General features: G+C 59.6%; 88 protein-coding genes, 1 tRNA gene, 2 rRNA genes and 1 CRISPR repeat array (2 of these 92 cut by a window edge). Of the genes, 59 read left to right on the top strand and 32 right to left on the bottom strand.

Annotated elements, in window-relative coordinates:
- The 3 genes from ACTG2U_RS11605 to ACTG2U_RS11595 form a co-directional block, all read left to right on the top strand.
- Window positions 1-1,026, top strand: a 23S ribosomal RNA gene (locus ACTG2U_RS11605); it begins 1,864 nt to the left of the window's first position.
- Between the two features lie 119 nt (window positions 1,027-1,145).
- Window positions 1,146-1,260, top strand: a 5S ribosomal RNA gene (rrf, locus tag ACTG2U_RS11600).
- Between the two features lie 95 nt (window positions 1,261-1,355).
- Window positions 1,356-1,432, top strand: a tRNA-Asp gene (locus tag ACTG2U_RS11595).
- A gap of 460 nt (window positions 1,433-1,892) precedes the next feature.
- Here ACTG2U_RS11595 and ACTG2U_RS11590 read toward each other — a convergent pair.
- Entirely contained in the window at window positions 1,893-2,258 is a 366-nt protein-coding gene (locus ACTG2U_RS11590; protein ID WP_005339919.1) for a YijD family membrane protein, read from the bottom strand.
- A 19-nt stretch (window positions 2,259-2,277) separates the two neighbouring features.
- Complete coding sequence (gene fabR / locus ACTG2U_RS11585) at window positions 2,278-2,898, bottom strand: HTH-type transcriptional repressor FabR (protein WP_005339921.1); 621 nt, start codon at window positions 2,896-2,898, stop codon at window positions 2,278-2,280.
- 147 nt (window positions 2,899-3,045) lie between these two features.
- Here fabR and ACTG2U_RS11580 point away from each other — a divergent pair, with 147 nt between their 5' ends.
- The gene (locus tag ACTG2U_RS11580) at window positions 3,046-4,164 is read left to right on the top strand and encodes a fatty acid desaturase (RefSeq protein ID WP_439974508.1); all 1,119 of its coding nucleotides are present in this window, start codon (window positions 3,046-3,048) and stop codon (window positions 4,162-4,164) included.
- Between the two features lie 212 nt (window positions 4,165-4,376).
- Here the strand turns inward: ACTG2U_RS11580 and ACTG2U_RS11575 are convergent, their stop codons facing one another.
- Complete coding sequence (locus tag ACTG2U_RS11575) at window positions 4,377-4,532, bottom strand: hypothetical protein (RefSeq protein WP_005348505.1); 156 nt, start codon at window positions 4,530-4,532, stop codon at window positions 4,377-4,379.
- Between the two features lie 175 nt (window positions 4,533-4,707).
- Between ACTG2U_RS11575 and ACTG2U_RS11570 the strand changes: the two genes are divergently transcribed.
- A complete protein-coding gene (locus ACTG2U_RS11570) occupies window positions 4,708-5,334 on the top strand; it encodes a lysoplasmalogenase (RefSeq protein WP_005348507.1) in 627 nt (208 codons plus the stop codon).
- Window positions 5,335-5,412: 78 nt separating this feature from the next.
- Here ACTG2U_RS11570 and ACTG2U_RS11565 read toward each other — a convergent pair whose 3' ends face one another.
- Window positions 5,413-6,966, bottom strand: a complete 1,554-nt coding sequence (locus tag ACTG2U_RS11565) for a DHA2 family efflux MFS transporter permease subunit (RefSeq protein ID WP_439974507.1) — start codon at window positions 6,964-6,966, stop codon at window positions 5,413-5,415.
- Window positions 6,966-8,018, bottom strand: a complete 1,053-nt coding sequence (locus ACTG2U_RS11560) for an HlyD family secretion protein (protein ID WP_439974506.1) — start codon at window positions 8,016-8,018, stop codon at window positions 6,966-6,968. The genes ACTG2U_RS11565 and ACTG2U_RS11560 overlap by 1 nt, the downstream gene beginning before the upstream one ends.
- A 96-nt stretch (window positions 8,019-8,114) precedes the next feature.
- On the opposite strand from ACTG2U_RS11560, the gene ACTG2U_RS11555 reads away from it, so the two are divergent.
- A complete protein-coding gene (locus ACTG2U_RS11555; protein ID WP_019444678.1) occupies window positions 8,115-9,017 on the top strand; it encodes a LysR family transcriptional regulator in 903 nt (300 codons plus the stop codon).
- Window positions 9,018-9,026: 9 nt separating this feature from the next.
- Window positions 9,027-9,341, top strand: coding sequence for a putative signal transducing protein (locus ACTG2U_RS11550; RefSeq protein WP_005339933.1), 315 nt, complete (start codon window positions 9,027-9,029; stop codon window positions 9,339-9,341).
- Between the two features lie 11 nt (window positions 9,342-9,352).
- Here ACTG2U_RS11550 and ACTG2U_RS11545 read toward each other — a convergent pair whose 3' ends face one another.
- On the bottom strand, window positions 9,353-10,636 hold the full coding sequence (locus tag ACTG2U_RS11545) for a dicarboxylate/amino acid:cation symporter (protein WP_439974505.1): 1,284 nt from the start codon (window positions 10,634-10,636) through the stop codon (window positions 9,353-9,355).
- 209 nt (window positions 10,637-10,845) lie between these two features.
- On the opposite strand from ACTG2U_RS11545, the gene ACTG2U_RS11540 reads away from it, so the two are divergent.
- A complete protein-coding gene (locus tag ACTG2U_RS11540; RefSeq protein ID WP_439974504.1) occupies window positions 10,846-11,091 on the top strand; it encodes a YecH family metal-binding protein in 246 nt (81 codons plus the stop codon).
- Window positions 11,092-11,190: 99 nt separating this feature from the next.
- On the top strand, window positions 11,191-11,790 hold the full coding sequence (locus tag ACTG2U_RS11535) for a YhgN family NAAT transporter (protein ID WP_013724175.1): 600 nt from the start codon (window positions 11,191-11,193) through the stop codon (window positions 11,788-11,790).
- A gap of 77 nt (window positions 11,791-11,867) precedes the next feature.
- Here ACTG2U_RS11535 and ACTG2U_RS11530 read toward each other — a convergent pair whose 3' ends face one another.
- Window positions 11,868-12,836, bottom strand: coding sequence for a LysR substrate-binding domain-containing protein (locus tag ACTG2U_RS11530; protein ID WP_042052527.1), 969 nt, complete (start codon window positions 12,834-12,836; stop codon window positions 11,868-11,870).
- Window positions 12,837-13,112: 276 nt separating this feature from the next.
- Between ACTG2U_RS11530 and tatA the strand changes: the two genes are divergently transcribed.
- The 3 genes from tatA to ACTG2U_RS11515 all read left to right on the top strand — a co-directional run bounded on the left by tatA (window position 13,113) and on the right by ACTG2U_RS11515 (window position 15,244).
- Window positions 13,113-13,274 (top strand): twin-arginine translocase TatA/TatE family subunit, encoded by a 162-nt coding sequence (tatA, locus tag ACTG2U_RS11525; RefSeq protein WP_005339944.1) that lies wholly within the window; start codon window positions 13,113-13,115, stop codon window positions 13,272-13,274.
- Between the two features lie 16 nt (window positions 13,275-13,290).
- Window positions 13,291-13,593 carry a YfcZ/YiiS family protein gene (locus ACTG2U_RS11520; RefSeq protein WP_005339945.1) on the top strand — a complete coding sequence of 101 codons (303 nt, stop codon included), beginning with the start codon at window positions 13,291-13,293 and terminating at the stop codon, window positions 13,591-13,593.
- Window positions 13,594-13,822: 229 nt separating this feature from the next.
- Entirely contained in the window at window positions 13,823-15,244 is a 1,422-nt protein-coding gene (locus ACTG2U_RS11515) for a lytic transglycosylase F (RefSeq protein WP_021231555.1), read from the top strand.
- On the opposite strand, the gene ACTG2U_RS11510 is transcribed toward ACTG2U_RS11515, so the two are convergent.
- Complete coding sequence (locus tag ACTG2U_RS11510; protein WP_005339947.1) at window positions 15,222-15,398, bottom strand: hypothetical protein; 177 nt, start codon at window positions 15,396-15,398, stop codon at window positions 15,222-15,224. The two genes, ACTG2U_RS11515 and ACTG2U_RS11510, sit on opposite strands and share 23 nt — an antisense overlap.
- A 73-nt stretch (window positions 15,399-15,471) precedes the next feature.
- Between ACTG2U_RS11510 and ACTG2U_RS11505 the strand changes: the two genes are divergently transcribed.
- A complete protein-coding gene (locus ACTG2U_RS11505) occupies window positions 15,472-16,725 on the top strand; it encodes a phospholipase D-like domain-containing protein (protein WP_439974503.1) in 1,254 nt (417 codons plus the stop codon).
- A gap of 520 nt (window positions 16,726-17,245) precedes the next feature.
- On the opposite strand, the gene ACTG2U_RS11500 is transcribed toward ACTG2U_RS11505, so the two are convergent.
- From ACTG2U_RS11500 to ACTG2U_RS11475, 6 genes are all read right to left on the bottom strand, one after another.
- A complete protein-coding gene (locus ACTG2U_RS11500) occupies window positions 17,246-19,801 on the bottom strand; it encodes a TRAP transporter permease (RefSeq protein WP_005357644.1) in 2,556 nt (851 codons plus the stop codon).
- 103 nt (window positions 19,802-19,904) lie between these two features.
- Window positions 19,905-20,876 carry a TAXI family TRAP transporter solute-binding subunit gene (locus ACTG2U_RS11495; RefSeq protein ID WP_005339950.1) on the bottom strand — a complete coding sequence of 324 codons (972 nt, stop codon included), beginning with the start codon at window positions 20,874-20,876 and terminating at the stop codon, window positions 19,905-19,907.
- Window positions 20,877-21,289: 413 nt separating this feature from the next.
- On the bottom strand, window positions 21,290-23,443 hold the full coding sequence (locus tag ACTG2U_RS11490; RefSeq protein WP_439974502.1) for a S9 family peptidase: 2,154 nt from the start codon (window positions 23,441-23,443) through the stop codon (window positions 21,290-21,292).
- 234 nt (window positions 23,444-23,677) lie between these two features.
- Window positions 23,678-24,109 carry a DUF411 domain-containing protein gene (locus tag ACTG2U_RS11485; protein WP_005339953.1) on the bottom strand — a complete coding sequence of 144 codons (432 nt, stop codon included), beginning with the start codon at window positions 24,107-24,109 and terminating at the stop codon, window positions 23,678-23,680.
- 46 nt (window positions 24,110-24,155) lie between these two features.
- Entirely contained in the window at window positions 24,156-24,479 is a 324-nt protein-coding gene (locus ACTG2U_RS11480) for a hypothetical protein (RefSeq protein ID WP_279463958.1), read from the bottom strand.
- A gap of 88 nt (window positions 24,480-24,567) precedes the next feature.
- Complete coding sequence (locus ACTG2U_RS11475; protein WP_439974501.1) at window positions 24,568-25,290, bottom strand: SDR family oxidoreductase; 723 nt, start codon at window positions 25,288-25,290, stop codon at window positions 24,568-24,570.
- A 142-nt stretch (window positions 25,291-25,432) separates the two neighbouring features.
- Here ACTG2U_RS11475 and ACTG2U_RS11470 point away from each other — a divergent pair, with 142 nt between their 5' ends.
- The 5 genes from ACTG2U_RS11470 (at window position 25,433) to ACTG2U_RS11450 (ending at window position 30,554) form a co-directional block, all read left to right on the top strand.
- Entirely contained in the window at window positions 25,433-26,275 is an 843-nt protein-coding gene (locus ACTG2U_RS11470; protein ID WP_439974500.1) for a LysR family transcriptional regulator, read from the top strand.
- 101 nt (window positions 26,276-26,376) lie between these two features.
- Window positions 26,377-26,973 (top strand): glutathione-regulated potassium-efflux system oxidoreductase KefF, encoded by a 597-nt coding sequence (gene kefF / locus ACTG2U_RS11465; protein ID WP_005339958.1) that lies wholly within the window; start codon window positions 26,377-26,379, stop codon window positions 26,971-26,973.
- 67 nt (window positions 26,974-27,040) lie between these two features.
- A complete protein-coding gene (locus tag ACTG2U_RS11460) occupies window positions 27,041-28,897 on the top strand; it encodes a monovalent cation:proton antiporter-2 (CPA2) family protein (protein ID WP_439974499.1) in 1,857 nt (618 codons plus the stop codon).
- The gene (locus ACTG2U_RS11455) at window positions 28,894-29,280 is read left to right on the top strand and encodes a SirB2 family protein (protein ID WP_194494920.1); all 387 of its coding nucleotides are present in this window, start codon (window positions 28,894-28,896) and stop codon (window positions 29,278-29,280) included. Before ACTG2U_RS11460 ends, ACTG2U_RS11455 begins: the two co-directional genes overlap by 4 nt.
- Before the next feature lie 287 nt (window positions 29,281-29,567).
- Window positions 29,568-30,554: a helix-turn-helix transcriptional regulator gene (locus ACTG2U_RS11450; RefSeq protein WP_005339987.1), complete on the top strand. Its 987-nt coding sequence runs from the start codon at window positions 29,568-29,570 to the stop codon at window positions 30,552-30,554.
- Window positions 30,555-31,408: 854 nt separating this feature from the next.
- Here ACTG2U_RS11450 and ACTG2U_RS11445 read toward each other — a convergent pair.
- Window positions 31,409-31,720, bottom strand: coding sequence for a DUF1145 domain-containing protein (locus ACTG2U_RS11445; protein WP_005348564.1), 312 nt, complete (start codon window positions 31,718-31,720; stop codon window positions 31,409-31,411).
- Complete coding sequence (gene rsmD, locus ACTG2U_RS11440) at window positions 31,704-32,333, bottom strand: 16S rRNA (guanine(966)-N(2))-methyltransferase RsmD (protein ID WP_042081417.1); 630 nt, start codon at window positions 32,331-32,333, stop codon at window positions 31,704-31,706. Before rsmD ends, ACTG2U_RS11445 begins: the two co-directional genes overlap by 17 nt.
- Window positions 32,334-32,443: 110 nt before the next feature.
- On the opposite strand from rsmD, the gene ftsY reads away from it, so the two are divergent.
- From ftsY to hutH, 10 genes are all read left to right on the top strand, one after another.
- Complete coding sequence (gene ftsY, locus ACTG2U_RS11435; RefSeq protein WP_439974498.1) at window positions 32,444-34,357, top strand: signal recognition particle-docking protein FtsY; 1,914 nt, start codon at window positions 32,444-32,446, stop codon at window positions 34,355-34,357.
- Window positions 34,358-34,446: 89 nt separating this feature from the next.
- Window positions 34,447-35,115: a cell division ATP-binding protein FtsE gene (gene ftsE / locus ACTG2U_RS11430; RefSeq protein WP_005339995.1), complete on the top strand. Its 669-nt coding sequence runs from the start codon at window positions 34,447-34,449 to the stop codon at window positions 35,113-35,115.
- Window positions 35,115-36,068, top strand: coding sequence for a permease-like cell division protein FtsX (ftsX, locus tag ACTG2U_RS11425; RefSeq protein ID WP_005339996.1), 954 nt, complete (start codon window positions 35,115-35,117; stop codon window positions 36,066-36,068). The genes ftsE and ftsX overlap by 1 nt, the downstream gene beginning before the upstream one ends.
- Window positions 36,069-36,519: 451 nt before the next feature.
- The gene (gene rpoH / locus ACTG2U_RS11420) at window positions 36,520-37,374 is read left to right on the top strand and encodes an RNA polymerase sigma factor RpoH (protein ID WP_439974497.1); all 855 of its coding nucleotides are present in this window, start codon (window positions 36,520-36,522) and stop codon (window positions 37,372-37,374) included.
- A 125-nt stretch (window positions 37,375-37,499) separates the two neighbouring features.
- Complete coding sequence (can, locus tag ACTG2U_RS11415; RefSeq protein ID WP_042076162.1) at window positions 37,500-38,159, top strand: carbonate dehydratase; 660 nt, start codon at window positions 37,500-37,502, stop codon at window positions 38,157-38,159.
- An 11-nt stretch (window positions 38,160-38,170) separates the two neighbouring features.
- A complete protein-coding gene (hutC, locus tag ACTG2U_RS11410; RefSeq protein ID WP_236296869.1) occupies window positions 38,171-38,875 on the top strand; it encodes a histidine utilization repressor in 705 nt (234 codons plus the stop codon).
- A gap of 155 nt (window positions 38,876-39,030) precedes the next feature.
- Window positions 39,031-40,266, top strand: coding sequence for an imidazolonepropionase (gene hutI / locus ACTG2U_RS11405; RefSeq protein ID WP_439974496.1), 1,236 nt, complete (start codon window positions 39,031-39,033; stop codon window positions 40,264-40,266).
- The gene (hutG, locus tag ACTG2U_RS11400; RefSeq protein WP_439974495.1) at window positions 40,259-41,203 is read left to right on the top strand and encodes a formimidoylglutamase; all 945 of its coding nucleotides are present in this window, start codon (window positions 40,259-40,261) and stop codon (window positions 41,201-41,203) included. The genes hutI and hutG overlap by 8 nt, the downstream gene beginning before the upstream one ends.
- A gap of 53 nt (window positions 41,204-41,256) precedes the next feature.
- Window positions 41,257-42,966, top strand: coding sequence for a urocanate hydratase (gene hutU, locus ACTG2U_RS11395; RefSeq protein ID WP_439974494.1), 1,710 nt, complete (start codon window positions 41,257-41,259; stop codon window positions 42,964-42,966).
- 4 nt (window positions 42,967-42,970) lie between these two features.
- Complete coding sequence (hutH, locus tag ACTG2U_RS11390; protein ID WP_439974493.1) at window positions 42,971-44,503, top strand: histidine ammonia-lyase; 1,533 nt, start codon at window positions 42,971-42,973, stop codon at window positions 44,501-44,503.
- A 145-nt stretch (window positions 44,504-44,648) separates the two neighbouring features.
- Here hutH and ACTG2U_RS11385 read toward each other — a convergent pair whose 3' ends face one another.
- Both ACTG2U_RS11385 and ACTG2U_RS11380 read right to left on the bottom strand, forming a co-directional pair.
- Window positions 44,649-45,746 carry a calcium:proton antiporter gene (locus ACTG2U_RS11385; RefSeq protein WP_005348596.1) on the bottom strand — a complete coding sequence of 366 codons (1,098 nt, stop codon included), beginning with the start codon at window positions 45,744-45,746 and terminating at the stop codon, window positions 44,649-44,651.
- Window positions 45,747-46,061: 315 nt separating this feature from the next.
- Window positions 46,062-47,588, bottom strand: a complete 1,527-nt coding sequence (locus tag ACTG2U_RS11380) for an EAL domain-containing protein (protein WP_439974492.1) — start codon at window positions 47,586-47,588, stop codon at window positions 46,062-46,064.
- Window positions 47,589-48,092: 504 nt separating this feature from the next.
- Between ACTG2U_RS11380 and ACTG2U_RS11375 the strand changes: the two genes are divergently transcribed.
- A complete protein-coding gene (locus tag ACTG2U_RS11375) occupies window positions 48,093-50,021 on the top strand; it encodes an EAL domain-containing protein (RefSeq protein ID WP_439974491.1) in 1,929 nt (642 codons plus the stop codon).
- Window positions 50,022-50,097: 76 nt separating this feature from the next.
- Here the strand turns inward: ACTG2U_RS11375 and ACTG2U_RS11370 are convergent, their stop codons facing one another.
- A complete protein-coding gene (locus ACTG2U_RS11370; RefSeq protein WP_439974490.1) occupies window positions 50,098-51,021 on the bottom strand; it encodes a 1-aminocyclopropane-1-carboxylate deaminase/D-cysteine desulfhydrase in 924 nt (307 codons plus the stop codon).
- A gap of 87 nt (window positions 51,022-51,108) precedes the next feature.
- On the opposite strand from ACTG2U_RS11370, the gene ACTG2U_RS11365 reads away from it, so the two are divergent.
- The 16 genes from ACTG2U_RS11365 to ACTG2U_RS11290 all read left to right on the top strand — a co-directional run bounded on the left by ACTG2U_RS11365 (window position 51,109) and on the right by ACTG2U_RS11290 (window position 64,654).
- Window positions 51,109-51,972, top strand: coding sequence for an MSHA biogenesis protein MshI (locus ACTG2U_RS11365; protein ID WP_439974489.1), 864 nt, complete (start codon window positions 51,109-51,111; stop codon window positions 51,970-51,972).
- Complete coding sequence (locus ACTG2U_RS11360; RefSeq protein ID WP_005348605.1) at window positions 51,972-52,565, top strand: PilN domain-containing protein; 594 nt, start codon at window positions 51,972-51,974, stop codon at window positions 52,563-52,565. The genes ACTG2U_RS11365 and ACTG2U_RS11360 overlap by 1 nt, the downstream gene beginning before the upstream one ends.
- Window positions 52,565-53,212, top strand: a complete 648-nt coding sequence (locus ACTG2U_RS11355) for an MSHA biogenesis protein MshJ (protein WP_439974488.1) — start codon at window positions 52,565-52,567, stop codon at window positions 53,210-53,212. Before ACTG2U_RS11360 ends, ACTG2U_RS11355 begins: the two co-directional genes overlap by 1 nt.
- Complete coding sequence (locus ACTG2U_RS11350) at window positions 53,205-53,534, top strand: SctD/MshK family protein (protein ID WP_236320268.1); 330 nt, start codon at window positions 53,205-53,207, stop codon at window positions 53,532-53,534. The genes ACTG2U_RS11355 and ACTG2U_RS11350 overlap by 8 nt, the downstream gene beginning before the upstream one ends.
- A gap of 70 nt (window positions 53,535-53,604) precedes the next feature.
- Window positions 53,605-55,344: a pilus (MSHA type) biogenesis protein MshL gene (mshL, locus tag ACTG2U_RS11345; protein WP_107682233.1), complete on the top strand. Its 1,740-nt coding sequence runs from the start codon at window positions 53,605-53,607 to the stop codon at window positions 55,342-55,344.
- A gap of 92 nt (window positions 55,345-55,436) precedes the next feature.
- A complete protein-coding gene (locus ACTG2U_RS11340; RefSeq protein WP_439974487.1) occupies window positions 55,437-56,327 on the top strand; it encodes an ExeA family protein in 891 nt (296 codons plus the stop codon).
- Window positions 56,324-57,418, top strand: coding sequence for a tetratricopeptide repeat protein (locus ACTG2U_RS11335; RefSeq protein ID WP_439974486.1), 1,095 nt, complete (start codon window positions 56,324-56,326; stop codon window positions 57,416-57,418). Before ACTG2U_RS11340 ends, ACTG2U_RS11335 begins: the two co-directional genes overlap by 4 nt.
- A gap of 74 nt (window positions 57,419-57,492) precedes the next feature.
- Entirely contained in the window at window positions 57,493-59,202 is a 1,710-nt protein-coding gene (gene mshE, locus ACTG2U_RS11330; RefSeq protein WP_439974485.1) for an MSHA fimbrial ATPase MshE, read from the top strand.
- A gap of 3 nt (window positions 59,203-59,205) precedes the next feature.
- Entirely contained in the window at window positions 59,206-60,426 is a 1,221-nt protein-coding gene (locus ACTG2U_RS11325) for a type II secretion system F family protein (RefSeq protein ID WP_335812750.1), read from the top strand.
- Between the two features lie 77 nt (window positions 60,427-60,503).
- Window positions 60,504-60,965, top strand: a complete 462-nt coding sequence (locus tag ACTG2U_RS11320; protein ID WP_005340030.1) for a hypothetical protein — start codon at window positions 60,504-60,506, stop codon at window positions 60,963-60,965.
- 77 nt (window positions 60,966-61,042) lie between these two features.
- On the top strand, window positions 61,043-61,714 hold the full coding sequence (locus tag ACTG2U_RS11315) for a type II secretion system protein (protein ID WP_371167618.1): 672 nt from the start codon (window positions 61,043-61,045) through the stop codon (window positions 61,712-61,714).
- Between the two features lie 14 nt (window positions 61,715-61,728).
- Window positions 61,729-62,172, top strand: a complete 444-nt coding sequence (locus ACTG2U_RS11310) for a prepilin-type N-terminal cleavage/methylation domain-containing protein (protein ID WP_120416282.1) — start codon at window positions 61,729-61,731, stop codon at window positions 62,170-62,172.
- A gap of 60 nt (window positions 62,173-62,232) precedes the next feature.
- On the top strand, window positions 62,233-62,718 hold the full coding sequence (locus ACTG2U_RS11305) for a prepilin-type N-terminal cleavage/methylation domain-containing protein (RefSeq protein WP_439974484.1): 486 nt from the start codon (window positions 62,233-62,235) through the stop codon (window positions 62,716-62,718).
- Entirely contained in the window at window positions 62,705-63,265 is a 561-nt protein-coding gene (locus ACTG2U_RS11300) for a prepilin-type N-terminal cleavage/methylation domain-containing protein (RefSeq protein WP_103251120.1), read from the top strand. Before ACTG2U_RS11305 ends, ACTG2U_RS11300 begins: the two co-directional genes overlap by 14 nt.
- Window positions 63,265-64,194, top strand: a complete 930-nt coding sequence (locus ACTG2U_RS11295) for a PilW family protein (protein WP_197724834.1) — start codon at window positions 63,265-63,267, stop codon at window positions 64,192-64,194. Before ACTG2U_RS11300 ends, ACTG2U_RS11295 begins: the two co-directional genes overlap by 1 nt.
- A 37-nt stretch (window positions 64,195-64,231) precedes the next feature.
- Window positions 64,232-64,654: a hypothetical protein gene (locus ACTG2U_RS11290; RefSeq protein ID WP_005357726.1), complete on the top strand. Its 423-nt coding sequence runs from the start codon at window positions 64,232-64,234 to the stop codon at window positions 64,652-64,654.
- 8 nt (window positions 64,655-64,662) lie between these two features.
- On the opposite strand, the gene ACTG2U_RS11285 is transcribed toward ACTG2U_RS11290, so the two are convergent.
- Window positions 64,663-65,025: a hypothetical protein gene (locus ACTG2U_RS11285; RefSeq protein ID WP_232298074.1), complete on the bottom strand. Its 363-nt coding sequence runs from the start codon at window positions 65,023-65,025 to the stop codon at window positions 64,663-64,665.
- 27 nt (window positions 65,026-65,052) lie between these two features.
- Here ACTG2U_RS11285 and ACTG2U_RS11280 point away from each other — a divergent pair, with 27 nt between their 5' ends.
- The 10 genes from ACTG2U_RS11280 (at window position 65,053) to tldD (ending at window position 79,865) form a co-directional block, all read left to right on the top strand.
- Complete coding sequence (locus ACTG2U_RS11280; RefSeq protein ID WP_439974483.1) at window positions 65,053-68,373, top strand: DUF6701 domain-containing protein; 3,321 nt, start codon at window positions 65,053-65,055, stop codon at window positions 68,371-68,373.
- Window positions 68,374-68,577: 204 nt separating this feature from the next.
- Window positions 68,578-69,618 carry a rod shape-determining protein gene (locus tag ACTG2U_RS11275; protein ID WP_005340051.1) on the top strand — a complete coding sequence of 347 codons (1,041 nt, stop codon included), beginning with the start codon at window positions 68,578-68,580 and terminating at the stop codon, window positions 69,616-69,618.
- Window positions 69,619-69,660: 42 nt separating this feature from the next.
- Complete coding sequence (gene mreC / locus ACTG2U_RS11270) at window positions 69,661-70,551, top strand: rod shape-determining protein MreC (protein WP_005340053.1); 891 nt, start codon at window positions 69,661-69,663, stop codon at window positions 70,549-70,551.
- A complete protein-coding gene (gene mreD, locus ACTG2U_RS11265) occupies window positions 70,551-71,036 on the top strand; it encodes a rod shape-determining protein MreD (protein ID WP_005340054.1) in 486 nt (161 codons plus the stop codon). Before mreC ends, mreD begins: the two co-directional genes overlap by 1 nt.
- Window positions 71,037-71,038: 2 nt before the next feature.
- Window positions 71,039-71,626 (top strand): Maf family protein, encoded by a 588-nt coding sequence (locus ACTG2U_RS11260; protein ID WP_439974482.1) that lies wholly within the window; start codon window positions 71,039-71,041, stop codon window positions 71,624-71,626.
- A 95-nt stretch (window positions 71,627-71,721) separates the two neighbouring features.
- The gene (gene rng / locus ACTG2U_RS11255) at window positions 71,722-73,191 is read left to right on the top strand and encodes a ribonuclease G (RefSeq protein WP_005340056.1); all 1,470 of its coding nucleotides are present in this window, start codon (window positions 71,722-71,724) and stop codon (window positions 73,189-73,191) included.
- Entirely contained in the window at window positions 73,192-77,085 is a 3,894-nt protein-coding gene (locus ACTG2U_RS11250) for a YhdP family protein (RefSeq protein WP_439974481.1), read from the top strand.
- Between the two features lie 34 nt (window positions 77,086-77,119).
- Window positions 77,120-77,440: a Dabb family protein gene (locus tag ACTG2U_RS11245; RefSeq protein WP_439974480.1), complete on the top strand. Its 321-nt coding sequence runs from the start codon at window positions 77,120-77,122 to the stop codon at window positions 77,438-77,440.
- Window positions 77,441-77,465: 25 nt separating this feature from the next.
- A complete protein-coding gene (locus ACTG2U_RS11240) occupies window positions 77,466-78,284 on the top strand; it encodes a carbon-nitrogen hydrolase family protein (RefSeq protein WP_439974479.1) in 819 nt (272 codons plus the stop codon).
- 132 nt (window positions 78,285-78,416) lie between these two features.
- Window positions 78,417-79,865 carry a metalloprotease TldD gene (gene tldD / locus ACTG2U_RS11235; protein ID WP_026035085.1) on the top strand — a complete coding sequence of 483 codons (1,449 nt, stop codon included), beginning with the start codon at window positions 78,417-78,419 and terminating at the stop codon, window positions 79,863-79,865.
- Window positions 79,866-79,997: 132 nt separating this feature from the next.
- Here the strand turns inward: tldD and ACTG2U_RS11230 are convergent, their stop codons facing one another.
- The 3 genes from ACTG2U_RS11230 to ACTG2U_RS11220 all read right to left on the bottom strand — a co-directional run bounded on the left by ACTG2U_RS11230 (window position 79,998) and on the right by ACTG2U_RS11220 (window position 82,541).
- Window positions 79,998-80,201 carry a hypothetical protein gene (locus tag ACTG2U_RS11230; protein WP_005340062.1) on the bottom strand — a complete coding sequence of 68 codons (204 nt, stop codon included), beginning with the start codon at window positions 80,199-80,201 and terminating at the stop codon, window positions 79,998-80,000.
- Window positions 80,202-80,360: 159 nt separating this feature from the next.
- Window positions 80,361-81,083, bottom strand: coding sequence for a MarC family NAAT transporter (locus ACTG2U_RS11225; protein ID WP_439974478.1), 723 nt, complete (start codon window positions 81,081-81,083; stop codon window positions 80,361-80,363).
- Window positions 81,084-81,221: 138 nt separating this feature from the next.
- Window positions 81,222-82,541 carry an MFS transporter gene (locus ACTG2U_RS11220; protein WP_439974477.1) on the bottom strand — a complete coding sequence of 440 codons (1,320 nt, stop codon included), beginning with the start codon at window positions 82,539-82,541 and terminating at the stop codon, window positions 81,222-81,224.
- Between the two features lie 166 nt (window positions 82,542-82,707).
- On the opposite strand from ACTG2U_RS11220, the gene ACTG2U_RS11215 reads away from it, so the two are divergent.
- Together ACTG2U_RS11215 and aphA are read left to right on the top strand one after the other, a co-directional pair.
- Window positions 82,708-83,382 (top strand): ATP-binding protein, encoded by a 675-nt coding sequence (locus ACTG2U_RS11215; RefSeq protein ID WP_111900307.1) that lies wholly within the window; start codon window positions 82,708-82,710, stop codon window positions 83,380-83,382.
- A gap of 107 nt (window positions 83,383-83,489) precedes the next feature.
- Window positions 83,490-84,209, top strand: coding sequence for an acid phosphatase AphA (gene aphA / locus ACTG2U_RS11210; protein WP_005342927.1), 720 nt, complete (start codon window positions 83,490-83,492; stop codon window positions 84,207-84,209).
- A 73-nt stretch (window positions 84,210-84,282) separates the two neighbouring features.
- Here aphA and ACTG2U_RS11205 read toward each other — a convergent pair whose 3' ends face one another.
- A complete protein-coding gene (locus ACTG2U_RS11205) occupies window positions 84,283-84,549 on the bottom strand; it encodes a hypothetical protein (protein ID WP_005348674.1) in 267 nt (88 codons plus the stop codon).
- A 169-nt stretch (window positions 84,550-84,718) separates the two neighbouring features.
- Here ACTG2U_RS11205 and ACTG2U_RS11200 point away from each other — a divergent pair, with 169 nt between their 5' ends.
- Both ACTG2U_RS11200 and ACTG2U_RS11195 read left to right on the top strand, forming a co-directional pair.
- Window positions 84,719-85,540: an HDOD domain-containing protein gene (locus ACTG2U_RS11200; RefSeq protein ID WP_019446506.1), complete on the top strand. Its 822-nt coding sequence runs from the start codon at window positions 84,719-84,721 to the stop codon at window positions 85,538-85,540.
- 128 nt (window positions 85,541-85,668) lie between these two features.
- Window positions 85,669-86,166 (top strand): GNAT family N-acetyltransferase, encoded by a 498-nt coding sequence (locus ACTG2U_RS11195; protein ID WP_204420550.1) that lies wholly within the window; start codon window positions 85,669-85,671, stop codon window positions 86,164-86,166.
- A gap of 323 nt (window positions 86,167-86,489) precedes the next feature.
- Here the strand turns inward: ACTG2U_RS11195 and ACTG2U_RS11190 are convergent, their stop codons facing one another.
- The 8 genes from ACTG2U_RS11190 to casA all read right to left on the bottom strand — a co-directional run.
- Window positions 86,490-87,137 (bottom strand): 50S ribosome-binding protein YggL, encoded by a 648-nt coding sequence (locus ACTG2U_RS11190; protein ID WP_267518451.1) that lies wholly within the window; start codon window positions 87,135-87,137, stop codon window positions 86,490-86,492.
- A 110-nt stretch (window positions 87,138-87,247) separates the two neighbouring features.
- A CRISPR array of direct repeats spans window positions 87,248-91,918; the repeat unit is 28 nt; unit sequence GAAACACCCCCACGGGCGTGGGGAAGAC.
- 51 nt (window positions 91,919-91,969) lie between these two features.
- On the bottom strand, window positions 91,970-92,209 hold the full coding sequence (gene cas2e / locus ACTG2U_RS11185) for a type I-E CRISPR-associated endoribonuclease Cas2e (RefSeq protein WP_244054042.1): 240 nt from the start codon (window positions 92,207-92,209) through the stop codon (window positions 91,970-91,972).
- A 28-nt stretch (window positions 92,210-92,237) separates the two neighbouring features.
- Window positions 92,238-93,116: a type I-E CRISPR-associated endonuclease Cas1e gene (cas1e, locus tag ACTG2U_RS11180; RefSeq protein ID WP_265783909.1), complete on the bottom strand. Its 879-nt coding sequence runs from the start codon at window positions 93,114-93,116 to the stop codon at window positions 92,238-92,240.
- Window positions 93,117-93,119: 3 nt separating this feature from the next.
- Complete coding sequence (gene cas5e, locus ACTG2U_RS11175) at window positions 93,120-93,833, bottom strand: type I-E CRISPR-associated protein Cas5/CasD (protein ID WP_242796933.1); 714 nt, start codon at window positions 93,831-93,833, stop codon at window positions 93,120-93,122.
- Window positions 93,834-93,836: 3 nt separating this feature from the next.
- Window positions 93,837-94,880 (bottom strand): type I-E CRISPR-associated protein Cas7/Cse4/CasC, encoded by a 1,044-nt coding sequence (gene cas7e, locus ACTG2U_RS11170; RefSeq protein ID WP_149153715.1) that lies wholly within the window; start codon window positions 94,878-94,880, stop codon window positions 93,837-93,839.
- A 12-nt stretch (window positions 94,881-94,892) separates the two neighbouring features.
- Window positions 94,893-95,528, bottom strand: a complete 636-nt coding sequence (cas6e, locus tag ACTG2U_RS11165; protein ID WP_429014188.1) for a type I-E CRISPR-associated protein Cas6/Cse3/CasE — start codon at window positions 95,526-95,528, stop codon at window positions 94,893-94,895.
- Entirely contained in the window at window positions 95,525-96,049 is a 525-nt protein-coding gene (casB, locus tag ACTG2U_RS11160; protein ID WP_429014190.1) for a type I-E CRISPR-associated protein Cse2/CasB, read from the bottom strand. The genes cas6e and casB overlap by 4 nt, the downstream gene beginning before the upstream one ends.
- Window positions 96,046-97,157 carry the 3' portion of a type I-E CRISPR-associated protein Cse1/CasA gene (gene casA / locus ACTG2U_RS11155; protein ID WP_429014192.1) on the bottom strand. It continues 376 nt past the right edge of the window, so 1,112 of the gene's 1,488 nt are visible here — the last part of the coding sequence; its start codon lies off the right edge, out of view; its stop codon occupies window positions 96,046-96,048. The genes casB and casA overlap by 4 nt, the downstream gene beginning before the upstream one ends.

Here is a 97,157-nt window from a genome sequence, read left to right as displayed (position 1 = left end):
TCTTGATCGAAGCCCCGGTAAACGGCGGCCGTAACTATAACGGTCCTAAGGTAGCGAAATTCCTTGTCGGGTAAGTTCCGACCTGCACGAATGGTGTAACCATGGCCATGCTGTCTCCACCCGAGACTCAGTGAAATCGAATTCGCCGTGAAGATGCGGTGTACCCGCGGCTAGACGGAAAGACCCCGTGAACCTTTACTACAGCTTGGCACTGAACATTGAACCTACATGTGTAGGATAGGTGGGAGGCTTTGAAGGCGTGACGCCAGTTGCGCTGGAGCCGTCCTTGAAATACCACCCTTGTATGTTTGATGTTCTAACGCAGGGCCCTGAATCGGGCTCGCGGACAGTGCCTGGTGGGTAGTTTGACTGGGGCGGTCTCCTCCCAAAGAGTAACGGAGGAGCACGAAGGTTGGCTAATCCTGGTCGGACATCAGGAGGTTAGTGCAATGGCATAAGCCAGCTTAACTGCGAGACGGACAGGTCGAGCAGGTACGAAAGTAGGTCATAGTGATCCGGTGGTTCTGAATGGAAGGGCCATCGCTCAACGGATAAAAGGTACTCCGGGGATAACAGGCTGATACCGCCCAAGAGTTCATATCGACGGCGGTGTTTGGCACCTCGATGTCGGCTCATCACATCCTGGGGCTGAAGTCGGTCCCAAGGGTATGGCTGTTCGCCATTTAAAGTGGTACGCGAGCTGGGTTCAGAACGTCGTGAGACAGTTCGGTCCCTATCTGCCGTGGGCGTTGGATGATTGAAGGGAGTTGCTCCTAGTACGAGAGGACCGGAGTGAACGAACCTCTGGTGTTCGGGTTGTCACGCCAGTGGCACTGCCCGGTAGCTAAGTTCGGAATCGATAACCGCTGAAAGCATCTAAGCGGGAAGCGAGCCCTGAGATGAGTCATCCCTGACCCCTTGAGGGTCCTAAAGGGCCGTTGGAGACCACAACGTTGATAGGTGGGGTGTGTAAGCGCAGTGATGTGTTGAGCTAACCCATACTAATTACCCGTGAGGCTTAACCATACAACACCCAAGAAGTGTTCTAAGGCTTGTAGCAAACCTAAGCGAACTACTAATTCAGTGATAGTGACAAGCCAAGCGCAACATCACTACTCACGTCAGCTTTCTAGATTAAGAATTTGCCTGGCGGCCATAGCGCCGTGGAACCACCTGATCCCATGCCGAACTCAGAAGTGAAACGCGGTAGCGCCGATGGTAGTGTGGCATTCGCCATGCGAGAGTAGGACACTGCCAGGCACCCAATTAAACGGTGATGTGAAAACACATAGCCGGCTGCGAGGATGACACCTCAGAAGAAGCAGCAGAAGATTTAGCGAAAGCTAACCGAATGCGGAGCGGTAGTTCAGTCGGTTAGAATACCGGCCTGTCACGCCGGGGGTCGCGGGTTCGAGTCCCGTCCGCTCCGCCACTAATTTGAAGGCCTTCCTGAATGGGAAGGCCTTTTTGCTATGGGCAGTTTTGTCCATAAGACCCACAGATTTGCAGGCGACTACAAAGCCCGCTCTCACGACCGAGCTCTTGTATTTTTAGTGCGTTAAACCGCCAATGTCTGGCTTTTACCTGTCGGAAGAATGGCCAGATAGCCGGTTATTTCCACCATTTTCTGGCTATATCCGAGCCTTATCAGCCATTTGAGCGAGTTTACAGGCGGCCAAATCAGGCTTATGCCGCCTGCTGGTTGCAGGGCAGTTCCATATTGACCACCCCCTCTTCCATCTGCACATCGATCTTGAAGCCCAGCAGCTTGGCTAGGTTGGGAATACCGAGATTGCCGTATTAATCAGGTATCGTTCAAGCAAAGAGGCCTTCCCGACGGGAAGGCCTCTTTGTTTTATCTATCAGCTGATTACCATCACTCGGTCTATTTATCAGGGCTTCTCTTTGTTGCCAATGCTCAGGCCGAGCTTGATGGAGAGGGCTGCCAGTAACAGCAGCATCATGATCAGGGAGAAGAAGTTGCTGCCAAGCTCCGGGTATTGCACCTTGAGCAGTGCGGAGTGGCCGAAGACACCGATAAAGAAGCAGAGCAGGGTGCAGATGGGGGTGTTGCCCACCATGGGTTCATGGCGATAGTGCTGGAACAGCTGATAGGCCGCCAGCCAGAGGGCAATCAGTGGGAAGAAGGAGAAAGGCACAACCGAGTTGGTCAGCACGGCCAGAGAGGCATCGCCACAGATACCAATCAGCATGGCCATGGCGAGCGGTTTTTTCGGGATCATAAGCTGTTCAGTCATATCGTTCTCCATCCTGTGGTCATGGGTGAGGTTCACGGCGCTTCTGGTTTTGTACCTCGGCGCCCATGGCGATCATCCGCAGTTGGCGAATTGTTCGGTCGGAGAGTGCCCGGCACTCTTCGCTGGTCATGTCGAGCGCATCGGCACCGGCACTGAAGACGATGGTGACCATGGCTTCTGCCTGGATGTAGGCATCTTCCCGTGGTGCTTCTGTAGTGGCTTCCAGATAATCGGTCAGCTCGGCAATGAAGTGCTGGATTTCGCGAGCCACCGCCTGACGAAAGGCGGCCGAGGTGCCGGAGCGTTCCCGCAGCAGCAGCCGGAAGATGTTGGGGTTGTTCTCGACGAACTCCATAAAGGTCTGCACCGAGGTGCTGATGACACTGCCACCACCGGCAATGCGCTGGCGTGCTTGGCGCATCAGTTGGCGCAGGGTGAGACCTCCTTCGTCAACCAGGGTCAGGCCCAGTTCCTCCATATCGCGAAAGTGGCGATAGAAAGAGGTAGGAGCGATACCCGCTTCACGAGCGACTTCCCGCAGGCTGAGATTGGAGAAACTCCGATTGGCGCACAGTTGGCTGAATGCAGCATCGATCAATGTACGCCGGGTTTTTTCTTTTTGTTGAGCGCGAATACCCACGAAATCAGTCACCTTCAGCTTAACGAGGACAAATGATAACCCGAAGGCGCCTCAGGGTCAGGTTTGTATCCTACTTTTTTACCATTGACCGTGAGGAAATCACCATAGAAAATGGCTAACAGCTGTTCGCTGAAAGGATGCAATGAGATGGCCAGACCCCCCATTATTTTGACCAATACCCTGCTGTTTTCTCTCTCCGGGATAGTGGCGTTGATTGTCGTACCCTGGTACGGCATGAGCCACGGTTACGAACTCTGGCAGTGGGCCAGTTTCCTGCTGTTGTTCTGCCTGAGTGGTCTCTCCATCACCGCAGGCTATCACCGGCTCTGGTCGCACAAGGCTTACAAGGCGCACCCCGCTTTGCAGTGGTTATTTGCCATCGGCGGTGCGTTGGCGCTGCAGAATTCTGCCCTGCACTGGTCGGCCGATCACCGCCGTCACCATCGTCATGTGGATGACAACGATAAAGATCCCTACAGCGCGGGGCGCGGTTTCTGGTATTCGCACATCGGCTGGATGTTGCGGGAGCATCAGGGAGATCGCTATGGTGATTACAGCAATGTGCGTGACCTGCAGAACAACCCGGTGGTCGCGTTTCAGCACCGTCACTATCTGACGCTGGCGCTGGCGGCCAATCTGGGGCTGCCGCTGCTGCTTGGCCTGTGGCACGGGGATATGCTCGGCATGTTGCTGTTGGCGGGCGTACTGCGGATAGTGATGACTCACCACACCACCTTCTTCATCAACTCGCTGGCCCATATCTGGGGCAGTCAGCCCTATACCGACCGCAATACCGCTCGCGATAACGGCATCCTGGCCTTTTTCACCTTTGGCGAGGGGTATCACAACTTTCACCACCTGTTCGAGAATGACTACCGCAACGGCATTCACTGGTGGCAGTTCGATCCGACCAAGTGGTTGATCCGGCTCGCCTCCTGGTGTGGTCTGGCGGGGGATCTCAGATCCTCGCCGGAGGAGCGTATCGAACAAGCCCGGCTGCAGATGCAGCTGAAGCGGGCACAAGCCAAGTTGCGCAAGCAGGAAGATCGCGAACTGTGGCAGGCGCTGCTGCAGGAGGAGTACGACAAACTGAGCCAGCAGTTGCAACACTATTACGCCAGTCGCAAGCGGCTGCTGGAGCTGCGCAAGCGCAAGGCGCTGGCGCGCTATGACCGCCTCAAGCTGCAACTGGAGTATCGGGCCCTGCGGGACGGCTTTATCGCAGGTAAACGCAACTGGAGTCGTTTGCTGGCAGGTATTGCATGATGCCGTCCGATTATCACAGAGACTAAAGGAGAAGACCGCCTGCTGGCGGTCTTCTCTTTCTTATGATTCAACTCAAGCTAGTTGGCTTGGCTCTGCTGTTGCTGCAACTGATCCAGTGCCTGTTGCTCCTGCTGGCTAAGACCCAGTTGTTCACAGGCCTGCTCAAAGCTGATCCCCGGATGGCGCATCATGATATCCAATAACGGGAGGGCTTAGTTGGCTTGGCTCTGCTGTTGCTGCAACTGATCCAGCGCCTGTTGCTCCTGCTGGCTAAGACCCAGCTGTTCGCAGGCCTGCTCAAAGCTGATCCCCAGATGGCACATCATGATATCGATGGCGGGCAGATAGTTCTTCATAGCTTCTTCCATGGTGATCCTCCAGACCCGTCACTTATGCCCTGAACTACTCGGGGCGGCAATTAGACTTTAGGCTTAGCCTGCCCATTTGATAAGCACCCCTGCCACTGGGGGAGGGAATTTGTTACCCTGCACCATGATAAAAACGGTTGCCGTATGACTGCGAGCAACAGGTGAGGAGCAGGGCATGTTATTGAGTTTCTTGATCATCGCTTCAGGTTGGTGGCACATCCGTGCTGCCTACGGTTCAGACAGCCGCCAGTTCTATATCAGCAAGCCGCTGACCATGCTGCTTATCATTGCGTTGGCGTTCGGCTACCAGAGTTATGACCACGATGGTTCCCACGCCTGGATCCTGCTCGGCCTCTGCCTCTCGCTGGCGGGCGATGTGCTGCTGATGCTGCCAAGTGATCGCTTCATTCAGGGGTTGGCGGCATTTCTTGTCGCGCATCTCTGCTATATCGTCGGTTTTGCCCAAGGGCCATTGCTGCTCAATCTGGTGGATGGTTTGCTGCTGTTGCTGATCGCCGGCATGGTCTTTGGCCTGCTGTGGGGCAAGCTTGGGGAGATGCGGATCCCGGTCTTCTGCTACATGCTGGTGATCATTGGCATGGCCTGGGTGGCCGCCGGTGCCTGGCACGCCTCTCTCACTGCCGGTTCGGCCGCCGCTCTGGTGGGGGCGCTGATGTTCCTCTTCTCCGACAGCATGCTGGCGCTCGATCGCTTCCGCCGCCCTTTTCCCCACGCCCGCGCCTGGGTGATGAGTAGCTACTTCGCGGCGCAATTCCTGATTGCAGGGTCGCTGGCGGGATAACGCCATGCGGTTGAGTACAGGCAACAGATAACGAAAAACGGGCGCTTGCCCGTTTTTCGTTTTATGCCCGGCGTTTTTTCACGCCTCTAGCGGTTCGGCATCCGCAGCCCGTGGGGCGGGGGATTTGAGCAACAGCATCAGTGCGCTGGCGATCAGCAGGAAGATCCCCATGATGTAGAACACCTGGTTGTAGGCCATGATGGCCGCTTCCCGGTTGATGGTATTGGCCAGAATGGCGTGGGCTTGCTGCTGGGCTATCTCGGGGCCTGAACCCTGCGCCATCATGCTCTGGGCCAGCTGCAGCAGATAGGTTTGTCCCTCGATACTGCTGGCGGCCAGAGTGCTGCCAATCTGCAGCACATGGGTGCGGGTATCGTTGTCGAGCATGGTCGCGATGATGGCGATACCGAACGCACCACCGAGGTTGCGCAGCACGTTGAGCAGGGTCGAGGAGGAGGGGATCTCGTCGTGGCTCAGGCTGGCGGTGGCGACCAGGGAGAGCGGCACCATGATGAAGGGCTGCCCCAGCGCCCGCACGATCAGTGACTGGATCAGCTGCGGCCCGGCGTAGTCGGCACTCATGTTGACGTTCATAAAGCAGCTGACGGCGAAGATCAGGAAGCCGAAACTCACCAGATAGCGCGGGTCTATCTTGTGGGTCAGTTTGGGCACCAGCGGCAACACCAGCAGTTGCGGTAGTCCCATCCACATCAGGACTTCGCCGATTTCCAGCGCGTTGTAGTTGTGGATCTGGGTCATGTAGAGCGGCAGCACATAGATAGATCCCATCAACGCCATGCCGAGGATCAGATAGGCAAAGCAGGCCAGCGCGAAGCGCGGGTTGTGCAGCAGCCGCAGATTGACCAGCGGGTGACGGCGGATCAGCTGGCTGATGACAAAGAACACCAGCGCTACTGCCGAGATGACCGCCAGTCGCACGATGAAGCTTGAGCCGAACCAGTCCTCCCGGTTGCCCTCTTCCAGCACCACCTCCAGCAAGCCGAGGCCGAGCGCCATGGTGACAATCCCGATGAGGTCTACCCGCTTGATCACCTCCCAGTCCACCGGTTTTTTATCCAGCCCGTGGGCCAGCATGGCCATCACCAGCAGTCCCGGCGGCACGTTGAGATAGAAGATGTAGTGCCACGACATCTGCTCGGTGAGCCAGCCGCCGAGGGTTGGGCCGATGGCGGGGGCGAAGGTGGCGCAGAGGCCGAACAGCGCCATGCCGGTGGCCCGCTTCTGTAGCGGCAGCAGGGTGACGATGAGGGAGAAGGCCATCGGGATCAGCGCCCCGCCGGTGAAGCCTTGCAGCGCCCGGAAGACGATCATACTGGTGAGGTTCCAGCTGAACGAGCAGAGCACGGAGGCAGCGATAAAGGCGCCGGTGGTCCAGAGCAGGTAGCGGCGCACACTCAGCCCCCGGCTCAACCAGCCGCTCAGGGGGATGGCGATCATCTCCGCCACCAGATAGGAGGTGGAGATCCAGGAGCTCTCGCTCAGGGTGGCCGACAGGGCCCCCTGAATATCCTTCAGAGAGGCATTGGTGATCTGGATATCGAGGATGGCCATGAAGGCGCCGATAAGGCCCCCCATGACCGCGATCCAGTTGCGACGTGGAATGGGTTCCATCAGTTGGCAGCCACCACGGGATCAGGAGTGCGGGTATCCACGATCACTTCGGTCGAGAGACCCGGCAGCAGCTTGCCTGCCAGCGGTCCCGGCTCGGGGATGCGGATCTTCACCGGCACCCGCTGCACGATTTTGGTGAAGTTACCAGTGGCATTCTCCGGCGGCAGCAGGGCGAACTTGGCGCCGGTCGCCGGGGCCAGGCTGTCGATGATCCCCTCGACCGGTTGATCCGGGTAGGCATCGAGTACCACTTCGACCTTCTGGCCCGGCTGCATATGGGCGAGCTGGGTCTCCTTGAAGTTGGCCTCGACCCACACCTGCTGCAGCGGCACCAGGCTGGCGACCTGCATACCGGACTGGACGTAGAGGCCTTCCCGCAGACTGCGCTTGCCAATGATGCCGTCAGCAGGCGCCCGCAGTTCGGTGTAGCCGAGCTCCAGCTTCGCCTGCTCCAGTTGTGCTTCGCTCAATGCCAGCTTGGCCAGATTCTGTTTGCGCTCGGCATCCAGTACCAGCAGTCGCTCACGGGCCGCCTGCAGGGCGGCTTGGGCCTCCCGGGCTTGCGCCTGATTGACCTGCAGGCCGGCACGCACCTCGTCCAGACTGTCTTGCGAGCTGTAGTGGCGCTGGTTGAGCTGACTGATCCGGTTGACCTGCTGGCTGGCGCGCAGCTGTTCGGCCTTGGCAGAGGCGACCTTGGCCTCGGCCTGCTGGATCAGGCTCAGTTGTTGGGTGCGGGTGGCCGCCAGATTTTCGGCCGTCGCCTGATTGAGGCGCAGGTCGGCTTCGGCCTCCGCGACCCTGGTTTTGTATTCGCGATCATCGAGACGAGCGATCAGTTGGCCCGCTTTGACCGGCTGGTTGTCGGTGACCAGCACGTCGCGGATATAGCCGGGCAGCTTGGAGCTGATCCCGGTCACTTCACTTTGCAGATAGGCGTTGTCGGTGCTTTCAAAATAGCGGCCGTGAAGATACCAGTAACCGGCGAACAGCAGACCGAGCAGCGCCAATATCATGGCTGCCAGCAGGGGAATTTTTTTGTGTTGACTCATTTTTGTGATTCCTGAACTTAAGGGGCGCAGGCTAACACTGGTCAACTGTTTCGATTAGTATTGGTTCACGAGATATACAGTTTCACTGGTGCAACAATGGATCTCAATGCCGCGTTAATTCTGGTGCGTATCGTCGACAAGGGCTCGTTTACGGGGGCTGCCCGCGAGCTGGGGATGACCAAGGCGATGGTCAGCCGCCGCATCGCCGAGCTTGAACAGCGGCTCGGAGTGCGTCTGCTTTATCGCTCCACCCGTCAGCTCACTCTGACCGAGGAGGGGGAGAAGTACTACCTGCACTGCAGCAAGGCGGTCGATGCCCTGACCGAAGCCGAGCTGATGCTGAGCGCCAGCCAGCAGGAGGTGACCGGCACCCTCAAACTGGCGGTGCCTATCGAGACGGGGCAACTGGTGGTTGGGCGCTTGGTCGCCAAGTTTTTGCAGGCCTATCCCGCCCTGCAGGTGGAGCTGGAGCTGACCAACCGGGTGGTGGACCCCATCAGTGAAGGGTTGGATGCGGTGGTGCGGATTGGCGACATGAGCGACTCCAATCTGGCTGCACGCCGACTCTGGAGCACCGGGCGGTTGCTCTGTGCCAGCCCGGACTATCTGGCCCGCAGCCCGGTCATCGAGCGGCCGGAGGATCTGGCCAACCACGAGCGGGTGACGGTGAGCAGCGGGTTTCTCGCCTCTCACTGGTGCTTCGAGCTGGATGGCAGAGAGGTGCTGGTTGACCCCCCATCCCGTTTTCGGGTCAATAATATTACCTGTGCCCGGGAGGCGGCAAAGGCGGGGCTGGGGTTGGCCTCGTTACCCGCTATGCTCTGTCAGGATGAGCTGGCCAGCGGCGAGCTGGTGATCCTGCTGCCAGAGTGGCAGCAACCCAGGGTGCCGATTTATTTGCTGTTTCCGGAGCGGCAACTGATGCCGCGCAAGTTGCGGGCATTCATCGATTTCATGATTGAGAACGGCGCCGAGTTTGGCATCGACAAGTTGTTGTAAGGGGGAGCTATGGATAACTGGATCAATCTCTATCGCGCCTCACACACCCTGGAGGCGCACGCGTTGAAAGGGGCGCTGGAGGCGGAAGGGGTGCTGGTGCGCCTCAATGGCGAGGGGCTGTCTGGCGCCCTTGGCGAGCTGCCGGTCGACATGTTGCAGGTGACCCTGATGGTGCGGGCCGAGGATCGCAGCAAGGCAGGACGGGTCATCGAGCGTTACCAGCAGCGTCAGGGTAATGGCTGGCTGTGCGGCCAGTGCGGGGAGGAGAACGGCGCCAACTTCGACGTCTGCTGGCGCTGTCACCACGATCCCCACGACAGCTGAGCTTTCTTCCGCTAGCGCGGCGGGAACTCGATATCTTCCCCTGCGCTGGCATCGTGATAGGTCGCCAGATCCAGCTCGTTTTCGCTGCGGGCGATCAGCACCGACACCAGAATATCCCCCGATACGTTGACCGTGGTGCGCGCCATGTCGAGGATCCGGTCAATGCCTGCAATCAGTGCCACCCCTTCCAGCGGCAAGCCCACCGCCGTCAGGGTCAGGGTCAGCAGCATCAACCCGGTGCCCGGGGTGCCAGCGGTGCCGATACTGGCCAGGGTGGCGATGCTGATGATGGTCAGGTAATCGACCATGTGCAGGTCCACACCGAATGCCTGAGCTACGAACAGCGCAGTCACTCCCTGATAGAGGGCGGTGCCATCCATGTTGATGGTGGCGCCGATGGGCAGCACCTTGGCGGTGATGGCGGGGGAGACTCCCAGCCGCTTCTCTGCGCAGGCCAGACTGATGGGCAGGGTGGAGTGGCTGGAGCTGCTGGTAAACGCAACCGCCTGGGCATCAACGATACTCTTGAAGTAGTGCAGCGGATTGAGCCGTGCCAACAGGAGCAGCAGGGTGCTGTAGACCCCGAGCACGTGCAGCAGGCAGCCGAGGTAGACGGCGCCGATCACCTTGAGCAGGGGCAGCAGCAGGTCGAGGCCGTACTTGCCGGTCATCCAGGCCATCAGGGCGCAGACACCGTAAGGGGCGAGCGCCATCACCATCTGGGTCAGCTTGAACATCCCCTCGGCCAGCGAGGTGAAGAAGAGGATGGCGGGACGGCCACGGCGACCGCTGGCATTGAGGGCGACCGCCAGCGCCACCGCAAAGACGATCACTTGCAGGATCTTGCCATCCACCATTGCCTGTACCGGATTGCTCGGTACCAGATGGCTCAGCACGCTGGCCAGGGTGGGTGGTTCCGACATACCGACCCGCTCATAGGGGCCCATGTCGGCACCCATGCCGGGTTCCAGCAGCCAGCCCATCATCAGGCCGATGCAGATGGCGATGGCGGTCGAACAGAAGTAGAGGCAGATCGCCTTGCTGCCGATGCGATCGAGGGCCTTGCCCTTGAGCAGCGAGGTGAGACCGGCGATGACCGAGCAGAAAATGAGGGGCACCATCAGCATCTGGATGGTGTTGACGAACAGGACGCCAAGGGGCTTGAGCAACAGGGCTTGCTCTTCAAAGCCGACGCCCAGACCCACCCCTGTCAGCATGCCGATCAGGGTCTTGAGCCAGAGTGGTCGGCGGGTCCAGATCTGCCAGGGCTTGAGAGCCTCTCCATGGAACAGCATGACGCCAATATCCTTATACATTGTCTGCGATGGCCAAAAAGGGGCGCCAGTGTAGCGATCCCTGACGCGGGTTGCCACATTATCGACAAAGCGGTGGCTGTGACCACTCCCCTGACCAGGAAATGCGCAATTTATTGGCCTATATCAAGATCCCTCCGGGCGGGGAGATATTTAATTGGCATTAAATATGTTCATTATTGAGGTGAGAGATGTCGCAATCGGTTCATGGTCACGAAGTGATGGAGATGATGCTGGCGCAAGGGGGGCAACTTACCCGTGCCAGCCTGAAACAGGCGATGGCAGAGCGGTTCGGTGCCGAGGCCCGTTTTCATACCTGCAGCGCCAGCGAGATGGATGCGGAAGCGCTGATCGACTTTCTGGCTGCCCGCGGCAAATTCATCGACTCCGCCGAGGGTTTCCAGACCCGCGCCGACAAGATCTGCAACCACGGTTAATCCCGCTGCGAGCGCATCATGGCGCTCGCTCAATTCTTCGCCCTTTGCTATATTTCGCCCCCTCTCTTTTCCCTATTCAGGGCGTAGCCCGGGCGTTGTATGGATACTTTCTCTGCCGCAGTCATGCTGTTTCTGATCATGGACCCGCTGGGCAACCTGCCGGTCTTCCTCTCTATCCTGCGTCATATCGATCCCAAGCGACGTCGCAAGGTGATGGTGCGCGAGCTGCTCTTCTCGCTGGCCATCATGATGCTGTTCCTGTTCGTCGGTCAGCAGATCCTCGGCTTCCTCAACCTGCGGCAGGAGGCGGTCAGCATTGCGGGGGGGATTATCCTGTTCCTGATCGCCATCAAGATGATCTTCCCGAGTGAAGGGGGGGTGACCGGGCTGGCGGCGGGCGAGGAGCCCTTCCTGGTGCCGATGGCGATCCCGATGATCGCCGGTCCTTCTATCTTGGCTTCTTTGATGCTGCTGGCCAATCAGGAGCCGACCCGGATGGTGGACTGGTCGCTGGCACTCTTTCTGGCCTGGGCCGCCAGCGCGGTGATCCTGATGTTCTACGAGGTATTCAACAAGCTGCTGGGTGAGCGGGGACTCACTGCGGTGGAGCGGTTGATGGGGATGCTGCTGGTGATGATCTCGGTTCAGATGTTGCTGGACGGGGTACATCACTATCTGGCGGTGACCGGTCAGGGCTGAGCGGTTTACATCTTGAAGTGAATGAAACGGGGCTACGCAGAGCCCCGTTCTTTTTTTCCTGCCGAGAGGGCGTGCCGTCACCCGTGAGTGGTCGCAGCGGGTTCCAGTTTGCTCATGATGAGGGAGAGCAACAATTCCCGCAGCCAGCGGTGGCCCGGATCCTCGCTGTGACGCTGATGCCAGATGAGCAGATGGGAGATGCTGTCCAACCCGATGGGCAGCGGCAGCTGCAACAGCGGATAGACCTGGGTAGCGTGGCGGGCGTAGAGCCTGGAGAGGGTCACTATCATGTCGGAGTGCATCCCCATCCGCAGCGCCGCCTCGAAGGAGGGCACGGTTGCCTCGATACGCCGGTAGAGATCCTGCTCTGCCAGCTTGTGATCCAGCATCCAGCGGTCTCGCCCCTCGCAGTAAGTCTGCACATGGGGATAGCTGAGGTAGTGCTCCAGATTCCAGTTGTGCTCCCGCAGCGCGGGGTGGTGCTGCTGCACCAGACAGGTGAGATCATCGACCGCCAGCACTCGCTGACAGATGCTGTCGGGCAGGGTATCGAGCCGATAATCGGAGCTGATGCAGTTCTCCCGCACCGCGAAGGCGATGTCCACCTGTCCCTGACTCATCTCGGTCAGACTGTTCTCGGTCCACTCCTCGTAACGCAAGCGGATCCTTGGTGCCTGCCGCTTCAGCTCGCTCAGGTAGAGCGGGGCAAACAGGGTAAAGGCGCTGTCCATGCTGGCGATGACGAACTCCCGCTCCGAGCTGGCGGGGTCGAACTCGGGCGGCTGGATCAGGTTGTCCAGCGACAGCAGGATGGGTTGCAACTGCTGCTGCAGTGCAAGGGCACGGCCGGTGGGTTCCAGCCCGTAGGCAGAGCGGATGAAGAGGGGATCATTGAAAGTATCGCGCAGACGGCCGAGGGCTTTACTGACCGCGGACTGGCTCAGATGAAGGCGGCGTGCCGCCTTGCTGCCGTTGCGCTCTTCCAGCAGTACCTGCAGGATAATCAGCAAATTGAGGTCGATGCGACCCAGTTGTTCCAGCAGCATGATATGAATCCTCTTCAATTCTAAGATGAATTTATACCATTTGTTTTCATATCTTGGCGATCTTATCCTCGAATGGTCTCAGGTTCGCATGAACCACTGGTACAGGATGTAGCGGTTGAGGGGACATGTAGCACAATCAATATGGCGACCTCAGGGTCGCCCTATTTTTTGGCTATGATTTATTTGCTCACTTGCACCTGCCTTGATTTTGCCCAACAATCCCTGCGCTCTATTTTGATACAAGTAACAGATATCTCTTTGTGAGGGAGTATCCCTATGGGACTCGGTGGAATTCATATCTGGCATATGCTGATCCTCTTGCTGGTTGTTGTGCTGGTCTTCGGCAGCAAGCGTCTTGCCAGTGCAGGTGAGGATCTGGGTACCGCCATCAAAGATTTTCGCAAGGCGATGCGTGACGACGCAAATCATCCGAAATAAGCAGTAGGAGTAGAAAATGTCTGTAGACGAGAAAGTTGAACTGAACGAAACCTGTGACAGCTGCGGCTGTTTTGCCGAGATCGGCACCATCATCGGCGAAGGCGACGATGTGATGGATCTGGTGATTGAAGCCGCTGCCGAGGCTGATGCCCGCGCCAAGCTGGCTGCCTATGAAGCTCTGGCCAAACAGGTCACTGCCGAAGCTCAAGTGAGCAGCGAACTGACCCAGGGCGCTAACGGCGTGATCCTGAAAGCCCGCCTGCAATTCACCTGCACCGCCGAAAAACTGATTTTCGAAATGCGGGCCCGCTCTATCTGAGTTGTCTGATAACGCGGCAGGTTTGCCTGCCGTGTTGACCCTTCTGCTGTGGGTCGGCGTTCTATAGTTACTCTATCCCACAGACGTTTTTGCCCGGCGCGAGTCGGCCAACAGAAGGCGCAAACATCATGACGCAGCGATGGATCTCTGCTCCCAATCCCACCCTCTATCGTGATCCGTGCTGCCAACAGGCAGCAGGCGTGACCTCAGCACAGGGGCAGCCATCGTGATGCGACGCTGGATCTGGGCTCTGCTGGCCCTCTGCTGTTTTCCCCTGCTGGCGGCTGAACTCAAGCCACAGCGTCTGCCCCAACCCGGTGACCTCGAAAGCATTCTGCAAAAGCGCGAACTCAGGGCTCTGGTGGTCTATGAGCGCGGCTTCTATTTTCTCGATCGCGGCGCCCAGTACGGCATTCTGGTCAATCAGCTGCAAGGGTTCGAGCGCTGGCTGAACAAGACCTATCTCGCCAAAGAGAAGGTCAAACTCAAGGTGGTCTACATCCCGGTGCGTCAGGACAAGCTGCTGGACTATCTGACCGAGGGGCGTGGCGATCTGGTGGCGGCAACCATGACGGTGACCCCGACCCGGCGTGAACAGGTGGCCTTCTCCCGGCCGCTCATTTCATCCATCGAGGAGTGGGTGGTGAGCCAGCAGAGCCTGCCCGCCTTCAGCCGCATTACCCAGCTCTCCGGCAGGCGGGTCTGGGTACGTGCCAGCTCCAGCTACTACGAGAGTCTGCGCCAGCTCAACTGGCTGTTTCGCGAGCTGGGGCTGCCCCCCGTCTATATCGAGACGGTGCCCGAATATCTGCAGGATGGCGATCTGCTGGAGATGGTGGCCGCCGGCATTATTCCCCTGACGGTGACCGACAGCTACAAGGGGCGGATCTGGCTGGGTGGCATGATCTCCGGTCTCAAGGCTCACAAGCTGATCCCCCTGCGCAGCAATGGCACCAGCGCCTGGGCGCTGCGCAAGAATAGCCCCGAGCTGCTCAAGGCGGTCAATGGCTATCTGGCGAGTGTCAGCCGCAACAGCCTCTACAGCGATATGACCCTGCGTCGCTTGCTGGTTCGCAGCGATCAGATGAGCAATATCCTGGCGCCGGATCCTATGGGGCGCCTCGCGACCATTCGCAAGGTGCTGGAGAAGTACGCCAATCAATACGATCTCGACTGGCTGATGCTGGCGGCGCTTGGCTACAAGGAGTCCGGCCTCAATCCCAAAGCGCGCTCGCCCAAGGGGGCTGTGGGCCTCATGCAGCTGCTGCCCAGTACGGGGCGGGAAGTCGGCATCAACGGCGCCAGACTCACCACGCTGGAGGGAAATGTGGAAGCAGCCTGCCGCTACATGCGGTTGATCCTCGATACCTACTTCAATGATCCCAAGCTGGATCGGCTCAACCGCCACCTGTTTGCCCTCGCTGCCTACAACGCCGGGCCAAACCGGGTGCAGGCGCTGCGAGGCAAGGCGGAGAAACTGGGGCTCGATCCCAACGTCTGGTTCGGCAACGTGGATCAGCTGGTGGCCAACGAAGTCGGACAGGGGCCGATCAACTATGTCGGCACCATCTACAAGTACTACGTGGCCTATCGTTTCAGCCTGCCCCAGATCGAGGGCAAGGCTGCCGCTATCGAAGCGGCTCAGCCCTGAGCCGGTTGACCGGCAAGGTCGCCTGCACGGTCGGCAATTGCCAGCCACCGTCCCTGTGTTGCAAAAACCAGTGGGCGGGGCCGGTGGCCGGGATGAGATCTGGCTGGCTGAGCTGGCCCAGATAGCGCAACATCGGGGTATCATGCAGTTCCATCAGCAACTCCTTTTGAATATGTGAAGAGGCTCGCCAGCGTTATGACACCCGGCCATGACAGCAGGATGACACCATGATCCCCGGATCCTTTGCCCTGATCGACGATCCCCAGCTGGCGCTGAAGGTGCGCTGCCACTGGATCCGCCATGCCCGCGAGCAGATCCAGGCGCAGTACTACAGCTGGGAGGAGGACAGCAGCGGCAAGTTGCTGCTGAGCGAGCTGCTTCACGCCACCCGGCGCGGCGTCAAGGTGCAGCTGCTGGTGGATGATCTCTATGCCGGTGACAACCGCTTTCTGGAGATGGTGGCTCACTACCCGGGGATCGAGGTGCGGCTGTTCAACCCCTTCTGGCTGCGGGGCTGGCGCCCGCTGGCACTGCTGCTGGAGGGGCTGCTCAGCTTTCGCCGCATCAACCACCGGATGCACAACAAACTGCTGCTGGTGGATGGCAAGCTGGCGCTGATCGGCGGGCGCAACATCGGCGATCGCTACTTCGGTCTGGATCCGCAAGCCCCCTTTGTGGATCTCGATCTCGCCTGTCAGGGGGGACTGTGCCAGCAGATGGCGCAGGGGTTCGAGCAGTTCTGGCACAGCCGCTGGAGTCACCCCATCCGCCATCTGCTGCGCCGCGAGCTGCTGCCCGCCGAAATAGAGGTGGTCAACGACTTCCTGTTCACCATGACGGATCCGGCGGTGGCGACGGTCTACGATCTGCCCGCAGCGCTGTTTGACGAGCGCGATTTGCCGCTGCAGTGGCATGAAGGGCGGGCCGAGGTGTGGTTCGACCGTCCCGGCAAGGGGCTTATCTCCCGTCCCACCACCGCCCGTCAGCTCTGGCGCCAGCTGGATGACAATCCCGGCTCGCTGGGGTTGGTGACCCCTTACCTCATCCTGACCCGCGGGTTCCGGCACCGTCTGGCGCGGCTGCGCCAGCAGGGGATCGCCATCGACATCCTCACCAACTCGCTGGCCAGCACCGATGTGCCACTGGTCTATGGTGCCTATCAGCGTTATCTCGGCTGGTTGCTGCGCCAAGGGATCCGGGTCGCCGAGTTTGACCATGGCCACGGCAGCCTGCACGCCAAGTTGATCCTGCTGGGAGAGGAGCGGGCGCTGTTCGGCAGCCTCAACCTCGATCCCCGCTCGCTGTTTCTCAATACCGAACTGATGCTGCATTTGCATTGCCCGCCGATCTGCGAGGTGCTGCGAACGTGGCTGGCTCGCTGGCAGGAGCAGGCCGGTGGATTGCCGCGCAAACCCGAAGGGTGGTCAAGGCGGCTGATAGCCCGCCTGAGCGACTGGTTGCCACTGCGGCGTTGGCTATGAGGTGGCCATTTTTTGTGCGAGATCTCGCAAAGCCTTGTAAGCCATTGCTGATGCCCTTTGCGGGTGAATAACCATGCATGAATCTATCTTACTGTTTTATAACAATTTAGCGGTGATGATAAGGCTGTTTTTTGTACTCTGATGTGAATGGAATTAGCATAAAAACGTTTTTTATTTTGTTTTTATGCGTAATATTTCAGTTGCAAGGACAAACACGGCGGCCTGTCTGCCGTGTGGACGAAGGTTGTAACGGGTAGCTGGTCGGTTGCATTGCTGCAATTGGCGCGCACTTCAGATGGGTCGCGAACTATCGGAAAGTGAAACAGAGACCCGGCGTGGCCGGACTCCAATATGGAACATGCTATTTGCGAGGGGGTGACATGGACATGTCACCCCACTTTTTTGGCCGCTCGCCACCGTTTACCTTTTCCATGACTGTTGCTCATCGCAAGAGCCACAGAGGGCAAGGCAATAAAAAGAGGGCCGCAATAGCGGCCCTCTGTCTCATCTGCCCGGTGGATTAACCTGCCTTGACGCTGCGGCGACGCTGCAGCCAGACGATCGCCCCGAACAGCAGGAAGCCCGGGATCCACATCCACTCCTTGGTCCAGCGCTCGGTCGGCGCCTTGACGGTGAGGATCTCCTGATCGAACTCCAGTCCCATGGTGGCGGCCGGGCTGCCAAAGGCGACGTTGTCGATCAGTGTCTTGCCATCCTGTTCATAGAGGCTCAGCCCCAGATTGGCCAGCCGCTCTTCGCCATTTGCCCCATCCGGTACGGCGACCAGCAGGGTGAACTTGCGTGGCTTGCCCACTGCATCTTCACCGAGGATCCGCAGCCGCAGGGTGCTCTCCGCCTCCACTTCACCCATGGTTTGGGCCAGCTGGGCAGGCGGGGTTTCGCGATAGGGATCGTGCACCATGTCCATCCAGAAACCCGGGCGGAACAGGGTAAAGGCGACCAGCAACAGCAGCACGCTCTCGTACCAGCGGCTCTTCACCAGGAACCAGCCCTGAGTGGCGGCGGCGAAGATCAGCATGGCGATGGTCGCCACGATGAAGATCAGCACACCGTGGGCGAAGTCCACGTCGATCAGCAGCAGGTCGGTGTTGAAGATAAACAGGAACGGCAGCGCCGCGGTACGCAGGCTGTAGTAAAACGCCGTGATCCCGGTCTTGATGGGATCGCCCTTGGAGACAGCCGCTGCCGCGAAGGAGGCGAGCCCCACCGGTGGCGTCACATCCGCCATGATGCCGAAGTAGAAGACGAACAGGTGCACCGCGATCAGCGGCACGATCAGCCCGTTTTGCTGCCCCAGTGTCACCACCACTGGCGCCAGCAGGCTGGAGACCACGATGTAGTTGGCGGTGGTGGGCAGCCCCATGCCGAGGATCAGGCTCAGCAGTGCGGTGAGCAGCAGCATCAGCAGCAGGTTGCCCATGGAGAGGAACTCCACCAGATCAGCCAGCACCAGACCAACCCCGGTCTGGGAGACCGCACCCACGATAATTCCCGCTGTGGCGGTGGCAATGCCGATACCGATCATGTTGCGGGCACCGGCGACCAGCCCTTCCCGCAGATCCACCACGCCGTCAGCGACGGTGCCGTAGTCGTGCTTGCCGTCCTTGCGCAGCCAGTTGAGCAGCGGGCGCTGAGTCAGCAGGATGATCACCAGCATCACGGTACCCCAGAAGGCCGACAGCCCCGGCGAGAGGCGCTCCACCATCAGGCACCATACCAGTACTACCACCGGCAGCAGGAAGTGCAGGCCGGAGAGCAGCACGGCGCGGGTGTTGGGCAGCTCGGTGAGCGGCTTGTCGGGATCTTCGGCAGGCAGCGGTTCATTGCTGGCGGCGATCTTCAACAGGGCCACATAGGTGGCAGCCAGTAGTACCGAGATCCCCGGCAGGGCGTAGTCACCCAAAGCAGGTTTGAGCCAGCCGAGGCCATAGTAGACCGCCAGTGACAGGCCGCTGATGAGGGCCGCGCCAAAGGCAAAGCCGGTCAGGCGGCGCAGCCAGGGCTTGGGTTGATGGTTGCCGATGGGCTGCATGCCCAGTTTCAACGCCTCCAGATGGACGATGTAGAGCAGCGCTATGTAGGAGATGGCGGCAGGCAGGAAGGCGTGCTTGATGATCTCCACATAGGGGATGCCCACATACTCCACCATCAGGAAGGCGGCTGCCCCCATCACAGGTGGCATGATCTGGCCGTTGACCGAGGAGGCCACTTCCACCGCCCCCGCTTTCTCTGAACTGAAGCCCACCTTCTTCATCATCGGGATGGTGAAGGTGCCGGTGGTCACCACGTTGGCAATCGACGAGCCGGAAATCAGACCGGTCAGGCCGGAGGCGACCACTGCCGCCTTGGCCGGGCCGCCGCGCAGGTGGCCGAGCAGGCTGAAGGCGAGCTGGATAAAGTAGTGACCGGCACCGGCCCGTTCCAGCAGGGCGCCAAACAGCACGAACAGGAACACGAAGCTGGTGGAGACGCCAAGGGCAATGCCGAACACCCCTTCGGTGGTGATCCACTGGTGGTTGGCCAGCGCGGTAAAGCCTACTCCGCGGTGTGCCAGCAGTCCCGGCATCCAGGGGCCCGCCAAGCTGTAGATCAGAAAGACGATGGCGATGACCGCCAGTGCCGGCCCCAGGGCGCGGCGCGCCGCTTCCAGCAGCAGCGGAATGCCGATGCAGGCGGTCACCAGATCGGCGGTGGTGAGGGTGCCGGGACGCAGCGCCAGTGCTTCATACATCACAAACAGGTAAGAGGCGGCGCCAGCGGCGATCAGGCCGAGGGCGATATCGCCGAGGGGAACCCGATCCCGCGGCGAGGAGCGAAATGCCGGGAACACCAGAAAAGCGAGCAACAGGGCAAAGGTGAGGTGAATGGAGCGGGTTTCGGTGTCATTGAGTACGCCAAACCCCACCATGAAGGGGAGTGGCGAGGCGATCCAGAGCTGGAATAGGGACCAGGCCAGCGCCAGTGCGGTGATGAGCCAGCCCATGATGCCCAGCGGCAGGCGAGCGCCCACATCCTGGGCGATCAGTTCCTCGGTAGAGAGTTGTTTATCTTGCATAGGGTTAACTTGTGCCAACGAGTACAACAAGAGCGACACCCGCCCCCGCAATCAGGCGGCAGACGGGTGTCGAAGAGAGTGACAAAGGCCCCGGGGCCTTCAATCAGAGCCAGCCGCGCTCTTTGTAGTAGCGGGCAGCCCCTTCATGCAGCGGTGCAGAGAGACCCACCTTGATCATGTCGGCCTCTTTCAGGTCGGCAAAGGCAGGGTGCAGGCGCTTGAAGCGATCCAGGTTGTCGAACACCGACTTGACCAGCTGATAGACCACTTCCGGATCGGTTTTGGCGCTGGTGGAGAGCACCGCTTTGCCACCGATGGAGGGGGTCGGCTTGTCGCTGCCCTTGTAGATGCCGCCCGGGATCTCGGCCTTGCTGTAGTAGCTCTTCTCGGCCAGCAGCTTGTCGATGTCGGCGCCGGTCACAGGTACCAGTACTGCATCTGTGGTGGTGGAGGCTTCCTGAATGGCGCCGTTCGGGTGACCGACGAAGTAGCTCATGGCGTCGATGTTGTTGTCACCGAGGGCGGAGGCCTGTTCGGCCGGCTTCAGCTCGGAGACCAGACCGAAGTCACCCTTCTTCCAGCCTTTGACCGCCATGATCTCTTCCATGGTGTCACGTTGGCCGGAGCCCGGGTTGCCGATGTTGACGCGCTTGCCTTTCAGGTCGTCGAAGCTGGCGATCTTGGCATCGCGGCGAGCCAGGATGGTGAACACCTCGCTCTGCAGGGAGAAGACGGCGCGCATGTCGTCCATAGCCCCTTCGGCCTGGAACGGTGGCAGCCCCTTCATCGCCTTGAACTGGTGGTCGGATTGCATGATGCCGAAGTTGAATTCACCGCTGCGGATGCCGTTGACGTTGGCAACACCACCGCCACTGGCCGGGGCGTTGCACTTGATCTGGTGATCGGCGGCGCCGCGATTGAGGAAGCGGCAGATGGACTGGCCAGCGACATAGTAGACGCCGGTCTGACCGCCGGTGCCTATGGTCACGAAGCGCTCCTGCGCTTGTACCGGACCACCGAATGAGACACCGACTAGAGCCGCCGACAGGGCGCATGCCAAAGTTAATCCTTTCATTTTTTCTCCCTTTTCTTTGATTTTGTTTATCCGATCCCCGGATAAATTGATGGCAATCCCGTTCTGCGCCGGGCTTGCCCGCTCTTCTCGTTGCGCGAAAGCGGGGGAGTTGATCACCCCCTTTCCGGCAGTCACCCTCATCCTGTGGTGAGGCTACCGACCTCCTGTCGGTCGAAGATAAATTGGCCCCTGAGGGGCCAAATAAAAAGTTGCAAGCACTCCGATTAAGCACATTCACCCAACATAAATCAAACGAAATGGCAAAATAGCGGAGTTAAATCTTGAGAAACATGACCTCGATCATTCATTTTCTTGCCGAAGATTAATTTGATATGGAGGGAAATGGAAGAGGGAAAAACTACGAGAGGATTCTTATGCGGCCCTTGAATGACAAGGGCCGGAGTCATGAGAGATCAGTTGGCCGGGGTGGCCAGATCCAGGATAAAGGCGTATTCCAGCGCGATATCCTCGTAGGCTTTGAAGCGGCCCGACTTGCCGCCGTGGCCGGCGTCCATGTCGGTATTCAGTAACAACTTGTTATCATCTGTCTTCAGTTCGCGCAGCTTGGCGACCCACTTGGCGGGCTCCCAATACTGCACTTGCGAGTCGTGCAGTCCGGTGGTGACCAGCAGGTTGGGATAGGCTTGCGCCTTGACCTGATCGTAGGGGCTGTAGCTCTTCATGTAGTCGTAGTAGCGCTTCTGGTTCGGGTTGCCCCACTCGTCATACTCCCCGGTGGTGAGGGGGATCGACTCGTCCAGCATGGTGGTGACCACATCGACGAACGGCACCTGCGCCACCACGCCGCGATAGAGTTCGGGCGCCTGATTGATGACGGCCCCCATCAAGAGGCCGCCGGCGCTGCCGCCCATGGCGTAGACCTGATCTTTGGCGCCGTAGCCTTGCTCAACCAGCGCCTTGGTGACATCGATAAAGTCATTGAAGGTGTTCTGCTTTTTCAGCAGTTTGCCATCTTCGTACCAGTGACGGCCCAGCTCTTCGCCCCCCCGGATATGGGCGATGGCGTAGACGAAGCCTCTGTCCAGCAGGCTCAGGCGCGAGCTGCTGAAGTCGGGATCCATGCTGGCGCCGTAGGAGCCGTAGCCATAGACCAGCAGCGGATTCTTGGGCGCATCGGCCTGCTCTTTCTTGAACTTGTCCTTGCGATAGACCAGCGACACCGGCACCGATACGCCGTCGCGGGCGGTCACCCAGAGTCGCTCGCTGGCGTACTGGTCGGCCTTGAAGCCGGCCACCGGCTGCTGCTTGAGCAGGGTGCGCTTGCCGCTCGCCATATCCAGCTCATAGGTGGAGGCGGGGGTGGTCATGGAGGAGTAGCCATAGCGCAGGGCGCTGGTATCCGGCTCCGGGTTGTAGGCGAGCCAGGTGACATAGGCGGGATCATCGAAGGCGATCTCCTTCTCGTCACCGCTCTGCCAGTTGATCTGGCGCAGTCGGGTCAGCCCCTTGTTGCGCTCTTCCAGTACCAGCCAATCCTTGAACAGGGCGTAGCTCTCCAGCAGCACCTCCGGATTGGGGGCAATCACCGCCTTCCAGCGATCGACCGGGCTCTCCCTGGTCTCGTAGAGGCCGAAGTTCTTGCCGTCCTTGTTGGAGCGCACATAGAAGCGGCCGCGGTAGTGATCCAGGCTGTATTCGTGATCCACCTGACGGGGCAGGAACAGGCGGGGGGCGTGCTCCGGCTGGTTGGCATCGATCAGCCGCGCTTCGCCTGTGGTGGTGCTGGAGAGGGCGATGACGATGAAATCTTCCGAGGTGGTGGCGTAGAGGCTGATGTAGAAGGAGTCATCCTTCTCTTCATAGACCAGCTTGTCCGTGGCCGGATCCGTCCCGAGCGTGTGGCGATAGACCTGATAGGGCAGCAGGGTCTGCGGGTGCTTGCGCACATAGAAGACGGTCTTGTTGTCGTTGGCCCACACCAGATTGCCGGAGGTATTTTCCAGTTTGTCGGTGGCCCACTGGCCGCTCTCCAGATCGAGGAACTGGATCTGGTACTGACGACGGGAGAGGAAATCTTCCGCCACCGCCAGCCAGCGGTTGTTGCGGCTCACCTCAAGGGCGCCGAGGGCATAGAACTCGTGCCCTTCAGCCCGCAGGTTGCTGTCGAGCAGCAGGCTCGCCTGCTCTTCACCGAGCTTGGTGCGCGAGTAGATCCCGTACTCCTTGCCCGGCTCATAGCGGGTCTGGTAGCGGTAGCCGTTCTTCACATAGGGTACCGACTCATCCTGCTGGGGGATGCGGGCGACCATCTCTTTGTAAAGCTGTTCGCGCAGGGGTTGGGTCGGCTTGAGCATGGCCTCGGTATAGGCGTTCTCGGCCTTGAGATAGTCCAATACCTCGGGCTTCTGCCGCTCGTCGTCACGCAGCCAGTAGTAGTTGTCGATGCGGGTATCCCCGTGTTTTTTCAGAGTGCGGGGATGTTTGGCGGCCACGGGCGGCTGGATTGGATGTTCGCTTGTCAGCATGGCGGGCTCTTCATTGGCATAAGTAGGGGGGAGAACTGTCAGAAAGGCTAGCAGCAGAACTCCTCGGGAAAAGGTAAACATGTCGCATCCTTGGCGCTGGAAAGGGTTGGTAGACCTGAGCATCGGCTCCATGAATTGGCGTTAAATCTGCCCCTTGTTGCCGGAGGTTGCAAGCAATCCCTTGTTATTGCAGGAAATGTAATCAAAAAAAGCCGCTATCTCGCGATAGCGGCCCTCTTTCTGGCCATGAGCGGCAAGAGTCCGCTCAGGTGTGCCTCACATGATATGGGAGTGCCCTCTCATGGCCAGTTTTCGTCAGCCGGGGTAGCTCGACCAGCGGTTGGTCGCGCCCTCGTTGCTGATACTCAGTACCTCATAGGGATGGCCCGGAATATCCATGCCCGGCGCACTCTGGGGCATGCCCGGAATGGTCAGGCCACGGATCGCCGGTTTTTCCCTGAGCAGCTTCTGTACATCGGCGGCCGGTACATGCCCCTCGATCACATAGCCATTTACGATGCCGGTATGGCAAGAAGCCAGTTCCGGCGCGATACCGTATTGCTGCTTCACTGCGCCGAGCTGTTCGGTTTCGATAACTTCCAGTTCGAAGCCATTCTGCTCCATATGCTCGTTCCAGCTTTGGCAGCAGCCACAATATTTGGATTTGTAGACGGTCATCTTCTCGGCCGCGAGGGCCGAAAAGCTGACGGTACCGGCCAGCATGGCCAGTAACAGGGGTTTGTACATCACTCACCTCAGATTGAAAGAAAAGATGCCCGATACGGGATGCGTTTCAGGTCTGGGTGCGTGGGGGACGTTCGAGCCGCTCGCGCGGAGCGTCCGGCATAAAGAGAGAGGGGGAGGCGAAGTCGGGGGTATCCGGTTCCAGCACGGCGACCGTCAGGCTGTCGCTGCCTACCAGCGTCATCGAGAGGGCGGTGGTAAAGCTGCCGCAGGGCATCGCTTTTTCCAGGGTACGCTCGCTCTGGCTGCAGTGGGTAGTCAGGGTACAGAGGTCGGTTGCGGCCCGGCTGCCAAACGACATCAACACCAGCACCAGACTCCACAAGGGGAGCCAGCGACGGGCGTGAGCGAGTTGGCGACGGGTGAGAACCATGGAATGACTCGGAAAAAACAAGGGGCACATGGTAACCCTGTGCCCCGGGGGAGGGTCAAGCCCTCCCCATGGTGTCAGTCAGCCAGGATTAAGGTTGCTGACGGGTCGCCGCCAGCACGATCTCGCGCACGCAGACGTTGGCAGGCTGGTTCCAGGCGTAGAGCACGGCATCGGCGATCACTTCCGGCGCAATGACGCCACCCATCTGATCTTTCCAGTCGTGGTAACCGGCCTTGATGCTCTCGTCAGTGGTGTGGCTGAGCAGCTCGGTCTCGACCGCACCCGGGGCAATGGTCACCATACGTACGCCGACATCGGCCACCTCTTCCCGGATGTTCTCGGTCAGGGCGTGCACGGCGAACTTGGTGGCGCAGTAGGCAGCATGGTTCGGGAAGGTCTTGCGACCGGCGATGGAGCTGATGTTGATGATGGTGCCGCTGCGGCGCTCTTTCATGCCTGCCAGCACTGCGTGGACGCCGTTCAGTACCCCCATCACGTTGATGTTGAGCATCTGCTGCCACTCGGCGGGATCCTGCACATCTGCCTGACCAAGCAGCATGACGCCGGCGTTGTTGACCATGCAGCCGACCGGGCCAAATTTGGCTTCTGCCTGCTGGACGGCGGCTTTCATGGCGGCGGTGTCGGTCACATCGACCCCGATGCAGAGGGTATCGGGCAGGTTCAGTGCCTGCATCGGCTCGACCCGGCGGGCCAGCAGCAGCAGCGGATGACCGGCGGCAGAGAAGGCACGGGCGATGGCGGCACAGATCCCGGCGGAGGCACCGGTGATCACGACGAGAGATTTGGACATGGGTCTTTCCTTCTGATTCAAGAGTCGGTTTGAGCAAACAGGTGGCTGGCCAGCACGGAACCCAATCACTATAGTCACTGCATCTATAAGTGATAAATATTGTTTTCCGCTGGTTATCATCTGAAAAAACTATGGTTTGTTTATGCTGGACTTGAGATTGCTGCGTTTCTTCATCGCCATCTATGAAGAGAAGAACATCACGGCGGCGGCCGAGCGCTGCCACGTCAGCCAGCCCTCCCTCTCGGCGGGGCTGCGCCAGCTGGAAGAGGCGCTCGGTGACAGCCTGTTTGTCCGGGGCAAGAAGGGGGTGGTGGCGAAAGATCCGGCCCACTATCTCTATCCTCACGCGGTCAAGCTGGTGGAGGAGGCGCGCCGTCTGCCGGAGCTGTTTCGCCAGAAAGCGACGCGTGCGAGGCTCAATATCGCCATCATGCCGGACTTGAGTCGCCATCGGGTGGCCGGGCTGTTGCAGCAAGTACAGCGCGTGTTGCCACAGCTGGATCTCACCCTCTCCGACTACGCCACCCCCGCCGACTGCCGCTTGACGCTGGATGCCTTGCGCCGGGAGGACGAGATCTTCCTGCCGCTGTGGGAGGAGGATTACGTGCTCTGCGTACCGGTCGATCACCCCCTGGCCAGTCGCGAAAGGATCGAGCTGGCCGAGCTGCAACATTATGATTTTATTGAGTGCCCGCCCTGCGAAGCCCATCAGCAGACTATCGGCCTGCTGGCCTGTGACCGCCTTACCCTCAATCTGGTGGCCAAGGCTGAGAGCAAGGGGCTGGTGATGGCGCTGGTGCTGGCTGGGGTCGGCATCAGTTTTCTGCCGGACGGGCTGGTCGAGGATGAGGCGGGTCTCTGTACCCTGCCGGTGAGCGGGCCGCGGATGTTTCGCCGGATTGGGATCTGCTATCCCGCTCACCAGACCCTCAATCCGGCGCTGCGGGAGCTGATCCCCGAGTTGGCAGGCTATGGCGCTTCCTGATAAGGTCGCTCTCCGGTGCACCTTTACGATGCAGCTCCCCAGACTCCCCTTTTCTGTTTACCTCGCCTTGCACCGCAAGGCTTTGCTCGGGTGATGTGGTCATGAAACGCATTCTGGTTATTTTTTCCCATCCCGCGCTGCAGAGCTCGCGGGCCAACAAGCAGCTGTTGCAGGCGATTGAGGGGCTGGAGGGGGTCACGGTTCACGACCTCTATCAGCACTATCCCGACATGTTTATCGATGTGAAGCGGGAGCAGGCGCTGCTCTGTGAGCACGACATCATCGTCTTCCAGCACCCGTTTTACTGGTACTCCTGTCCGGCCATCATGAAGGAGTGGATGGATCTGGTGCTGGAGTATGGCTATGCCTACGGCCCTGAAGCCCACGCCCTCAAGGGCAAGCAGTGGCTGAGCGCCATCACCACTGGCGGGGCGCCGGAGTCCTACTGCAGCGAGGGTTACAACAGCCGACCGCTGCTCGATTTTCTGCTGCCATTTCAGCAGGCTGCCACCTTGTGCGGCATGAACTGGCTGCCCCCTTTCGTGCTGCACTCCTTTCACAAGATCAAGGATCCCGCCGCCCTGCGCCGCTGTGGGCAGGACTACCGCCAGCTGCTTTGCGCCCTGCGTGACGATCAGCTGACCCCGGAGCAACTGGCCGGGCGCCCTTATCTGCGCGACTTGCTGGAGGTGCTCTGATGAAACACGGGCAGCTTGTTGGCCGTGCTTATGAGTCGGCTCAGACGTTCAAACGGAGGGCTGACTGATGGGCCACGGGATCCTGTTTGATGCCTTTATCTATCTCTCTGCAGCCGTTATCGCGGTGCCGCTGGCCAAGCGCTGGGGGCTGGGTTCGGTGCTCGGCTACCTGCTGGCGGGGATCATCATAGGCCCCTTCCTGCTGGGGCTGGTGGGGGAGCAGAAGGATGTGATGCACTTCGCCGAGTTTGGCGTGGTGCTGATGCTGTTTCTGGTCGGTCTTGAATTGCGTCCGGCCCTCTTGTGGCAGTTGAAGGGGCCGATCCTCGGCACCGGCGGCCTGCAGGTGCTGCTCACCACGGCGGCACTGACAGGCGTGGCGCACCTGATCGGTCTGCCGCTGCAACAGGGGTTGGCCATCGGCCTCATTCTGGCGCTCTCCTCCACCGCCATCGTTCTGCAGAGCCTGCAGGAGCGCAAGCTGATGCAGAGCGAGAGCGGTCGCTCCGCCTTTGCGGTGCTGCTGTTTCAGGATATTGCGGTCATTCCGATCCTGGCGATCCTGCCGCTGCTGGCCATGGCGCCGGTCGCTAGCAGTGGTGGCTCCGAGTTGGCGGGTTGGCAACATGGTCTGCTGGTGGTCGCGGCCATCTCCGGCATCGTGCTGGGTGGCCACTATCTGATGCGGCCGGTGTTTCGTGCCATCGCCCAGTCCCATATGCGGGAGATCTTCGTCGCCGCCGCCCTGCTGCTGGTGATCGCCATCGCGGTGCTGATGGAGTCGGTGGGGCTCTCCCCCGCTCTTGGCTCCTTCCTCGCCGGGGTGGTGCTGGCCGACAGCGAATACCGTCACGAACTGGAGGCGGACATTGAGCCGTTCAAGGGTTTGCTGCTCGGCCTCTTCTTCATGTCGGTGGGGGCGGGGATCGACTTCGGGCTGTTTGCCGAGCACCCCTTCCTTATCCCGGCGCTAGTGGTCGGCCTGATGTTGCTCAAATGGCTGGTGCTGATGGCGCTCGGCTTCATCATCCGCATCTCGCCGAGTCAGCGTTGGACCTTCGGGCTGGCACTGGCGCAAGGGGGGGAGTTTGCCTTCGTGCTCTTCTCGTTTGCCGCCCAGAATCGGGTGCTGCCCGGTGAGACCATCTCGCTGCTGACGCTGGTGGTTGCGCTCTCCATGGCGCTGACCCCGCTGCTGCTGATCCTCAACGATCGGGTGATCCAGCCCTGGTTCGATTACCGTAACCAGAGCGACGCGCCGCAGCATGAGCAACCTGAGCTGGTGGAGCATCCGGTGATCATCGCGGGCTTCGGCCGCTTCGGCCAGATCGTGGGGCGCCTGCTACATGGTCACGGTATCGGCACCACCATCCTCGAGCAGGATGCCAGCCAGATAGAGACCCTGCGCAAGTATGGCTATCAGGTATTTTATGGCGATGCCAGCCGGATCGATCTGCTCCATGCAGCCGGGGCGCACAAGGCGAAGCTGCTGGTGCTCTCCATCAACGATCCCGCCACTTCGCTGGCGGTGATCGAGATGGTGCAGAAGCACTTCCCGCACCTGAAGATCCTGGCGCGAGCACTGGATCGACCCCATGCCCACGAGATCCTGCGCCACGGGGTCGAGAGCGTGCACCGGGAAACTCTGGGCTCGGCGGTCGATCTGGGGGTGGAAGCCCTGACCCAGCTCGGTTTTCGGGCCAACCAGGCCTGGCGTGCGGGCCAGACCTTCAAGCAGCACGATAACTGGCTGTTGCGCGAGCAGGTCAACTATCTGGACGACGAACACACTTATATCAACAAGAGCCTGCAATACCGGGAGATCCTCTCCGATCTGTTGCAAGACGACGAGGAGGGGCAGGAGCGTATCCATGCCCACAACTGGAACAGCGGGCTACCCGACGACGACAAGGAAGCAAAATGATTGCCTATTACCCCATGTTCAAACACCTGCATATGACGCTGGCGCTGGTCAGCCTGCTGCTCTTTATCTATCGCTGGCGTCTGGCGTTGGCTGGCAGCGATCGATTGCAGCAGAAGTGGCTGAAGATCCTGCCCCATATCAACGACACCTTCCTGCTGCTGTTTGGTGTGCTGCTGGCGGTGACCTTGCAGTTGAGCCCGGGCCAGCAGCCCTGGCTGATGGCCAAGCTGATTGCACTGGTGCTCTATATCGGTCTGGGTGTCATGGCGCTCAAGCGCCCGGCCCGCGGTCAGAAGCTGGTGGCCGGTGTGGCGGCGCTGGCGGTGTTTGGTTATATGGTCGGTGCGGCCATCACCAAGTCAGCCTGGTCTTGGCTGATGTGAGCAAAAGGGGAGGCTTATGCTCTCCCCTGAAGTTATATTCTGCCATGTATTTTGTTGGTGGTGTTTTATGCTGACAAAAAATCACAATATAGAACTTTCATTTGAGGGGTTTTGGGCTGACTTTAGCCTCTAGCGGCTCCTTTTTTGAGTGCATTGTCTTTGTAAATCAATTGGTTAGTGTGTTTTGTATGAAAATGGCGACAGTTGTCGCAGCAAAACTTGCGACATAGACTGTCGCAAGTCACGACTAGCATACAGTCAACGCTAAACCAGTGAAGGCAAGCACCATGAGCAAGAAGCTGTTACGACAACTGACCTTGGCGCGTTGCATCCCGCACCGCCCTTACAAGCTGACCGCCAGCCAACTCCAGGTAAAACTGGAAGAGGAAGGTATCCACGTCAGTCTGCGTACCGTGCAACGGGACCTGGAGGAGATGTCCGGCATGGGACTGTTCGACCTCACCTCGGACGAGCGCAGCAAACCCCATGGCTGGTGCTTCGAGCGCCACGGCCTCAACGACTTTGCCAATATCATGCCGCTCTCGCTGGCGGTGGCCCTGAAAACCTGGAGTGATCAGGCGAGCCAACTGTTGCCGGCGAGTGTACTGACCGAATTGAATCCGCTGGTCGACAAGGCGAGCCAGGTGATCCGCGACAGCCAGAGCGAACTGGCCGAACGCTGGCTGGAGAGTGTCCACCAGTCACCGCGTCCGTTTGCCGGCAACCCGGAGATCCGCCGCAGCACCCTGATCCGCGATGCGCTCTGGCGTGGTCGCAAGTTCAGTGCCGAGATCCAGCGCGTGATCAAAGAGCGCACCGTATGGCTCTGCTACGACCGTATCAACCCGCTCGGCATTCTCAATCAGCCGGACGGTCCGATCCTGCTCTGCACTCTGTCCGAGCTGGATCCCAAGGTCTACGGCATCCCGTTTGACCATATCAAGAACGTGGAGCTGACCAACTTCAGTGCCACCCAGCCGAAGGATTTCAATATCCAGAAGCTGATCCGCGATCAGGGCTATCAGGATGTGAGCGGCCCGATCCGCTTCGTCGGCCGGATCGATGCCAACAGCCAGTCGCTGGTGGATAACCAGATCCCCGGCAACAATCCGCGCATGACCCGCTATGACAAGCGCAGTGTGGTGGTGGAGACCGAAGTGCAGGACACCCCGGAGTTTCGCAGCTGGTTGAACAACATCGGCGGTGAACTGGAGGTGCTGGCACCTGAATCGCTACGCAAGGCCTATCTCAATCCGGCCAACCGCTTGAGCTGATTAAAAAATTGGAATGTTGAAGAGTCGAGCCTGGTCTCGGCTCTTTTTTTGCGGTTTTTTTAAGCATATTTATTCAACTAATTTTTAAGTCTTAACGTCAGGATTGAACCGTTTTCCTGCCCCGTTTTTGGGGGCGAAACCCGTGTAAGAGATCTGCCATAGCGACTGTAAGAGGCTGGCGCTTTGAGCCGTACGCGAAGCCATGCCAGAATGATCGAGCTTTCCAGTGAAACTAAATAACTAACTGATATTAAAGGGTTAGTTTTTAAGTTCGTTTTTTGAGATGGGAGCTGCATCGGATCTTTATCATCGGATGGCCCTTGTTCGGGGGGCGCATTTCCTTAGTATGGGTCTCACAAGGACGGAGCTGGTCCGGCAGGATGCAGGACAGCGCATAAAGATGGAATAGTCCGCAGGATGTGGACAAGGGACACCTCAGGATGAGCTCGATAATCAGGATGATTATCGTCACGGATGAATAAAGGAACACCGCGGGATGCGGCAGGACACTCTCGGGATGGGAGCAGAACGAACGGAACCTCGTTCTTCAGGATGAACAGGACCTCGCCGGATGCGAGAGGAATACTTCAGGATGAAGTGAGATAACCCGGATGGTTATCTGTCAGGAAGACGCAAGGAACCCCACAGGACGTGGTAATGGACACCTCCAGGATGGAGACAGAGAAGCAGTTCAGGATGAATTGCCAGGCCAGGAACGCCGCAGGACGCGCCAACGGATTGGAAAGGGGATATTCCAAAGGATTAGGATAACGTCAGGGATTGCAGGGAGCATTGCAGTTCTACGGACAGGACGACACGACTCTAGGGGACGGCTACCGCCGTCCCCTTTTCTTTTATGGTTTGCCCGAGAGATTGCCGCGCTGGGCGGCGTTGACGATCTCTTGCAGGCGCTGACGAATGTCGACCATGCCAAACACACCAAAGATCAGCACAGTGACAAATTCGGCTTTGGTGACCGCGAAGTAGCGTTTGCAAGCTGCCTTGATCATGCTGGCCTGCAGCCAGTGCAGCAGGGCGACGATCACGCCACAGACCGGCAGAAAGCCGTTGAGTTTGCCGGGTAGCGGGGCAATCAGGCTCACCAGTACGCCAAACCAGAAGAACAATATCAGCCCCATCGCCAACAGATTAAAGACCCGCTTCATTGTTTACCTCCCGTAGATAGAGTTGATAACAGACCTGACCTGCCTGTTTGTCCTTGAGTAGTTGCCAGCTGGCAGGCAGCGCCAGATCGGCCATCTCTTTTTCCCGCTCCAGATAGATGAGGGCGTCCGGTGCCAGCCAGCCGCGCTGCTCCAGCAGCTCGCACACTTGCGGCAGCAGCTCGCGGCGAAACGGCGGATCGAGGAACACCAGATCAAACGGCGTGGCCGGGCCTTGCAGCCAGCTCACTGCATCTGACTGGATCACCTGACCCTGACTGCTGCCGAGGGCGGTCAGGTTCTTCTTGATCTGGTCAGCGGCCCCTTTGTCCATCTCGATCAGGGTCACCTGCTCGGCATAGCGCGACAGCGCCTCCAGCCCGAGTCCGCCGCTACCGGCAAACAGATCCAGGCAGCGGGTGCCACGAATGTGGGGGGCCAGCCAGTTGAAGATGGTCTCCTTGACGCGATCCGTGGTGGGTCTGAGCCCCTCCACATCCTTGACCGGCAATTTGCGGCCTCGCCACTGGCCGCTGATGATTCTTACAAAGCCCGATTTTCCTTGCGGGGCGGGACTCTTGCTCGGGTTGCTACGGCTGGATTTCACTCTGGGCATCGCGTTTCATCGTCAGAAAATAAAGTGGTAGTATAAGGCGGTTCATTTTTATGCCGACCCGCCAAGGGACGGCTATCTTAGCAGTCAGCCTTTGATGTGAGTATTTTTAGATGGCAAAAGGTTTGTTTTCCTGGCTGGGTTTCGGCCGCAAGAAAGAAGAGGCTGAGGCTGTCCAACCACAGACACCCCAAGCCACCCCCGTTACCGTTGAGCCCGAGGTCACTGCTACCCCCGCTCCCGTTTCCGATATAACTGTTTCCGATAGTACGCCGGCTGTTGCCCCCGAAGTGCCTGCCAGCGCACAGAATCCCGTTTTGCAAGATGATTGCTGCCTGCCGACCGAGCTGGACGACCACGGCCCGCTGGTGGTGGAGGAGTGCGCCTCCGATCTGGAGCCGGTGATCGTCAACGAAGCGCTGATCGCCGAAGAGGAGCGTGCCGCTGACGCCGCTCGCACTGCCGCAGAGGCGCAAGCTGCTGAGGTCAAGGCAGCCGAAGAGGCTCGTATTGCTGCCGAAGCTTTTGCTGCGGAAGAGGCTCGTATTGCTGCCGAGGCTCGCGCTGCGGAAGAGGCTCGCATTGCTGCCGAGGCTCGCGCTGCAGAAGATGCTCGTATCGCCGCCGAGGCTCGCGCTGCAGAAGAGGCCCGCATCGCCGCCGAAGCTCGCGCCGCGGAAGAAGCTCGCATCGCCGCTGAAGCTCGCGCTGCGGAAGAGGCTCGCATTGCCGCTGAAGCTCGCGCCGCGGAAGAGGCTCGCATTGCCGCCGAAGCCCGCGCCGCAGAAGAGGCCCGCATCGCCGCCGAAGCTCGCGCCGCGGAAGAAGCTCGCATTGCCGCCGAAGCCCGCGCTGCGGAAGAGGCTCGTATCGCTGCTGAAGTCCGCGCCGCGGAAGAGGCCCGTATTGCTGCCGAAGCCCGCGCTGCGGAGGAGGCTCGCATTGCCGCCGAAGCTCAGGCTGCGGAAGAAGCCCGTATCGCCAAAGAGGCCCAGCGAGCGGAAGATATGCGCCTGGTCGCCGCGATGGAGGCTGAGGCCGCCGCCCTGGCAGCCCTGCCGCTGGCCGCCAAGGTGGACGACGACACCCAGGACAAACCGCAGCGGGAGGGCTTCTTTGCTCGCCTCAAGCGCAGTCTGGTGCGTACCAAGGAGAATATCGGTTCCGGTTTCTTCGGCCTGTTTCGTGGCAAGAAGATCGACGATGAGCTGTTTGAAGAGCTGGAAACCCAGCTGCTGACCGCCGATCTCGGCGTCGACACCACCACCCGCATCATCGAAGGGCTGGTGCAGCACGCGGACCGCAAGCAGCTCAAGGATGCCGAGGCGCTCTACGGTTTGCTCAAGCAGGACATGGGCGAGATGCTGGCCAAGGTGGAGCAACCGCTGGTGATCGACACCAGCAAGAAGCCTTATGTGATCCTGATGGTCGGCGTAAACGGCGTCGGCAAGACCACCACCATCGGCAAGCTGGCCAAGCAGTTCCAGGCTGAAGGCAAGAGCGTGATGCTGGCGGCGGGTGACACCTTCCGTGCCGCAGCGGTCGAACAGCTGCAGGTTTGGGGTCAGCGCAACAACATTCCGGTGATTGCCCAGCATACCGGTGCCGACTCCGCTTCCGTCATTTATGACGCCATTGAGGCCGCCCGCTCCCGCGGGGCTGATGTGCTGATCGCCGACACCGCCGGTCGCCTGCAGAACAAGAGCAACCTGATGGAAGAGCTCAAGAAGGTGGTGCGGGTGATGAAGAAGCTGGATGAAGAGGCGCCCCACGAGATCATGCTGACGCTGGACGCCGGCACCGGCCAGAATGCGCTGAGCCAGGCCAAGCTGTTCAGCGAGGCGGTTGGCCTGACCGGCATCACCCTCACCAAGCTGGATGGCACGGCCAAGGGCGGCGTCATCTTCGCGGTGGCCGACAAGTTCCAGATCCCGATCCGCTATATCGGGGTGGGCGAGGGGATCGACGATCTGCGTCCCTTCGTTGCCAACGACTTCATCGAGGCGCTCTTCAGCCGCGATGAATAAGTCCGGCCGTGATGAGTCAGCTCAGCCGTGATGAGTAAGTGTTCCATGCCCCGACTCCGGTCGGGGTTTGTCAATTTCAGGGAACCGTTATGATTCGTTTTGACAAGGTCAGCAAGGTATACAGCGGCGGCCATCAGGCGCTGCAAAAGGTCAGCTTTCACCTGCGCAAGGGAGAGATGGCCTTTCTGACCGGGCACTCGGGGGCGGGCAAGAGTACCCTCCTCAAACTGATCAGCGTGATGGAGCGTCCGACCGATGGTCGCGTCTTCTTTCATGGCGATGATGTCAGCCATATCCAGCGCAGCCAGATCCCCTATGTTCGTCGTCAGATCGGGATGATCTTTCAGGATCACCGGCTGTTGATGGACAGAACCGTGTTCGACAACGTGGCGCTGCCGCTGGTGATCGATGGCTACAGCCATGCGGACATCAACAAGCGGGTGGCGGCGGCGCTGGACAAGGTGGGGTTGCTCGGCAAGGAGCGTTACCAGCCGCGCATGCTCTCCGGTGGTGAGCAGCAGCGGGTCGGCATCGCTCGTGCCATCGTCAACAAGCCGCCGCTGCTGCTGGCGGATGAACCGACCGGCAACCTGGATCCCCAGCTCTCCATGGATATCATGCGGCTATTTCAGGAGTTCAACAATTTTGGGGTCTCGGTACTGATTGCCACCCACGATCTGGGGCTGATCGCTCGCATGCGCTATCGCACCCTGACCCTCAAGGCGGGTCGTATGTATTCGGCCGGGGAGGAGCTCTGATGGCTATCGTTCGTCATAAACAACCGCCGCTGCGCCGTCTGATGATGTACGGGGTTGACCATGTGCGGCAGGCGTTTGCCAGTCTCGGGGAGTTGTGGCGCAATCCGCTCGCCTCACTGATGACGCTGGCGGTGCTGGGCGTCAGTCTGGCACTGCCATCCTGCTTCCACGTGCTGCTGAAAAACGCCGAGGTGGTGGAGGGGAGCTGGCAGAGCAGTTCCCAGATCTCCCTTTACCTGCGCAAGGATCTGCCGGAGCAGAGCATTCTCGATCTGCAGCACCGGATCCTGCTCTATCCCGAGGTGGACTCGGTCACCTACCTGAGCCGTGACGATGCGTTGCGGGAGTTTCGCGAGATCTCCGGCTTCGGCGATGCCCTCGATTATCTGGACAGCAACCCGCTACCGCCGGTGCTGAGCGTCATCCCGGATCCGCGCTGGCAGAACCCTGAAGGGGCCGCCGAGCTGCTCAGCAAGCTCAACAACGAGGTGGGGGTCGAACAGGGCAAACTGGATCTGCAGTGGTTGACCCGGTTGCAGGGGATCATGAACCTGCTGCGCCACACCATTACCGGTATCGCGGTGCTGCTGCTTTCCGCCGTGTTGCTGATCGTCGGCAATACCCTGCGTCTCAACATCCTCAACCAGCGTTCCGAGATTGAAGTGCTCAAGCTGGTGGGGGCGACCGATTCCTTTATTCATCGTCCTTTCCTCTATACCGGCATCTGGTTCGGGGTGATCGGCGGCATGCTGGCCTGGTGGCTGACCGAAGTGATGGTGATCTGGAGCGAAGGGGTGGTGAAGGAGCTGGCGGGCTTGTATAACAGTAACTTCCGGCTGGTTGGCATGGGAGCGGTAGACGGGATCAATCTGATCTTGCTGGGCGCCCTGCTGGGGCTGATTGCCTCCTGGTTCTCGGTCCATCGCCACATTCGCGACATCGAACCATCCTGATTATTTTGTCATCAAAGTAAATCGCTGGATTTTGAGAGGCGGATCAAGTAAAAGAGGGGCCGTTTCTGGCTTGGCCCCCATAGTCAGAGTATTCTGAATAACAATGATCTTCCGGATCTTCGCTAGATCCAGTGAACCTTCTGATTTATAAGCAGTCTATTAAAGCTGAAGCATTTATACGGGTGTGGCCCCTCTGCCTTGCTCGTCAGACTTGGCAAGCATGTGAAGGTTGCGAGCTCCGCAACAATGGACTTAGCATGCTACTTTTCGGGGGTCCTTCATTGTGACCCCCTTTTTTTGACTGTTCATTCATGATTCATCCTGCAGGCTTAAGATAAGCCGGTCTAAAACTGGGCATGTTCTTTGATACACGCCGCAGAATGGCATCCGGTCAGTAGACAGACCCTCTCAGGGTGTTAGACTGATTCGATTGAAAAGTAAGAGGTAACAGATGGGAACTTCATTGCAGCGCACTATGGCTCTGATTCCGCAAGGTAGTCTGGAAGGCTATATCCAGGCAGTAAACTCTATTCCTGTGCTGAGCGCAGAGGAAGAGCGTGAACTGGCTGAGCGTTTGCAGCAGGATGGCGATCTCGAGGCTGCCCGTCAGCTGGTTATGTCGCACCTGCGCTTTGTCGTTCATGTCGCCAAGAGTTATGCCGGTTACGGCCTGCCTCAGGCCGATCTGGTTCAGGAAGGCAACATCGGCCTGATGAAGGCGGTCAAGCGCTTCGACCCGACGGTCGGCGTGCGTCTGGTCTCCTTTGCCGTGCACTGGATCAAGGCCGAAATCCACGAATATGTACTGCGCAACTGGCGCATGGTCAAGGTGGCGACCACCAAGGCCCAGCGCAAGCTCTTCTTCAACCTGCGCAAATCCAAAAAGCGTCTGGGCTGGCTGAACCACGAAGAGGTTCAGGCCGTGGCGGCCGATCTCGGCGTTTCTGCCGCTGATGTGACCGAAATGGAAGCGCGGATGGCCAACTACGATCAGGCGTTCGATCTGGTGGGTGACGATGAGGAAGAGGGCGGTTTCGCTCCGGTTCACTATCTGGAGGACAAATCCTCCGATCTGGCCGCGGCCATCGAGAACGACAACTGGGATGATCACGCGACCCGTCGCCTGAGCTCGGCCCTCGCCACCCTGGATGAGCGCAGCCAGCACATCATCCGCGCCCGCTGGCTCGATGATGACAGCAAGACCACTCTGCAGGAGCTGGCCGATACCTACGGTGTCTCTGCCGAGCGTGTGCGTCAGCTTGAGAAAAACGCACTCAAGAAGCTGAAAGATGCCATGGAAGCCTGATGCTTCCTCTCATAAAAACAGGGCCTGATGGCCCTGTTTTTGTTTCGCAGGGATCTGGTCGGCCTTGCTTTGGTTACCCTTGAGTGTGTTATGTTGCCGCCACTGCCACATTAGGGAGAGCAGAAGTGAAACTGTTGAACGACCTGTTTACCAACAACCGTGAGTGGGCCGAACGGATCAAAGCCGAAGATCCCAATTTCTTTGCCACTCTTTCTGCCCAGCAGGCCCCCGAATACCTCTGGATTGGTTGTTCCGACAGCCGGGTCCCCGCCAACCAGCTGATGGGGTTGCTGCCGGGGGATGTCTTCGTCCACCGTAACGTCGCCAATCTGGTGGTACATACCGATTTCAACTGCCTCTCCGTGCTGCAATACGCGGTAGAAGTCCTCAAGGTGAAGCACATCATCGTCTGCGGTCACTACGGTTGCGGCGGCGTCAAGGCCGCGATGCAGAATCAGGAGCTGGGTCTCATCGACAACTGGCTGCGCAACATCAAGGATGTCTACTTCAAATATGGTGAAGAGCTCGAGGCCATCGAGGATGAGCATGAGCGCTTCGACTACCTGTGCGAGCTGAACGTGGCCGAGCAGGTCGCCAACGTCTGCCACACCACCATCATCCAGAACGCTTGGCGCAAGGGGCAGGAGCTGGCGGTGCATGGCTGGATCTACGGGATCAAGGATGGTCTGCTGCACGATCTCGATCTCTGCATCAGCGGCCCGGATCAGATCCCCGACGTCTACCGCGCCTGGCCGGATATGCGTCCGCCCCACCGTCGGCGCTAGGGAGCTTCATGGTGGTGCCAGCCCTCTATCTGCAGATCAAGCAGCATATTCTGGACGGGATCCGCGAACGCCACTATCAGGCGGGGGACAGGATCCCGACCGAAGCGGCCCTGTGCGAGCAGTTCACCGTGAGCCGGATGACGGTCAACCGTGCGTTGCGGGAACTGGTGGCGGAAGGGTGGTTGGTGCGTACCGCCGGTTCCGGTAGCTTCGTGGCGGACAGGCGCACCGAGTCACCGCTGCTGGCTATTCGCAATATTGCCGACGAGATCGCCGAGCGTGGCGGTGAGTACAGCGCCCGGGTGATCCGGCTGCAGCGACTGGCCGCTGACGAGAAGGTGGCGGTACAACTGGGGCTGCGGGTGGGCGCCCCCATCTTTCACAGCCTGATCGTCCATCAGGCCGATGGGGAGCCGTTGCAATTGGAGGAGCGCTTCGTCGATGCCGGGCGCCTGCCTGGCTATGGCGAGCAGGATTTTACCCAACAGACCCCCAACCGCTATCTGATGGATGTCTGCCCCCTCTCCGAGATGGAGCACGTGGTGGAAGCCGTGCTGCCCAGCGCCGGTGAGGCGGGATTGTTGCAAATCCGCGTAGATTCCCCCTGCCTGTTGTTGCACCGGCGTACCTGGTCGGAGGGGCATCTGGTCTCCTATGCCCGTTTGCTCTCCCCAGGTTCCCGCTACAAGCTGAGTTCCAAGGCGCAGCTGCCCTAGTTGTCTATACAAATAGATTCTTCTCAAGCCCACCTCCTGGTGGGCTTTTTTGTGCTTAAACTCTAAGTTTGATGCTGTTATCAGGATGTGAACGCCGCTCTTTCTTTCGTCATAGAGATCGACTATAAGAATATGTATATACATTTGAGGTCGCTATGAACAAGGAACTGTTGAACTGCGAGCGTGTCTGGCTCAACGTGACGCCCGCCACCCTGAATGATGAGCTGGCCGACTACGGCCTGCTGCCGCTCCACGCCATCGGCGTAAAGGATGGCAAGATCCACGCGTTGGTGCCGATGGCCGAGCTTAAGGGGCCGTATCCCGCCCATTGGCTGGATATGCGGGGCAAGCTGGTCACCCCCGGCCTTATCGATTGTCACACCCATCTGGTCTTCGCCGGCAGCCGTGCCGAAGAGTTCGAGCTGCGTCAGCAGGGAGTGCCCTATGCCGAGATCGCCCGTCGGGGCGGTGGCATCATCAGCACGGTGCGTGCCACCCGTGCCGCCAGCGAAGAGCAACTGTTCGAGCTGGCGTTGCCGAGGGTGGCATCCCTGATCCGCGAAGGGGTCACCACGGTGGAGGTCAAGTCCGGCTACGGCCTGACGCTGGATGATGAACTCAAGATGCTGCGGGTGGCCCGCCGACTGGGAGAGGCGCTGCCGATCCGGGTCAAGACCACTCTGCTGGCGGCCCATGCGGTGCCGCCTGAATATCGCGACGATCCCGATAGCTGGGTCGAGACCATTTGTCAGGAGATTATCCCGGCCGCCGCCGAGGCGGGTCTGGCCGATGCGGTGGATGTCTTCTGCGAGCACATCGGCTTCTCGTTGGCCCAGACCGAGCAGGTCTATCTGGCGGCAGATCAATATGGCCTGCCGGTTAAGGGGCATATGGATCAGCTCTCCAATCTCGGTGGCAGCACCCTCGCAGCCAACTTTGGCGCCCTCTCGGTGGATCATCTGGAGTATCTTGATCCGGAAGGGATCCTGGCGCTGGCCCACCGTGGCGTGGTCGCCACCCTGCTGCCCACCGCCTTCTACTTCCTCAAAGAGACCAAATTGCCCCCGGTTGCAGCTCTGCGCAAGGCGGGGGTGGCGATGGCGGTCTCTTCCGACATCAACCCGGGTACGGCCCCCATTGTCTCGCTGCGGATGGCGATGAACATGGCCTGCACCCTGTTTGGCCTGACCCCGGTGGAGGCCATGGTCGGGGTGACCCGTCACGCCGCCAAAGCGCTCGGCGAGCAGGATCGCCTTGGCCAGCTCAGGGTGGGCATGGCGGCCGATTTCCTGATCTGGCACTGCGCCAATCCGGCCGAGCTGAGCTACATGGTCGGCGTCGATCAGTTGGCAGGCCGCATCTTCAACAGCGAGGAGACCCTCCATGGATAAGCTCAACCCGATCGACATGTCGCTCTGGCAGGGGCGGCAGGATCCGGAAGATGGTGAACTGGCCCTGCGCTGGCACGACAAGGTGCTGCCCTGGGCTGCCGGGGCACAAGAGGCAGCAGGTGTAGTGCTGCTCGGTTTTGCCTGCGATGAAGGGGTTCGCCGCAACAAGGGGCGTGTCGGCGCCGCCGGTGCGCCGCTGGCGGTGCGCAAGCTGCTGGCCAACACCGCTTGGCATCTGAGTCGCCCCGTCTACGATGGCGGGGATGTGAGCTGTACCGATGGCAATCTCGACGCAGCCCACGGCTATCTGGCCGAGCGGGTCGCCGCCGCGCTTGATCTGGGCCACTTCCCGCTGGTGCTGGGGGGCGGTCACGAGGTGGCTTTCGGCAGCTGGAGCGGCCTCAACCTGCATCTGGCGGGTCAGGGGCGAGTCGGCATTATCAATTTTGACGCCCACTTCGACCTGCGCATGAAGCAGGAATTGGCGAGCTCCGGCACCCCCTTCTTCCAGATTGCCGAGCAGTGCGCCGCTCAGGGCACGCCGTTTCACTACGCCTGCCTAGGGGTGGCCGAGACAGCCAATACCCAAGCGCTGTTTGCACGGGCCGACGAGTTGGGGGTCTGGTATGTGAAAGATGAAGCCATGAGCGAGCGTGCTCTGCCCACCTTGCTAAGCGGACTGGACGCCTTTATCGCCCATTGTGATCACCTCTATCTGACCATCGATCTCGACGTGCTGCCCGGCAACCTGATGCCGGGAGTGAGTGCCCCCGCCGCCCGCGGCGTGGAGCTGGCGGTGATCGAACCGCTGATCGCCCATATCCGGGCCAGCGGCAAGCTCAGGCTCGCCGATCTGGCCGAGTACAACCCGACGCTGGATCAGGACAATCGCAGTGCCCGCGTGGCCGCGCGGCTGGTTCATCTGTTGACCCGTTAACCCTTTGGCCGCCCGTCGCCGAAGGCACCCTATTGATACAACAAGGAGTGTATATGTCTGTGCAACAGCAGGATCCCCGTCATGATCCGAACCGCGTGATCCGTGCCCCGCGCGGCACCGAACTGACCGCCAAGAGCTGGCTCACCGAGGCGCCGCTGCGGATGCTGATGAACAACCTGGATCCCGAGGTGGCCGAGCATCCCCAGTCGCTGGTGGTCTATGGCGGGATTGGCCGCGCCGCCCGCAACTGGGCCTGCTTTGACAAGATCGTCGAGGTGCTGACCCGGCTCGAGGAGGATCAGACCCTGCTGGTGCAATCCGGCAAGCCGGTCGGGGTGTTCCAGACCCACAAGGATGCGCCGCGGGTGCTGATCGCCAACTCCAATCTGGTGCCGCACTGGGCCAACTGGGAGCACTTCAACGAGCTCGATAAGAAAGGCTTGATGATGTACGGCCAGATGACTGCGGGTTCGTGGATCTACATCGGCACCCAGGGGATCGTGCAGGGCACCTACGAGACCTTCTTCGCGGTGGCCAACCAGCACTTCAACGGCTCGCCTGCGGGCCGCTGGATCCTGACCGGCGGTCTCGGTGGCATGGGCGGTGCCCAGCCGCTGGCTGCGACCATGGCCGGTTTCTCGATGATCGCCGTGGAGTGCGACGAGACCCGCATCGATTTTCGTCTGCGCACCCGTTATGTGGACAAGAAGGCTCACACTCTGGATGAGGCGTTGGCCATGATCGAAGAGGCCAGGCAGAGCGGCAGCGCCGTCTCCGTCGGCCTGCTCGGCAACGCCGCCGATGTGTTTGCCGAGCTGGTGGCCCGTGGCATCACCCCGGACGTGGTGACCGACCAGACCTCTGCCCACGACCCGGTCCACGGCTACCTGCCGCAAGGTTGGAGCGTGGCCAAGTGGCGCGAGCTGCAGCAGAGTGCCCCGCAGGAGGTGAATCTGGCTGCTCGTCGCTCCATGGCCCGTCAGGTGGAGGCGATGCTGACCCTGCAAGAGCGCGGCGCGGCGACTCTGGATTACGGCAACAACATCCGCCAGATGGCGCTGGAGGAGGGAGTGACGAACGCTTTCGATTTCCCCGGCTTCGTCCCCGCCTATATCCGCCCGCTGTTCTGCGAGGGGATCGGCCCCTTCCGCTGGGTGGCCCTCTCCGGCGATCCGGAAGATATCTACAAGACCGATCAGAAGGTGAAAGAGCTGATCCCCGATGATCCTCACCTGCACAACTGGCTCGACATGGCCCGCGAGCGCATCGCGTTTCAGGGCCTGCCGGCGCGGATCTGCTGGGTCGGGGTCAAGGATCGGGTGCGTCTCGGTCTGGCTTTCAACGAGATGGTGAAAAACGGCGAGCTGAAAGCCCCCATCGTCATTGGCCGCGACCATCTGGATTCAGGCTCGGTGGCGAGCCCGAACCGCGAGACCGAGTCGATGATGGATGGCTCCGATGCCGTCTCCGACTGGCCGCTGCTCAACGCCCTGCTCAACACTGCCGGTGGCGCGACCTGGGTGTCGCTGCACCACGGCGGCGGGGTGGGTATGGGCTTCTCCCAGCACTCCGGCGTGGTGATCGTCTGCGATGGCTCCGATGATGCGGCCCGCCGCGTGGGTCGGGTGCTGCGCAACGATCCGGCCACCGGCGTGATGCGCCATGCGGATGCGGGCTACGAGATTGCCATCAACTGTGCCCATGAGGCGAAACTGGATCTGCCGATGATTGACGGCGCCAACGGTGTCAAAGGAAAGGTGTAACACCATGTTTGAATTGACTATTACTCCGGGCGAGCTGGATCTTGCCACCCTGCGCCGTGTCAGCCGCGAGCCGGTACATGTTTCACTGGATCCGGCCGCGCTGCCGAGGATCCACGCCTCAGCTGCTGTGGTTACCAAGGTGATCGAGCAGAACCGGGTGGTGTATGGCATCAACACCGGCTTTGGCCTGTTGGCCAACACCCGCATTCCGGTGGAGCAGCTGGACGAGCTGCAGCGCTCCATCGTGCTTTCCCATGCGGCAGGGATTGGCGAGTACATGGATGACGCCACCGTACGGCTGATGATGGTGCTCAAGCTCAACTCGTTGGCGCGGGGTTTCTCCGGTATCCGGCTGACGGTGCTTGAGGCCTTGATGACCCTCATCAACGCCGAAGTCTATCCGGTGGTGCCGAAGAAGGGCTCCGTCGGTGCCTCCGGCGATCTGGCGCCGCTGGCTCATATGAGCTGCCTGCTGATCGGGGAGGGCAAGGCCCGCCACAAGGGCGAGCTGATCGACGCCGCTACTGCGCTGAAAATTGCCGGGCTCGAGCCTATCGCGCTGGCGCCCAAAGAAGGATTGGCGCTGCTCAACGGCACTCAGGCGAGCACCGCCTTCGCGCTGGAAGGGCTGTTCCATGCCGAGGATCTCTATGCCGGTGCCATCACCATAGGCGCCATGAGCGTGGAGGCTGCGCTCGGCAGCCGCCGGCCGTTCGATGCACGCATCCACGTGGTGCGTGGTCAGCGTGGCCAGATCGACGCGGCCGCCTGCTATCGCCACCTGCTGGTGGATGGCAGCGAGATCGGCATGTCCCACCACAATTGCGAGAAGGTGCAGGATCCCTACTCATTGCGCTGCCAGCCGCAGGTGATGGGGGCCTGCCTGACCCAGATCCGTCAGGCCGCCGAGGTGCTGGTGTGCGAGGCCAACGCTGTCTCCGACAACCCGCTGGTGTTTGCCGATGATGAGGAGATCATCTCCGGTGGCAACTTCCACGCAGAACCCGTGGCCTTCGCCGCCGACAATCTGGCGCTGGCCATCGCCGAAATCGGCTCGCTCTCCGAGCGGCGGATGGCACTGCTGATCGACTCGCGGATGTCCGGTCTGCCGGCATTTCTGGTCAATAACGGCGGGGTGAATTCGGGCTTTATGATCGCTCAGGTCACCTCGGCGGCGCTGGCCTCCGAGAACAAGACCCTGGCCCATCCCGCCTCGGTGGACAGCCTGCCTACGTCGGCCAATCAGGAGGATCACGTCTCCATGGCGACCTTCGCTGGCCGCCGGCTTGCCGATATGGCCGAGAACACCCGTGGCATTCTGGCGGTCGAACTGCTGGCGGCGGCACAGGGGCTCGATTTTCGCGCGCCGCTGCGCAGTACCGAGCTGATCGAGCAGGCCAAGGGACGACTGCGGGCAGAGGTGAGCTTCTACGACAAGGACAGGTACTTCGCGCCGGATATCGAGGCGGCCGCCGCCCTGTTGGGACGTGCCAGCTACAACGATCTGATTCCGGTCGGGGTGCTGCCCAGCCTGTAAGCCTTGATCCTCATTCTCTCCTGGCGGGAGAAGGGTGGGGGATGAGGGGGAAGCCGCTTCACAGACGCCGGTGACAGCCGGGAGCAGATGACAAAAGACCGCCCAATCGGGCGGTCTTGGCGTTTCTGACGTTGGTTGAACGCGGTTATTCGTGCTCGAACATCAGGAACAGATAGACCACAAACAACACCAGATGGGTCGCACCATGGAGCACATTGGTGCGGCCGCTGCTGAAGGTTACTTTACAGACCATCAAGGTCGTGACCAGCAGCACCATATCGGCGGGGGAGAGGCCGAGGCGCACCTCCTGATCCAGCATGGAGCCGATAAAGAGCACGGCAGGCACGGTGAGGGCGATGGTGGCCAGCACCGAGCCGAAGTAGAGGTTCATTGCTCGCTGCAACTGGTTGTTGAAGGCGGCCTTGATGGCGCCGACTGCTTCGGGGGCCAGCACGATGCAGGCCACGATAAAGCCGCCCAGTGCGGCGGGTGCTTCCATCACATGCACCCCGTAGTTGATGGGGATGGCTAGGGTCTTGGCCAGCAGGATCACTACCAGCAGGTAGGCGAGCAGCAGGATGGTGTGATAGACGTTGCTCTGCAGCGGGCCGTGGTGCTCCTCATAATCCTCGTGATCGCTGTCGACGAAGAAGTGGCTGTGGCTGCGGGTCTGGATCAGCAGAAAGACCCCGTAGAGCAGGATCGAGATGATGATCAACATCCACGACATGGCGCGCGACATACTGCCGATTGCACCGCCCTCGGTGAAGTTGGGCAGCACCAGACAGAGCAGGGCCAGCGGGATGATGGCCACCAGATAGGATTTCACTCCGTCCAGATTGAAGCTCTGGGTGTGGTAGCGCCAGCCGCCAAACAGCAGGGTGAAGCCCACCAGACCGGTACTCACCAGCATCACTACCGCAAACATGGTATCGCGGGCCATGGTGGGGTTGGGCTCGCCGGTCAGCATCACCGAGGAGATCATCACCACCTCCAGCGAGATGACCGAGAGGGTGAGGATCAGGGTGCCGAAGGGCTCGCCCAGCTTGATGGCGAGGGCATCGGAGTGGCGCACGACCGAGAAGATGGCCCAGGTGACGATGGCTAGCAGTGCCGCCGAAACCGGAAGATAGATTCCGAGCGGAGTTGTCTCTGTCAGCAGGTCACTGCCCAGGGTCTTGAAAAAGAGCAGGGTCAGCAGGCCAACGGGCAGGGCAATCTCTTGCCGGATAACTGTCTTCATAGGCAATGGTTCTCTATTGGGGGTCTTGACGACCGGATGACATAAACAGGTTGCTCGGTTATCGGTTGCGCAATAACCGGCTCCTTATGATAAAGGTTGTTATCCCCGTCAGGGCAGATCATTTTGTTGCTGAATGTAAATAAGGGGTGGCAGGAGCCGCTTCGATTTCACCATGGCGCCGGACCTGGGTCTGCAGGGGGATTTACCCGCCTGATGGCTGGGCTGGGCTGGGTTACGGCGCTACCGCCAGCATCAACCTGATGATGTCGAGCCGCAGGCCAAACTGTTTCGCGGCCAGATCCTGCCATCTCTGTGTTAGCTGGCCTTCTGGTGTTGCGACTGCCACTCCCGTTGCCAGTGGGTCAGTGTCTTCAGCGGCATGGGTTTGCCGAAGAAGTAGCCCTGGATCAGATAGACGCCGTGCTGGCTCAGATAGTCGACCTGCAGCTGGCTCTCGACCCCTTCGGCGATCATCTCCATGCCCGATTCCCGACCGAAGACGATGATGGCATCCAGTACGCTGCGCTTGAGGTTGTTGGTGCCTATGGTATCGACGAACATCTTGTCGATCTTGATCTGGCGGATCCCCAGGCTCTGCAGGTAGGCAAAGCCGCCGTAGCCGGTACCAAAATCATCCAGCTTGAAGTGATACCCCATCTGTTGCAGCAGGGTGATCTCCTCGGTGGCCGCCTTGATGTCGAGGATCGGCTTGCGCTCCGTCAGCTCGAAGGTGAGCCGGGTGGGTGAGGGGTTTTGGCTGTGAGCGAGCAAGGTGCGCAGCAGGGGCTGCTCGATATGGGCCGCCACCAGATTGACGCTGACCCACTGCTCCGGTGCCAGCTGCGGCAGGCCAGTGATCACCTGCTCCAGCAACTGTTCGGTCATCGGCAGGATCAGTCCCTGCTCCTCTGCATATTCGATAAAGGTGCCCGGGGGGATCAGCTCGTTTCCCCGCTGCCAGCGCAGCAGCGCCTCGAATCCCACCACTTGGTGGGTACGGGCATCCACTATCGGCTGGTACAGGGGAATAAATTCCCTGCGTATCAATCCTGTTTGCAGCAGTCCCTTGAGGGAGCGCCGATAGCTGCGCAGCAGCCAGTATGTGACGCTTAACAGGGCGCCGAGCGCGATACCGAACCAGAGACCGTAGTGATTGAGTTGGTCATGGGCATATTGCTCCAGCGCTTTTCCCGCCCAGACCGTCTGTTTGGTGAGTTCATTGGGATCGAAGAAACTGAGGCTGATATTGCTCTCTTCCTGTTTGATCTCCTTGTCGCCACGGGGAAAGTGGACTGTGCTTGCATCGTTATCCTGTCGGCTGAACTCCAGATAGAAGCAGTGGCTGCAGGGGTGTTGCAGCAGGTCGTGGCTCCAGCTGTTATCCAGCACCCAGTAGGCGAGGTTGCCGCCGGATCGGTAAAAGGCCACCAGCTCCTGCTCGGTATTATATTTGGCCACGGTGGCGGTGATCCCCAGCTTGCCAAACTTCTGCCCGCTGTTCTGGAGCTCTTTGATCAGCGGGATCTCCACCCCCAGGCTGGAGCAGCTGTTGCCGGAGGCGAGCTCCAGCCCTTGCAGGCGGATATGAGCGCTGTAGAAGCGCGGATCGCGCAGCAGCTCCATGTCTTTGGCGCCGCAGTTGAACTCAAATTGTGCCAGTTGTTTGTTGATGGCGGCATCCAGCTCCCGGTGGCGTACGGCCATGGCTCCCTTGAGCTCGGCAACCTTCTCTTCCAGCAGATGAAAGGCCATCGGCTTGGCAAACCACAGGCCGAGAAACTGGCTGCCCACGACAGGCAGGACGAACAGCAACAGAGCGATCCAGACGGGTGATTTACGCAAAGGAAGTACCTGCCAGTTTCATGAGACACAAATGGACTTAGCCATCATAGAGCATTAGTGCAATCAATTTGAGTCCGAGTTGTCACACTTGTTGATTTATTTTTTAACTACATGATTTTAAATGTGTTTATTATTAACTTTGGCTAGATTCAATCGCTGACCTGTCATAAATGACAATTGCTCAGCTTATCCGAACTGCATTAGAGTAGCCCTGCGGTTTGACTCACCGTGTGTTCAATACTCCTGTATCTGTTTTTTGTCAGTAGCACAGAGTGTTAGTTTTGATATGAGTGTTCCTTTTGGTCCCCTTTGAGGGACCATTTTTCTGTCTGTCATCCCGCCCTTTCCCGCGTCTGCAGCCCGTCATCCTTGGTATTCTCCCTCTGCTTTGGGTTATGCTTGCCCGCTTAAATTGCAGAAGCGGGATCTTCATCCATAGCTGTGGCCCGATCGCCGCTGCTACCATGAGGCGACATGGATGATGCTGGGCATACGGAAAGGCGCATGAAACTCACTACACAGCTTGTCTCATTTATCACCCTTTGCGTGATCGCAGCCATGGCGACCGTGCTGATTGGCGGGGTGTTCAGCTTTCGCGAGCTGGGCATGGAGTTGCAGCAAAAGAAGGTCGATGCGTTGGTCGAAGTGATCGACAAGCAGCTCGATGTTGCTCACGACATGGAGGATATGAGCCACTGGCTGCCCACCCTGCTGCGGGCTGCCCATGTGGTAGAGCTGGAGGTGCGCCAGAATAACCAGCGGGTCTACTGGTTCCGCGATGTGCGCAATCCGGTCGACGAGCAGCTGCTGGTGCCATACAGCCACCCGCTGCCTCATCAGGCCGGCATGCAGGCCAACTTCAAACTGGAGCGCCCCTTCAAGGAGGCGGAATACTCCATCAAGGCGATGTCCGGCATCTCGCTAGGCATTTTTATCGTGGTGTTCGGTCTCTGGTACTCCATCCGCTGGCTGCGCCAGCAGTTGCGCGGGGCCGAGCTGCTGGGCATTCGTGCCCAGCAGATCCTCGATGACAAGCTCTCCAAACTGAGTCATGACCCCGCCGAAGAGTGGCCGGTGGCCGCCAGTCAGGCCCTCGATCATCTGCTCGCCGAGCTGGCGGATGCCCGCAAGGAGCGCAGCCGCTTCGACAATTTCATTCGCAGCAACGCCTTCGTCGACAAGATGACCGGCATCGGCAACCGGCTGTTTTTCGACAACCGGCTGGAGAGCGCCATCATGGAGGCGAGCGTGATGAGCGGCGGCGTGCTGCTGATCGATCTCGCCTGTCTGGAGGAGCTGGAGGCCGATCAGTTCGAGCTGCTGGGGCATGATTTGATGATGGAGGCGAGCGCCACCATAGGTGCCTTCGTGCGCAAACACAACGGTGCCCTGCAGGCCCGCTATGCCGGTCAGGTTTTTGCGGTGTTGCTGCCCAATATGTCCGAGAGCGAGATGGTGGATAGCGCCAGCCAGCTGCTCAAGAGCCTGCAACGGCTGCACTGGCCGCAGGAGGTCAACCCGGAGACTGCGGTCTATCTCGGCGCCGTCTGTTATCAGGCACAAGACAGCCTGCTCAAGGTGCAGGAGGAGGCGGAGCTGGCCCTCAAGAGCGCCCGTCTGCAAGGGCACAACGGCTGGTTCCTCTACGAGAAGCAGCTGGATGAGGAGCAGAGCAGCAAGGGCACGGTACGCTGGCGCACCCTGATCAGCCGCCGTCTCGAAGAGCACGGCATCGAATTTTACACCCAGCCGATCCAGCAGGATCGGGGGCAGGTGGTGCTGCAGCAGGAGTTGCTCACCTATCTGCACGACGAGCAGGGGCGTGCCCTGCAGGCGGGTATTTTCATGCCGATGGCGGAGAAGGTGGGCTTGTTGCTGCAACTGGATCGGTTGGTGGCGGAGCAGACCCTCACCCTGCTGCGCCAGCGCTCCGAGCAGAGCTGCCCCATCAGCCTGACCCTCAGTGCCCAGAGCCTGCTCAACCGCGAGTTCCAGCGCTGGCTCTTCTTCGCCCTGTTCCAGCTGCCGCGCAGCACCAACGAGCGGTTGATCCTGCAACTCTCCGAATCCCAGGTGACCCGCCACTTCGAGGCGCTCAAGCGGCCGCTGCGATCCCTGCGGATGCTGGGCTGCCAGCTGGCCATCGATCATGCCGGTCAGGATGTGGTGAGCACCCAGTACATCAAGGAGTTCGAGATCAACTTCCTCAAGCTGCACCCAAGTCTGGTGCGGGAGATCCATGCCCGTCAGGTCAACCAGATGGCGGTACGCAGTCTGGTAGGCGGCTGCGCCAATACCCGCACCCGGGTGCTGGCAGTGGGGGTGGAGAGTGGCGACGAGTGGAAGATGCTGCGCCACCTCGGGGTGCATGCCGGGCAGGGCCCCTGGTTTGCCGAGCCCCAGCGGCTAGTGCTGGAACCGGCTGGTGATTGAGATAAACAACAGAGGGTCGCCTTGGGGCGACCCTCTGTTGTTTGCGATGCTGTTTGCGGTTGCCGTCAGGCGGGGCTCACAGTCGCCCCTGCTCCCGCAGCCCGGCGAGCCCTTGCATGCCGCCAGTGTGGATAAAGACGATTTTGCTGCCGGGGGCGATACGGCCCGCCACCAGCTCGCGAAACAGACCCCACATCGCCTTGCCGCTGTAGATAGGCTCAAGGGGCAGATCGGTCGTGGCGCTGAAATCCTGCACCCACTGCCAGAGGGCCGGGCTGAACTTGGCATAGCCACCATCGTGGTGATCGAGCGCGATGCGCCAGCCGGGGATATGGGCCGCCGCGGGATGGAGGCGACACACCTCGTCAGCGATAAAGCCGCCTCCTTTCAGTACCGCAATGGCGAGGATCTGCTCCCGATCCCGTTTGCCGGCGATCAGGCCTGCCAGAGTGCCGCCGCTGGCGCAGGGCAGTACCCAGAGATCCGGCGAGAAGGGCACTTCGCCGACCAGTTCCGCCACCCCGGGTATGGCCAGCGGGCTGCTACCTCCTTCCGGCACGATCAGGGTATCGGGGGCATCGAATTGGGCCAGCCAGTCGGGATCCTGTCGTCGCCGGTAACTCTGGCGGTCGACAAAAACGAGATCCATGCCCCAGCGCCGGGCATCCCGCAGGGTAGAGTTACTGACGGCGTCATATTCGCCCCGTATGATACCGGTAGTACGAAGACCAGATTGGCACCCCGCTGCCGCCAGCGCGTGGATATGATTGGAGTAGGCGCCGCCAAACGAGAGCAGATGCCGTTTGCCGTGCTCTTTGGCATGCAGCAGGTGGTACTTGAGCTTGCGCCACTTGTTGCCGGAGATGGCTGGATGGATCAGATCATCCCGCTTGCACCACAGCTCGACACCATAGCGGGTCAGCAACGGATGGTGGAGGCGTTGCAGGGGGGAAGGGAGGATGGCTTGACCCTCTGATTCGGCGGAAAGGCTGGCTTGCAATGGTGAGTCCGTCTTTTAATCTGGAGGCTAATCTGCTGTTTATGTTAATATTTCATACATTTAATCACTATTGATGGGCGGGCTTACATGAAACAACTGTTCAGACGGTCGACGCCAAGCCGCCAGGTCGGGCTCTTGCTGGCCAATGACAGGATCATGCTGGCTGCGGTGGGGAATCCCCCCGTCTTCGCGACGCGCACCATCAACGGCCCACAGGAGTGGGCAGTGGCCATGAACGAGCTGTTCAGCCGTCATGGGCTGGCCAAGTCTACGGTGCGGGTGGCCCTCGCCGCCAGCCTTTATCAACAGATCCAGATCGACAAGCCTGCCGTGCCTGACGCCGAGATGGCGGGGGCGCTCCCCTGGGCCATCAAGGATTATGTCAGCGAACCCGTGCTGCAACTGGCGATGGATTATGTGGACTTGCCCACCCCGCCTGCCGGTCGCCCTCGCATCAATGTGATTTGCTTGCCCAAGAGCCGGGTTCAACAGCTGGCCGATGCCATCAATGGCATCGCTACCCTGCAATCCATCATCAGCGACGAATTGGCGCTCACCTCTCTCTATGACGCGGATGACACGGTGCGCATGCTGCTGTGGCAGCCCAAGGGGCAGGATCTGCAACTGCTGGTCTTCCATCAGGGCGGGCTCTGCTTCTCCCGCCAGCTGCGCGGTTTTAGCAGCCTGACTGGCGAACATGAGCCGGACAGCATGCTGCTCGATTCGCTGGCGCTGGAGATCCAGCGCTCCCTCGACTATCTGGCGGGCCAGCTGAAGTTGCCCGAGCTGGGGCAGATGCAGTTTGCCGTCGCCTCGCCCTTTATCGGTACCCTGGTGCGCCACATGGAGCAGACCTTCGGCTTTGCCGTCTCGGCCATGGCCAACAAGGGGGTGCTGGCTGGCGTCGAATACCTCTCGGCCTATGCCGCCGCCATCGGGGAGGATGCGTGATGAAACGTCAGATAAACCTCTATGGCGCCGAGTTTCGTCCCAAACGGCAGTGGGCCAGCCTCAATCAGATGGCGCTGGTATGGGGCTTTGCGCTGCTGCTGATCCTGTTGACGGGGGTCGGTTACAGCTGGCAGCAGCAGCAGGTCAGCCGGGCGCTGGCGCAGCGCTCTGCCGAGCTGGAACTCAAACGCAGTGAGGCGCAGCGGCTCGATGCCGAGCTGGCGCGCCATCAGGCTGATCCCCGGTTGCAACAGCAACTGGTCAACAAGCAGGATGAGCTGACGGCCAAGCAGGGGCTGATGCGCCAATTGGGCAGCCTGACCCTGCAAAAATCCCAGGGCTACGCCAGCGTGATGGCGGATCTCTCCCGCATTCGCAACAGCAACCTCTCGTTGCAGCGCATCGAGATCAACGAAGGGCGGATCAACCTCTCCGGCTTTGCCGGACGCAGTCAGGATGTGCCGGCTTGGGTCAACCGCTTCAAGCAGACCCCGAGTCTGGTAGGCAAGGAGTTTGGTGAACTGACCCTCGGCCGTGACAAGGAGGGTCGCCTGACCTTCCAGTTGAGCGGCATTGCGCGGGAGAAACCCTGATGAACCTGAAAACACAATGGCAGGCATGGGGCCAGCGTATCGCCGTGTTGAGCCAGCGAGAGCGGGTGTTGATCCTGCTGACTGGTCTGGTGCTGCTGGGCGCGGCCGGACTCTACGGCTGGCTCGATGGCGCCGATACTCGCCTGCAGCAGGATCGCATGGCCCTGAGCGCCGCCGAGCGCGACCTCGAGATCATGGAGCTGGAAAACCTCGGCAAACAGGCCCGGCTCAAGCGGGATCCCAATCAGGGAGTTCGCGACCAGCTGGTGCAGGTCGAGGCGGATCTGGCCCGGATCGACGATGAGCTCAAGGCCCAGACCGTCGATCTGATCCCGGCGCACGAGATGCCGCTGGTGCTGGAGGCGCTGCTCTCCCGCTCCGCCAACCTTCACATGCTGGCCCTCAGTTCGCTGGAGCCGACCCCGCTGATGGCGGGGGAGCAGAAGGTCAATCTCTACAAGCATGGTATCCGGCTTCAGCTTGAAGGCGGCTATTTCGATGTGTATCAATATCTTAAAGCGCTGGAAGCCTTGCCGCGTCACTTCTACTGGAAGCAGTTCGACTATCAGGTCAAAGCCTATCCCGGCGCGGTGGTGAAGATGGAGATCTACACCCTGAGTACCAGCAAGGAGTTTATCCGTGGCTAGAGTGTTTGCGTTGTGCTGTTGCCTGTTCAGCTTGCTGGTACAGGCGGAGCAGGTCGAAGTATTGCAGGATCCCACCGCGCCGCTGGTGGATGTGGCGGTTGGCGCCCGTGCGACCGGCGAGAGCAGCGCCGGTTTGCCGAAGCTGCAGAGTGTGGTGCTGGGCAATGGCCCGGCACTGGCGGTACTCAATGGCAAGAGTTATCGGGTCGGACAACAGGTGGACGGCTATACGCTGGTGGCCATCAATGCCGATGCCGTGGTGCTGGAAAAGGCGGGAAAACGCCATGCGGTAACACTGTTTGCCAGCAAGATCCGGGTTTGAGTCGTGCTTGCCTCTCGAGAGGTGAATCGGCTTTATCGAGTTTAATTGCAAGTCAGGGTGCCCTAATTACATGAAAAAACACCGTCTCTGTCTGATCACCGTGGCCATGATGGCTGCAGGCTGTACCACGTATCAGCACCCCGAGCCGACCCAGGCGAAGGATGCTCTCAAACAGGCCATGAACGAACAGCAGAAACAGGCTGCCCCTCTGACCGCGTTGCCCAAATCGGTGCAAAGTGAATTGCTGCAGCTGAACCGGCCGCAGATGCCGGTCGGCATGCCGGAGAAGCGGCTGCGTATCGCGGCTCACGATGTGGAGGCGGTGGAGTTTTTCGGTTCCCTGTTCAAGGGCTCCCGCTACAGCGTGGCGGTTCACCCCGGGGTGGCCGGGCTGGTCTCCGTCGAGCTCAAGGATGTGACTCTGCCAGAGGTGCTGGCGGTGGTGGGCGACATGTACGGCTTCGACGTGCAGCGCAAGGGCAATGTCTTCCATATCTATCCGGCGGGTCTGCGTACCGAAACCATCCCGGTCAACTACCTGATGATGTCCCGTCGTGGCCTCTCCCGCACCTCGGTCAGCACCGGCGGGGTGACTTCTAGTGAGAACAACTCAAACAACAGCGGGTTGAATTCCAACAGCAATACCGAAATATCATCTAGCCAGAATGGCACAGGTATTTCGAGTAATACCAATACTCAAACCACATCGAATGGTACCCAGATTGAGACTGATACCAACAGTGATTATTGGACCGACCTACGTGACACTTTGCAAACACTGATTGGAAATGGTGATGGTCGGGCTGTCATTACCAGCCCACAGGCAGGCTTGGTCACTATTCGTGCCTATCCGAAAGAGCTAAAAGCAGTCCGTGAATTCCTGACTCAATCCGAAAGCCATTTAAAACGTCAGGTCGTACTCGAAGCGCGAATTATGGAAGTAGCTCTTAGTGAAGGTTATGAGCAGGGGGTAGATTGGAGCGGTTTGACAGCTAGTTGGGATGGAAATAAAGGTATTCCCAAGGTTGCTCAACCTAAGCTGGTGGCTCCGGGGGCTACTCCAGAGTACAACTTGCTGAATGGAGGAGGATCCCTTGGCGAGAGTCTGGTTGGTGCAGTAAATCCGATCTTTAACGCAATTGGTGGAGGGGCTGGTTTCACTATTACTGACGGCAACTTTAACGTGGCGGTCAACTTGCTCAAGACTCAGGGGGATGTGAATACCCTCTCCAGCCCCCGCGTCACTGCGACAAACAATCAGAAGGCTGTGATCAAGGTCGGGACGGACGAGTACTTCGTCACCAATGCGACGACGACGATTACCTCAACCACAACAGGGACTGAGCGGACGCCAAATGTTGAGTTGACCCCCTTCTTCTCAGGTATCGCGCTGGACGTAACGCCACAGATCGATGAAGAGGGCAAGGTGTTGCTTCATATCCATCCGTCAGTGATTGATACCGAAGAACAAAACAAAACCATCGATCTGGGCACCACGGGAGGCAAGATGACCCTGCCGCTCGCCAAGAGCTCGATCCGCGAGTCGGATACCGTGGTGCAGGCCAATAACGGTGACATCATCGTTATCGGCGGCCTGATGAAGACCGACAAGCAGGAGATCGTCAGCAAGGTGCCGTTGCTGGGGGATATTCCCTGGGTGGGTGAAGCCTTTACCAACCGCCGCGAGAGCACCAAGAAGGTGGAGCTGGTGATCATGCTCAAACCGACCGTGGTGGAGAAAGATACCTGGCAAAACGAGCTGCAACGCTCCTCCGAACTGCTCGACAAGTGGTATCCGGCCAAGGGCTGACCCATGACACCAGATGCGGTCACCCTTATCCCGAACGGCCTGTGCTGCCTTGCCAGCACAGGCTGCTTGCTTGCCGTGGCAGGTGAGGTCTCATGTACCTGACCCACTTCGGCCTGCAGGAGGCACCGTTCAGCCTTACTCCCAATACCGGCTTCTACTACGGCCTGCCGCCTCACGAAGAGGCGCAGCAGGTGCTCAACTGGGCGCTGGCGCAGGGGGAGGGTTTTATCAAGGTGACCGGCGAGGTGGGTACCGGCAAGACCCTGCTCTGCCGCAAGCTGCTCAGCGAGCTGGGTTCGGAAGCGCGTCCGGTGCGGCTTGCCTGGTTGCCCAATCCCCATCTCACTCCGGCCGAGCTGCGCATCGCGCTGGCGCTGGAGCTGGGGTTGGCGGTACGGGATCAGAGCGAACTGGATCTGACCGATCGTATCCATCGTCACCTGATCAGCCTGTACCAGCAGGGCAGTCGGGTGGTGGTGCTGATCGACGAGGCGCAAGCGCTGCCGGACGAGACGCTGGAGGCGATCCGCCTGTTCGGCAATCTCGAGACCGAATCGAGCAAGCTGCTGCAGATCGTGCTGTTCGGTCAGCCGGAGCTGGATGCCAGACTGGCCAAGCCGCATCTGCGCCAACTGCGCCAGCGGATTGGCTTCTCCTACTGCCTGCGGCCGCTGCGTTTTGACGAGACCCGCGCCTATCTGGAGCACAGATTGCATGTCTCCGGTTACCGCGGGGCACCGCTGTTTGCAGGTCGCGCCATGCGTCTGTTGTGGCGCGCATCGCGAGGGATCCCGAGACTGATCAATATCCTGGCGCAGAAGTGCCTGATGCTGGCCTATGGTCAGGGTGTGCGTCAGGTCGATAGCCGTCTGGTACGGCTCGCCATTCGCGATACCGACGATGCCCGCCGCTTTGCGCCACGGCGCTGGTGGCCCCTGTTACTGTTGCTGGGGTGCGCCCTGGCTTATGGAGTCTGGCCATGAGCGTTATCAACCAGATGCTGAAAGATCTGGACCGGCGCCAGCAAGGATCCGAAGGTGCTGCCGTCTATATTGCCCCTGCGCGCCAGCAGGGATGGTGGATGTTGCTGCTGACCCTGATCTGCGGTCTGGCACTGGGGATCCTCGGTTGGCGAACCTGGATCTACTGGCAGCAGACCCATACCGTGACGGCTGCCAGTGAAGTGCTAGCTCCCGATGCGGTGACTCCCGATGTGGTGGCAAGGGCCGCCGCGCCCGTCAGCCAGCCCGAGCCGGTCGAGGTGGCGGCGGCGCTGCCGTTGCCAAGTCAGGATGAGGTGAATGATGAGGCCGGCGAGAGTGACTCGGATGGCATGGCCGACGGTGCGCCCTTTGATGCCTCCAGCGATGTTGACGAGTCCGAGCCGACCGATGAAGAGCTGCAGCCCGAGCTTTACGCCGAACTGGCGGCAGAGCAGCAGGCAGTCGCCAGCGCGCCGCGCAAACCGAGTGTATTGAAGATCGAGACGGTGGAGCTGTCGGCCAAGGAGCTGGCGGCACTGGCGGAGCGCAAGGCGGCGACCGCCATGGCCAAGGGAAGCCTGCGGGATGCGCAGGACAACTACTATCAGGTGCTGGCCCACGATCCCTACAATCAGGGGGCGCGCGAGCAGCTGGCGGGGCTGCTCTACGGCGAGGGCCGTCTGACCGAGGCGCGTCAGCTGCTGGAAGAGGGGATCCGGCTCGATCCCCAACAGGCCGATTTTCGTCTGCTGCTGGCCCGCCTTGCCATCAGCGAGGGGCAGCAGCAGCAGGCGCTTGGCTGGCTGTCCGGCTATCAGCCGGATCTCGCCAGTAACATGGACTACTACGCCACTTGGGCCGGGCTGACTCAGGAGCTGGGCCAGAATGCCGATGCGGCGGCGCTCTATGTGAAGCTGCTGCGTCAGCAGCCGGATCAGGGCCGCTGGTGGCTTGGCCTCGGCGTGGCCGAGGATGGTCAGGGTCACAGCCAGCGGGCGCTCGATGCCTATCGCAACGCCTTGCTGCACGGCAACCTCGGCGAGGCATCGACCAACTGGCTGGAACAACGAATTGGCCAACTAACCCCTTGATAAACAGCAGGTTCGATTAGCAAAGCCTAATCGGATGCGGCAACGGGTGTGAAGTAACAGAGATCGGAGCAAACATGGCACAACCCAGACTGAAAATGCGCCTCGGCGACCTGCTGGTACAAGAGCAGATCATCTCTGATGATCAGCTGCAGCTTGCCCTGCAGCAGCAGCGTCAGACCGGCCGCAAGCTGGGCACCACTCTCATCGACCTCGGCTTTATCAGCGAGGTGCAGCTGTTGCAGTTCCTCGCTCGCCAGCTGGATGTGCCCTTCTTCGATCTCAACAACCTCACCATCGACGCCGCCGCGGTGCCGCTGCTGCCCGAAGTGCAGGCGCGCCGTTATCGGGCGCTGGCGGTCAACCTTACCGACGACAAGGTGACGGTGGCCATGTCGGATCCGGCGGATCTGAGCGCACTGGATGCCATCGCCGCCCTGCTCAGCCCGCGCATCATGGTGCTGGCGGTGGCGCGGGAAGGGCAGCTGCTGGAGTATTTCGACCGCCTCTATCGCCGCACCCGCGAGATTGAAAGTTTCGCCGAACAGCTGCAGGAGGAGTATCAGGACTCCGGCTTCGAGCTGGGCTCCAGCAATCTGGGAGCCAACGACGAGGGGGAGGCGACGGTGGCCAAGCTGCTGCGCTCCCTGTTCGAGGATGCGGTGCAGGTAGGGGCGTCGGATATTCACATCGAACCGGACGAGAAGGTGCTGCGCATTCGCCAGCGGATCGACGGCATCCTCCACGAGAATATCCTCAACGAGGTGCGCATTGCCCAGGCGCTGGTGCTGCGCCTCAAGCTGGTGGCGGGGCTCGATATCTCCGAGAAACGCTTGCCGCAGGATGGCCGTTTCAATATGAAGGTGCGCGGTCGCGATGTGGATGTGCGGATGTCCACCATGCCGGTGCAGTATGGCGAGTCTGTGGTGATGCGTCTGCTGGATCAGTCTTCCGGCATCCTGTCGCTGACCGAGACTGGCATGCCGCCTGAGATCCTGACCCGTTTCCGTCGCCAGCTCAAACGGCCGCACGGCATGATCCTGGTGACCGGCCCGACCGGTAGCGGCAAGACCACCACCCTCTATGGCGCCCTCTCCGAGCTCAACCAGTCCAGCAACAAGATCATCACGGTAGAAGACCCGGTGGAGTATCGTCTCTCCCGCGTCAATCAGGTGCAGGTCAACCCCAAGATCGGCCTCACCTTCTCCAACGTGCTGCGATCCACCCTGCGTCAGGATCCGGACATCCTGCTGGTGGGTGAGATGCGGGACAACGAGACGGTGGAGATCGGCTTGCGTGGCGCCATCACCGGTCACCTGGTGCTGACCACCCTGCACACCAACGATGCGGTGACCAGTGCCTTGCGCCTTATCGACATGGGGGCGCCCGGCTATCTGGTGGCGAGCGCCCTGCGGGCTGTGGTCGCCCAGCGGTTGGTGCGGCGGGTATGTGAGCACTGCGTCGAGGAGAAGGCGCCCGACGAAGGGCAGGCCACCTGGCTCACCGTACTCTCCGGCGAGGTGCCTGGCCAACACAACTATCACAAGGGCCGGGGTTGCCAGAGCTGCAACTTTACCGGTTATTCCGGCCGGATCGGGGTCTACGAGCTGCTGGAGCTGGATCAGCCGATGATGGATGCCCTGCGCCGCAACGATGCGGAAGGGTTCGCCAAGGCGGCCCGTCAACACGAACACTACCGGCCGCTTGCCCTCACCGCCCTCGATTATGCCCGTCAGGGGATCACCTCGGTGGATGAGGTGCTGCGACTGGCCGAGGATTTGGGGTAAGCGATGGCTAACTTTGCCTACAAGGGGCGTGACAGCCAGGGCAACGCGACCAGTGGCGTGGTCGAAGCGGCCAACGAGATGGCGGCCGCCGAACAGCTGATGCGCCGTGGCGTGATGCCCACCGAACTCAAACCGGGCAAGGCCAAGTCCGCCGCCATCGACTGGTCACTGTTGCTGGAAGGTGGCGTCAAGCTGGACGAGCTGGTGATCTTCAGCCGCCAGATGTATGCCCTGACCCGGGCCGGGATCCCGATCCTGCGCGCCATTGCCGGGCTGGAGGAGAGCACTCACAGCAAGCCGCTCAAGCGGGCGCTTCATTCGCTGGGGGAAGATCTTGGCAACGGTCGCCCGCTTTCGAGCTCGATGCAGGCGCACCCCAAGGTATTCAGCAGCCTGTTTGTCGCCATCATCCATGTGGGTGAGAACACAGGTCAGCTGGAAGAGGCCTTTTTGCAGCTCGCCAACTATTTCGAGCTGGAGCTGGAGACCCGCAAGCGCATCAAGACCGCCATGCGCTACCCCAGCTTCGTGATGATCGCCATCGGCATCGCCATGGTGATCCTCAATATCATGGTGATCCCTGTGTTTGCCGGCATGTTCGCCAAGTTCGGGGTGGAGTTGCCGCTGGCGACCCGCATTCTGCTCGCCACCTCGCACTTTTTTGTCAACTACTGGTGGCTGCTGCTCGCTATTCTGGTGGGGATGGTGTTCGGCTGGCGCCGCTGGGTCGCCACCATCAAGGGCAAGCTGACCTGGCACCGCTGGCAGCTCAAGTTGCCGATCGTCGGCACCATCATAGAGCGCTCCCTGCTGGCCCGTTTTGCCCGCAGTTTTTCCATGATGCTCAAGGCCGGGGTGCCGCTAAACACGGCGCTGACCCTGGTGGCCGATGCGGTGGATAACGCTTATATGGCGGGGCGAGTGCGGGATATGCGCGCCGGTATCGAGCGGGGCGAGAGCCTGCTGCGCACCGCCAGCAGCAGCGGCCTGTTCACCCCGCTGGTGATGCAGATGATCGCCGTGGGGGAGGAGACCGGTCAGGTCGATGACCTGCTACACGAAGCGGCCGAGTATTACGAGCGGGAGGTGGATTATGACCTCAAGAGTCTCACCGCTCGGATCGAGCCGATCCTGATCGGGATCGTGGCAGTAATGGTACTGATCCTGGCACTGGGTATCTTCACCCCCATGTGGGACATGATGCGCGCAGTTCGCGGCAAGTAACTCGGCATCTTCACGCTTGAATGGTGGGACATGATGAGAGCCGTAAGAGGCAAGTGAGCGGTGGAGTCGAGGGCTGGATGAGCAGACAGACGCAGCAGGATGATCGCTGGCTGACCGGATATCGGCGGATCGCCGTGATCATCCTGTTGATGGTGATTGTTGCTACGTTGGTGCGTAGCTATCAGGGGCACCGGGAAGAGGCGCAGCAGCTCACCCTCACCCTGCTGGGGGAGCAATTTGCCGAGCGGGCACAGCGTTTGCACGGCATTTGGCTCGATGAGCGGCGCCCGCAGACACTGCATGTCGCCGGCAAGGGGTGGCAGTTTGACGCCCGAGGGTGGCCCCTGGGGCTGGTGCCGCTGCAATCCCCTTCGGAAAATTGCCGTCAGTTGTGGCTGGCACTGATGGGTGAGACGAAGGGGGGCATGCCTCCCCTGCAGGTTCTGGCCCGTCCCGATGGCAGTGGTTGCGAGATGGGGTGGGATGGTTATTGGCTGGTTTATCAGTTTTCTGACGGGCGGGTGATGAAAAAGCCTTGAATGAAACTAATCATATGACCCAACTACATGATTTTTTTGGGCCTGCATGAAATAATGTGGGGCATTACGGAGGGAGCATGACAATGAAACCAATGGCACCATCAATGCCGGAAAACGGGATGAGGAGACTGTCTGCCGGCTTCTCCCTCATTGAGCTGGTGATCGTTATCGTGATCCTGGGGATCCTGGCGGTGACTGCACTGCCGCGCTTTCTCGATGTGACTGACGAAGCGAAAAAGGCCAGCGTGGAGGGAGTCTCTGGCGGTTTTGCTACCGGCGTTTCACTGGTGCGGGCGCAATGGGAGGCGGAAGGTCGCGCCAAACAGGACAGCCTCAATACTGTGCTCTATGACGGTAGTCGCTTCTATCTGACCACTCCGACCGATACCCAGATCAGCAACGGCGAGCTGTCGCCCGGCTATCCGATGGATACCACCGCAAGCGGTAATCCCGATGTGGATCCGGCTAATCTGACCGCCGAACGTTGTCTCAATATTTGGGAGGGGTTACTGCAAAACCCGCCCAAGGCTACGGCCAGCTTCAATGAAGTGCGCGGTAGCGGCAATGACCTGAAATACTATGCCACAGTAAGCAGTAATGGACTGGATTCGGTCTGCCGTTACTATCTGGTCAATAGTCTGAGTAAGGGCAGTGATGGCAAGTATCAGGATCCGCAAGGCAAGACTGATGCATTTATGAGTTTCAGTTACCGTCCGGCGTCCGGTCAGGTGACCACAAATATTAATTAACAGAGGAAAGTGAAATGAAAAAACAGGCGGGTTTTACCCTGATCGAACTGGTTATCGTGATCATCATTCTGGGTATTCTGGCGGTCACCGCTGCACCCAAGTTCCTGAATCTGCAGGATGATGCTCGTAAGTCTGCTGCGCAGGGTGTTCAATCTGCACTGCAGAGTGCAGCCAATTTGGTTTATAGCAAGGCTGCTTTGGAAGGCCAGGAAAAAGCATCTGCTGCGGGTGGAACCGCTCTGACCGGCATGACGGGTGTTAAAGTAATTTACGGCTATCCAACTGCTGATACCGTTTCTGCGGCTGTCACTTTGGATGGTTGGAAAGTATCTGGCGCTTCAGCTACTTCCTCGGATTTCTATCCAGATAATACCAAGGGTAACGAGTGCTATGTGACTTATACAGCAGCTACTTCGGAAACTGTACCGTTTAAGGTCGAGCTGAAGAACTGTAAGTAATAATATCTGGACAAGCGAGGCTTGGGCCTCGCTTTCTTCTTTACACCTATGAGAAAAACCATGCCTGCAACCAAGGGCTTTACCCTGATTGAACTGGTACTGGTGATCCTGTTACTCGGGATTCTAGCCGCCTTTGCCGTGCCAAAATGGCTGGGCAAAGGTGGCTTTGAAACTCAAACCGTACGTGACGAACTGCTGACCCGGCTGCGGCTGGTACAGACCGTCAATATGCACGAACCGGCCAATCGTTGTACCTCACTACTTGTTGAATCTGGCCAATTTGGCCACAGCACAGAATCCCCATGTGATAATCCTGCGGCCATATCGAGCTGGAATGCTAATCAGCGCACCCGTGGTCGGTTGGTGACCGCCTCTGACGGAATCACTCTTTCCCTGAACAGCAACAAAAGCTTCGTACTCCGCTTCGATCAGATGGGCCGCCCGCTTGGTAGCTGCGCCGGTGGCTGCGAGCTGCAAGTCACCGATGGTCGCGAAACCAGCCGTATCCAGATTGAGTCTGAGGGGTTTATCCATGAGATCCCTTAAACGCGGTTTCACCCTGATTGAGCTGATCGTTGGCATAGTGCTGCTGGCGGTGGCTTTGACCGGCATTTTGGGGTTGCTTATCAATCAGGCGCCGCAGGCGGTAGACCCGGTGCAGCAGGTACGCGCCGCCCAGCTGGCCCAGCGCCTCTCCGGCGAGATCTTGCAAAAGTCGTTTGATGAACATTCGGATCATAACGGTGGTCGTTATCGTTGTGGCGAGCAGGTGGCAGGGGTGACCATCTCTTCCTGCTCCACCAGTTATGGTCCGGATGGCGAGCCCGCATCCTATGCCTATAACGATGTGGATGATTTCGATACCGCAGGTAACTGGGTGGATGCCAACACGCTGACCCAAACTGAGGTGGGAGTCAGCAGCGAGGAGTATCGCAACTATCAGGTGAAAATTGCGGTGAGTGGAGCCGATTTCAGCGACGGCACCTTCAAGAGTTGTGTCGCCCCCTGCTCTGTGGGCAAGCGCATTGATCTGCAGATCAAGCTACCGGATCAGAGCGTGCTCGACTTCTCCTTCTATCGGGGGAATTACTGATGGATCGCTCCGCTATCAGGTGTTGCCTGTCTACCAGAATTTCAGCGCCCCTAGCCAACTCCGGCGCCAGATTACGCCTGGCGGCTAATCGAACCTACCGCAAACCTCGGGGTAACCGTGGCTTTACCTTGGTCGAGCTGGTGATGGTCATCCTGCTGCTCGGGATAATGGCGACCTTTACCAGCCAGTTTATCGGTATCGGTACCCAGATTTATGGTGATGCCAGCAGCCGTGAGCAGCTGATGAGCGATGCCCGCTTCGCCATGGAGCGGCTTAACCGCGAACTGCGTGATGCGGTGCCGGGCTCGGAGCGGATCGAGACGACTGGCGGGACATGGGACGACACCGGTGCCTGTTTGCGGTTCTGGCCCATCAGCACCTCGAGCCGCTATCTGGCACTTAACCGCGCCATGTCGGGGAGCACGGCTACCCTTGAGCTGGTGATGGCGACCCCGGCTTCTGCTGCCAATCCGCTGGATGTGGATGCCACCGCCGTCAAAAAAGATGATCAGCTGATCGTCTTCCCCGTGCCGGACAAAAATGTCGGTTCGCTCACGGCAGGCTGCGATTATGGCCGCTGCGTAGCCAGGGTTACCGATGTGCTGACGCCCGTATCCGGAGCGCAAACCATCCGCTATACCAGCACCGAGAGTCTGACTGGCCTCTCTCCCGGCAGCCGGGTCTACTTTGCCAACCAGCAGGTACGTTACTGTGTGGAAGGAAACACGCTGACCCGCGCTACCGCTCCCATTGGGGCACCCTTACCTGCACAGGGCGTGTTGATGGCGGACTCCCTTCGTAATGGCACCTTCTATCGGGAAACCTCGGCGTTTAACGCCGAAGGGGAGTTTGGCATGCGCTTTGTGTTCGAACGCAAGGGGGAGTCGGTCACCTTCAACCACAAGATAGAGGTGTTCAATGTGCCCTGATCCACAGGCTTTCGGACGGATGCGAGGCAGCGCCTTGATGATCGCCCTGTTTGTGATTGTGGTGATGGCCCTGCTGGCGGCTGCCATGGGCCGTTTTCTGGTCGACAGTGGTGAGAAAAATACGGTGGAGGTGCGCAGCGTGCGGGCTCTGCTGGCCGCCCAGAGCGGGCTGGAGATTGCCTTGTATCAGCTGTTTCCAAATAGACCTACATCGCCATCACCGCTTGATCGTTGCGAGTGGGTACTCTCATCACCTGTGTTTAATGGCAATTCTGGACTGGCTGGCTGCGAGGCAAGGATCAGTTGCGTAAAACAACCAGTGACCTATAACGGAGAGGTGACCAATGGTTACCGTCTGCTCAGTGTCGGCTCCTGTGGCTCGACCGATCTGGGCAGTACCAACCCCGATTATGCCGTGAGTAGGACAGTGGCGGCTGAAGCCTATGATGGAGGTTTATGATGAAATGGCTATGGGGGCTGGCCCTTCTTTGTAGTCAGGCTTGGGCATTCGATCCCATCGACATAGGCACAGTTTTCCCTGCTGTGGTGCAGGGGCATCATGGCAACAACAATAATACTTGCCACCAGATCAGCGGTGACCAGCTCATCCAGCTTAACAATCCCAAGATCAATGGTACAGGCGGTTTGCCACTCAACTTCTGCTCTATCCAGCCCGATCAGAACAACAGTCCCCGTTGCGATGATGGTGTTGGCGGTTACAAAGTCTGCACGGTTACTGGCAGTGATATTCGTGGTCTTGCCCTGAATGGTAACAACGCGTTTCTCTCCACCAATTCCAATAGAGCTCAGACTTGTTCGTCGGGATCGCAAACGGCCTCCAGCGCGGCTTATGGCACCATGATGGTAGAAAACTGCACCATGACCTTCCCGAGTCGCAGCGTCTATCAACTCAAGAGCCTAACGGTGCGCAACAATGCGACTCTGGTGTTGGGTGAGGGGGACTATTTTATTGACAAGTTGACCTTGGACAACGGCACCATCCTCCTGTCTGGCAGCGGCATCACCCGGATCTTCGTCAATCAGGACGTGAAGTTGATCAATACGGTCAATATCAACGCCAACAATCAAGGAAGCCTCATTTGGGTTAACTACAACAGCATGGTGATCGACAATAGCACCACCTTTTACGGTTACCTCTATACCGATGGGCTGCTCACCATGAATAACAAGGCTACCGTCTATGGGAGGGTGACGGCTGGTTATCTGAAGATGGATGCTCAATCCAGCATCAACGAAGCGGTACTGACCCCCATGCTGACCTGCTTTGCTGACGGCTTTGAAAGTGCCCAGATCAACCCGGACAGTTGGGTGGTTGCCCAGCGAAACAACAGCACATTGCCGTCGGTACAAAATGGTCGCCTGCGTCTAACCCAGAACGTTACCAACCAGGCCACGTCAGCCACATTCCAGCGTCTCTTCCCAGGAGCCGGCAACCTGGTGACAGTCGAGTTCGATCAGTATGCCTACAAAACTTTTGGCTCTAGCGGGGCGGACGGGATGGCGGTGGTGCTCTCGGATGCGACCCTGACGCCCCAGCCTGGTGCCTTTGGTGGCCCGCTAGGCTATGGCTTCAAGACCGGAATCAGCGGCTTTGCGGGCGGTTGGCTCGGGGTCGGGCTCGATGAGTACGGTAACTATGCTAATGAAGGGGGGACCATCAACTTGGGGTCGCGCCGGCAGGCAGTTTCCATCCGTGGCTCGGGAGCGGGCACCTCTGGATACAACTATCTGGCTGGTACCGTCAGCAACCTGAACCCGCCCGTCGACAGCGGCACCAACAGTAATCGCCCCCACCGCTATCGTATTACCGTCGACTCTCGGGCCGCTGGCAGCTCGCTGGCGAAAGTCGAGAGAGATACTGGTTTGGGCTACAGCACCCTGGTTGGCCCCATCAATATGGCGAATCAGGCCGGTCAGGCTGCGGTACCTGCCAATTTCCTGCTCTCCCTGACCGGCTCCACCGGCTCGGTGACTAACTTCCACGAAATCGACAACGTGCAGATCTGCGCCCTGCGATCCAACCCGATTGGGGTGCAGATTGATCATTTCCAACTTGATCACTCCGGTCAGCCACTGACCTGCAACCCCGAGACGGTGACGGTCAAGGCGTGCGCCGATGCCGCTTGTACCACGCTTATCACAGACCCGGTTACTGCAACCCTGAGTCTTACCCCTACTTCAGTCAGCAATGGTTGGATTGGCGGCAATACTGTGACCTTTAGCGGCGGTTCGACCACGGTGCAGTTGCGCAACAATACGCCGACCGCGGTGACCATAGGCGTTTCCGGCTCGACTCCGACGACCAAGCCATTCAGTACCACCTTGTGCAAGGTCGGGGCGGGGACTCCCAGTGCCGCAGCCTGTACCCTGAATTTTGCCGATAGCGGCTTCTTCTTTGATGTGCCTGATACCTACTCCAATCAGCCGCAGACGGTGACCATCAAGGCGGTCAAAAAGAGCGATGTGACCAAGCAGTGTGTGCCGGGGTTTGCCAGCCAGACCAAGAGCGTCAAGTTCTGGAGCAGCTATATCACCCCCACCAGTAACCCCTATAACAGCCAGATGAGCGTCAACAGCAGTACGATTGGTGCCAGTCAGGGGGCAGCAACGCCGCTCTCCCTCGTATTCGATGCGCAGGGGCAGTCGACCATAACGGTTAAGTACCCGGATGCGGGCAAGGTGCAACTGGATGCCCGCTATGATGGTACTGGCAGTGAAGCCGGTCTGGTGATGCTAGGCGCGGATCAGTTTGTGGCTCGCCCGGTCGGTCTGTGCATCACGCCCCCGCAAGGGGTCTGCGCGGCAGGTGACAGCAGCTGTCCGGTATTCAAAAAAGCGGGGGAAACGTTCCAGGTAGATATCAAGGCGATGGCCTGGGAATCCGCCAATGATGGAGATATCTGCGCAGGGAATCTGACTACGCCCAACTTTGCCCTGCCCAATGTTGCTCTGGGCAGTACGCTGGTGGCACCCAATCCGGGCACCAATGCAACGCTGGGTACTACCGCCTATAGCCATGTGGCTGCGCTCAACAGCATCAATAGCATTAGCCAGACGGTGAGCGAGGTGGGGGTATTCCGGATGACGGCGACGCCACCGGTGGCAAAGCCGCCAGAAGGAAGCACTGTATCTACGGGCTATTTCGGCTACACCATCCCTCCCGCCAGCAGCGTGCCGGTGGGACGTTTTGTCCCTTGGGATTTCAATTTGCTGAGCGGGGTGCTTACTCCTGCTTGCGGGCAGTTCAGCTATATGAGTCAGCCATTCGGGGTCAAGATGACGGTACAGGCTCGTAACAAGAGTGCCGGGGTGACCAAAAACTATGGTGGCGAGTTCGCGAAGGGGCGGCTCTATCTGGTTGCAGGAAATAATCATGATGGGATTGATCGCACGGATCGAGTGGGAAGCATGATGGCCAGCTGGGCATCAGGCGAAGCCAATATTGACAGCCAGAGCCGCTTCGCCCGGCTTTCTGAGCGTGATCCCGGCCTGACTACTCCCGAAGAGTCCTTTAAGTTACTGCGTTTTGGCCTGCAAGTGCTTGATGAGGAGTCACCCTCAGTCACCTTCATGGCTGACGCTGACCTGCATCCTGGCATCAAGAATGGTTGTACCAAAGGGGTCAACTGCAATGCCAAGCAGTTGACGATTCCTACGCGGGTGAATAACACCATGACGGCTTATTATGGCCGCCTGCAGGCTAGTACGGCGGCGGGTCTTGCCTCGGCGCCGCTGGCCATTCCACTGCAGATGCAATATTACGAAGCGGGCAACTGGCTGCAAAACAAGGAAGATCAATGTACCCAGCTCTCTTTGGCCAATCAGGGGTTCACTTTCCTCAATCCGAGCCACACCTTTGATGCGGCGACTCGCGAGCTGAATCTGGGGGCGGGTCGCAAGATCAAGCTGGGGTTGGGTAGTTCTGCACCGGGTGGGGATGCTGCACTGGCGAAGGACGGGGAGATCCTGTTCCACTTTGCCAAGCCGGACATCTCGGTGCGCATTCCCTACAAGGTCGATTTGGCAAAACAGCCATCATCGCCACTCTGGTTGTCTGACCCAACGAGTGCCAATGACGGCAACCTGCAAGGTGAGGCCATTTTCGGCTCCAGCCGGGGTAATGACAGAATTATTTATCGGCGCGAAGTATTGCATTGAATGATGTGAAAGGGGGGTTGCCTCAACAGTATCCCCCTAAATCCTTGTTTATTAGTGTTTGCAAGCGTGTGCGAGTGAGTGATGACTCGCATTTTTGTCGCGCCTGATTGATTGGCGACAGTTTGAGCGCTTGCCCATTGGGGTGGGCATTGGTAAAGTTAGCCGGTTTTCTGCACCTCCAAATTCTTAGGATTTCCCGTAGCCATGTTCAAAAAGCTCAGAGGCGTCTTTTCCAACGATCTGTCGATCGATTTGGGAACTGCCAACACCCTGATCTATGTAAAAGATCAAGGGATCGTCCTTAACGAACCCTCAGTTGTCGCCATTCGCCAAGAGCGCGGGAACGCCAAATCGGTCGCTGCTGTCGGTCATGCCGCCAAGCAGATGCTGGGCCGTACCCCGGGCAACATTTCCGCAATCCGCCCGATGAAAGATGGCGTGATCGCCGATTTCTACGTGACCGAGAAGATGCTGCAGCACTTCATCAAGCAGGTTCACGACAACAACTATTTCCGCCCCAGCCCGCGTGTGCTGGTGTGTGTACCGTGCGGTTCAACCCAGGTTGAGCGTCGCGCCATCAAGGAGTCCGCACTGGGCGCCGGTGCCCGTGAGGTCTACCTGATCGACGAGCCTATGGCTGCTGCCATCGGTGCCGGCCTGCCGGTATCCGAAGCGACCGGTTCCATGGTGGTTGATATCGGTGGTGGTACCACTGAAGTGGCCATCATCTCTCTGAACGGTGTGGTCTACTCCCAGTCAGTCCGTATCGGTGGCGACAAGTTTGACGAAGCGATCATCAGCTACGTCCGTCGCAACTACGGCAGCCTGATCGGTGAAGCGACTGCCGAGCGCATCAAGCACGAGATCGGCTCCGCCTATCCGGGCGAAGAGGTGCGCGAGATTGAAGTCCGTGGTCGCAACCTGGCTGAAGGTGTACCGCGCAGCTTCACTCTCAACTCCAACGAAATCCTGGAAGCGCTGCAAGAGCCGCTGTCCGGTATCGTGGCTGCCGTCATGGTGGCGCTGGAGCAGTCTCCGCCCGAGCTGGCTTCCGACATCTCCGAGCGTGGCATGGTGCTGACCGGTGGTGGCGCACTGCTGAAAGATATCGACCGTCTGCTGATGGAAGAGACCGGTATTCCTGTCGTCGTCGCCGAAGATCCCCTCACCTGTGTGGCCCGTGGCGGCGGCAAGGCGCTGGAGCTGATCGATATGCACGGTGGCGATCTGTTCCACTACGAATAAGACCCAAAGCCGGCCAGCGTGCCGGCTCTTTTTTGACGACCCATGAAACCCATTTTTGGTAGAGGCCCTTCGCTTCAGTTACGGTTGTTTCTCGCCGTCATCATCTCCATCGCTGCCATCGTCGCGGATTCCCGCTTCGGTGTGTTTACCCATGTCCGCGTCTACCTCAGTTCGTTAGTCAGTCCCCTGCAATACATGGCCAATGCGCCGGGTACCCTGCTCGACACCATGTCGACCCAGGTGCAAACCCGCGCCGATCTCATCGAGCAGACCAAACAGCAGGAGCAACAGCTGTTTACCCTGCGTGCCCGTCTGCTCAAAATGGATCAGCTGGAACACGAGAACCAGCGGCTGCGTGAGCTGCTCGGTTCGCCGGTGCACAAGGAGTCCCGCAAGATGGTGGCCGAGCTGCTGTCGGTGGATTCCGACCCCTTCAGCCATCAGGTGCTGATCAACAAGGGGGCGCTGGATGGCGTCTACAACGGTCAGGCGGTGATCAACGATCAGGGTGTGATTGGTCAGGTGCTCCACGTGGGCTCCACCACCAGTCGCGTGCTGCTGATCACCGACTCCAGTCATGGCATTCCGGTGCGGGTACTGCGCAACGACTTGCGTGCTATTGCTTCCGGCAGTGGCGAGCTCGACAAGCTTGAGCTGCGTAACCTGCCGCGCAATACCGATATTCAGGTGGGTGATCTGCTGGTCACCTCAGGTCTGGGTGGCCGCTTCCCGGAAGGTTATCCGGTGGCGACCGTAACCCGCTCCGAGTATGTGGAGGGCAAGCCCTTCGCCCAGGTCGAGGCCAAACCGCTGGTGGAGCTGGACAGACTGCGTTATCTGCTGCTGCTGTGGACCGACAAGAAGCCTGAAGTACATGATGAGGATGGCGAACGGGCGGCTCCCGCTGCGTCCGCCGCAGGAGCCACCCGCTAATGCTAGAACCCGCCAGCGGCAGGATCTGGATCTGGATCTCGATCCTGCTGGCCTTGAGCCTGTCGATCCTGCCGCTTCCTTTCGAATTTGACCCCTTCCGCCCGGACTGGCTGGCCATGGTGCTCATCTACTGGGCGCTGGCCTTGCCGCACCGGACCAACGTCGGCACCGCCTGGGTGGCGGGCCTGCTGCTGGATGTGCTGCTTGGCAGCACCCTCGGCGTGCGGGCGATGGCGATGGCCATTACCACCTATCTGGCGGCCTTCCAGTTCCAGAAGATCCGCAACTTCTCCCTCTGGCAGCAGGCACTGATCATCGGTGGCCTCTCGCTGGTGGGTAAAATGACGGTATTCTGGGCCGAGCATCTGTTCAGCCAGGCCAGTCTCAACTTCTCCTACTTTTGGTCGACGTTGACGACGATGCTAATATGGCCCTGGGTGTTTCTGGTGCTGCGCAAGGTGCGGCGCCGCTTCAATATCAGGTAAATATGAACAAAAACAACGAACCACAACTCTATCTCGCCTCGGCTTCTCCCCGTCGCCGTGAACTGCTGACCCAGATTGGCTACCGCTTCGAGGTGCTGAAACTGGATGTGCCCGAGCAGCGGGAAGAGGGTGAAAAGGCGCAGGATTACGTCTGCCGTCTCGCCCGTGACAAGGCGGTGGCGGGCGTGGCGTGTGCGCCGACGGCGTTGCCGGTGCTGGGTGCCGACACCATAGTGGTGCTGGGCGACCGGGTACTGGAGAAACCGTCCGATCTGCTGGATGCCAAAGATATGCTGGAGTCCCTCTCCGGCAAGGTGCATCAGGTGATGACGGCGGTAGCGCTGGCCAGCAAGGATCGTTGTGACGTGCGTCTGGTCACCACCAACGTGGCGTTTCGCAAGCTGGACGAGGCCGAGATCGAGGCCTACTGGCAGACCGGTGAGCCCTGTGACAAGGCCGGGGCTTATGGCATTCAGGGTATTGCCGGCAAGTTTGTCAGCCGCATCGAAGGGAGCTATAGCGCCGTGGTCGGCCTGCCCCTGCTGGAGACAGACCTGCTGATCAAGCATCATCTGGAACAGCTCAAATAATTTCCCGTCAGCTGTGCTCTGCTGCGTTTCTCCCTTGCGCGCGTTGTACCGGATTGGCTCTATAGAATTCAAAACTGGAACAGGCAAGGTTACTTATGTCGGTAGAACTGCTGGTTAACGTTACCCCCTCCGAAACCCGGGTCGCTCTGGTCGAAAACGGTCTGCTGCAGGAAGTGCATGTAGAACGTCAGGCCAAGCGCGGCATTGTCGGCAATATCTACAAAGGCAAGATCAGTCGGGTGCTGCCCGGTATGCAGGCGGCCTTCGTCGATATCGGCATGGACAAGGCAGCTTTTTTGCACGCCTCTGATATCGTCCCCCACACCGAGTGTGTGGCGGTGAAGGAGAAGGAGCAGTTCCAGGTCGGTAACATCGCCGAGCTGGTGCGTCAGGGGCAGGACATCATGGTGCAGGTGGTGAAAGATCCGCTGGGTACCAAGGGTGCCCGTCTCACTACCGATATCACCCTGCCATCCCGCTATCTGGTCTTTATGCCGGGCAGTGCCCACGTCGGTGTCTCCCAGCGTATCGAGTCCGAAGCCGAGCGCGAGCGTCTCAAGCGCACTGTAGCCGGTTATGTGGACGAGCTGGGTGGTTACATCATCCGTACCGCCGCTGAAGGGGTGGGGGAGCAGGAGCTGGAGCAGGATGCCGCCTTCCTGAAACGGCTGTGGCGCAAGATCCTCGAGCGCAAGCAGAAGTATCCTCCCTGCAAGATCCTCTACGAGGATCCCAGCCTGGCATTTCGGGTGGTGCGCGACTTCGTCGGTGCCGAGCTCGACAAGATCCGCGTTGATTCCCGCCAGAGCTTCGATCAGCTCAAGCGCTTCACCGAAGAGTACGTGCCGGAGCTGGCCAGCAAGCTGGAGTACTACCCCGGCGAGTCGCCGATCTTCGATCTCTACGACGTGGAGAACGAGATCCAGCGGGCGCTGGAGCGCAAGGTAGAGCTGAAATCCGGCGGCTACCTCATCATCGACCAGACCGAAGCCATGACCACGGTGGATATCAACACCGGCGCCTTCGTCGGCCATCGCAATCTGGAAGAGACCATCTTCAACACCAACGTCGAGGCGACTGCGGCCATTGCCCGTCATCTGCGCCTGCGCAATCTCGGCGGCATCATCATCATCGACTTCATCGACATGCAGTCGGAAGATCACCGCCGTCGGGTGCTGCACAGCCTGGAGCAGGCGCTCTCAAAGGATCGCGCCAAGACCAACGTCAACGGCTTCTCCCAGCTTGGTCTGGTGGAGATGACCCGCAAGCGCACCCGCGAGAGTCTGGAGCATGTGCTCTGCTCCGAGTGCCCCGAGTGCAAAGGGCGCGGCCGGGTCAAGACGGTGGAGTCGGTCTGTTTCGAGATCCTGCGGGAGATCATCCGGGTCAATCGCGCCTACGATGCGGATCAGTTCACCGTCTACGCAGCCCCGGCCGTGGCCGACTACCTCCATGGCGAGGAGTCCCACAGTCTGGCTGAGCTGGAAGTGTTCATCGGCAAGCAGGTGCGGGTAGTGAGCGAACCCCTCTGTGGTCAGGAGCAGTTCGACGTGGTGATGATGTAATTGGTCTATCGCTGGCTGAGTCGGGGCTGGTTGGCCCTGGGGGTCCTGTTCGTACTGATGGCCATGCTGGTCACGCTGGTACGGGTCGGGGGCCCTTTGCTGAATCAATACCGGGAGAGTCTGATCCACACTCTGCTGGGCGATTCACAACTCAAGGTCAGCGTGGAGCAAGTGGGTCTGGACTGGACACAGTCCGGGCCCGCGCTCGAACTGCAGCAACTCGCCATCGCCCCGGATTCGGGGCGTTTTACCGTACAGCTCGGCAAAGCCTGGGTGCACCTCGACTTCTGGCGCACCATTAACGAGCTAAAGCCGGTGTTTGGCGAGCTGATCCTGAGCGATGGCGATATCACCATCGACTTGCGCCAACCGGCTGACGACAGCCCCTCCGGCGATCCCCAGCAGGGCGCCCTGCTGCGCTTTCTGCTGACCCAGCTCTCTACCTTCGATGTGCACAACACCCGCCTCAGCGTCACCACCTCCCTCGGTGATCTGCGCGCCCTCGACATCGCCCAACTGCGCTGGCAGAACCGTGGCAAGCGCCATCAGGGGGTCGGCAAGGCTTACCTCATCAACGGGGTGGGCGAGAGCACCCTCGATCTGATTCTGGATGTAGACGCCCCGACTGCCCGGCTCGATCGCCTCAAAGGGCAACTCTATCTGGGGGCCCGCCAGCTCGATATCACCCCGACCTTGGCCAAGATCCATGCGGGCGAACCCAAGGTTGCCGGTCAGCTCGACTTCCAGCTCTGGAGCGAGTTTGACAGCGGCAAGCTGGGCAATACCCTGCTGGCGTTTGGCAACAACTACCTGATCTGGAAGGATCCCAAGAAAGGGGAGATGCACCGTTTCGGCCTCGATGGCGGCAAGATCCAGCTGCGTCGGGATGGCACCGACTGGCAACTGGCGAGCCACAACGTCACCTTCAAGCTGGACGGCAAACCCTGGTTGCAGAGCCGGTTGCAGCTGGAGCGGATTGGGGATCGGGTGCAGGGCTATCTGCCCAGCATAGAGTTCGACAAGATCACTCAGATCAGTCAGCTGGTCTCGGCGCTCTACCCCACACTCTGCGAGACCCTGCGCCAGACCAATCCGCAGGGGTCGGTGCAGGATCTGACGCTGCTGGCCAATGCCGACTGGCAGGATCTCTCCCTCAGTGGCCGCTTCAGCAAGGTGCGCCTCAAGGCGTGGCAGGATATACCCGGGATGCAGGATCTCAACGGCGAGTTCTGGCTTACCCCGACCGGCGGTAGCGCCAGATTGGCGCTGGCGAATGACAAGGTGGATCCCGCCCGTCACTTCAAGATGCCAATCCCGGTCGACCACTTCTCGGCCCGCCTCGACTGGTGGCGCGAGGAACAGGGCTGGGTGCTCTACGGGCAGGATATCGCGCTGGATAACCCGGATCTGACCCTGACCAGCCGTTTCCGCCTCGATCTGTTCGAACACCCCTTCCTCGCCCTGACCGGTCGCATCAATGTGAAGAACGCGGGCCATGCGGATCGCTACTTCCCGCTGCAGGCGATGGACAAGGGGCTGGTGGATTACCTGAGCGGCGCCATCAAGGGGGGCAAGGCCAAGGGGGCCGACCTGCTCTGGTATGGGGAGTTTCGGGATTTCCCCTACGACAACGGCAAGGGCATCTTCCAGGTGGCGGTGCCGCTGGAGCAGGCCACCTACGAATTCTTCCCCGGTTGGCAACCGCTCACCGACCTGCAGATCGACCTGTTGTTCCAGAATGCCGGTCTCGATATGCGCAGCCGATCCACCAAACTCGGCAAGGCGAGCTCCGACTCGGTGCATGCCTGGATCCCGGATCTCTCCCCCGGCGCCCACCTCTATGTGGATGCCAAGGTGCAGGGGGAGGGCAAGGCCATCAGCGACTACCTGCAGGACTCTCCGCTGGGCAGTTCGGTAGGTCAGGCTCTGCGGGAGATCGAGATCCGCGGCCCGATGGCCGGTTCGGTCAAGCTCGATATTCCTCTCGATGGCGAGAGCGAGGTGAAGGCGAGCGGCGATGCCACCTTCAGCAATAACAAGGTGCGGGTCGCCAGTCTGGATCTGCCGCTGGAGAAGGTGCAGGGGCGCCTCGAATATGACAACGAACAGACCCGTTTCAGCAACCTCAAGGCGAGCCTGTGGAACCAGCCGCTGACGCTCGACTATCAGGGGCGCCAGCATCCGGATCACTATCAGGTCGACCTCGATTTCAATGGGCAATGGGATAGCCGCCGCCAGCCCGCCGCCATCTCTTCATTCGGCATTCTCAACGGCCGCAGCAACTGGGGCGGCAAGCTCGGGTTGACCTTGCCCGAGAGTAAGCCGTTCAGCTTCCAGCTGGCGCTCGACTCCAATCTGCAGGGGATGGGGCTGGATCTGCCGCTGCCGCTGGCCAAGAGCAGTGCCAGTCGACTGCCGCTCAAGGTGATCGCCCGTGGCCGGGATGGCAGCGCCGACATTCGTGCCGTACTGGGGGCTGATGTGGATATGCAGACCCGACTGGTCTACGGCGAAGGGGTACCTTATCTCAGCCGGGTGCGGGTCGATGTGGGTCAGCCGGGCGCCCGGGTGCTGCGCGATGCCCCCATGCTGCTCGCCATCAACCAGCAGGAGGCCGATGTCGGTGGCTGGCTGGCCAGACTCAAGCAGTGGTTGCCAGCGCAGAACCAGACTGGCAATGCGGTGGTTGGCCCCGCCTTCCTGCCGCAGGAGTGGTGGGTGGATGGACAGCTGGCTCGCGCCTATATCGGCAGTGCCACCCTCAAGGCGGCGCGTTTCACCGTGGGGCCGACCAATCAGGCGACCGAGGTGATGATCGACAGTCCCGATGTGATGGGGGTGATCCGCCTGCCTGCAGTAGCCAATCGTCCGGTGGATGCCAAGTTTGCCCGTATCTACTGGTCCGGCAAGAGTTCGGATCTCAGCCCGGATCCCGATGCGCAGCAGGACAACGCCATCATGGCATCCATCCCCTGGTTGAAGGTGAGCTGTGTCGATTGCCGCTTTGGCGAGCTGCCTCTTGGTGAAGTGAAAGGGGAGCTGGTGCCCGGCGCCAACAAGGTGACCCTCAAGGGGCTGGATGTGCGGCTGGCTGGGAGTCAGCTCACCGGCAGCGTCGACTGGCTGGCCAATGGCAACCGGATGGAGACCCGCGCCCGTGGCAAGCTGACCAGCAACAACAGCGAGCTGCTGCTCAAGCGGCTCGGCTACACCTCGCCCATCGGCGATGCCCCCGGCTCCCTCGCTTTTGATCTGAACTGGCAGGATGTGCCCTATCGTCCGAACCTACCGACTCTGGGGGGAAGTGCCAACTATCAGCTGGAAGGGGGCACCCTGCGGGAGGTCAACGACAAGGGGGCGCGACTGCTCTCCCTGCTCAGCCTCGATTCCCTGCTGCGCAAACTGCGGCTCGATTTTCGCGATGTGTTCGACAAGGGCTTCTACTTTGAATCCATGTCCGCCTCTGCCACCATCAAGCAGGGGCAGGTCAGCAACGATGATTTCTATATGAAGGGGGCGGCAGGCAACCTGCGCGGCGAGGGGAGCGCCGATCTGGTGCGCTGGCAGCTCGACTACGAGCTGAGCTTCTCCCCCAATCTGGGGGGCACCCTGCCGGTGGTGGCGGCCTTCTCCATCACGCCGGTCACGGGGCTCTATGTGCTGGCCCTCTCCAAACTGCTGGAGCCGGTGGTGGATGTGGTGACCCGCATCGATTTTCGCATCTCGGGCCCGCTCGACGCACCCAAGCTGATCGAGGCGGGACGAGATCGCGCGCGCATCAAGCTCAACCAACAGCAGAAAGAGGCGGTTGACGCCGTTGCTCCCAGCCTGCCGACGCAAGAGGTGACCCCTTTCCTGCTGAGCCCCAAACACGCGGGGCCCGCTCAGCGCTAAACGAGCGGCCCGGCACCATCACAAGGAGTGAGCCATGATCCGACATATCCTGCTGATCGCCTTCAAGCCGGACACCCAGCCTGCCCAGATAGACGCGGTGCGTAACGCTTTTCTCGCCATTCCCCATCAGGTCAGCGGCGTGACCGCCGTGGAGTGGGGGGAGAATGACAGCCCGGAGGGGAGGGATGGTGGCTTTACCCACAGCGTACTGATGACCTTCGCCGACGAAGCGGCCCGCCAGCGCTATCTGCCCCATCCTGATCACGATGCCCTCAAGGCCATCTTTCGCCCGGTGCTGGAGCGCATCATAGTGCTGGATTACACCCTGCAGGCAGGGGATGCTGTCACCGTCTGATGGCCCAAGCGACAAGGAGAACGTCATGTGGTTAGCCGCAATACAGCTGGTATCTGGCCGTCACTGGCAGGATAACCGGGAGCAGATCGCCGCTGAACTGGCGGCCTTGCCCAAAGAGCGGCCGCTGCTGGTGCTGCTGCCGGAGAACTTCGCCCTGTTTGGCGAACGGCAGGGCTATCTGGATGGTGCCGAGGCCATAGGTGAGGGCCCAATCCAGCAGCAACTGGCTGAATGGGCCCGCGATTACGGCATCTGGCTGGTGGCCGGGGCTATGCCGACAAGAATGCCGACCACCATCGCCGATTCCGACCATATCCACACCAGTTCGCTGGTGTTTGACCCAAGCGGTGAGCTCAGGGGCCATTACCACAAGATCCACCTGTTCGACGTGGATGTGGCGGACAATCACGGTCGCTACCGTGAGTCGGAGACCTTCAGCCCGGGGGAGGCGCCTGTGTTGGTGGACTCTCCCTTTGGTCCCCTCGGCCTCTCGATCTGTTATGATCTGCGCTTTCCCGAGCTCTACCGCCAGCTGGCCCGTGCCGGTGCCCGTGTGCTGCTGGTGCCTGCCGCCTTTACCGCCGTGACCGGCGAGGCGCACTGGGAGCCGCTGCTGCGGGCCCGCGCCATCGAAAACCAGTGCTACGTAGTCGCTGCCAATCAGGGTGGCTCTCATGAGACGGGGCGCCAGACCTGGGGCCACAGCATGGTGATCGATCCTTGGGGCCGGGTGCTGGCGAGCAAAGAGTCTGGGCGCGGCACAGTGCTGGCGAAGATGGAGCCCGGGCTTATCGACGAATTGAAACTCACCATGCCAGTGCTGCAACACGCCCGTTTGCTCTGATGGTGTGGTGAAAAATTGAAAGGCAGCCGTTTGCCCGTGCTGGAGCATGCCCGTTTGTTGTGATGGTGTGGCTTGTCGCCACCCGTCGGCAAGACGATTTAAAACAGCTCGTTACGAGAGTGGAGAAGAAGATTGAGTCTATTGAGCCAGGTTAGTGCCTCCCTGTTGGCCCCGAACGACCTCGACGAAGGGCGCCTGCAGCAGTTGCTCGGCAGCCTGATGAGCCATCAGGTCGAGTTCGGCGATCTCTATTTCCAGCGCAGCTGGCACGAGTCCTGGATGCTGGAAGATGGCATCGTCAAGGATGGCAGCTACAACATCGATCAGGGGGTCGGGGTGCGCGCCGTCAGCGGCGAGAAGACTGGCTTCGCCTACTCGGACGAGCTGAGCCTGCTGGCGCTGCAACAGTCGGTGACTGCCGCTCGCGGCATCGCCGCAGCCGGTGCTCACGGCAAGGTGAAGGCGTGGGCCCGCACCGAAGCGAACCTGCTCTATCCGGCCATGGATCCGCTGCAGACCCTCGACAAGCATCAGAAGATCGCCCTGCTGGAGCAGATGGACAAGTTCGCCAGGAGTCTGGATCCCGCCATCAATCAGGTGATGGCCTCCATCAGCGGCGTCTACGAAGAGGTGCTGGTGGCCGCCACCGACGGCACCTTGGCCGCCGATGTGCGTCCGCTGGTGCGTCTGTCGGTGACCGTGATCGCCGAGAAGGGCGATCGCCGCGAGCGTGGCAGTGCCGGTGGCGGCGGGCGCTTTGGTTACGACTGGTTCCTCGAACTGGACGGGCTGGAGAGCCGCGCCTTTGGCTATGTGCGTGAAGCTGTGCGTCAGGCACTGGTCAACCTGGAAGCCATCGACGCGCCAGCAGGCACCATGCCGGTGGTGCTGGGCTCCGGCTGGCCCGGCGTGCTGCTGCACGAGGCGGTGGGGCACGGTCTGGAGGGGGATTTCAACCGCAAGGGATCTTCCGCATTTGCTGGCCGCATCGGCGAGCAGGTGGCCTCCAAGCATTGCACCATCGTCGATGATGGCACCCTGCCGGGTCGGCGCGGCTCCGTCTCCATCGATGACGAGGGGACACCGGGCGGCTACAACGTGCTGATCGAGAACGGTATTCTCAAGGGTTATCTGCAAGACAAGCAGAACGCCCGTCTGATGGGGGTGCCACTCACCGGCAACGGGCGCCGCGAATCCTACGCCGCCATGCCGATGCCCCGCATGACCAACACCTATATGCTGGCGGGTCAGTACGATCCGGCCGAGATCATCGCCTCGGTGAAGAAGGGCATTTATGCCCCCAACTTCGGCGGCGGTCAGGTGGACATCACCTCCGGCAAGTTTGTCTTCTCTGCCTCCGAGGCCTACCTCATCGAGGATGGCAAGATCACCGCTCCCATCAAGGGGGCGACCCTGATCGGCAACGGCCCCGAAGCGATGAGCCAGGTCTCCATGGTGGGCAGCGATCTTGCGCTGGATCGCGGCGTTGGCATCTGCGGCAAGGAGGGGCAGAGCGTGCCGGTCGGTGTCGGCCAACCCACCCTCAAACTGGATCAGCTCACCGTGGGTGGCACTTCGTAGGTTTGGGTTAGCCGCGCAGCGGCGTAACCCGATGAATTCAAACCCTGGCTCTTGCCGGGGTTTTGCTATTCAGGGAACCACAGGCAACAAAAAGCCCCGGTCGTTGGACCGGGGCTGGCGGGTTATTCGGTATCAGTTGACGGATATGGCGCGGGCGTCGATGAAATAGCGAGCGTTACCCTGTTTGTCGATCTGGATTTTGGCTACCAGCTGCTCTTGATCTTTATATTCCCAGCGTTGCTCAATCTTGGCGAGGGATGGGCTCGCAATCCCAACCACGTTCAGGTACTCGTGAAACAGGCTATGGCTCCCTATTTCGGTCAGCATCTTGTCCATCTGCATACTCTCCTGAAGTTGAGTGGGTATTCATCAACAAACCTATCAGCGTCCATCTGAATACAGTCTGTATGAAAAACAAACTAACTCATTTGTGTGTCAATAACATGATCAGGGACAAGATCAGTGCAGATCGTCAGGGACTTTTTGATACCGTTTTCAATCAGAGCCGGTGGGCTTCTGCGGCAACTGATCAAACGTGCCGGAAGCCTTTGGTAGCGCCGGTGCGGTTTGCACGGTCTGGCCGCCGTGGAAGACCGGATCCTGTGCCACTTCCTTGATGCCATTGATGCAAAACTGCATACCCATGCAGACCAGCAGGAAGCCCATGATGCGGGTCATGGCGTCGATGCCGGTGGCACCCAGGATCTTGCAGACCGGATCCGCCAGCTTCAATACTCCCCAGCTGATCAGGCTCATCAGGGCAAACGCCGTTACCACACCGGCGTAGATGGTGAGGCGGTTGTACTCGTCAGGCAGATCGGCAATCTGGGCTGCCCCGCTTATTACCAGCGCCATGGTACCTGGCCCGCACATGCTGGGCATGGTGAGCGGTACGAAGGCAATGCTCTGGTTTATATCGACCCCGCTCTGCTGGCTGGGGGCGGGGAACAGCATGCGAAAGCCGATAAAGCCGATGATGAGGCCACCGGCCAGGCGCAAGCCCGGAATGGAGATCCCGAACAGATCCAGGATCGAGGATCCGATAAAGAAGGTGATGCAGAGGGTGCAGAACAGATAAATGGCGGCCAGATTGACCTGACGGCGCACGTGTTCGCGCGACATCCCCTTGCTCAGCCCCAGCAGCAGGGTGGCCGTGGTGGGCGGGTTGACCATGGGCAGCAGCGCCAGCAAGGTGAGTAATACGACCTGAAAGAACATCTTGAGCCTCGGATAAAGAGTTTGAAGTCATGGGGCGATGCGGGTGGCAGGCCCCAGAGGGAGGCTATCTTATGCTGGTGAAACTGAACATAAGCAGTACAAAAAAGCCCCGGCAGATGCCGGGGCTTGTTGTTCGGGTCAGGCCGCTTGCGGCGCTTGCTGCTGCAGGATGGCCCGTTGCTGGAACCAGAGCCAGAGACCGATGGCGAAACCCAGCACCGACAGACTCACCACATAGTGGGAGGGGGCCAGCATGTCGCTCTTCATCCAGAGGGTCACCGCCATCGGGGTGAGGCCGCCGAAGATGGCGTAGGCCACGTTGTAGGAGAACGACAGACCGGAGAAGCGCACCACCGGCGGGAAGGCATTGACCATCACGTAAGGCACGGCGCCGACAATCCCGACCGCAAAGCCTGCCAGCATGTAGAGCGGCACCAGCTGGCTCGTACCGGCCGCCAGACCGTGATAGAAGGCGTAGCTGGAGCCCGCCAGCAGCAGGGAGCCGAACATGAAGGTGAGACCGCTGCCCAGCAGGTCGATCAGTCGGCCATAGACGATGCAGCCGAGGGTCAGGGCCACGATCGCCAGCGAGTTGGTGGTCAGGGCGTCGGCCGGGCTGATGCCATAGACCTTCTGCAGATAGGTGGGGGTCATCAGGATCACCACCACGATACCGGCGGAGAGCAGCCAGGTGAGCAGCATGGAGACCACCACGCTGCTCTTGTGGTTGCGCAGCACCGACTTGAGGGGGAGCTCGTCAGCCAGGGTCTTGTTGGCTTTCATCTCGGCGAAGACCGGGGTCTCGTGCAACCAGCGACGCAGGTACATGGCGACGATGCCGAAGATACCGCCGAGCAGGAAGGGCACTCGCCAGCCCCAGTCACTCACTTCAGCCGGGGTCAGGCTCTTGTTGACCGCAGTGGCGATCAGGGAGCCGAGCAGGATGCCTGCCGTCAATCCCGCCGTGAGTGTGCCGCAGGCGACCCCGACTCGACGGGCAGGGACGTGCTCGGCGACAAATACCCAGGCGCCGGGCACTTCACCGCCGATGGCGGCGCCTTGCAGGATCCGCAGTCCCAGCAGGGCGATGGGGGCGCCGATGCCGAGCACTGCATAGGTGGGCAGCAGACCGATCAACAGGGTCGGCAGCGCCATCATGATGATGCTGAGGGTGAACATCCGCTTGCGACCGATGAGATCGCCAAAGTGGGCCATGATGATGCCGCCGAGCGGGCGGGCCAGATAACCGGCGGCGAAGATGCCGAAGGTCTGGAACTGGCGCAACCACTCGGGAATATCTGCCGGGAAGAACAGCTCGCCGATGACCACGGCGAAAAAGACGAAGATGATGAAGTCGTAAAACTCCAGCGCACCGCCGAGGGCAGCCAGACTCAGGGTTTTGTAATCCTGTCGATTGAGGGGGCGGGCGTGATCGTGCTGTTGTGTGGTCGTGGTCATATCCGTATGTTTCCCATCGGTTTTTTTAGTTATTGTCACCCCGTACAAGGGGCATATACAGGTGATCGAGAGTATGCTGCCTGCCTCTTGTGTGTAAATCGCGCAATTCGCAACACTGTCTTGCATCTTTTTGGGGCAATCCGAATGCCCCGCTGGCGGAGGAATGATGGAAAAGAAACGGGTACTGCTCTCCTGGAGCAGCGGCAAGGATTGCGCATGGGCATTGCATCAGTTGCGGCAAGATCCCGCCATTGAGGTGGTGGGGCTGTTCACCACCCTCAATCAGGCATTCGAGCGGGTGGCGATGCACGGGGTGCGCAAGCAGCTGTTGACCGAGCAGGCCGCCTGCGTCGGGCTGCCCCTCATCACCATCGATCTGCCCTGGCCCTGCAGCAACGAGGATTACGCCCGCATCATGACCGGCTTTATCGCTGATGTGGTGGCACAGGGGATCCGCCATATGGCCTTTGGCGACTTGTTCCTCGAGGATGTGCGCGCCTACCGTGAAAAGCAGCTGGCAGGTACCGGCATCGAACCACTATTCCCGCTCTGGGGCAGCAATACCCGTGAACTGGCGCCGCAGATGGTGGCCGCTGGGTTGAAGGCGCGGATCAGTGCTCTCGACCCGAACAAGCTGGATGCCAGCCTGGGTGGCCATGACTTTGACGAGGCACTGCTGGCGGCGTTGCCGGAGGGGGTCGATCCGTGCGGCGAGAACGGCGAGTTTCACACCCTGGCCTATGATGGCCCCATGTTCTCCCGTCCGCTCGGCATTCGGGTCGGTGAAACAGTGCTGCGCGACGGCTTTGTCTTTACCGATCTGCTGCCAATCAAAGATTAATTGTCGGGCGTCAAATGCTCCCTTTTTGCAGGAGCATTCACAGATTTGAAGGGCGGGATGGGGGCACTATTGGCCCCCTCTTTTGATTGAAGATGACAACCTGCCTTATGAAACACATCTCTCGTCCGGCGCTGCTTGCCTCCTTGCTGGCTGCGGCCCTCTCTCTGCCTGCCGTGGCGGGTCAAGCCGCTACCGTTCAGCCGATCCCTGCCGGTGTCACCACCGTCACTCTGGCCCAGCAGGCACCGATCCACTGGGTATCAGTGGAGCAGATTGCCAAGAGTCTGGATGGCCTGCCCCCGATGGCCGTCGGGTTTGATATCGACGATACCCTGCTCTTCTCCAGCCCGGGTTTTTATCGCGGCAAACAGGAGTTCTCGCCCAACGACGAGAGCTATCTGAAGAACCCCGCCTTCTGGGAGAAGATGAATAACGGCTGGGATGCGTTCAGCATGCCGAAAGAGGTGGGCAAGGCGCTCATCGCCATGCATCTCAAGCGCGGTGACCACATCTATTTCGTCACCGGCCGCTCGGCCACCAAGACCGAAACAGTGAGCCAGACCTTGCAGCAGACCATGAATATTCCGGCCGACCAGCTCAATCCGGTGATCTTCGCCGGTGATCAGCCGGGCCAGAACACCAAGGTGCAGTGGCTCAAGGATAAGCAGATGAAGCTCTTCTACGGCGACGCCGACGGGGATATCAAGGCGGCGCAGGAGGTCGGCATTCGCGGCATTCGTCTGCTGCGGGCCGCCAACTCCAGCTATCGGCCACTGCCGTTGGCAGGGGCGCTGGGGGAAGAGGTGATCATCAACTCCCAGTTCTGATCCGGAGCGGATCCATGCAACAAGGGCGGGGCCATTGGCACCCGCCCTTTTTGCATCCGTCATCCAGCTCGGGTCAGTCGTCTGCCCACGGCATCTCGGGCAGACTGTCGAGGAACTCGCCGTAACGGGTCAGATTGAAGGGGCCCTGATCGGCCTCCATTGCCATCAGCTCGGCACCGAGGGCGCAGGCGATATATTGCAGCGCCTCTTCCCGCGGGGTGCCCTTCATCACCAGCCGCATCAGGGTCGCCTTCACATGGGGCGGGTGACCGTCGTTGAGCTGGTTCTCCACCATCTCCAGCAGCGCGTCTTCGTCAAAAAATTCCTGAGTGTCGTTCATGGGATATCCGCAACAGTGAATGTGGCGGCCAGTATAGCCTGAATGTGACTAACACCTTGAATGACCAGCGAATAAACAATCCGATGGGGAGGCCATTTGTTACCCATAATTAGGAGGAGTTTGCCAAGGCAAACAGGTTGGAACACAGATAACATGGATGGACACGCCTATGCCCACGATAGATTCCCTGCTGGCCGAGCCCAAGCTACTGCCCCAGATCCCGGAAGTGATGCGCGATTTGATCCAGACCTTCAATGAAAAGGATCCGGATCTGCTCAAGATCAGCAAGTTGATCAACAAGGACCCTGTCATCTCCGCCAAGTTGCTGCGGTTGGCCAACTCGGCCAAATTCGGCAGTAGTCGCCAGATCGGCACCGTCAATGAAGCCGCGGTGCGGCTTGGACTGGCGATGGTGCGCAACATGGTGCTGGCCTGCGGGCTCACCGAATCGGTCACTGCGGTGCCCGGCATTGACCTCAAACATTTCTGGGGTTGCGTCTTCAATGTGGCTGAGCTGGCGCGTCGTCTGGCGGTGAAGAAGGGGATGAAGGGGGATGAGGTCTTTACCTGCGCCCTGCTCTACGATCTCGGCCGACTGGTGATGCATGTGGGCCTACCGGAAAACACCGTCCATCACATCCACGATCTGGAGTTGCACAAGGGACGGGCCAAGGCGGAAGAGCTGGTGGTCGGCTTCAACTATGCCCAGGTCGGGGCGGCCATGGCACGCTACTGGAAGTTCCCCGAGACCATCAGCAACGCGGTGGAGTATCACTACAACCCCATGCTGGCCAAGGAGTTCTCTCCCGAGGCCGGGTTGATCCATCTGGCGATCGTGCTGGCTGCGCAATCCGATGTGGGTGAAGAGGCGCCACCCGAGTGGCCCCACAAAGTGGCAGATGCGCTGGGGTTGAGCTGGGCCGATTGCGCTGCCCAATTTACTGCGCTGCGCGAGCAGGGTAATGGCTATGCCGGATTGCTGGCTGCCTGAGCCCGTTTATCCCATCTCATCAGGGGCCAATATGGCCCCTTTTTCATGGCCGATGGTGCCACAGGCTTGCCAGCCCGGGAGTGACGGGGCACTCTTTGCCCTTCACTTTCCGTTTGAGAGCCCTTGCCATGATTACCTCCTCCCGCCTGATCCTGCGCGAAATGATCGCCACCGACGCCCCCTTCATCCTTGAGCTGCTCAATGACGGCGACTTTTATCGCTACATCGGCGATCGGGGCATTCGCACCCTGGAGCAGGCGCAGGAGTATATCCAGCAGGGGCCGGCGGTCAGCTATGCCCGCTATGGTCACGGGCTCTATCTGGTGGAGCGCAAAGAGGACGGTGTCAGCCTCGGTATCTGCGGCCTGATCAAGCGCGATACCCTGGAGCAGGTCGATATCGGTTATGCCTTCCTGCCGCAATATCGCGGTCAGGGCTACGCCATCGAAGCGGCGCAGGCCGTCCTCGTCGATGGAAAAAGCCGGTTGGGGATCGGGCAGGTAGTTGCCATCGTCACTCCGGGCAACGAGCGATCCATCGGCCTGCTGGCCAAACTGGGGTTGGTGCGCAGTCGACTGGTCAAATTGAGCGAAGATGCTGACGAATGCCTGCTGCTGGAGCAGTGATCAAGGTCAGAGAGCTGAAAAGCGAATGGCGAGGTGGCTGTCAGGCTGAGTGACAAGCAAGAGCCCGGGTCTGGCTAAAGGCGTGAGAGAGAAGCAAAGAGGCCGCCGTGAGTTGCGGCCTGTCTGCATCGGGCGCTGCCGGAGGGCAGGCAGGATCAGTTGAGGTCTTCGATGGGGAACTCGTTAGTTTGTTTTAACTAATTGATTGCAATGGATTTGTGTATTTTCTTTTGTCTCTTGCGTTTTTCTAACCCCACGAAAAACCCCGCATTTAAAAAATCTAGCAAGTTTTAGGCTCGGCGGAGCATGACCAGCCTGCTCAGTTAATCGGTCAGATGTTCGTACTGAATGCCGAGAGCATCCGCCAGCAGTACGAGTTGCTGGTGGGTGAATTGGTAGTCCGGTTGCTCCATGGCCACCAGCTCACTCAGTGAAATATCCACCCGCTCAGCCAAATCAGTTTGACTCAGGCCCCGATAGTTGCGCCAGGCTGCCAGCAATGAAAGGCCTTGCACGAATTGCAGCCCTATCACCTCGTTGGGAAAGTAGATCTTGTCATCGCTCATGGGAGTTTCCTTCTGATAGGTGTCTGATAACACGGTGGTGGACTCATCTTTCCATGGGCCATACCAGGCATCGCTTAGCGGGGCTACCTGATATGAGAGCACCCAGGGTTGAGCTGCTAACCATTTGCCAGCCTCTTCCCGATCAGATTCGGTCATGGTTCGATTATTAAATTGGCAGAGGTAACCCTCAGCCCTGTTGCCCAATAATGAACCGCCGCCACCAAAGCGCCAGCTTTGTGATTCAACGTAATCGATCCAGTCATCCAGGGCCTCTTCGAAACCCTTCTGTTGGAGGTTGATGATGAAGGTGAGAGTGAAACCAAACTCCTGAAACTCGCCAACGCGCAGTTTTTTCTGCAGTCGGCGCGAGCGTTTTTTATTTAGAACCGAAGGGTTAAAAACCATCTGAAATATCTCTTATTTATTGATGTTGGGAAATTGGTTTGTTGTGCCTTGAGTTAAGGTCAGTCAATTACTGCTACAGAGATATACAACCTCCCCAGATATATTTGTTGCGCAGACCCCCACGGGCGTGGGGAAGACCCATCCAGAGGATGAGGAAATGACCAAAGAACAGGAAACACCCCCACGGGCGTGGGGAAGACACGTCCTGCACCAGGCTCATGTGCTCGATGCGAGAAACACCCCCACGGGCGTGGGGAAGACCTGCATTGAGCTGTGCCCAGTCGGTCTTTGCCAGAAACACCCCCACGGGCGTGGGGAAGACGGCCATGCTCAAGGACCGGCACCAGGTATTCAGGAAACACCCCCACGGGCGTGGGGAAGACTCATCCACCGCGCCGTCATCCATGATCACCTTGGAAACACCCCCACGGGCGTGGGGAAGACCTCAAGAGCTTCACCGTGCGCGACTGGTGGGCGGAAACACCCCCACGGGCGTGGGGAAGACGTGCGGTGGCTGACAGCCTGCACCTGCAAATGAGAAACACCCCCACGGGCGTGGGGAAGACGGTGAGCCGTTCCCGTTCACCAAGCCAAACATGGAAACACCCCCACGGGCGTGGGGAAGACGAAAGCCGTGGCGCAACAGCTGCACGGCGCCGATGAAACACCCCCACGGGCGTGGGGAAGACCAGCGCGTAGAGGTTCAGATTCTTGAAATAGGGGAAACACCCCCACGGGCGTGGGGAAGACGAGCTGACGCGGTAGGCTTGTTCAGTTCAGTGGGAAACACCCCCACGGGCGTGGGGAAGACAATAGTCCAACCTCCTCTCGGATTGAGGACTCAGAAACACCCCCACGGGCGTGGGGAAGACCGGTGATCTGCAACCAGACTTGATTGTATTCAAGAAACACCCCCACGGGCGTGGGGAAGACCACTGTCGAAAGTATCAGCCTGATAGCCCGTCAGAAACACCCCCACGGGCGTGGGGAAGACGCCGTCACTCGCGAACGAGGGAAGGCGCGCACAGAAACACCCCCACGGGCGTGGGGAAGACGCTGGCGGCCTGAATGGTCTGGATGATGCGGAGGAAACACCCCCACGGGCGTGGGGAAGACCTGACACCACCTATTATGTCTGGCTGCGGGCTGGAAACACCCCCACGGGCGTGGGGAAGACGGGTCATCCTGGGCGACCAGCATATAGCGCTTGGAAACACCCCCACGGGCGTGGGGAAGACTGCCAGACGGTACCGGCGATAAGCGCGGCTGGAGAAACACCCCCACGGGCGTGGGGAAGACTGGCAGCTCCTGAAACGGATCCTGCTGTGGCTGGAAACACCCCCACGGGCGTGGGGAAGACTTCGGGCAGGGCTCTACGAAATGCCGCGAGTAGGAAACACCCCCACGGGCGTGGGGAAGACCCGGTCTAACCGTGCCTTGGTGTGGCGAATACGGAAACACCCCCACGGGCGTGGGGAAGACGAAAACCCCCTCTCTCGGTATCTGAATCCCCAGGAAACACCCCCACGGGCGTGGGGAAGACTAACATGGAGGTGCTTGGTGAGGAACTCACAGAGAAACACCTCCACGGGCGTGGGGAAGACTGACCCTTCAGGACGTCATATGTGTACGGACTAGAAACACCCCCACGGGCGTGGGGAAGACCAGGGCATCACCTGGTTGCGCCTCTCGCTCAAGGAAACACCCCCACGGGCGTGGGGAAGACGGCAATGGGTGGTGGAGGATGAGCTGCCTCATGGAAACACCCCCACGGGCGTGGGGAAGACCGACTCACGTAACTGCTCTGACATAAGAACAAAGAAACACCCCCACGGGCGTGGGGAAGACGCGGTGAACCACGGGTCAGGTCGGGCAATCCAGGAAACACCCCCACGGGCGTGGGGAAGACCACCCGTTGTTCGAGCAGCGGCCTGGTTCCGTAGAAACACCCCCACGGGCGTGGGGAAGACATCAGCAAACCGGGCTTTTCAAATCTAGGCTCAGAAACACCCCCACGGGCGTGGGGAAGACCCGTTGATATCCTCGAACACGGTTTCGTGTCCGGAAACACCCCCACGGGCGTGGGGAAGACGCCCCCCACCTGATTGATTGTGAATATGTTCAAGAAACACCCCCACGGGCGTGGGGAAGACCCCGAGCAAAGGCGAGCTGGCGCTGGTGCTCAAGAAACACCCCCACGGGCGTGGGGAAGACGAAATATAAAGTTTTTTGTTATGTTACGTTCCAGAAACACCCCCACGGGCGTGGGGAAGACTCAAACCTTGAGAGCCGGTGCGGCGCTGCGGCGGAAACACCCCCACGGGCGTGGGGAAGACCCGTTGTTGGGGTTGATGGGGGCAAAGTCGGTAGAAACACCCCCACGGGCGTGGGGAAGACTTGGTGGTTGAGCTCATCAAAGAAGATCTCCAGGAAACACCCCCACGGGCGTGGGGAAGACCAGCCTCAACAGCAAGTTGCCCTCCCCCGCTGGGAAACACCCCCACGGGCGTGGGGAAGACCAAGCAAAGCCCAACTCGAATACTTCGCCGCGGGAAACACCCCCACGGGCGTGGGGAAGACTTATCGATAAACCAGAGCGAACCGGTCAGGATGGAAACACCCCCACGGGCGTGGGGAAGACACCCCGTTCAGCCCTGAGGCTCAAGCGGACAAAGAAACACCCCCACGGGCGTGGGGAAGACACGAAGAGTATGAGGCCCTCCGCCAGATGGCCAGAAACACCCCCACGGGCGTGGGGAAGACGCAGGCCAGCAAGGGCAGGGGAGCGACTACGCGGAAACACCCCCACGGGCGTGGGGAAGACGCCATTTGGCCATTCTCCATGCGTACCACGGTGGAAACACCCCCACGGGCGTGGGGAAGACCCGCCAGCACCGCCTTGGCGCCATCAACGGTCAGAAACACCCCCACGGGCGTGGGGAAGACTCAGTACGAGTGAAATAAGGGGCGGGATTGCCAGAAACACCCCCACGGGCGTGGGGAAGACGGCATTACATACCAGCTCGGCGGAACGGCAATAGAAACACCCCCACGGGCGTGGGGAAGACCTGGTACTGATGCTGCCGCTCTCGGTGCCGCTGGAAACACCCCCACGGGCGTGGGGAAGACCACCTGAGAGTAAGACCGAACGTCCCATCTTTGGAAACACCCCCACGGGCGTGGGGAAGACTCAAGGCGATTCGGATCCATGGGGATATCCGAAGAAACACCCCCACGGGCGTGGGGAAGACCATAAAGCCCTAATAGCTTCACGCACAGCGCGAGAAACACCCCCACGGGCGTGGGGAAGACTCGCAGGGAACAAGGCCATCAGAGGTCATCCAGGAAACACCCCCACGGGCGTGGGGAAGACTTTCTCTCTGGCATCGATCGCCTGCTCTCGGAGGAAACACCCCCACGGGCGTGGGGAAGACTATCTGCCGGCTCTTGGCATCAACGGCCCCGAGGAAACACCCCCACGGGCGTGGGGAAGACTGGCAATAATCATCCCTGTCTTCGTCAGGTCGTAGAAACACCCCCACGGGCGTGGGGAAGACAACTTACCGGCTTTCACGCTTGACCACAGATCAGAAACACCCCCACGGGCGTGGGGAAGACCGCGCCATGGGCGACAAGGACACCGGCGCCCAGGAAACACCCCCACGGGCGTGGGGAAGACGATGCAGCAACTCTCCCTCGTCCTGCTCGCCTGGGAAACACCCCCACGGGCGTGGGGAAGACAGACAGACATCCGCCACGAACAGGCAGCAATCAGAAACACCCCCACGGGCGTGGGGAAGACGGTGCTCAGCTGGCGCAACAGTGGCACCGTCAAGAAACACCCCCACGGGCGTGGGGAAGACACCACGCTCGCTTCGCTCACTGAGTCCGTTCTAGAAACACCCCCACGGGCGTGGGGAAGACTGCAGGAGCTTGGCAGTCTTCTTGTTGCGAAGGGAAACACCCCCACGGGCGTGGGGAAGACTGGCGGGATAACCGATGACGGCTTCCCAACGCCGGAAACACCCCCACGGGCGTGGGGAAGACCCGAGGCTGTCCTTATCGAAGATGACGAAACAGGAAACACCCCCACGGGCGTGGGGAAGACAGGCCAGTAAGCCATGGTCACACCTCTTCATAAGAAACACCCCCACGGGCGTGGGGAAGACGAACTCATGAGCGGCTGAAGGATACCGGATATGGAAACACCCCCACGGGCGTGGGGAAGACCTGTTGGTTCTACAGCTGGTGAGGTTAAGTGCTGAAACACCCCCACGGGCGTGGGGAAGACCCTGTGTGAGGTCGTGATGGCAACTCCCTATTTAGAAACACCCCCACGGGCGTGGGGAAGACGCAACCAGACCGCCGCCAGAGCCGAGCTGGTATGAAACACCCCCACGGGCGTGGGGAAGACCTTCGCGGTGGCCTCCTTATCCAACCTGTTGCAGAAACACCCCCACGGGCGTGGGGAAGACTGAACCGTGAGGAAACTCCAATGCCCTTGCCCGGAAACACCCCCACGGGCGTGGGGAAGACCCGCTCCGCACGACTCACCAAGTGGAAGAAGGAGAAACACCCCCACGGGCGTGGGGAAGACGCCGGGACATGATGCCCGGCAGGTTATGTTTCAGAAACACCCCCACGGGCGTGGGGAAGACTCTGAGGAGAACGGCTATCACTTTACCTACCTGGAAACACCCCCACGGGCGTGGGGAAGACAATGACGAGAGTAATGGGCACCAACAACGGACAGGAAACACCCCCACGGGCGTGGGGAAGACACCAATATATTGTTAAAGATCGCGCCAAGCCAGCTACAGATTGTGGTTGTCTTACTGGTCGAGTAGCTTTTCTACCACCAACTGCAGGCCGTTTATCTCACAGAGCATCTTGGTCGGTGAGCCTATGGTACGGATCTGATAGCCCGGTGTTTTGGCGATGCTCTTGAATATCACCACACCAGCTGCCGGTGTACAGTGCAGGTAGAGGTATTCGATCACTGTGTCAGCGACCGAGTCTTTAATGCCAGAGACAAAGACGTTGGGCCTCGGCTCGATAAACCAGAGTTTCATTCGTCCTCGTACCGCAGGGGGCAAATCATTAGCCAGTACTATCAGCATCAGTGCTTGCCCCTCCAAGTAACGGCGGTATATCTCTGGCCAAAATAGCGAGCAGATCCAGCGCGATCACCCGCTCTCGAAAGCGAGATGAAACCAGAGCCTTTTCATAACGCCCCGCCATCTCACGCGTCAGGGAAAAGGCGAGATCGATGCAGAGGTTCTCTTTGTAGAGATCGGCTAGATCGTAAACAAAGGGCAGCGGACTGCCCGAGTGGATAAACCCCATATGAGGGGAGTAGCCCATGGCATGGAGTGCGGAGCAGAGGATGCCATAGAGAGCTGCGTTAGCGGAGGTCAGTACCCGATTTGTGGTATCACTGAGGTCCATTTTACCGGGAGTATACTTACGCCCTTTCCAACCGACCCCATATTGTTGGGCCTTTTGCTGATAGAGCGCGCGCACCCGGCTACCTTCCATGCCCATCATTTCCTTAAGACTCTTACCAGCCAGGTCTGCGTCGGGAAAGCGATAGGCAAACATGCGGCGAGCTACCTCGAGGGATGACTTTTTATTGCAGGCTAGCCGCATCTGGTGATTGAGGTTGCGGGTATTGGCTGTGGGTAAAAAACCTGCCGCGTAGAAGAGCAGACTATCTTCCCCCACCCAGCAGATAGCACAGTTGGCTGCCGCAGCAGTCTTGACTGCCTCATGAGTCAGGCTGGTGCCAGGGCCTAGCAAGATGGCATTGAGAGTAGCTACCGGCAGACGTACGACCTGGCCTTCGGCATCGAGCCACTTTAGACTGCTGTCGTCAATCTCGAGGCGCCCCCGCTCTAGGTAGATAAAGGGGTATTTATCCTTGACCTGCGGCAGGGACTCCCGGGTGATCTTGACGAATAGACGTTGACCACCACCCATGGTTTAGCCCTCGTTTATCAGCGTCACCTGCCGATCCCGATAACGCTTATGCTGACCAAATTGCAGCGGAACATCGTTTAATGTCAGTAGCTCACCCCCTTCAGTGGCGCCCTGGATCACCATAAAGTCCCGGGTTCGTTGCTTCTGTTCGGCCAAATTGAGGGCTGCAGCCAGTGCGTTACCCCGGTTGGCAAACTGTCCCTGAAAGATGAACTCGGTGGGTACGCAGGTTTTCCTGCCAAGGGAGAGATCCCAGACCGGATTTTGCAAAGCCTGGGCGACCTCGGTTAACAGGTCATCAGGGACCTGGAGCAGTACGGCAAACGCCTGATCTTGCAGGTAGTAGCGGTAGGTCATCTTTGTGCCTCCTCCCACCGCTTTCTTTCCTTCACTGGTTTTTGGGATCAGTAGACTCTGCCAAGGGTCCTTGTCATCGTAGCCACTGCCCACCATATGAAAATCGCGCAATAAGGGCTCACGGGGAACTAGCTCACTGTTCTTGTGACGACGAGCAAAGCTGTGGACCTGCATATCGAGATCGGCAAATCGGGCGAGCAGGGATGTCTGGGGGCCACCAGCCCCAAGGGCAGCACAGACCATCCCGAGGACCCCGGACTTGGTCGGAAAGTGCAGGGTCTCACGTCGTCCAAAGCGGGAATCGTGCCCCCAGCTTTGTAGTGGCCCCTCCAGCCATAGCAACAGGTAGGGTTGACTCATGACTTACTCCACATGGCTTTGCAGCTTAGCGATCAGGTGATCCAAACTGAATGTCTCGTCCTCACCCCACTCGTAATCTCCCAGCTTGCCAAACAGGCTGCCGGTGAGCGCCTCTTTCTTGGAGATATAGCCTTTGAGGGCTTTCACGCTGGGGAGTAAAAAGCCATGGCCAGCGGCTTTGACTGGCTCATCAAATGGCACCTGCAAGCGCTGTCCCTTACGAACCAACACTTTGGCAAACTCCCATGGACTGGCTCCGGATTGGGTAGTCTGACGAGCAGCGGGAACCGCGACAAACAGCGCCTTGGTAAAGGCGGCAATGGCCTGCTTCAACTGTTCTTTATTTAGTTCATCCCCACCCATGGTGTCGGCGAGTTGACCCAGATCCAGACTGATATAGCGGTAGTAGGTGGCGGAGTTAAATTCCAGGCTCCCCATGTGGGCCGAACCGGGTTCTTCTTGCCGATCATCGAGCGCAGTGAAGAATTCCACTTCATTGGCCACCTTGTGGGTTGAGATGGCGTGGCTGAAAGAGGCGGCTGCTTCGACATTCATGTCTGCTGCCTTGGCGACCATGCGACCAAAGAGAGCGATATCGAGCGCATCCAGGGCTGGGTTGAGGCTTTTTTTAGCAAGCTTTGCCAGCTCTTTATCTTTGATCTTGCTTGCGTCGAACTGCTGCTCTTTGGCATAGCCAGCAAAGGCTTCGGCCTCACTGTCGCTGATAAACAGCAAAGTATCGTCGGCCAGCAGCTCGGCTATCTTACTTGCACACAGCTGGGCAGGTTCCTGTGCTGCACCCAGTTTGATGCAATGCTCAGTGACAAGTTCGGCGACCTTTTTGGTACGAATACCCAGCTTGACGCCAAACTCTTGCAGGGCCAAACGCACCTGACGCTTCCAGCATTGGGAGCTGACCCTGGCGCGGGTTACGCCACCTACGACTGCCGTTTTGGGGGCTCCTACATCATCACGGTTCAGACACGTAACGGGAAAAGACTGGAGGATGTGAAACTCGATACGGGTATTTTTCAGCGCGTTATTCATGATGATTCCTTGTCAGAAGAGGGGTTGTTCGATAAGGGGAACGACTTGCAGCAGGCCACAGCCAAAGGCGCGGCCACGGCCCAGCCCGCTGGCCACGCTCAGGGCGAAACGTTCGGGGTCGGTCACGGTGAGATAACCGCTCAGGGTTGCCTGCTGCAGTGTGATGGTTCGCTCAGCTTTGCCCTTGAATTGGGCCACTCTCACGTCATCGATCTGAAGACGTGCAGGGTCTATGCAAAAGCCCCAGTTTGTAGCTGCGCGCTCGATAAACCAGTCGGCAATGGCCTCGCGTCCTTTCACTGGCTTGAGTTGACGGCTCTGGTTATCTCGTCTGGTCGGAGAGACTGTGACGGTAAAGCGGTAGTGGCGGTGCGATAGAAAATCGTCAGGCAGAGAGCGTGATTCAACTTCACCATATTCACCGGTTTGAGGACGACGGTCCGAAAGCAGCAAGATCTGGCGACAAAGGTGATCACCTCCTTTATCGACCCATTGAATTCCGCTTGGTACGCTGGCCTGCTTTTGTGCTTCTGAACGAACATCCTCAAACAGTCCGTAAACCACCCGGTGCAGTGAGTAGAGGTCGGTCACTCGCAGCGCTCTCACTGTGGCCCGATCTAGGCGTAACACACTGGCATAGAGGGTCATGCTGTTATCTCCTTTTCCTGCCAGCCGTAGAACTGTTGAGCCCAACGTGCTTTGGCGCGATCTGCACTGCGATGAAACCAGCGTAAGTCCACCAGCAGTGCCGCGTAATCTAGGGGTTGCTTGACCCGGCTACGGATCAACGTCAACAACGGCCGCAAAATGCGGCATACCTCTTCGGTATCGTCACAGGCAAGCAGGCGGCGTAGCCTGGCTTTGGCTTGATCGCTCTCGCGTCCTTCGCTAAACGCGAGGGCTATCGCCTGCCCCAGTGGCAAGGCACCATTACATGCCTGATCACTGCGTGCCACGGCTGCGGCAATCAGAGCAAATGGCTGGCGCTCTTCGGCCCACTCCAGATTGATCCCGAAGGCGGCCAGGGTGTCCCAACTTTGATACTCGGTGGTGGGGTTATCGGCACGGCGCAGCCGGGCGGCAAATCCCTTGTCTTTTTGGCAGCGCTGACAGAGGTATGCGACAAAATCCACCTCGCGACTCTGTGACGCTTGCGGTTGCGTACTCATGGTTGCTCCTGTTGCAAATAGGCGGAGAGGTTTGGCTTGGTTTTGGCCCAGGCATCCATCTGCCGAGCCGTTTGATGGGGGCAAAACTGGTCAAATACCTGGGTGGTGTAGCGGGCAAATTGGCGGCGCAGTTGTTGGCGAGCTGTTACCTCATCACAGCCATCGATCAGGGCCTGGCTCTGGCGCTCGCAGAGCTGCCAGAAGAGGTTATTTGCCTGTTTGGCAAGTGCTTTCTCCAAGCTAGTGGGCTTTTTATTAGCCGCTGACTTTGTCTTGTAGTAGTTAATCACGCTGTCATCGAGGGTATCCGCCAGCTCATCTAACTTGCCGATTTCGGTTTGGAAATGGCTAAACCAGAGCTCGTTAACATTATTGGGAGAAAACCAGCAAAGCGACTCCACCATATCGTCTGAGCCTTTAGGGCTCTGTTCACCTGAATCATTTCTGACCTTCAACCCTCCTGACCAGACTGCAAAAGGTGCCTGTTGTCGTCTGACTTTGGCAAATGCCAACCTGAGTTGATGACAGTCGAACGATTTTCCTCCCGGTCTGATAAAGCTAAGCAGGCTGGTGAGTTCCCTCCAAGGGCGGCGCTCGGGATCGGCCCAGCGTACTTTGGGTTCCTTGCCGCTGATATCTATAGCCACTGAGGGGTCGAAAACACCGTCCTTGTAATTACCGTGAGCAATCCCCTCGGAGTAGTGCAAGCCTTCGTTGGTTAGCAGACAAAAGCGGCACAATGGTAGCAACCGCCCCATCAAGGAGCCTTTAAGCTGCTGTGCTATGTTGCAATCCTCTCCCTCTGGCATCTGTTCCCATGGGGGCGTACCTAAGCCAAGCGGATACAGGGTGAGATCGGCGATCTCCGCCTCGGTAAAGAGATTTAGCCAGATGCTCTCCAGCAAGGTTGGGCCGAGAAAGTAGTTGTGCAGTAATCCCATATGGGCAACAGCAGGGCCTGGTTTTCCTGATTTAGTCTTCCCCTGATAGCCAGGGCTTAATGTCACGCTGTTATCAACTTTCTTGCCGCCCAGCGCAAAACCCATCTGGGTGATTAGTAGCAGGGCCCGCTCGCCATCATCGAGCGGCTGCTCTGCTTGGGTTTGGG

This window comes from Aeromonas sp. 95A (assembly GCF_051919235.1).
GTDB lineage: Bacteria > Pseudomonadota > Gammaproteobacteria > Enterobacterales > Aeromonadaceae > Aeromonas > Aeromonas veronii.
The sequence above is the reverse complement of the archived record's forward strand: the minus strand, read 5'-3'. Positions and strand labels throughout refer to the sequence as shown.

Coding starts and splice junctions, on each gene's coding strand:
- ACTG2U_RS11590 (WP_005339919.1), bottom strand. CDS start 2,258: ATGACTGAACAGCTTATGATCCCGAAAAAACCGCTCGCCATGGCCATG.
- ACTG2U_RS11580 (WP_439974508.1), top strand. CDS start 3,046: ATGGCCAGACCCCCCATTATTTTGACCAATACCCTGCTGTTTTCTCTC.
- ACTG2U_RS11575 (WP_005348505.1), bottom strand. CDS start 4,532: ATGGAAGAAGCTATGAAGAACTATCTGCCCGCCATCGATATCATGATG.
- ACTG2U_RS11570 (WP_005348507.1), top strand. CDS start 4,708: ATGTTATTGAGTTTCTTGATCATCGCTTCAGGTTGGTGGCACATCCGT.
- ACTG2U_RS11565 (WP_439974507.1), bottom strand. CDS start 6,966: ATGGAACCCATTCCACGTCGCAACTGGATCGCGGTCATGGGGGGCCTT.
- ACTG2U_RS11560 (WP_439974506.1), bottom strand. CDS start 8,018: ATGAGTCAACACAAAAAAATTCCCCTGCTGGCAGCCATGATATTGGCG.
- ACTG2U_RS11555 (WP_019444678.1), top strand. CDS start 8,115: ATGGATCTCAATGCCGCGTTAATTCTGGTGCGTATCGTCGACAAGGGC.
- ACTG2U_RS11550 (WP_005339933.1), top strand. CDS start 9,027: ATGGATAACTGGATCAATCTCTATCGCGCCTCACACACCCTGGAGGCG.
- ACTG2U_RS11545 (WP_439974505.1), bottom strand. CDS start 10,636: ATGCTGTTCCATGGAGAGGCTCTCAAGCCCTGGCAGATCTGGACCCGC.
- ACTG2U_RS11540 (WP_439974504.1), top strand. CDS start 10,846: ATGTCGCAATCGGTTCATGGTCACGAAGTGATGGAGATGATGCTGGCG.
- ACTG2U_RS11535 (WP_013724175.1), top strand. CDS start 11,191: ATGGATACTTTCTCTGCCGCAGTCATGCTGTTTCTGATCATGGACCCG.
- ACTG2U_RS11530 (WP_042052527.1), bottom strand. CDS start 12,836: ATGCTGCTGGAACAACTGGGTCGCATCGACCTCAATTTGCTGATTATC.
- tatA (WP_005339944.1), top strand. CDS start 13,113: ATGGGACTCGGTGGAATTCATATCTGGCATATGCTGATCCTCTTGCTG.
- ACTG2U_RS11520 (WP_005339945.1), top strand. CDS start 13,291: ATGTCTGTAGACGAGAAAGTTGAACTGAACGAAACCTGTGACAGCTGC.
- ACTG2U_RS11515 (WP_021231555.1), top strand. CDS start 13,823: ATGCGACGCTGGATCTGGGCTCTGCTGGCCCTCTGCTGTTTTCCCCTG.
- ACTG2U_RS11510 (WP_005339947.1), bottom strand. CDS start 15,398: ATGGAACTGCATGATACCCCGATGTTGCGCTATCTGGGCCAGCTCAGC.
- ACTG2U_RS11505 (WP_439974503.1), top strand. CDS start 15,472: ATGATCCCCGGATCCTTTGCCCTGATCGACGATCCCCAGCTGGCGCTG.
- ACTG2U_RS11500 (WP_005357644.1), bottom strand. CDS start 19,801: ATGCAAGATAAACAACTCTCTACCGAGGAACTGATCGCCCAGGATGTG.
- ACTG2U_RS11495 (WP_005339950.1), bottom strand. CDS start 20,876: ATGAAAGGATTAACTTTGGCATGCGCCCTGTCGGCGGCTCTAGTCGGT.
- ACTG2U_RS11490 (WP_439974502.1), bottom strand. CDS start 23,443: ATGTTTACCTTTTCCCGAGGAGTTCTGCTGCTAGCCTTTCTGACAGTT.
- ACTG2U_RS11485 (WP_005339953.1), bottom strand. CDS start 24,109: ATGTACAAACCCCTGTTACTGGCCATGCTGGCCGGTACCGTCAGCTTT.
- ACTG2U_RS11480 (WP_279463958.1), bottom strand. CDS start 24,479: ATGGTTCTCACCCGTCGCCAACTCGCTCACGCCCGTCGCTGGCTCCCC.
- ACTG2U_RS11475 (WP_439974501.1), bottom strand. CDS start 25,290: ATGTCCAAATCTCTCGTCGTGATCACCGGTGCCTCCGCCGGGATCTGT.
- ACTG2U_RS11470 (WP_439974500.1), top strand. CDS start 25,433: ATGCTGGACTTGAGATTGCTGCGTTTCTTCATCGCCATCTATGAAGAG.
- kefF (WP_005339958.1), top strand. CDS start 26,377: ATGAAACGCATTCTGGTTATTTTTTCCCATCCCGCGCTGCAGAGCTCG.
- ACTG2U_RS11460 (WP_439974499.1), top strand. CDS start 27,041: ATGGGCCACGGGATCCTGTTTGATGCCTTTATCTATCTCTCTGCAGCC.
- ACTG2U_RS11455 (WP_194494920.1), top strand. CDS start 28,894: ATGATTGCCTATTACCCCATGTTCAAACACCTGCATATGACGCTGGCG.
- ACTG2U_RS11450 (WP_005339987.1), top strand. CDS start 29,568: ATGAGCAAGAAGCTGTTACGACAACTGACCTTGGCGCGTTGCATCCCG.
- ACTG2U_RS11445 (WP_005348564.1), bottom strand. CDS start 31,720: ATGAAGCGGGTCTTTAATCTGTTGGCGATGGGGCTGATATTGTTCTTC.
- rsmD (WP_042081417.1), bottom strand. CDS start 32,333: ATGCCCAGAGTGAAATCCAGCCGTAGCAACCCGAGCAAGAGTCCCGCC.
- ftsY (WP_439974498.1), top strand. CDS start 32,444: ATGGCAAAAGGTTTGTTTTCCTGGCTGGGTTTCGGCCGCAAGAAAGAA.
- ftsE (WP_005339995.1), top strand. CDS start 34,447: ATGATTCGTTTTGACAAGGTCAGCAAGGTATACAGCGGCGGCCATCAG.
- ftsX (WP_005339996.1), top strand. CDS start 35,115: ATGGCTATCGTTCGTCATAAACAACCGCCGCTGCGCCGTCTGATGATG.
- rpoH (WP_439974497.1), top strand. CDS start 36,520: ATGGGAACTTCATTGCAGCGCACTATGGCTCTGATTCCGCAAGGTAGT.
- hutI (WP_439974496.1), top strand. CDS start 39,031: ATGAACAAGGAACTGTTGAACTGCGAGCGTGTCTGGCTCAACGTGACG.
- hutG (WP_439974495.1), top strand. CDS start 40,259: ATGGATAAGCTCAACCCGATCGACATGTCGCTCTGGCAGGGGCGGCAG.
- hutU (WP_439974494.1), top strand. CDS start 41,257: ATGTCTGTGCAACAGCAGGATCCCCGTCATGATCCGAACCGCGTGATC.
- hutH (WP_439974493.1), top strand. CDS start 42,971: ATGTTTGAATTGACTATTACTCCGGGCGAGCTGGATCTTGCCACCCTG.
- ACTG2U_RS11385 (WP_005348596.1), bottom strand. CDS start 45,746: ATGAAGACAGTTATCCGGCAAGAGATTGCCCTGCCCGTTGGCCTGCTG.
- ACTG2U_RS11375 (WP_439974491.1), top strand. CDS start 48,093: ATGAAACTCACTACACAGCTTGTCTCATTTATCACCCTTTGCGTGATC.
- ACTG2U_RS11365 (WP_439974489.1), top strand. CDS start 51,109: ATGAAACAACTGTTCAGACGGTCGACGCCAAGCCGCCAGGTCGGGCTC.
- ACTG2U_RS11360 (WP_005348605.1), top strand. CDS start 51,972: ATGAAACGTCAGATAAACCTCTATGGCGCCGAGTTTCGTCCCAAACGG.
- ACTG2U_RS11355 (WP_439974488.1), top strand. CDS start 52,565: ATGAACCTGAAAACACAATGGCAGGCATGGGGCCAGCGTATCGCCGTG.
- mshL (WP_107682233.1), top strand. CDS start 53,605: ATGAAAAAACACCGTCTCTGTCTGATCACCGTGGCCATGATGGCTGCA.
- ACTG2U_RS11340 (WP_439974487.1), top strand. CDS start 55,437: ATGTACCTGACCCACTTCGGCCTGCAGGAGGCACCGTTCAGCCTTACT.
- ACTG2U_RS11335 (WP_439974486.1), top strand. CDS start 56,324: ATGAGCGTTATCAACCAGATGCTGAAAGATCTGGACCGGCGCCAGCAA.
- mshE (WP_439974485.1), top strand. CDS start 57,493: ATGGCACAACCCAGACTGAAAATGCGCCTCGGCGACCTGCTGGTACAA.
- ACTG2U_RS11325 (WP_335812750.1), top strand. CDS start 59,206: ATGGCTAACTTTGCCTACAAGGGGCGTGACAGCCAGGGCAACGCGACC.
- ACTG2U_RS11320 (WP_005340030.1), top strand. CDS start 60,504: ATGAGCAGACAGACGCAGCAGGATGATCGCTGGCTGACCGGATATCGG.
- ACTG2U_RS11315 (WP_371167618.1), top strand. CDS start 61,043: ATGACAATGAAACCAATGGCACCATCAATGCCGGAAAACGGGATGAGG.
- ACTG2U_RS11310 (WP_120416282.1), top strand. CDS start 61,729: ATGAAAAAACAGGCGGGTTTTACCCTGATCGAACTGGTTATCGTGATC.
- ACTG2U_RS11305 (WP_439974484.1), top strand. CDS start 62,233: ATGCCTGCAACCAAGGGCTTTACCCTGATTGAACTGGTACTGGTGATC.
- ACTG2U_RS11300 (WP_103251120.1), top strand. CDS start 62,705: ATGAGATCCCTTAAACGCGGTTTCACCCTGATTGAGCTGATCGTTGGC.
- ACTG2U_RS11295 (WP_197724834.1), top strand. CDS start 63,265: ATGGATCGCTCCGCTATCAGGTGTTGCCTGTCTACCAGAATTTCAGCG.
- ACTG2U_RS11290 (WP_005357726.1), top strand. CDS start 64,232: ATGATCGCCCTGTTTGTGATTGTGGTGATGGCCCTGCTGGCGGCTGCC.
- ACTG2U_RS11280 (WP_439974483.1), top strand. CDS start 65,053: ATGATGGTAGAAAACTGCACCATGACCTTCCCGAGTCGCAGCGTCTAT.
- ACTG2U_RS11275 (WP_005340051.1), top strand. CDS start 68,578: ATGTTCAAAAAGCTCAGAGGCGTCTTTTCCAACGATCTGTCGATCGAT.
- mreC (WP_005340053.1), top strand. CDS start 69,661: ATGAAACCCATTTTTGGTAGAGGCCCTTCGCTTCAGTTACGGTTGTTT.
- mreD (WP_005340054.1), top strand. CDS start 70,551: ATGCTAGAACCCGCCAGCGGCAGGATCTGGATCTGGATCTCGATCCTG.
- ACTG2U_RS11260 (WP_439974482.1), top strand. CDS start 71,039: ATGAACAAAAACAACGAACCACAACTCTATCTCGCCTCGGCTTCTCCC.
- rng (WP_005340056.1), top strand. CDS start 71,722: ATGTCGGTAGAACTGCTGGTTAACGTTACCCCCTCCGAAACCCGGGTC.
- ACTG2U_RS11245 (WP_439974480.1), top strand. CDS start 77,120: ATGATCCGACATATCCTGCTGATCGCCTTCAAGCCGGACACCCAGCCT.
- ACTG2U_RS11240 (WP_439974479.1), top strand. CDS start 77,466: ATGTGGTTAGCCGCAATACAGCTGGTATCTGGCCGTCACTGGCAGGAT.
- ACTG2U_RS11230 (WP_005340062.1), bottom strand. CDS start 80,201: ATGGACAAGATGCTGACCGAAATAGGGAGCCATAGCCTGTTTCACGAG.
- ACTG2U_RS11225 (WP_439974478.1), bottom strand. CDS start 81,083: ATGTTCTTTCAGGTCGTATTACTCACCTTGCTGGCGCTGCTGCCCATG.
- ACTG2U_RS11220 (WP_439974477.1), bottom strand. CDS start 82,541: ATGACCACGACCACACAACAGCACGATCACGCCCGCCCCCTCAATCGA.
- ACTG2U_RS11215 (WP_111900307.1), top strand. CDS start 82,708: ATGGAAAAGAAACGGGTACTGCTCTCCTGGAGCAGCGGCAAGGATTGC.
- aphA (WP_005342927.1), top strand. CDS start 83,490: ATGAAACACATCTCTCGTCCGGCGCTGCTTGCCTCCTTGCTGGCTGCG.
- ACTG2U_RS11205 (WP_005348674.1), bottom strand. CDS start 84,549: ATGAACGACACTCAGGAATTTTTTGACGAAGACGCGCTGCTGGAGATG.
- ACTG2U_RS11200 (WP_019446506.1), top strand. CDS start 84,719: ATGCCCACGATAGATTCCCTGCTGGCCGAGCCCAAGCTACTGCCCCAG.
- ACTG2U_RS11195 (WP_204420550.1), top strand. CDS start 85,669: ATGATTACCTCCTCCCGCCTGATCCTGCGCGAAATGATCGCCACCGAC.
- ACTG2U_RS11190 (WP_267518451.1), bottom strand. CDS start 87,137: ATGGTTTTTAACCCTTCGGTTCTAAATAAAAAACGCTCGCGCCGACTG.
- cas2e (WP_244054042.1), bottom strand. CDS start 92,209: ATGAAACTCTGGTTTATCGAGCCGAGGCCCAACGTCTTTGTCTCTGGC.
- cas1e (WP_265783909.1), bottom strand. CDS start 93,116: ATGGGTGGTGGTCAACGTCTATTCGTCAAGATCACCCGGGAGTCCCTG.
- cas5e (WP_242796933.1), bottom strand. CDS start 93,833: ATGAGTCAACCCTACCTGTTGCTATGGCTGGAGGGGCCACTACAAAGC.
- cas7e (WP_149153715.1), bottom strand. CDS start 94,880: ATGAATAACGCGCTGAAAAATACCCGTATCGAGTTTCACATCCTCCAG.
- cas6e (WP_429014188.1), bottom strand. CDS start 95,528: ATGACCCTCTATGCCAGTGTGTTACGCCTAGATCGGGCCACAGTGAGA.
- casB (WP_429014190.1), bottom strand. CDS start 96,049: ATGAGTACGCAACCGCAAGCGTCACAGAGTCGCGAGGTGGATTTTGTC.